This is a genomic window from Mesorhizobium sp. M0870 (genome assembly GCF_040319775.1).
Classification (GTDB): domain Bacteria; phylum Pseudomonadota; class Alphaproteobacteria; order Rhizobiales; family Rhizobiaceae; genus Mesorhizobium.
In genome coordinates, this window is sequence record NZ_JAMYOI010000008.1 from 115344 (window position 1) to 230164 (window position 114821).

A 114821-nucleotide genomic window follows, 5' to 3' on the forward strand; every position below is an offset into this window, starting at 1 on the left:
TGTACTGGGTGAGGTTGTCGGCGACGACCTTGACGATCGGCACATCGGGCAGGCCGGGATCGGCGAAGATATGATCGACGCCGGCGCCGATCGAGAAGATGGCGCGCAGATTGGGCAGCGACGACAACAGGTTCGGCTTCTGCTTCCACACCACGGCATAGGTGATCGACGGGTCGCTGGCGCCGTCGGGCTCCAGCACCACCTCGCGCTCGGCCGACAGGAGCTCGCGCCAGCGCTGCGGATGAAAGCCGGTGACGGCAAGCAGGATACGGCCTTTTTCCATTGCGGTCTTTTAGTCCCTCTCTACGCAAATCACTCGCTGACGATGCCGACCGGTGCCGTCTCGATTTTGAAGGCGGCCGAGATCAGCGCCCGAGTATAGTCGGTTTGCGGATTTTCAAAAATCTGCTGGGAAGGACCGGCTTCGACGATCCGGCCATTGCGCATGACGATGACGTCGTTGGCCAGCGCCCGGATGACTTTCAAATCATGGCTGATGAAGAGATAGGCGAGATCGTGCTTGGCCTGCAGGCTGCGCAGCAGATCGACGACCTGCGCCTGCACGCTCATGTCAAGTGCCGATGTCGGCTCGTCCAGCATGACGAAGCGCGGGTTGAGCACCATGGCGCGTGCGATGGCGACGCGCTGGCGCTGGCCGCCGGAAAACTCGTGCGGATAGCGGTTGCGTGTCGCAGGGTCTAGCCCGACCTCCTTCAGCACGGCGGCCACCTTGTCGTCGCGCTCGTCGGGCGACAGCTTCGGCTCGTGGATCTTGAGGCCTTCTTCGATGATCTCTGCGATCGACATGCGCGGGCTGAGCGAGCCGAACGGATCCTGGAAGACGATCTGCAATTCGCGCCTGAGCGGCCGCATGGCGTTGAAAGTCAGCTGGTTGATGTCGCGACCGTTGAACTGGATCGTTCCGGTCGACGAAATCATTCTTGCCAGCGCCAGGCCGAGCGTCGTCTTGCCGGAGCCGGATTCGCCAACCACGCCAAGCGTCTGGCCGGCGCGCACGGTGACATCGATGCCGTCGACCGCCTTCACATTGTCGACGGTGCGGCGGAAGAAGCCCTGCTTGATCGGGAACCAGACCTTTATGTCCTTGCCGGTCATGACAGGCTTGGCGGCGGCATTGGCGGCCGGCGGCTTGCCCTTCGGCTCGGCCGCCAGCAGATGCCGCGTATAGGCATGCTGCGGATTGGCGAAGATCTCCTTGGTCGGCCCGGTCTCGACGATCTTGCCCTTGGTCATCACGCAGACGCGGTCGGCAATCTTGCGCACGATGCCGAGATCATGGGTGATGAACAGCATCGACATGCCCTTGCGGCTCTTCAAGCCGGCCAGCAGTTCGAGGATCTGCGCCTGCACGGTGACGTCGAGTGCCGTCGTCGGCTCGTCGGCGATCAGAAGTTCGGGCTCGTTGGCCAGCGCCATGGCGATCATCACGCGCTGACGCTGGCCGCCGGACAACTGGTGTGGATAGGCATCGAGGCGCTTGTGCGGATCGCGGATGCCGACCTCGTTGAGCAAGGCCAGTGTGCGTTCCTTGGCCGGGCGGTCGGCCATGCCCTGATGCAGCTTCAGGATCTCGACGATCTGCTGCTCGATCGTGTGCAGCGGATTGAGCGAGGTCATCGGCTCCTGAAAGATCATGGTGATCTTGTTGCCGCGCACCTGCCGCAACTGCTTCTCGCTCATCGCCAGCAGGTCGGCGCCCTGGAACAGGATCTTTCCCGAGGGGTGGCTGGCGCTTGGATAGGGCAGCAGCTTCAGCACCGAAAGCGCCGAGACCGATTTGCCGGAGCCGGATTCGCCGACCAGCGCCACCGTCTCGCCCTTGGCGATGTCGAACGAGATGTGGTCGACGGCCGTCGACTGGCTACCGCCCTGGCTGAAGGCGACGCTGAGGTCCTGTACGCTGAGCAAGGGGGCTTCGCTCATCTGAAGGTCTTGCGCGGATCGAAGGCATCGCGCGTCGCCTCGCCGACGAAGACCAGCAGCGACAGCATCAGCGAGATGACGACGAAGCCGGAGATGCCGAGCCACGGCGCATTGAGGTTCCGCTGCGCCTGCTTGAGCAGTTCGCCGAGCGAGGCGGAGCCGGGCGGCAGGCCAAAGCCGAGGTAGTCGAGTGAGGTCAGCGTCGAGATCGAGCCTGAGAGCAGGAAGGGCATGAAGGTCAATGTCGCCACCATGGCGTTGGGCAGCAGGTGCCGGAACATGATGGTGCGGTTGGGCACGCCGAGTGCCCGGGCCGCGTTGACATATTCGAAATTGCGGGCGCGCAGGAACTCGGCCCGCACCACGCCGACCAGCGCCACCCAGGAGAACAGCAGCATCAGGCCGAGCAGGATGAAGAAGCCCGGCGGCAGGATGGCGGCGACGATGAGCAGGAGATAGAGCACCGGGATGGCGGACCAGATTTCGATGAAACGCTGGAACAAGAGATCCGTCCAGCCGCCGAAATAGCCTTGCACGGCGCCGGCCGCGACGCCGATCAAGGCCGAGCCGGCGGTCAGGATCAGGCCGAACAGCACCGAAATGCGGAAACCGTAGATGACGCGCGCCAGCACGTCGCGCGCCTGGTCGTCGGTGCCGAGCCAATTCCAGTTGCCGACCATGCAGGCCGGGTCGGCGGCACCCTGCGGATACTGGTTGCAGCGCTTCGTGGCGTCATACTGCCACGACGGCTTGGCCGGCGCTGCTTCCGGAATGGCGTTGTTGACGGTCTGATAGGAGTAGCGCACCGGTGGCCAGATCATCCAGCCATTGGCGTTGATCTCGTCCTGGATGACCGGGTCGCGATAATCGGTGACGGCATAGAAACCGCCGAATTTTTCCTCGGGGTAGGCGACCAGCACCGGAAACAGGATCTCGCCCTTGTAGGAGGCGATGATCGGCTTGTCGTTGGCGATGAACTCGGAAAACAGCGACAGCACGAACAGGACGAGGAAGATCCACAGCGACCAGTAGCCGCGCCGGTTGGCTCTGAAGTTCTGCAGGCGCCGCTTGTTGAGCGGCGACAGAAACGGCCGCTTTATCCGCGCGGGTGCCGCGTCCACGGGGACTGTAGCCTCCGACATCAGACGTCTCTCCGCTCGAAATCGATGCGCGGATCGACCCAGGTGTAGAGCAGGTCGGACAAGAGACCGACGAACAGCCCCAGCAGCGAGAAGATGTAGAGGTTGGCGAACACCACGGGATAGTCGCGCTCGACCACCGACCGGAAGCCGAGCAGGCCGAGGCCATCGAGGGAAAAGATGTTCTCGATCAGCAGCGAGCCGGTGAAGAAAGCCGAGATGAAGGCGCCGGGAAAGCCGGCGATGACGATCAGCATGGCGTTGCGGAAGACGTGGCCGTAGAGCACCTGCCGTTCCGACAGACCCTTGGCCCTCGCCGTCACCACATACTGCTTGCGGATTTCTTCGAGGAACGAGTTCTTGGTCAGCAGCGTCGTGGTGGCGAAGGCCGATAGCACCAGTGCGGTCAGCGGCAAGGTCATGTGCCAGAAATAGTCGACGATCTTTCCCCACCAGGACAATTGATCCCAATTGTCCGAGGTGAGGCCGCGCAACGGAAACCAGTCCCAGAAAGACCCGCCGGCAAACAGCACCATCAGCATGATGCCGAACAGGAAGCCCGGAATGGCATAGCCGACAATGACGACGCCGCTGGTCCAGACGTCGAAGGGAGTGCCGTCCTTGACCGCCTTGCGGATGCCGAGCGGGATCGAGATCAGGTAGGACAACAGCGTGATCCACAGCCCGATCGAGATCGACACCGGCATTTTCTCCAGGATCAGGTCGAGCACCGAAATGTCGCGGAAATAGCTGTCGCCGAAATCAAAGCGGGCGTAATTCCAAAGCATCATGCCGAAGCGCTCGAGCGGCGGCTTGTCGAAGCCGAACTGCTTCTCCAGCTTCTTGATGAATTCCGGATCGAGTCCCTGCGCACCGCGATATTTGGAACTGACGTCGCCGGCGGCATCGAAATTGCCGCCAGCGCCCGCGTCGCCACCACCGCCGCCGAGGCGGTCGCTGCCGCCCTGATTGGTCAGCCGGGCGATGACCTGTTCGACCGGACCGCCGGGGGCGAACTGGATGACGGCGAAGGATATCGCCATGATGCCGAACAGCGTCGGGATCATCAAAAGGATGCGGCGCAGGATATAGGCGCCCATCAGGCCTTCTGCCCTCGTTGAGCGAACATCTCAGCCTTTGCCAATTCTTGCCGCCTTGCCCTTATCGAACCACCACAGCGTCTCGACCGGAAAGCCGAAATCGGGCTTCTGTTCGACAAAGCCGAACATGTCCCAATAGGCGACGCGGTGATTCGCCAGATAGTATGTTGGAATCCAGTCGAGCCGCGCGCGCAAGACCCGGTCGAGCGCTCTGAGCGCCGTGACGAGTTCTATACGGTCTTTCGCCTTGCCGGCTGCCGCGATCAGGGCGTCGATGGCCTTGCTTTCGGTGCCCGGATAGTTGCGCTGCCCCGGGATTTTCGCCATCCGGGAATCATAGAGCATCTGCAGGCTGTCGTCGGTCGGCGTCGCCCCGATTGACCAATGCAGCAAGGCGAGATCGAAGTCGTAATTGCTGTGCCGCTGCTCATACTGCGCCGAATCGATTTGCCGGATCGATGCGTCGATCCCGATCGCCTTCATATTCTCGGACCAAGGGGTGTAGATGCGAACGATGCCGTCGTCCTCCGCCAGCATTTCGACCCGCAGCCGCTCACCCTTGTCGTTGACGACGAAACTGCCATCGCGCTTCCAGCCGGCTTGCGCAAGCAATCTCGAAGCCTCGCCCAGCAGCTTGCGGTCATGGCCCGAACCGTCGGACAGGGGCTGTGTTACCGCTTCACCGAAAACCTCTGGCGGCAACTCGGCCCGGAACGGCTCCAGCAGGGCCAATTCCTCAGGCGAGGGCAGGCCTTCGGCCTTGTAGTCCGACCGTTCGAAATTCGATTGAGAGCGCTCGTAGGAGCCGTAAAACAGCGCCCGCTTCATCCATTCGAAATCGAAGCACCTGGCGATCGCCCGCCGCACCCGCTCATCGCGGAATTGCGGACGACGCTGGTTCAGCGCGACAGCCTGCATGTCCGGCGTCTTCTCGCCGGGAAATTCCCGTTTGACGACCTTGCCGTCCTTCAGCGCCGGAAAGTCGTAGCCGGTAGCCCATACCCGTGAGGTGAATTCCTCGCGAAAATGCGTGTCGCCTTTCTTGAAGGCCTCGAATGCCGCTTGCCGGTCAAGATAGAAGTCGATGCGGATGCGGTCGAAATTGTAGAGGCCGCGGTTCACTGGCAGATCGCGGCCCCAATAGTCGGCCACGCGGTCATATTCGACAGTCTGTCCGGCCGCCACGCGTCCAATCTTGTAGGGACCCGAGCCAAGCGGCGGTGTCATGGTCGAAGCATCGAAATCATTGGCCGTATAAAAGGCCTTGGAGACGATAGGCATTCCCACGATCGCAAGGATGTTTTGCGCCGACTGCTTGCCGTTGAGGGTGAGATCGACGGTAGCGGGATCGACCGCAACCGCGTCGGTCATGTACCGCAACGCTTGGGAAAGGTTAGGATGGCCTTTGTCTTGATAAAGCTTCAGCGAAAAGACAACGTCCTGCGCGGTCAGCGGCGAACCGTCGTGGAAACGCGCTTGCGGTCGCAGCGCGAAGCGGAAACCGTTGCGGTCCGGCGACAGGGTAACGGTTTCGGCAAGCAGGCCGTAGGCCGCATCCGGCTCATCGAGCGCGCTTGTCATCAGGGAATCGAAACAAAGTTCGGTACGCGGCGGCGCCTCCCCCTTCAACACCAGTGAGTTCAATGTGTTGAAGGTCAGGAAGCTCTGATTGAGGGTCGAGTTCGGCGGCGCGAAATTCATCTGGCCACCCTTTGGGGCGTCCGGATTGACGTAGTCGAAATGCGCGAAACCGAGCTTGTATTTGAGGTCGCCGAAGGCCGACAGGCCGTGCAGCTTGGTGCCGGTCGCAGTGTCGGCGAAGGCCTTGCCGGGCAGCAAGGCGGCGGCTGCCGCGGCACTGCCCAGGGCGAGAAAGTCGCGGCGGGCAAGGGCCGCCATCAATTGCCACCCTTGTATTTGGCCGCCAGCGCCTTCTCCTTGTCCGGGTCGATCCACCAAGAGTCCAAATCGACGCCGAGATAGGTTGGCTGTTTTTCAGGCATTGCGAACTTGTTCCAGTATGCGGCCCGAACTTTCCCCAGGTGCCATTGCGGCACCATGTAGAAGTTCCAAAGCAACACTCGGTCAAGGGCATGGGTCGCAGCCATCAGGTCGTCTCGGTCCGTTGCAAAGATGACGCGGTCGATCAGTGCGTCGACGACAGGATTCTTGATGCCGGCCAAATTTCGTGATCCGGCCCTGTCCGCAGCTGTGGAACTGAAAAAGTCGCGCTGTTCGTTGCCGGGTGAGTTGGATTGCTGAAAACCTGCGAGCGCCAGCATATCGAAGTCGAAAGCGCGAGTACGGTTGGTGTATTGGCTGTCATCGACAATGCGCAGCGTTGCATCGATGCCCAGCCGCCGCAAATTGTCGATGAAAGGCGAGGCGACCCGCTCGTCAACGGGATCGTTGCCGAGGAACTCGATCTTGAACACTTCGCCGGTCTTCGCATTCACCAGCTTTCCGGCCTGATTGACCCAGCCGGCTTGCTTGAAAAGCTCGTAGGCCTTGCGCAAATTCTCGCGACCCGATTGTGGCGTGTCGTAGACCGGCAGCTTGAATTCCTGCTTGAACAGTTCAGGTGGCAACTTGTCTCGAAACGGCTGGAGTATCTCCAACTCCTTGCCCTGTGGCAGGCCGGTCGAGGCCAGATCGCCGCCTTCGAAATAGCTGTCTGTGCGCGTATAGGCGCCGAAGAAAATGGTTCGGTTCATGCTCTCGAAATCATACGCGTAGGTGAGTGCCTGGCGTACGCGTACATCCTGGAACAGCGGGCGGCGCGTATTTATCAAATAGGACTGCATGGGTTCCGGTGAGGTTGTGGGGAACTCCTTTTTGATGACATCTCCGGATTTGATCGCCGGAAAGGTGTATTCGACCGCCCAACGCTGGGCGCGTGTCTCGGCGCGGAAGTCTTCGAACCCCCCTTTGGTGAAGGCCTGCCAACCGGCGTTGTCGTCAAGGAAATAGCTGAAACGCTGCCTGTCGAAATTCTCGCGGCCGATCTTCACTGGCAGTTTGGCGCCCCAATAGTCCGGCACACGCTGCCAGACGATTTCGGAACCCGGCTTGAAACTCGCGATCTTGTAGGCCGCTGACCCCAGCGGCGGCTCCAGAGTCGTCTTGGTGATGTCGCGCTTCTTGCCGCTGGCGTCGTTGCCCTCCCACCAATGCTTTGGCAGAACGACGAGATCGCCGAGAATCTTCGGCAGTTCCCTGTTGCCTTTCTGATTAAAGTGGAACTCGACCTCGCGATCGGAGACCGCGACCGCGTCGGTGACGTTCTCAAAATAGCGGTTATACAACGGGCTGTTGGCCTTCAGCACCTGGAACGACCAGATCACGTCGTCGACAGTGATCGGCTGGCCGTCGTGCCATTTGGCGCGCGGGTCGAGGCGGTAGGTCGCGGAGGAATAGTCGGCCGGATACTTGTAGGCATCGGCGATCAGTGGGTGGCTGGTGCTGCCTTCGTCGGTCGCCTGCTCCATCAGCGTGTCGTAGAGTAGGCCGCCGCCGAATCCCACGAGGCCGGCCGCCGGCGATCCCTGCACGATATAAGGATTGAAGTTGTCGTAGGTGCCGATCACCACCCGGTTCAGCGTGCCGCCCTTGGGCGCGTCGGGGTTGACGTAGTCGTAGTGCTGGAAATTGGCGCCGTATTTGGACTCGCCGATCAGCGATGACGTGGTGCGCCATTCATCGGCGAGGGCAGCCTGCAATCCCGCCGCCAGAAGGGCTGCCGCCAGCAACGACTTGAGAAGCGTTCGGCCAACCGTCATGCACTATCCTCTTCGCAATGCCCGTTCATCGGCAATCTAGATGATTTGGCGCCCGTGAAAACCGCCATGCGCGGCTTTGTCGCCGCCTATGCGGTTTTCCCAACAAAAAAGCCGGGCTGAACCCGGCTTTTTCAAGGTCGTCGAGATGATATCTGACTATTGGGCAGGCGCCGGTGCGGGTGCGGCCGGAGCCGGGGCGGCAGGAGCGGCCGGTTTCGCGGGCGCGGCACCATCAGCCGGCTTTGCCGGAGCGGCTGCATCGGCAGGCTTGGCGGGCGCGCCTGCATCGGCGGCGGCACCCGGTGCCGGCAGCGGCTTGGGATTGTCGGACAGCGTGCGCAGATAGGCGATGACGTTGGCGCGGTCTTCTTCCTTCGGCAGGCCGGCAAAGCCCATCGCCGTGCCTTTAACGTCCTTCTTGGGCGACGTGATGAAGTGGTTGAGGTTATCGTAGGTCCACTTCTCTGTGCCGCCCTTGGAATATTCCTTCATGCCCGCCGAATAGGCGAAGCCCTCGTGAGAGGCGACCGGACGGTCGACGATGTCCCACAGATCGGGGCCGACCTTGTTAGGACCGCCCTTTTCGCCGGAATGGCAGGCCTGGCACTTCTTGAAGATGGCAGCGCCCTGTTCGGCATTTGCATTGGCCAGAAGATCTGCGATCGGCTTTTCGGCTGCGGCAGGAGCGGCCGGGCCGCCTTCGGCGGGCTCCGCGGCCTCGATGGCGAAGCCGGGCTTTTCCGGCGCAGGCGAGGCAAACAGCGCATCGGACACAATGCCGACCGAGAAGACGACGAAAACGGTTCCGAGCAATCCGGCGAGCAGTTTGTTGACTTCGTTGGAATCCATACGCCCCTTGCTCCCTTTTCCGGCGGACAGAACCGTCCACTCCGTCCGTCGGTATCGTGACCCGTCCTGCCAGGGCGGTCAAATCGGGCGGAAACTAGGTCTTTTGCTGCGGCGTTGCAACACCTATAAGGGCGCTTCCAGTGAGACCTTTTGCCACTTTCCCTGTCCTCTTTCGAGACGCCTTGCACCCGAAATGTCCACGCTGATCCTGATCCCGGCCCGCATGGCCTCGACCCGCCTGCCGGGCAAGCCGCTGGCCGACATCGCAGGCGCCCCGATGATCGTCCATGTCGCCCGCCGCGCCGCCGAAGCCGGCCTTGGCCGGGTGGTGGTGGCGACCGACACGCAAAGCGTGGCGCAAGCGATGCGCGCGCACGGGTTCGAGGCCGTGATGACGCGCACGGATCACGAATCCGGCTCCGACCGCATCCACGAGGCGCTGATCGCGCTCGACCCCGGGCGCAAGGTCGAAACCATCGTCAATGTGCAAGGCGACCTGCCGACCATCGATCCGCAGATTATCGCCGCGTCGCTCAGGCCTTTCGAGGACAGTGCGGTGGACATCGCCACGCTCGGCGTCGAGATCGTCCGCGACGAGGAAAAGACCAATCCCAATGTCGTCAAGATCGTCGGTTCGCCGCTTTCCGGCAGCAGGCTGAGGGCGCTCTATTTCACCCGTGCCACGGCGCCTTGGGGCGAGGGGCCGCTCTATCATCATGTCGGCCTCTACGCCTATCGCCGCGAAGCACTTGAGCGTTTCGTCGCGCTGAAGCCGTCGCCGCTCGAACGGCGCGAGCGGCTGGAACAGTTGCGGGCGCTGGAAGCCGGCATGCGCATCGACGCCGAGATCGTCCAGTCGCTGCCGCTCGGCGTCGACACGCCGGAAGACCTCGAACGCGCCAGACAGATCCTTTCAACCTGAGATATCGGCATGCCTGAAAAGACCAACAGAATATCCTTCCAGGGCGAGCCGGGCGCCAATTCCGACACTGCCTCCCGCAACGTCTATCCATCGATGGAGCCGTTGCCGTGCCCGACCTTCGAGGATGCGTTCAACGCGGTCGAGACCGGCAAGGCCGATCTCGCCATGATCCCGATCGAGAACACCATTGCCGGGCGCGTCGCCGATATCCATCATCTCTTGCCGGAATCGAAGCTGCACATCATCGGCGAATATTTCCTGCCGATCCATTTCCAGCTGATGGTGCTGCCGGGCGTCAGGCGCGACGAGATCAAGACGGTGCACAGCCACATCCACGCGCTTGGCCAGTGCCGCAAATACATCCGCAAGAACGGCTGGAAGGCGATCGTCGCCGGCGATACGGCTGGTGCAGCCAAGATGGTCTCCGAGGTCAAGGACCGCACCATGGCGGCGCTGTCGCCGGCGCTGGCAGCGACCCTCTACGGGCTCGACATCATCGAGCAAAACGTCGAGGACACCGACAGCAACGTCACCCGCTTTGTCGTCCTGACCAAGAACAAGCAATGGGCCGAGCGCCCATCACCCGACGTCAAGATGATGACGACCTTCATCTTTCGCGTCCGCAACGTGCCGGCCGCGCTCTACAAGGCGATGGGCGGTTTTGCCACCAACGGCATCAACATGACCAAGCTGGAGAGCTACCAGTTGGGCGCTTTCACGGCGACGCTGTTTTATGCCGACATCGAGGGCCATCCCGACGACCCGCTGGTCAAGCTTGCGCTGGACGAGCTCCGTTTCTTCTCCCGCGAAGTGCGGATTCTGGGCGTCTATCCGGCCAGTGAGTCGCGTGAGCAGTGGAAGGTTGCGGACTGATCGCTACTGGGCATGATCTTGTCCAAAAACCGGTTTCCACTTTTCGGGACCATGCCCTAAATCACCGCGCCCAGCGGCACGTAGTCGATCTCCATGAAGGCCTCGACCTCCGGCACCCAGCGGTCGCGCACGAAGGCGACATGGTCCGGATGGTCGTTGTACCTGTTGTAGGCGGCCTGGTCGGCGAACTCCATCGAGAAGCCGAAATGATAGTCGTTCTTGGGGCTGATCTGCCGCAATTGCTCGAAATGCGTGACGCCTCTGATCGCGGTTAGGATTTTCTTGGCGTCGACCAGGAACCGCTTTTCCTCCAGCGAATGCGGCGGATGCTTCAGCGTGAAAACGACGGTGTGACGGATCATGTCCTGCTCCTGCAATGTCTTTCGGTGTTCGCTGCCATCATTCTGAATCGACCCAGGCGCGGATGAGGTGATGCGCAATGGCGCCTTTCGGCGGCGTGACCAGATTGTCCTTGTGCGTCCTTTCCAGCATCAGGCGCACCTCGTCGCGAAAAAACCAGCGGCAGTCCTCAAGCTCGTTGAGGTCGGCCTGGATATCGTCATTGAGCGGCTCGCCGAAGCAGCCGATCATCAGCGAATAGGGGAACGGCCAGGGCTGGCTGGCGTGGTAGACGACGCGGCCAAGCCGTATACCGGCCTCTTCCAGCGTCTCGCGGCGCACCGCCGCCTCGATCGTCTCGCCCGGCTCGATGAAGCCGGCAAGGGCCGAGTACATGCCCGGCGCGAAATGCCGGCCGCGTCCGAGCAGGCATTTTTCCCGCGTCGCCGTCAGCATGATCGCCACCGGGTCGGTGCGCGGAAAATGCTCGGTGCCGCAATTCGGGCAATGGCGCTTGTAGCCGCCGGCCCGCATCTGCGATTCCGTACCACATTTGCTGCAGAAGCGATGGCTGGCATGCCAGGCAAGCAGGGCCGCCCCTTGCGCCATCGCGCCAGCCGCCGCCTCGTCGATCAGCCCTTGCATGTAGACCGAGCGGTAGTCGATGGCCTTGACTGCTTCCGGAAGCTGTTCGGGTTCGAAGCCGGCGGGCACGGCCAGCACCGGTCCTCGTTCGGAAAAGCCGAGCAGAATGCCTTGCGCCAGGGAAACCTTGAAGGGCTCGCTCTCGGTGGCGCCGAACCAGGGATCGAGAGCGCCGCTATCGCCGAGCTTCAAATAGAGCCGGCCGCCATGCATCAGAAGCAGCCGTGTCGCCGGATCGGCCAGCGCCTTGTCGACCGAATCGTCGGCGCGGTTCTCGGACTGCCGGTCGATCATGTTGCCGGCAAAGCCGACGAACTGGCTCGGCTCGCGCAAAGGCGCGTCAAACAGGCGGAAGCTCATGGGGACTCTGGGATACGTTGAGGGATGGACACGGGGAACGCTTATAGCGCCGCCTTGATCGTTTCGGCAAACCGTCGCAAGTCGGAACGTTGATAGGGCTCTCGCAGACCATGTCCCCACACAGGGCCTGGCCAGCCGGGATCGCCTTCCGAACGCGCGATGACATGGATGTGCAACTGGCGCACGATGTTGCCGAGCGCGCCGGTGTTGATCTTGGTGCAGCCGGTCGCCTTCTTCAGCGCCTGCGCCACCATATTGGTCTCGAAGGTCAGCATCGTCTGGTCGAGCGGCGTCATGTCATGGATTTCCTCCGCGCCGGGCCGCTGCGGCACCAGCAGCAGCCATGGCCAGCGGCGGTCGTTCATCACCCGCAATTCGCACAGCCCAAGCCACATCAACTGTTCGCTGTCCGCCTCCAGCCGTGCGTCCAGCGTGAATCCGGCCTCCAGGCCCGGCAGCATCGGCGTTTCCCTTGCTTTTCTTGGTTTGCTCAACACATGAAGGCTAGAGCGGCGGCAAGGGGGCTGCAAGCGAATCATTGCGCCCCTCACGCATTGGTGCGCCAATTCCATATTTTGCGATTTCTTCGGCGGACTTGCATTTCGTCGCGCAATTGCCGATATGGAAAGCGGGAGGTTGGTGGTGGACGATCCACTCGCCAACCGGGTCAGGTCCGGAAGGAAGCAGCCCTAACGAGCCCGGAACGGGTCATTGTTCCAGCCTCCCACCTCATCGGCCCCTCTCGCGACATTGACGACGCATTGCAGCGCGGGCGAGACTATGCGCAGGAATCGGCCGCCTTCGGGCGCGGCCATTTGGAGCTTTACGGGCGTATGAGCGAAGCCGGAAATTCGGGACCAAAAAGCCTGGAGATAGGCAAGGCCGCCGCCTATCGCGTGCTGGCGCGCAAGTACCGTCCTTCGAACTTCTCCGAGCTGGTCGGCCAGGAGCCGATGGTGCGCACCCTCACCAATGCCTTTGCCACCGGCCGCATCGCCCAGGCCTGGATGCTGACCGGGGTGCGCGGCGTCGGCAAGACCACGACGGCGCGCATCCTCGCGCGGGCCCTGAATTATAAAACCGCTGATATCGACCAGCCTTCGGTCGACCTCGCGGTGCTCGGCGAGCATTGCCAGGCGATCATGGAGGGCCGCCATGTCGACGTCATCGAGATGGACGCCGCCTCGCATACCGGCATCGACGACATCAGGGATATCATCGAGCGCGTGCGCTATGCGCCGGTCTCGGCCCGTTACAAGGTCTATATCATCGACGAAGTGCACATGCTGTCGACGCAGGCCTTCAACGGCCTGCTGAAGACGCTGGAAGAGCCGCCGCCGCACGTCAAATTCATCTTCGCCACCACCGAAATCCGCAAGGTCCCGATCACTGTCCTGTCGCGCTGCCAGCGCTTCGACCTGAGGCGCATCGACGCCGGCGCGCTGGTCGCGCATCTCGGCTCGATCTCGGCCCAGGAAGGCATTGCGGTCGACGACGACGCGCTGGCGATGATCGCGCGCGCCGCCGAAGGCTCGGCCCGTGATTCGCTCTCCATCCTCGACCAGGCGATTGCCCATGGCGCCGGCACTGTCGGTGCCGCGGCTGTGCGGGCGATGCTGGGACTTGCCGACCGCGCCCGCATCGTCGATCTGTTCGAACATGTGATGAAGGGTGATGTGGCAGCCGCCCTTGGCGAATTCCGTGCGCAGTATGACACCGGCGCCGATCCGGCCGCCGTGCTGACCGACCTTGCCGAATTCAACCATCTCGTCACCCGGCTGCGTTTCGTGCCGACGGCCATCGAGGATGCCTCGCTGTCGGAGGACGAGCGGCAGCGCGGCGCCGATTTCGCAAGGACGCTGTCGGTCAGGGTGCTGTCGCGGACATGGCAGATGCTGCTCAAGGGCATTCCCGAAGTGCAGTCCTCCAACCGGCCGGTCAGTGCCGCCGAAATGGTGCTGATCCGGCTGGCGCATGCCGCCGACCTGCCGACGCTGGACGAGGCGTTGAGATCGCTCGAGGGCGGAGCGTCGGTCCAAAGCGGCGCGCCGCGCCCGAATGGCGCGCCTGCAAGTTCCGGCAACGGCGGTGGCGCCGGCGCGGTGGCGCAGACGCGCATGCCCGCCGGTCCTGGCGGTGCGCAGACCATGCGGCTGGTCGAAGCCTCGCCTGCTGCCGTTGCCTACGTCGCTCCTCCGGAGCCGGCCATGGAATCGGCGCCGCTGAAATCGCTGGCCGACATCATTGCGCTCGCCGATGCGCAGCGTGACATCGCCTTCAAGGTGCTGGTCAAGAGCTGCATCCGGTTTGTGCGCATCGAGCCCGGCCGCATCGACGTCGGCCTGACCGGCGATGCGCCCAAGATGCTGCTCAACGACCTGACGACGAAATTGCGCGCCTGGACCGGCCGCAGCTGGCTGGTCTCGCTGTCGAAGGAAGAGGGCGGCCAGACGCTCGCCGAAATGGAATCGGCCAAGCGCGAGACGGCTTTTCTCGATGCCAAGAGCGACCCGACCGTGGCCGCTATCCTGGCGCGCTTTCCCGGCGCCAAGATCATCGACGTGCGCATTCCAGACGCGCCGGAAGCCGAAACGACAGAGGCTGAAGTGCCGGTCGAGCCGCCGGCTGACGACGACGAAACCTGATCCAGCCACGAATCCGCAAAGGACCCGACCATGAAAGATCTTCTCGGCCTGATGGGCAAGGCGAAGGAAATGCAGGCCAAGTTCCAGGCCATGCAGGACGAGATCGCCACGTTGGAAGCGTCCGGCCAGGCCGGCGGCGGCCTGGTCAACGTGACGCTGACCGGAAAATTCGAGATGAAGTCGCTGAAGATCGATCCGTCTCTGTTCAAGGAAGACGATGTCGAGATCCTGGAAGACCTGGTGCTGGCCGCTCACAACGACGCCAAGACCAAGGTCGAGCAGATCATGCAGGAAAAGACCAAGGCGCTGACCGCAGGTCTGCCGATCCCGCCGGGAATGAAACTGCCCTTCTAGCATTCGGCGTGCGCGCCCATCATCGACATGACCGAAGAGCCCTCCGAAAGACTGATCGAGCAGCGTATCCGCAACAGGATCTACGAGATCCTGGAAATCCTGGCCGATTGTGACGACGGCGTCGATCTCGTCGGCATCAAGGGTTATTTCTATCTGTTCGAGGATTTCGTCCATCGCCCTTCGATCGAAGCCGGCACATCGGCGCTTTCGAAGGACGAGCGCGCGATCGTGCTGGAGATCGCCGAATTCCTGGAGGCGGCAAGCGAGACAAATCCGGACTTCACCAAGGCTGAGTTCATTGACAGCGACTGGCCGGGAAAGATCGCCCCGACGGCCAGGGAGGCGCGGACGCTGTTCCTCCGGCGCGGCCTGTTTTCGGAGAAGGTCGAGGAGCTTGAGCCTGGCCAGCGGCCGTGATTGCGGCCGGGCTGCAGACCGGTTCCAGGAGAAAGGAACAGCGTTTGCCCGGGAAAAGCGCGTAGCGCTTTCCCTTGGGGCAATTGCGGCGAAACAAAGAGAGAGGGGTCATCGCTTTTGTGAAATGATGGCCCGATCTATTTGGAAAGCCACGAAATTGTGCCAATTTGGCAACAGTGCATTGTTAATAACGTTTTGGCCATCATTTTGCCCGAAAGTGTCTCATTCTTGCCGCAGCCTGGGGCGGGCACGAAGTGAGAGGGTTACCTGTTGATTTCTACGCGATGGAAGACGCCGCTGTTGCTCGGCGCCGTCATTTCACCCCTGTTTTTGGCTGCCTGTAGCCAGACCACTTCACACGGCATGTCCGTCGCCAGCTTGACCGACGCCATCACGCCGGGTTTCCTGAGCTCCCGGGCGTACAGCCACACGCCGAAGGACAAGGAATGCCTGGAACGGGCGATGTTCTTTGAATCCAACCGCTCGAGCCGCGACGGCATGATCGCGGTCGGCACGGTGGTGATGAACCGGCTGCGCTCCGGCAAGCACGGCAGCACCATCTGCGCGGTGGTGGGCGAGCGCGGGCAGTTTGCCCCCGGCGTCATGACAAGGCCGATGAATTCACGCGCAATGCCCGATGTCGAGGAAGCCGCCGACGCGGTGCTGAAGGGGGAGCGCAAGTCCAAGCTCAAGAACACCATGTTCTTCCACACCGCCGGCCTACGCTTCCCCTACAAGAACATGCACTACACCATGGTTGCCGGCGGCAATGCCTTCTATGAGAAGCGCGGTCGCAACTGGCAGCCGCTGCCCGACGAGCCGCAGGTCGCCATTGCCTCGGCGGCGCCGCAGAAGCCAGCGGAGCCGGTGACGATGGTCGCGTCCGCCGAGCCGGTGCGTCCGGCCAAGCCGGCCACCGTCCGGTCCGCTCCTGCCCAACAGACCTATATGACCGCGGCCGCCGCGCCGGCCGCGAAATCTGCGCGTGTCTCGGCGGAGCCGACGGTGGTGGCGATGCAGGAGCCGATGGAGGAACCGGATGCCGCCCGTTTTGGCGGAACCTTGAACACAAGGACGAGGGTCATCTCCTCGGTCGAGGAAGCGCCGCAAGAGGCGTCTATGGGTTTCCAGTCGACGCCTGAGAACACCGACGCTGTCGGCGCGATGATCGTCAGCCAGGGCCGGCCGCTCGAAACCAACTGATCTGCTCTCCATGATCCCATGGGCCCCGCCCATTTTGGTCCGCCAAGGCCAATATGGCGGTCATGCGTATGCGGATGTTCCAAAGCGCTCTGAAAAATCCTAGATCAGAGCGATGTCGAAGCGAATCGCCGGTCCCGAGATCGAACGTCTGATCCAGCTCCTGGCCAAGGTGCCGGGGCTGGGTCCCCGTTCGGCCAGGCGTGCCGCCCTTCATCTGATCAAGAAGAAGGAGCAGCTTCTGTCGCCGCTGGCCGCCGCCATGGCCGAGGCGGCCGACAAGGTGCGTATCTGCTCGACCTGCGGCAATGTCGATACATCGGACCCTTGCATGATCTGCACCGATCCGCGCCGAGATGCCGGCACCATCATCGTCGTCGAGGACGTCTCCGACCTGTGGGCGCTGGAGCGCGCGGCGGCGATGAATGTGCGCTACCACGTTCTCGGCGGCACATTGTCGCCACTCGACGGCATCGGCCCCGAGCAGCTCAACATGCGCTCGCTGGTCGATCGCGTCGCCGGTGGCGAGGTCAAGGAGATCATCCTCGCCGTCAATGCTACGGTGGAAGGCCAGACGACCGCGCATTACCTCACCGATCAGCTGTCCGGCTTCGATATCAAGGTGACACGACTGGCGCATGGCGTGCCTGTCGGCGGCGAACTCGACTATCTCGACGAGGGCACGCTGGCCGCGGCGCTGCGCTCGCGGACGGCGTTTTGACAAAGTTGCGGCAGAGGATGCGGATCATGATTGTTGCGCATCCGTCGAGGCTGGTGCCAAGCACCCCCCTCTGTCCTGCCGGACATCTCCCCCGCAAGGGGGGAGATCGGATGTCATCTTTGTTTTCGCAAATCGCCGACATTGCAACAAGAGCGCCGCCGATGAAGCGGCCAATCTCCCCCCTTGCGGGGGAGATGTCCGGCAGGACAGAGGGGGGTGTGAAGGAACGCAAACCTCTCAGATTGGCTCTGTTTTCCTTTTTTGCAGTTCTTCTCGCGGTCCTCCTTTCCACCCCCGCCTCCGCCGCAAAGATCGACGACCAGTTTCGCGCCTGGCTGCAGAACGACCTTTGGCCGCAAGCCAGGGCGAAAGGCATTTCCAAAGCCACCCTCGATGCCGCCTTCGACGGCATCAATCCCAATCTGAAGCTGCCCGACCTGGTCAAGCCGGGCGATAAGGCGACCACGCCGCAGAAGCAGCACCAGGCCGAATTCGGCTCACCCGGCGCCTATTTCGCCGAGAAGACGGTTCGCGCGGTGACGGCGGGCGGCCGGGCGCGCGAAGCCACCAATGCCAGGACACTTGCATCTATCGAAAAGCGCTACGGCGTGCCGGGCGAAGTGCTGCTGGCGATCTGGGGCCGCGAGACCGGATTCGGCGCGGCGAAGATGCCCTACGGCGCCTTCGAAGTGCTGGGCACCAAAGCGTTCATGTCGACCAGGAAGGACTTCTTCCGCACCGAACTGCTTGCTGCACTCGAGATCGTCGAGCGCGGGCTGGCTCCGGTCGGCGCGATGAAATCGTCCTGGGCCGGAGCGCTCGGCCAGCCGCAATTCATGCCGACCTCGTTCCTGAAACATGCCGTCGATTTCGACGGCGACGGCCGCGCCGACATCTGGAACTCGACGCCGGACGTGCTGGCCTCGATCGCCAATTATCTCGTCCACTATGGCTGGGTAAAGGGCCGTGGCTGGGGTTTCGAGGTGATGGTGCCGGAAAGCGTTTCCTGTTCGTTGGAAGGCCCGGACCAGGGCAAGAAAATCTCCGAATGGGCGGCAATGGGCGTTAGGCGCGTCGGCGGCAAGCCGTTTCCAGCGAGTGAGATGAAGGCCGAAGGCTTCCTGCTGATGCCGGCAGGGCGCAGCGGTCCGGCCTTTATCGCCACGCCCAATTTCTACGTGCTGAAGCAGTACAACACCAGCGACCTCTACGCGCTGTTCATCGGCCATGGCGCCGATCGCATCGCCCATGGCGATTCGAATTTTGCCGGCAGCTGGGGCGCGGTCGGCGGGCTCCACCGTTCGGACATAGCCGCTCTGCAACGCGCGCTGGAAGCCAAGGGCTATGACGTCGGCAGCGCCGATGGCCTGCCCGGCTTCAAGACCCGCCGTTCGATCGGCATTTGGCAAGCCAAGAACGGCCGCGCCGCCACCTGCTTCCCTGACACCAGCCTGGTCGCGGCGCTGAGATAGCCGCGACATTCGCCAGATTATCCTCGATCGGCAGCCTCGATTGGCTGGCCGATGCGTCGACATCCCACCGGCCTTTCTGGCCCATTGAGCCATCGTATAAATGCTCGTTGCCCGCCACGAGGCTGCCGGATATGGTGTTGACCAACTGGACAAAAACCGCAACGGTAAGAGATCACTGGGGCCTTCTCCAGGCCCGAAAAGAATTGCACAACCCTGAGCCGGGAACTCAGGTCAACAAACAACAAAACAGGGAACAATCACGATGATGATGGAAAAGTTTGCTCTACGCTCTCGCTTCCTGCTGGCGGGTGCAGCCATGTCCGCGCTGCTTCTGGCCGGCGCGCCCGCCGGTGCGGTCACGCCCGCCGACACGCTGGTCGAAGGTTTCGCGATCGACGACATCATCTCCATGGATCCGGGCGAGGCGTTCGAGCTGTCGACCGCCGAGGTCACCGGCAACACGTATGATCTGCTTGTCCGTCTCGACCTCAGCGACACCTCCAAGGTCAAGGGAGACCTTGCCGAAAGCTGGACCGTCTCCGATGACGGCCTGACCTACACATTCAAGCTCAAGCCCGGCCTGAAATTCGCTTCCGGCAATCCGATCACCGCGGCCGACGTCGCCTGGTCGTTCGAACGCGCCGTCAAGCTCGACAAGAGCCCGGCCTTCATCATCGGCCAATTCGGCATCAGCGGCGACAACGTCGCCGAGAAGGCCAAGGCGGTCGACGAGACCACCTTCCAGTTCACCGTCGACAAGGCCTATGCGCCGAGCTTCGTGCTGAACTGCCTGTCGGCAACGGTTGCATCGGTGGTCGACGCCAAGCTGGTCAAGGAACATGTCGCTGCGGTGACGCCGAGCGCCGACTACAAATGGGACAATGATTTCGGCAATGCCTGGCTGAAGACCGGCTACGCCGGCTCCGGCGTCTTCAAGCTGCGCGAATGGCGGGCCAATGAGGTGGTCGTTCTCGAGCGCAACGATAATTACTACGGCGAGAAGGCCAAGCTTGCCCGCGTCATCTACCGCAACATGAAGGAAAGCTCGGGCCAGCGCCTGGCGCTCGAGGCCGGCGACATCGACGTTGCCCGCAATCTCGAGCCGAACGACCTCGACGCCATCGCCAAGAACGCCGATCTCATCTCGACCAGCGCGCCGAAGGGCACGGTCTATTACATCAGCCTCAACCAGAAGAATGCCAACCTCGCCAAGCCCGAGGTCCGCCAAGCCTTCAAATACCTGGTCGACTACGATGCGCTGAGCTCGACGATCCTCAAGGGCATCGGCGAAATCCACCAGACCTTCCTGCCGAAGGGTGTGCTCGGCGAATTGGATGAGAATCCGTTCAAGTTCGATGTCGCCAAGGCCAAGGAATTGCTGGCCAAGGCCGGTCTGCCCGACGGCTTCAGCGTAACCATGGACGTACGCACCGGTCAGCCGACGACCGGCATGGCGGAATCGATCCAGCAGACGCTCGGACAGGCCGGCATCAAGCTCGAGATCATCCCGGGCGACGGCAAGCAGACGCTGACCAAGTACCGCGCCCGCAACCACGACATCTATATCGGCCAGTGGGGCCAGGATTATTTCGACCCGAATTCCAACGCCCAGACCTTTGCCTCGAATCCGGACAACTCGGATGCGGGTAAGTCCAAGACGCTGGCCTGGCGCAACGCCTGGGACATTCCGGACCTGACCAAGGAGACGGAAGCAGCGCTGCTCGAGAAGGACGCCGGCAAGCGCGCTGACATGTACAAGGATCTCGAGAAGAAGATCCTGGACACCAGCCCCTTCGTCGTCATCCACCAGCAGCTGGAAGTGGCCGGCCTGCGCAAGAACCTCAAGGGCTTTGCCCTCGGCCCGAGCTTCGACAGCAATTTCGTCGGGCCGGTGTCCAAGGAATAGTGCTCGCGGACACGCCGCATGAGCACGGTTGAAAAGGAAGTGGCGGCGGGGCGCGGCAGCGCCCGTGCCGTCGCTATTGCATCATCGCTTGGCCGTTTCCTGGTCATCGCGATCACGACCTATCTTGGTCTGCTCGCGGTCACCTTCTTCATCGGTCGCGTCATCCCGATCGACCCGGTGCTGGCGGTGCTCGGCGACCGGGCGCCGGCCAATGTCGTCGAGCGCACGCGCCGCGAGATGGGCCTCGATTTGCCGCTGGTCGAGCAGTTCTACATCTATGTGAAAAATGCCCTGAACGGCAATTTCGGTGTCTCTGTGCTGACCACCAATCCTGTCATGACCGACATTCGCCGGGCGCTTCCGGCCACGACGGAACTGGCGACGCTGGGGACGCTGATCGGCGCGCTGTTCGGCGTACCGCTTGGCGTGCTGGCCGCGGTCAGGCGCGGCAGTTTCATCGATCAGATCGTGCGTATCATCGGCCTGATCGGCTATTCCGTGCCGATCTTCTGGCTGGGACTGCTGGCGCTGGTGCTGTTTTACGCCAAGCTGCAATGGGTTGCCTTCCCCGCGCGGCTCGACATCGTCTACGAATACACCTTTACGCCGATCACTGGCTTCTATCTCCTCGACTCTGCGATGCAGGGGCAGTGGGACGTTTTTTACGACGCCTTCCGCCACATCATCCTGCCGGCCTCGCTGCTCGGTTATTTCTCGCTCGCCTATATCAGCCGCATGACGCGCTCGTTCATGCTCAACGAATTGTCGCAGGAATATATCGTCGCGGCGCGCGCCAAGGGCCTGTCGGAAACCCGCATCATCTGGGGCCACGCGCTGCGCAATGCGGCGGTGCCGATGGTGACGGTGATCGCGCTCTCCTATGCCGGGCTGCTCGAAGGTTCGGTGCTGACCGAGACCGTCTTCTCATGGCCGGGCATCGGCCTCTACATAACCAACTCGCTGCAGAACGCCGACATGAATGCGGTGCTCGGCGGCACCATAGTCATCGGCTCGGTGTTCATCGCCATCAATCTCCTCTCCGACCTTCTGTATCGGGTCCTCGATCCGAGGACGAAGGTTCAATGAGCAGAGGTATTCCACTTTCGGGCCTAGAGCAGTTCACCGTTTCACGGAAACGGCTACCCGCTCTAACTCCTTGTTTTTACGCAATTCCGGACGGAAAACCGTTTCACACTTTTCCTGGAATTGCTCCAGCTGCGGCCAATCACCCCCACTCCGGCCCTTCGGGTCACCTCTCCCCCTGCCCGGGGGAGAGGAAAAGCCGGTCGCACGCTTCGCGCCTTTCCTCTCCCCCGTCGAGCGGGGGAGAGGTGGTCTGCGAAGCAGGCCGGAGTGGGGGTCGACAGCTCCAAGAGGCATCATCATGACCGCCTCCGACGCCCGTCCTCTCTCTCGTCGCGACTGGCTGCTCAGCGAGCGGCCGGCCTCGCGCACCCAGGCGAGGCTCGGCCGCGCCTATGTGGCGTGGCGGCGCTTTTCCGCCAACCGGCTGGCCTTTCTCGGCCTGCTCATTATCATTGCCTTGCTGATCGTTGCCGCCCTTGCCGGTGTGCTGGCGCCTTATTCTCCGACGTTCGGCGACCTGAAGAACGCGCGCCTGCTGGCGCCGAGCACCGAGCACTGGTTTGGCACCGACGATCTCGGCCGCGATATCCTGTCGCGCATCCTCTACGGCTCGCGCTGGACCCTTTATGTGGTCATCCTGGTCGCCATCATCGCGGCACCGATCGGCCTTCTGGTCGGCACGGTGGCCGGCTATGCCGGCGGCTGGACCGATGCCATCCTGATGCGCATCACCGACATCTTTCTCGCCTTTCCCAAGCTGATCCTGGCGCTGGCGTTTGTTGCAGCACTTGGCCCCGGCATCGAGAATGCGGTGCTGGCCATCGCCATCACCTCATGGCCGCCCTACGCCCGCATCGCGCGGGCAGAGACGCTGACGGTGCGCAATTCCGATTACATCAAGGCGGTGCAGCTGATGGGCGCCTCGCCCTTCCGCATCGTGCTGCGCCATATCATGCCGCTTTGCATTTCGTCCCTGATCGTCAGGGTGACGCTCGACATGGCCGGCATCATCCTGACCGCCGCCGGGCTCGGTTTCCTCGGCCTCGGCGCGCAACCGCCGCTGCCGGAATGGGGCACGATGATCGCGTCGGGGCGCCGCTTCGTGCTCGACCAGTGGTGGGTGGCCGGTGCGCCGGGCTTCGCCATCCTCATCGTCAGCCTCGGCTTCAACCTGCTCGGCGACGGCCTGCGCGACGCGCTCGATCCCCGCAGTGGTGACCAATGAGCAGGGAAACGAAGACGCTGCTCGAGGTCGACGATTTGCGCGTCACCTTCCCGACCCGCACCGGGCTGATCGAGGCGGTTCGCGGCGTCTCCTTCTCGCTCGGCCGCGAACGGCTCGGCATCGTCGGAGAATCCGGCTCCGGCAAATCGCAGACCGGCCGCGCCATCATGGGCCTGACGCCGCCGCAGGCGCGGATATCGGCCAACAAGCTCGCCTTCGACGGCATCGACCTGCTCAGCGTCTCGCCGCGCGAACGCCGGGCGCTGCGCGGCAAGCGCATCGCCATGATCCTGCAGGATCCGAAATACTCGCTCGACCCGGTGATGAGCATCGGCCGCCAGATCGTCGAAACGCTGCGCACGCATGAAAAGGTCGGCAAGGCCGAGGCGCGCGACCGCGCATTGGCCATGCTGGAGGCGGTGCAGATCCGTGATCCCTCTCGCGTCTTCAACCTGCATCCGCATGAAGTGTCCGGCGGCATGGGCCAGCGCGCCATGATCGCCATGATGCTGATCGCCGGTCCGGAAATGATGATCGCCGACGAGCCGACCTCGGCGCTCGACGTCACCGTGCAGCTTGATGTGCTCGGCATTCTCGACCGGCTGGTCAGTGAGCGCGGCATGGGGCTGATCTTCATCTCGCACGATCTGCGCCTGGTCTCATCCTTCTGCGACCGCGTCATCGTCATGTATGCCGGCAAGGTGGTCGAGCAGCTCAAGGCGTCCGAACTCGGCCATGCCCAGCATCCCTACACGCGCGGCTTGCTCAATTGCATGCCCAAGATCGGTGCCGACCGCCACCCGCTGCCGGTGCTCGACCGCAAGCCGGAGTGGGCGGCATGACTTCTGCGATTGCCGTCGACAGGCTGGAAGTGATCTTCGACCGTTTTCGCGCACTGAAGGGCGTCAGCCTCGACGTGCAGCCGGGTGAATCCTTTGGCCTGGTCGGTGAATCCGGCTCCGGCAAATCGACGCTGCTTCGGGCCATCGCCGGCCTTGCGCCGGTCGCATCGGGCAGCATCGCCGTCAACGGCAAGACGCTCGGGCCACGCCGCGACAAGGCCTTCTACCGCGAAGTGCAGATGGTCTTTCAGGATCCGTACGGCTCGCTGCACCCGCGCCAGACCGTCGACCGCCTGCTGCAGGAGCCGCTTGCCATCCACGGCTTCGCCGATGGCGAAAAGCGCATCCAGCGGGCGCTCGACGAGGTCGGGCTGGGAAACGGCTTTCGCTTCCGCTATTCGCACCAACTATCGGGCGGCCAGCGCCAGCGCGTGGCGATTGCCCGTGCCCTGATCCTCGAACCTTCGATCCTGCTGCTCGACGAGCCGACCTCGGCGCTCGATGCCTCGGTGCAGGCGGAAGTGCTCAACCTGTTGGAAGAGGTACGCAAGCGGCGCAAGCTGACCTTCCTGATGGTCAGCCACGACCTCGCCATCATCACCCATATGTGCGAGCGGCTGATGGTGATGCAAAGCGGCGAGGCGGTTGAGAACCTGGCGGCGGCGGATCTCGTCGAACGTCGCGTGACGAAGGACTATACTCGCAACCTGCTGAGAGCGAGCGACGGGTTTGTGAGAACCGCCTGAATTCGTCTTCCTGTGTGCAGAACCAACCGTCTTCAGGGATTCCGATGGAGGAATGGAAGTTTGCGGATCCGCCCAACCTCGCGGTGTTGTCGGACGAGAGCCTATTTAAACGTGGCGACTGGATCGCATACGTTGTGCATGAAGATGACGACGACGACAGCTACAACGACGAAGGTGGCAGTTGGCAATTCTACAGCAGCGACACTCGAGATTGGGATGAACGCGAGGTAATGCTCGTAGGCCTGCAAGAGGTGGTTCAACTGGATGAAACCATCGTGGAGTTGGCCGATTTGCCGAAAGGTTGGCATGCCTGGCGCACCTCAAAATCGTCGCCGTGGCAACGCGCCAAGTCACGCCCCGTACCCTCCAACGACAACGAATGACCCGGCAAAGCCTTAAGTCTGAGCTTGCACCGGTTCGCCGCTCTCCACGGGTAGCTCTTCCTGGGCTTTCGGCTCCTTGATCCTGAACCACGTCACATAAAGCGCTGGCAGGAACAGCAGCGTGATCGCCGTGCCGGCGATGATGCCGCCCATCATGGCATAGGCCATCGGGCCCCAGAACACTTCGCGCGCGATCGGGATCAGGGCGAGACTTGCGGCCGCCGCCGTCAGCGCGATTGGCCGCATGCGGTGTTCCGTCGCCTCGATGACGGCCGCCCAGCGGTCCTTGCCTTCCCGGACGAGATCCTCGATCTGCACGATCAGGATGACCGAGTTGCGGATCAGGATGCCGATCAGCGCCAGCACGCCGAGGATGGCGACGAAGCCGAGCGGCGCGCCGCTCGGCACCAGGGCCGCCACAACGCCGATCAGGCCGAGCGGCGCCACCGCCACCACCAGGAACAGGCGCTGGAAACTCTGCAATTGCACCATCAGGATCGTCGCCATGACGAACAGCATCAACGGCACGACGGCGGCGATCGGTCCTTGGCTTTTGGCACTCTCCTCGACCGAGCCGGCGGTGGCGATCGAATAGCCCGGCGGTAGCTTGGCGGTGAAGGCATCGACCGACGGCTTCAATTCGTTGACGACGGTGGCCGGCAGCACGTCGCCGACCAGTCCGGCGCGCACGGTGATGGTCGGGATGCGGTCGCGTCGCCACACCGTTGGCTGCTCCAGATCGTAGCGGAAGTTGGCGACGGCCGCGAGCGGGATCGCCTCGCCGGTACTGGTCGGCAGCTGCATGTTCTGCAACGTTTCGATCGAGCCGCGTTCGGACCCACGCGAGCGCGCCACGACATTGATCAGGTAGGTGGCGTCACGCACCTGCGTGATGGTAGCGCCGCCGACGGTGCTGTTGAGCGCGCTGGCGATGTCGGAAGAGGTGATGCCAAGCTGGCGTGCCTTGTCCTGCAGCACGTCGACCCTCAGCACGCGTTGCGGCTCGTTCCAGTCGAAGGTCGGCGCGGCAAGCTTGGGGTTGGCGGAAATGATACCGGCGAATTGCTGCGCCAGCCCGCGCACCGTCTGGATGTCGGGACCGCCGACGCGATACTGCACCGGGCGGCCGACCGGGGGCCCGAGTTCGAGCGGCTTGACGAAGGCGTCGGTGCCGACGAACTCCTCGCGCAGCAGTTTTTCAAGCGCCGGCTTGACCCGGTTGCGGGCCGCGATGCTCTTGGTGACGATGACGGTCTGGCCGAAATAGGGGTTGGCCGGCTGCACGTCATAGGCGAGCACGAAACGCACCGCGCCCTGGCCGATATAGGACGAAAAATGGTCGATGTCGGGATTGCCGACCAGCGCCCGCTGCTCGAACCGCTCCATCTGGTCGCGCGTATCGGCGATCGAGGCATTCTGCGGCAGGTTCCAGTCGACGATCAGCTCCGGCCGGTCCGATGGCGGAAAGAACTGCTGCTGCACCAGCCCGAAGCCGGCGATCGAGCCGGCAAACAAAAGCACGGTGACGATGATGGTCAGCCAGTGATGGCGCACCGAGCCGACAAGCACGCGCCGGAAAAGCGAGGTGAAGCGGCCGGGCTGGTCGTGATGCTTGGTTTTCATCGTCGCCGGCAGGATGGTGACGCCGAGCAGTGGCGCAAACAGCACCGCCACGACCCATGACACCAGCAGCGAAACGGCGATGACCACGAACAGGGTGAAGGTATATTCGCCGGCGGCGCTGTTGTTGAGGCCGATCGGGATGAAGCCGGCGACCGTCACCAGCGTACCGGTCAGCATCGGAAAGGCGGTCGATGTGTAGACATAGGTCGCCGCCTTGCGCAGATTGTCGCCGACCTCCAGCCGCGCCACCATCATCTCGACCGCGATCATCGCGTCGTCGACCAGAAGCCCGAGCGCGATGATCAGCGCACCCAGGGAAATACGCTGCAGCGAAATGCCGAGATAGGCCATGACCGTGAAGGTGATGGCCAGCACCAGCGGGATCGACAGCGCCACGACGAAGCCGGCGCGCATGCCGAGGCTGATGAACGACACCGCGAGCACGATGGCGACCGCCTCGAACAGCGCGCGCGTAAAGCCCGAGACGGCCTCCTCGACAATGACCGGCTGGTCGGCCACCAGATGCACGCCGACACCGACCGGCAGGTCGGCCAGCACCTTGTCCATCTCCTTGTGCAGCGCCTCGCCGAATTCGAGCAGGTTGGCGTTGGGTTTCATGCCGATGGCGAGCCCGATCGCGTCCTGGCCGTTGAAGCGGAATAGCGCCGTAGGAGGATCGACATAGCCGCGCGTGATCGTCGCCACGTCGCTGAGGCGGAAGAAGCGGTCATTGACGCGCAGATTGATGGCGCGCAGGCTGTCCTCGGAGGTGAACTGCCCGCCGACACGCACGCTGATGCGCTCCGGCCCGGACTGAATGACGCCGGACGGCGTAATCGCGTTCTGCGCCTGCAGGCTCGCCACGATCGCTTGCTGGTTGAGGCCGAGGGCGGCGATCTGGCGGGTCGAGAATTCGAGATAGATCGCCTCGTCCTGGGCGCCGACCAGGTCGACCTTGCCGGCGTTGGGCACGGTCAGGATTTTTGTTCTGGCGTCCTCGACATAGTCGCGCAACTGGCGCGGCGTCAGCCCGTCCGATGTGAAGGCGTAGATGTTGCCATAGACGTCGCCGAAGCGGTCGTTGAAGAACGGTCCCTGCACCCCCTGCGGAAACTGCGCCCCGATGTCGTTGACCATGTTGCGCACCTGAATCCAGTTCGGCACGACATCGCGTGCCTTGGTGGTGTCCTTCAGGTTGACGAAGATGACGGTCTGGCCGGCCGTGGTGACGGACTTGGTGTAGTCGAGGCTGTCGAGTTCCTCGAGTTTCTTCTCGATACGGTCGGTCACCTGCTGCACGGTTTCCTTGACCGAGGCGCCCGGCCAGTTGGCCTGGATGATCATCGTCTTGATGGTGAAGTTGGGGTCTTCTTCACGGCCGAGATTGAGGTAGGAGAACACGCCAGCCACGACGAAGACCAGCATGAAATACCAGACCATGGAGCGGTGGTTGAGCGCCCAGTCGGAGAGATTGAAGCCTTTCATGAGGCGCCTCCCTCGAGCACTTTCACCTTCTGGCCTTCGCTCAGGCTGTGGACGCCCGCCGTGACGACACGCATGCCCGCGTCAAGCCCTTCGGCCACGGTGAAGATAACGCCATTCTTCGACGCGATCTTGATGTCGCGTGCGTTCACGCTGGATGTCTGCGGGTCGACGATCCACACTTTCGCGGAACCGTTCTTTTCGAACAGCGCCGACATCGGCAGTTCGATCGTCGGTGCCACCTTGGTCACGCGGGTCGCCGTCACCGTCGAGCCGAGCCGGAAGGCCTGTGGCGGATCCGTGAGCGTCAGCTTGACGCGCCGCGTGCGGGTCGAGCCCTCGGATTGCGGTGCGATCTCGCGCAGCTTGGCCCCGGTCTGGATCGTCGGCAGCGACTGCAGGATCACCTGGAAGGGCGTGCCGGCCTCAAGATCACCGGTCAATTGATCGGGAATGTCGACCACCGCCTCGCGCAGGTCCGAACGCGCCACGGTGACGATGGTCTGGCCGGGCGAGACCGTCTGGCCAACTTCGGCGCCCACCGCGGTGACGACACCGTCGAAATCAGAGAACAGCCTGGCATAGCCGAGTTGCTCCTGCGATTTGGCAAGCGAAGCCTTGGCCCGCTCGACACCTGCCTCCGCAGCTTTGCGCGCCTGCTGCGCGGCATCGAAGACAGCTTGCGTGGCGTTGGCCGAGGCGAGCAACTGGCGCTGCCGTTCCTCGCTGGCGGCGGCGTTGGCGAGCTGCGCCTCGGCATTGGACAGTTCCGCCTTGGCCGCCTGCAGGCCCAACTCCAGCGCGGTCGGATCGAGTGCCGCTATCGTCGTGCCCTTGCTGACGATGTCGCCGACCTGGACGTCGCGCGAGACGACCCGCCCAAGCAGGCGGAAGGCCAGGTCGGCGCTGACCTGCGGTTCGACGGATCCGGCAAAACCGAAGATTTGCGTGGTGCGCGGCTCGATCACCATCGACAGCACCGGTCGGATGATCTCTGGCGGCTTTTCCTCCGACTTGGAGCAGGATGCCAGCGCGCCGAGCATGAGCACGCCGAGCAGGATGCGTGGCGTTCGGCTCATTGGCCCGCTCCCGATATTTCGATCGTCTGTCCAGGGCTGAGCAGCTGTCCTCCAGCGGTGACGACGCTCTGGCCCGCGTCCAGCCCCTTGGCGATCACGACCGTGCCCGAATTGAACGCCAGCACTTCGACCGGCGCCATCGTCACCGCCTTGGTCGAGGGATCGACGATCCAGACCGCCGGCTTGCCGCCGCTGGACGTCAGCGCCTGCCAAGGCAGCAGGATCGCCTTCGCCGGTTTGGCGCTTACCGAGCCGATGACGGCTGCCCCCAGCGGCATGCCGGCGGGCGTGTCGGGAATGGCGACTTTGACCCGGATCGAGCCCGAAGCCGGGTCGACCGCAGGCGAGATTTCGCGGACCTTGCCCGTCGCCCTGACCTGCGGATCGGACAACAGCGTGATCGTCACCGCAGGCGATGCCGGTGTCTTGGCGATCAGCGTCTCCTGCACGTTGAATACCGCGTCGCGGTCCCCGTCCTCGGCGACGGTGAAGACGGTTTGCGCGGCTTGCACCACTTGGCCGGTTTCGACTTGGCGGGCGGTAATCACGCCGGCGGCACCGGCCTTGAGTTCGGTGAAGGACAGGTTTTGCTGGGCGTTGGAGAAAGCGCTCTGCGCGGCATCGACGCTGCCTTGTGCCATCTTCAGGGCCTGGTCCGCGGCGTCATAATCGCGCCTGGTGGTGAAACCCTGGGCGAGCAGCGTCTTCTGCCGTTCGAAGGCGGCGGCGGACTGGGTCAATTGCGCCTGTGCCGCGTCGAGATCGGCCTGCGCCGAGCGCAAATCGGATTCCTGCTCCTGCGGATCGATCCGGGCAAGCACCGTGCCTTGATCGACATGCTGGCCGACATCGACAAACCGTTCGGCGACGCGACCGCCGACCCGGAACGACAGATTGTTCAGCGTACGCGCCGCGATCACCCCGGTCAGCGAGGTCCTTGGCGCATAGTCGGCCATCGCCACCGTTTCGGTGCGCACCATGATCTGCAGTTTCTTGTCCACCGCTTCCTGCTTCTGGCAGCCGACCAAAAGCAGCGCAGCCGTGCAGGCGAAAAGCGCCGGGGCGGCTGGAAAAGACAAAAGACCGGGAGCTTGGACCGACGGCTGCGAGACGGGCGAAGTCACGTTCCTGCTCATGGGCTCCCCCGGCCGCGGCGGCTCGCTGGTCGCGATGCCTCGTGGACATCCAGAGGATAGTCGATCCCCGGGAAAAGGAAACCGGTCTCGTACGTGTATCGCCTGACTGGTTAAGCGCCGGGATCTGCCCACCGCAGGCCCAATCGCCTGCCGGTGGTGCCGACTTGAGGAAAACGTGAAATAAGGTCAGAAGATGTCTCAACGGCATCAAACAGGACGGGCGCCGGCCCGGTGAGGGATACGATGAAGAATTCAGCCATTTCCGAACGCAAGAACCAATCGATTTCCCGCGGTGTCGGCATGACCACGCAGATCTATGCCGACCGGGCTGAAAATTCGGAAATCTGGGATGTCGAGGGGCGTCGCTATATCGATTTCTCGTCGGGCATTGCCGTCGTCAACACCGGGCATCGCCATCCCAGGGTGATCGAAGCGGTCAAGGCACAACTCGACCGCTTCACCCACACCTGCCACCAGGTGGTGCCCTATGAGAGCTATGTGCGCCTGGCCGAACGGCTGAACGGCATGCTGCCCGGCAAGTTCGAGAAGAAGACGATCTTCGTCACCACCGGGGCGGAGGCGGTAGAGAACGCCATCAAGATCGCCCGCAATGCCACCGGCCGTCAGGCGGTCATCGCCTTCGCCGGCGGTTTCCATGGCCGCACCTTCATGGGCATGGCACTGACCGGCAAGGTCGTGCCCTACAAGGTCGGCTTCGGCGCCATGCCGGGCGATGTCTATCATGCGCCGTTCCCGGTGCCGCTGCACGGTGTCTCGGTCGCCGACTCGCTGGCGGCGCTCGACCGGCTGTTCAAGGCCGATGTCGATCCGGCCCGCGTCGCCGCCATCATCATCGAGCCGGTTCAGGGCGAGGGCGGCTTCTACGAGGCGCCGCGTGACTTCCTGGTTGCGCTGCGCAAGCTTTGCGACCAGCACGGCATGCTGCTGATTGCCGACGAAGTGCAGACCGGCTTTGCCCGCACCGGCAAGATGTTTGCGATGGATCACCATGAGGTGGCGGCCGACATCACCACCATGGCCAAGAGCCTGGCCGGCGGTTTTCCGCTGGCGGCGGTCACCGGCCGCGCCGAAATCATGGATGCGCCCGGCCCCGGCGGGCTAGGCGGCACCTATGGCGGCAGCCCGATCGGCGTTGCCGCCGCGCACGCCGTGCTCGACGTGATCGAGGACGAAAACCTGTGCGACCGCGCCAACACGCTGGGCGCAAGGCTGAAGCAGCGGTTGCAGTCGATCCGCGACGACGTGCCCGAGATCGTCGACATCAGAGGCCTCGGCTTCATGAACGCGGTCGAGTTCAACGACGTCAAGAAGGGCCTGCCGTCGGCCGAGATCGCCAATGCGATCCGGTTGAAGGCGCTCGACAAGGGCCTGATCCTGCTGACCTGCGGTGTCTACGGCAACGTCATCCGCTTCCTGGCGCCGATCACCATCCAGGACGAAGTCATGAACGAAGCACTCGACATCCTGGAAAGCTCGATCCGCGAAGTCTGCGCCGCCTGAACTTCTACCTCCCCCTTGTGGGGAGGTCGGACCGAAGGTCCGGGTGGGGCGCCTCGCGCAGACCCCACCCCGCTGCTTCACAGCGACCCTCCCCACAAGGGAGGGTAAGCGGGGGCTAGCCCGCAGCCCTGGCAGGCTCATCCTGCTGAAACGCGGCCAGCGCCGCCTTCAAACCGTCAGGTCCCTCAGCAACCGTTTCCGGCGTCGGCGAAAAGCCGGCGCCGAGCATCTTGCGGCCAAGCATGTGGTCGCCGGGGCGGTTGACCGATTCGATGCCGAGCAGCCGGTCGCCGGCATAGTGGTAGATCGAGAATTTGTTTTCGGGCAGGTCGCCCAGCACGACATGGCTGTCGCCGCCGGCGGTCAGGCCGACCATCTGCAATTTCATGTCGCCGATGTCCGACCAGAACCATGGCACCGCCGAATAGGCGTCGGTGTGGCCTGATATCGTGCGCGCGGCAAGCCGCGCCTGATCGGTGGCGTTCTGCACCGATTCCAGCCGCACGTCGCCGCCGGTGAACCAGTGACGGTAGGAGGCAGCATCGCCAATGGCAAGAATCTCCGGCATCGACGTGCGCATCTGATGATCGACGCGGATGCCGTTGGCGATGCCGAGGCCTGCAGACTGCGCCAGTTCGACATTCGGCATGGCACCAATGCCGACGATGACCATGCGCGCCGGCAGCCTTTCGCCTGACGAGGTGATGGCGGCCGTGACATGACCGTTTTCGCCATCGAGCCTGGCGATCGAGGTGCCGGTGAGAATGCGCACGCCTGTCGCTTCCAGCCGTTGCCGGACGTGGCTCGCCACCACCGGCGCCACGGCGCGGCCGAGTAGCCGGTCCACGGCCTCCACCACTGTCACCGTGCGGCCGGTGGCCCGCAGTGTGGCTGCTATCTCCAGCCCGATGAAACCGCCGCCGAGGATGACGATTTCGTCGCTTTGCGCGCTGAGGTCGCGGATCAGCCGCGCATCGGCCAGCGAGCGCAGCGACAGCACGCCGGACAGGTCCGAGCCGGGCAACGGCAGGGTGCGCGGGCGCGAGCCGGTCGCCAGGATCAGGTGATCAAAAGCAAGCGCGCCACCGCCTGATATCTCCAGGCTGCGGCGCTCGGCATCGATGCGATCGATCCTGACGCCAGGCCGGTAATCGATGGCGCTGCCGGTGTAAAAGGCCTCGCCGCGCAAGGGTTGCGGCTTGGCCTCGGCATCCTTGATGAAAGTCTTCGACAGCGGCGGCTTGTGATAGGGAAGTTCGTCCTCATCCCCGACGAGGATCACCGGCCCGTCATAGCCGTCTTCGCGCAGACTGGCGGCCGCTTGCACGCCCGCATGACCCGCGCCGACAATGACCACACCGTTCTTCATCGCATTCCAATCCCGCTTCTATCCTAGGATGTCTCGCCAAGTGGCAATTGTCTGGTGCCGCCGCAAGAGAGCTTTTGCGGGTCGCACCCGGAATGGCAGCTGTCAATCGTACAGTTCAACGGCAAGACCGGTGCAGAAAGACGCATAAGTTGACAGTCGTAGTTTAGAATAATTCTAAACTGTTGTTTCAATTGACTTTTCCTACGGATTGTCATTGACATCCGACGATGTCGCAGCTTTATGGAAGCTCGCGCGTCAGCGCATCCCTTTAATGTCTGGGCCTTGAACCCTTTCGATTGGAGGCATTTTGGTGTCTTTCTTCCGCGAACCGCGCGCTAGCGCGGCATCTCTTGCGCCCAATGGCCCGCAGATGGCCTGGCGCCGGTTGCTGTGCGCGCCGTTTACAGAATTTCCGAGAAACTGGAGAGTGATTATGACAGCACGATATGGCAGCAGGCTTGCGGCGATCGGCGCCACTGCCCTGCTGACGGCGGCGGTATTCGTGTTGCCGGCAAAGGCGGAAACCGATGCAAAGGCCGTCATCAAGACCTATTCCGACATCGCGCTCGCCAAATATGAGGATTCGCTGACCACCGCGCAGGCGCTCGACAAGGCGGTCGACGCGCTGCTCGCCACGCCATCGGCGGAAACCCTCAACGCTGCCCGTGACGCCTGGAAGGCATCGCGCGTTCCCTACCAGCAGACCGAGGTCTACCGCTTCGGCAGCAAGATCGTCGACGACTGGGAAGGCAAGGTGAATTCCTGGCCGCTGGATGAAGGTTTGATCGACTACATCGCCAAGAGCTACGGCACCGAATCGGACGCGAATGCGCTCTACACGGCCAATGTGATCGCCAACAAGGAGATCGAGATCAACGGCAAGAAGGTCGATGCATCGAAGCTTTCGCCGGAATTCCTCTCCGGCACGCTGCAGGGAGCCGGCGGCATCGAGGCCAATGTCGCCACCGGCTACCACGCCATCGAATTCCTGCTCTGGGGCCAGGACCTGCATGGCACCGGGCCGGGTGCCGGCGAGCGCCCCTATACCGACTACGACCTCCAGAACTGCACCGGCGGCAATTGCGATCGCCGCGCCGAGTATCTGAAATCGGCCAGCGACCTTCTGGTTTCGGATCTTCAGGAGATGGTCGGCAACTGGAAGGAAGACGGCGCCGCCCGCAAGGCTCTCGTCGATGGCGAGCCGAACACGGCGATCTCGACCATCTTCACCGGCATGGGCTCGCTGTCCTACGGCGAACTGGCCGGCGAGCGCATGAAGCTCGGCCTGCTGCTGCATGATCCGGAAGAGGAGCACGATTGCTTCTCCGACAACACGTACAATTCGCATCTCTACGACGCCATCGGCATTCGCGCGGCCTATCATGCGAGCTACACGCGTCTCGACGGCACCGTCGTTTCGGGTCCCTCGGTGGCCGATATGGTGAAGGCGGCCGATCCGGCGATCGACAAGGAACTGTCTGACAAGCTCGATGTTTCGGTCGCCAAGATGGAGGCGATCAAGGCGCGTGCACTGGCCGGCGAGGCCTATGACCAGCAGATCGCCGAGGGCAACATTGAGGGCAACGCCACCGTGCAGGCGGCGATCGATGCGCTGATCGATCAGACCAAGTCGATTGAGCGCGCCGTCGGCTCCTTGAAGCTCAGCACCATCGCCTTCGAAGGGTCCGATAGCCTCGACGCGCCGGACAAGGTGTTCAAGTAAGGGTCGAAAGACAGGTGACTGATCCGGGAGCCGGAAAACCGGCTCTGGAACGGCCTCCGCTAGAAAATCAAGCCACACGGCGCGGGAGACGCCGTCAGCCAGCCGAGCAAGCCAATGCTGATTTGTCATTGCAATATCATCACCGAGAAGGAGATCGAGCAGACGATCGTCGGGCTGCTGGACCAGGATCCCTGGCAGCTGATCGTGCCGGCGAAGATCTATCATGCCATGCAAAAGCGCGGTCGCTGTTGCGGCTGCTTCCCAAATGTGGTGGAAACGATCATTCGGGTCACCGAAAATTACCACGCCCGCTCGGAGGCGAGCGGCGTGGATGTCGTTTCACACCTGGATCGCGTCAGAGGCCTGCGCGTCCAATACGGGAGCAGAATTCATGAAAGGCGATCCGCAGATCATCGAGCGGCTTAACGAGGCCCTTTTTCTGGAACTCGGGGCCGTCAATCAGTACTGGGTGCATTTCCGTCTGCTTGAGGACTGGGGATACGCCAAGCTGGCAAAGAAGGAGCGGGCGGAATCGATCGAGGAGATGCACCATGCCGACAAGCTCGTCGCCCGCATCATCTTCCTCGAAGGCCATCCGAACCTGCAGTCCGTGGCGCCGCTGCGCATCGGGCAGAACGTCAAGGAAGTGCTCGAATCCGACCTTGCCGGCGAATATGACGCACGTACCGCTTACAAGCGTTCGCGCGAAATCTGCAACGACGCCGGCGACTACGTGACGATGAAGCTGTTCGAGGAATTGCTCGCCGACGAGGAGGGCCACATCGACTTTCTCGAGACGCAACTCGACCTGCTTGCCTCGATCGGCGAGGAGAAATACGGCCAGCTCAACGCCGCATCGGCGGACGAGGCGGAGTAAGGGCATGCGGGAATGCGGCGCCTGCTAGAATTCGTGCGCCGCTCGCGGCGGGCCGATGGCTCGCCGTCCCTTCCAAAGACGTCAGCCGGATTGGCGCGTCGGCACTATGTCATGCTCGTGTTGGCACTCACCTCTTCGGCGATGGCGGGTGATATTCAGCCAGCCGGCCTCGCCGTCACGCGCACCGACCTCAATGCGAAGGATCAGGCGCGCGTCATCGCCGTCACCAGGCCGACCACGGATTTTTCCAGGCCAGAGCAGTTCGAACTGATGCAAGGTGGCGCCGGCACGTCCCGAAAGGACGTCAGCCGCGATTCCTTCTCGCAATCCTCGGCCAACATCACCTTCGAGGAAGAGGGCGACTTCAAGCTCGGCAATGCCCTTTTCCGCAAGAATTGGGTCTCGTCGCCATCCTCGACGCAGGCTTCGGACGGGCTCGGCCCGCTGTTCAACGAACGCGCCTGCCAGAACTGCCATCTGAAGGATGGCCGCGGCCGCCCGCCGCAAGGCGACGCCGGCACCACGTCGATGTTCCTTCGGCTGGCCCGCGACGCCAGCAGCGCGCAAGAGAGGGAGGCGCTTGCCGACCACGAGGTGCCTAACTTCCCCGACCCGGTCTATGGCAGGCAATTGCAGGAGCTCGCCGTGCCCGGCCTGCCCGGTGAAGGCAGGATGCACATCGACTATCAGGAACGTAAGGTGGAGCTGACGGACGGCACAGTGATCTCCTTGCGCAAACCGAGCTATTCGGTTGACGGCCTTGGCTACGGGCCGCTTGACCCACGCACCACGCTGTCGCCGCGCCTGACGCCGCCGATGATCGGCCTGGGCCTGATCGAACAGATCGCGCCGGCTGATATTCTCGCCCACGCCGATCCGGACGACAGGGACGGCGACGGCATTTCCGGCAGGCCGAACATCGTGCGCGATGGCTTGAGCGGGGAACTGACGCTCGGCCGCTTCGGCTGGAAGGCGCAGACCGCGTCGATCCGCCAGCAGGCAGCGGATGCCTTTGCCGGCGACATCGGCATCTCGACGCCCGAAGAGCCGAAGCATTGGGGCGATTGCACTGCTGCGGAGGCAAAATGCCTCGCCATGCCGAACGGCGTGCAGCAGCGTCTTGGCCCGGTCGAGGCGCCGCCGCCGGTGATGGATCTCGTCACCTTCTATTCGCAGAACCTGGCCGTGCCGGCGCGCCGGGATCTCGACGCCCCACAAGTTCTCAAAGGCAAGAAGGTCTTCTATGAGATGGGCTGCATTGCCTGCCACACATCGAAATTTGTCACGCGCCGCGACACGCCCAACAAAGCGCAGGCCTTCCAGCTGATCTGGCCCTATTCCGACTTCCTGCTGCACGACATGGGGCCAGATCTGGCCGATGGCCAGGCCGTGGGAGATGCGACGGGCAATGAATGGCGCACGCCGCCACTGTGGGGCATCGGCCTGACCGAGACGGTCAACGGCAATTCCTTCTTCCTGCATGACGGGCGCGCGCGCAGCCTGACCGAGGCGATCCTGTGGCATGGCGGCGAGGCACAGAAAGCGCGCGACCGCTTTGCCGCAGCCAATGCGGCCGACCGCAATGCGCTGCTCAAATTCCTGGAGTCACTGTGATGTTCAAGCGTTCTGCATTGTTTCTCGTTCTTCCGCTGGCTCTGCTGGGCGTTGTCCCTGCGTCGGCGGCGGTCAAAGCCTCCGATATCATCCAGCGCGCGATCGATGGCTTCGTCCGCCCGGCCTATGCCGGCCTGCATCAGCATGCGGAAGCCTTGACGAAAGCGATGCACAAGCTCTGCGAAGCGCCCTCGCAAGGAGAACTCGATGCCGCACGCGCCGAATTCTCCGCCACCGTCTATGCCTGGTCGTCAGCCGAAATCATCGGCTTCGGACCGATCAAGGAGAACAACCGGCTGGAACGCATGCTGTTCTGGCCGGATCGCAAGAGCATCGGCCTGAAACAGGTACAGGCGGCGCTGTCCGCCAAGGATCCGACCGCGACCGATCCGGCACAACTGGCCGGCAAGAGCGTTGCCATGCAGGGGCTGGGCGCGCTCGAATTCGTTCTTTACGGCGACGGCGCCGATGCACTTGCCGGCAAGGATGATCCCTACCGCTGCGCTTATGGCACTGCTGTTGCCGGCAACATCGAAACCATGGCCGGCGAGGTCAGCGCCGCCTGGAACAAGCCGGGCGGCTTTGCCGCCCTTTGGGCCAATCCGGGGCCGCAGAACCCGCTCTACCGCGACGGCAATGAAGCGGTGACCGAACTGGTCGGCGTCTTCATCAATGAGCTGGAAATGGTCCGCGACGTGCGCCTGAAAGGGTTTTTCGGTGGCAAGCCGGATGCGGACAAGCCGAAACAGGCAATCTACTGGCGCTCGCAAAACACCACCGCGTCACTGGCCGGCAATCTCTCCGGCATCGATACGCTGTTCCAGGCCTCGAAACTTGGTGACGCTCTGCCGGCCGATGCGCGCTGGATGGCCGAATCGATCCATATCCAGCTGGTCAACGGTGTCGCCACCGCCAAGGCGGTCAGTGGTCCAATCGACAAGACGCTTGCCGATCCGGCGCTGCGCGACAAGCTCGATCATTTCGCGCTGATCACCTCCAGCCTGTCGACCTTGATCGGCACCAGGTTGACCGCCGAATTCGGCCTGACCGCAGGCTTCTCGTCGCTGGATGGGGACTGAGCATGACCTTGAGATTGGCCGAAACGCCCATAGCTTCGTCATCCTGGGGCGAAGCAAGGAGCGAAGCGACGCAGCGCAGACCCCGGGATCCATGCCGCGACTTCAAAGCGCTGCCGCGGTCCAGAATTTTGCTCCGTTGCACCCGACGGTCAAGGTCACGGCATGGATCCTCGGGTCTCCGCGACGGAGCTTCGCTCCTGCTCCGCCCGTGGATGACGAAGTTCCGGAGGCTTCGGCTAACTTCCAATGTCTGCGATGTATCATTCCAAGAATCGGTAGGTGCCAAGCGTCAGCTCCGATCCGTAATAATCACCGTGTCCTGGAGCGAGCCAGTGCAGGGGAGGATAGTCTCTTGAAAACCTCCCTCATCGATCGCCGCGATTTCCTGAGGGCTGCGGGTATCGGCTTTGCCGCGGCGATGGCGCCGTCGGCCTGGGCAAAGACGCTTGCGGCCGACGCCGTCTTCGCCACGGCTTTCGTCAAACGCGACGGCAGCTTTGGCGCTGCCGTCCTGTCCGAGGCCGGCAAGGTCCTGCATGCGATCGACCTGCCCGATCGCGGCCACGATGTCACCTTCGATCCCATATCGAAACGCTCGGTGGTCTTCGCGCGTCAGCCCGGCACCTTCGCCGTGGTTTTCGATCACTCGGGCCGTGACGCGCCGCTGACGATCGCCAGCATCGCCGGCCGGCATTTCTTCGGCCATGGCGTGTTTTCGGCCGACGGTGCGCTGCTCTATGCCACCGAAAACGACTTCGACAACGCCGCCGGCGTCGTCGGCGTCTATGATGCGCGGGCGAAATTCAGCCGCATCAGTGAGTTCCCGACCTATGGCATGGGTCCGCACGAGCTTCTGCTCCTGGGCGACGGCAGGACGATTGCGGTTGCAAATGGCGGCATCGAGACTCATCCGGACTACGGCCGCGCCGAGCTCAACATCGCCACCATGAAGCCGTCCTATGTGCTGATCGACCGCGTCACCGGCTATGTCATCGAGAAACACGAATTGCCGGCCGCACTGCATCAGCTGTCGATCCGCCACATGGACACCGATCCGGCCGGAACCGTCTGGTTCGGCTGCCAGTACCGGGGACCGGGCAGCGATCGTCCATTGCTGGTCGGTCGCGCCGCGCGCGGCAAGGATCTGCAGTTGCTCGACATGCCGCAGGACGTTTTGTCCGGCTTCCGCAACTACATAGGCTCGGTCGCGGCCAATCGGGCTGCCGGAACCGTCGCCGTTTCCTCGCCGGAAGGCAACTCGCTTGTCGTGATCGATGCGGCCAGCGGCCGGGTCGTTGCGAACAGCGCGTTGGTCGAGGTCTGCGGCGTGGCCCCCGATGGAACCGGCTTCATGGCCACCACCGGCGCCGGCGAGATCGTCGAGGGCAGCGGCGCGACACGCTCCGAACCGGACTATGTCTGGGACAACCACATGCTGCGCATCGAACAGGCCGCATAGTCTACCAGCGAAGCCGTTTAACGAATTATGCACTATCCCCTTGCGGTGGCGGGCCGTGGCGGGCACAGGGAATTGTTTTTCGAACCGGTTGCCTCATGAAATTGCTTGCCATCGACTGTGCCGCCAACCTTTGCGCCGCTTGCGTCTATGATGCTGTGGCGAAGCGGGAGCTTGGCCGCTCGGTGCTCGATGTCGGCAAGGGCCATGCCGAGCACCTGATGGCGGTCACAGCCGAAGCGCTGGAGGCAAGCGCAACCGACTATGCCGGTCTTGGCGCCATTGCCGTCTCTGTCGGCCCCGGTTCCTTCACCGGTCTGCGGGTCGGCGTCTCGACCGCGCGTGGCCTGGCGCTGGCGCTGAAGATACCGGCGATCGGGGTGTCGACCCTGGAGGCGCTGGCCGCCGAAGCAGCAGCCGCATTTCCCGGTCGCGCCGTGCTGGCGGCGCTCGATGCCGGCCGTGAGGAGATCCACGCCGCCTTTTACGACGAAACGTCAGCCTTGGCTTACGGTCCGGCCGTGGCCACGCTGGCTGACGTGGTGGCCATGGCGATGGAAACGTCTCCGGTGCTTGCCGGCACCGCGGCAGCGCTCATCAGCGCATCGGCCGGGCGCGAATTTGATGTCGGCCCTCGGACAGCCACCGCCGACATTGTCACCTACGCCCGCCTGGCTGCCGCCAAGGGCGCAGGCGAACGGCCGAAACCACTCTATATGCGCGGCGCCGACGCCAAGCCGCAGGCTGGCTTTATTCTATCAAGGCAAGAAAGATAAATGCGCATACCTTTTCTCCAACCACGCCGCCGGGACTACGCGCTCGAGCCGCTGAGGATCGCCGACAGTCCGGCGGTCTCGCTGCTGCATCGCGAGGACTTTGTCCGCCCCTGGACCGATGGCGAATTCGCCGCCCTGCTCGAACAGGACACCGTGTTCGGCTATGCCGCGCGCGAAACCGGGCAGGGCTCCAAGCCGCCCGTCGGCTTCGTGCTGGCGAGGCTTGCGGCAGGCGAGGGCGAGATCCTGACCGTCGCGGTGGCGCGATCGCATCGTCGCCAGGGGTTGGGCTGGCAATTGATGGACGCGGTGTTGCGCGAACTGCACGCGCAGCGCGCCGAAGCGCTGTTCCTCGAGGTCGATGAGACCAATGTCGCGGCGATCGCGCTTTATCGTCGGCTGGGCTTCCATGAGGTCGGCAAGCGGCCGAATTACTACAGATCGGCCGAACACGGACCGACCGGCGCGCTTGTCATGCGCCGCGATCTTCGCTAGCGACACGGCCGGGATGAGGCGATGATCAAGAAAATCAGGATTTTCCTGGCGCTGGGCCTCGTTGTCGCCGGTTCGCTGGTCCTCGTGCCGTTACAGATCCTGTCGATGAAGACCGGCTGGTGGCCGGAAACCTTCATCCTCAAGATCTGGCACAGGCTGATCGTCAGGGCGCTCGGCATGCGCATCCATGTCAAGGGAACGCTGTCCGACAAGCGCCCGCTGCTGGTTGCGTCCAATCACATCTCCTGGACCGACATCATGGTGCTCGGCTCTTTTGCCGACGTAAAGTTCATCGCCAGGGCGGATATGGAAGGCTGGCCGCTGATCGGCATGCTGTCGAAGCTGCAGCGCACCGTGTTCATCGAGCGCGAGCGCAAGCGATCGTCGGGCGACCAGGCAAGCGAGATTGCCAGCCGCATGGCCAAGGGCGATGCGATGGTGCTGTTTGCCGAGGGCTCGACCGGCGACGGCAATATGGTCCTGCCGTTCAAGAGCACGCTGTTCGGCGCCGCCTCGATGGCGATTTCCGAAGGCGCGGCGGAACAGGTGTTCATCCAGCCGGTGGCGATCGCCTATACGCGTCTGCACGGCGTGCCGCTCGGCCGCCGGCATCGCCCGCTTGCCGCCTGGATCGGCGATGAGGATCTGATGCCGCATCTCAAGGTATTGCTCGCTGAGGGCGCGCTCGACGTCGAGGTGCATTTCGGCGAGGCAATCGCCTTTTCCAAGGGTTCGAACCGCAAGGAGACGTCGAAACTGATGGAAAGCCAGGTGCGTGAGATGATGCAGGCGGCGCTTGCCGACCCGCGGCCGAGCCGGTAGCTCCGGCATGCCCTTGCTGGCGCGCCGAGAATCGTCTGTTTTTTGTCACGGAAAGGCGTTAGAAGCCGCCTTATGGACTTGAACACGATAGAAAGCGACGACATCGGCACTACGGCTGGACAGCCGGCGGTGCTTCCCGCGGCAGCGAGAAAAGTCTTCATCAAGACCTATGGCTGCCAGATGAATGTCTATGATTCACAGCGTATGGCCGATGCGCTGGCTGCCGACGGCTATTCCGCGACCGATGCCATTGGCGAGGCCGACCTGGTGTTGCTGAACACCTGTCATATCAGGGAGAAGGCGGCCGAAAAGGTCTATTCCGAGCTCGGCCGTATCCGCGACATGAAAGCCGAGCGTGCCCTGGCCGGCCGTGAGATGCTGGTCGGCGTCGCCGGCTGCGTGGCGCAGGCCGAAGGCGCCGAGATCATCCGCCGTTCGCCTGCCGTCGACCTGGTCATCGGTCCGCAGACCTATCACCGGCTCCCGGACGTGCTGGCGCGGGTGCGCGGCGGCGAAAAGATCGTCGAGACCGACTACGCCATCGAGGACAAGTTCGAGCATCTGCCGCAGCCCAAGCGCGCCGAGGTCATCAAGCGCGGCGTCACCGCCTTCCTCACCGTGCAGGAAGGCTGCGACAAGTTCTGCACCTTCTGCGTTGTGCCCTACACAAGGGGCTCCGAAGTCTCCCGGCCGGTGGCGCAGATTGTCGCGGAGGCTGAGCGCCTGGCCGAAGCCGGCGTGCGCGAAGTGACGCTGCTTGGCCAGAACGTCAATGCCTGGCATGGCCGGGGCGAGGCCAAAGGGGGCAAGACCGAGGAGTGGGGCCTTGGCCGCCTGCTCTTCAGGCTGGCCGAAATCCCCGGGCTGGCGCGTCTGCGCTACACCACCAGCCACCCGCGCGACATGGATGACGAACTGATAGCGGCCCATCGCGATCTGCCGGCGTTGATGCCCTATCTGCATCTTCCGGTGCAATCCGGCTCCGACCGCATCCTCAAGGCGATGAATCGCCGGCACACGGCGAGGGATTATCTGGCGCTGCTCGACCGTATCCGTGCCGCGCGGCCTGACATCGCGCTCTCCGGCGACTTCATCGTTGGCTTCCCCGGCGAGACAGAAGCGGATTTCGAGGCGACGATGGAGTTGGTGCGTCAGGTGAATTACGCCTCGGCCTTCTCGTTCAAATATTCGCCGCGCCCCGGCACGCCGGGCGCCGAAATGTCCGATCATGTGCCCGAAACGGTCAAGGACGAGCGCTTGCAGCGGCTGCAGGCTCTGCTTGTGAAGCAGCAGCAGGATTTCGGCTTGAGCCTCGTTGGAAGCACCATCGACACGCTGATCGAGAAGCCCGGCCGTCAGGCCGGCCAGAAGGTTGGCCGCTCACCTTGGCTGCAGCCGGTTATTGTTGATGAAAAGGCCGGCGAAATCGGTGACATTATCCAGGTGCGAATCACGAAGACGGGCTACAATAGCCTGTTCGCCGAATTGGCCTGAGGGTCTCGGCAGATGAGGAGAGACGGTTGAGCGCAGCAGAGCTGAAGAACCTGCCCCCGGTACCGGCATCTGGGGCTTCTGACATGGCGCACATCGTTCTGACTTTCGACAACAACAAGCTTGCCAGCGCCCTTTATGGTCAGTTCGACGAAAACCTCGCCAGGCTGGAGCAGAAGCTTGGCGTCGACATCCGCTCACGCGGCAACCAGCTGACCATCAAGGGTTCGGCGTCGGCCGCCGAGCAGGCGCGCCGCGCGCTCGACAATCTCTACGGCATTCTCCAGAAGGGCGTCGATATCGGCCAGTCCGACGTCGATGGCGCCGTGCGCATGGCGATTGCCGCCGACGATCAGCTGACCCTGCCGACGCTGGAGCGTAAGGGCAAGGTTTCCGCCGCCCAGATCGCCACCCGCAAGAAGACGATCTATGCCCGTTCACTCAACCAGGACGCCTATATGCGGGCGCTGGAACGGTCGGAACTGGTGTTCGGCATCGGCCCGGCCGGCACCGGCAAGACCTATCTGGCGGTGGCGCATGCGGCGATGCTGCTCGAGCGCGGCATGGTCGAGCGCATCATTCTCTCGCGGCCTGCGGTCGAGGCCGGCGAACGGCTGGGCTTCCTGCCCGGCGACATGAAGGAGAAGGTCGATCCCTATCTGCGGCCGCTCTATGATGCGCTCTACGACATGATGCCCGCCGACAAGGTTGAGCGCGCCATTGCCGCCGAAGTGATCGAGATCGCGCCGCTCGCCTTCATGCGCGGCCGCACGCTGGCGCATGCCGCCGTCATCCTCGACGAGGCGCAGAACACCACGCCGATGCAGATGAAGATGTTCCTGACGCGTCTGGGCGAAAATTCGCGCATGATCGTCACCGGCGACCCGACCCAGATCGACCTTCCCTCCAACACCAAATCGGGCCTGGTCGAAGCCTTGCGCGTGCTGGACGGTGTGGCGGGCGCGGTCACCGTGCGCTTCAACGACGGCGATGTGGTCCGCCATCCACTGGTGGCGGAAATCGTCAGGGCCTACGACCGGGACGCCAAGCTGGCGCGCGGCCTCGGCGCCGAGAATTGATGTTGACGATGCGGCTTCATGCCTGAGGACATAATATCCGGCGACGGGAATGTTCCCGTCGACATCGACATATCGGTTGAGGCGGGCAACTGGCCCGACGAGGTAAGCCTGACGCGGCTGGTCGATGGCGCGGTCAAGGCGGCTTTTGCCGAAACCGGCGTGGCGGGCCGTTCCGAACTCAGCCTCGTTTTTACCGACGACGCCCATGTCCAGCTCCTCAATGCCGGCTGGCGCGGCAAGGACAAGCCGACCAACGTCTTGTCTTTCCCGGCTTTTCCGTTTGCGCAAGGCGGTCCGTTGCCGCCGATGCTGGGCGACATCGTGCTGGCCGCCGAAACGGTCGCCCATGAAGCGGCACTGGAAGACAAGCCGGTCGAGAACCATATCACCCATCTCGTCATCCACGGCCTGCTGCATTTGCTGGGCTACGATCACGAGACCGAGGCCGAGGCCGAGGCGATGGAAGCCGTCGAACGCGCGGCGCTTGCAAGGCTTGCCATTCCCGACCCCTACGCGTAACTACATCTGATCAATTGACCGGACGACGATGAACGACAAACCAGAGACTGCCGCCCGCCCCGACGCCGGCAGTGCGAACAAGGCTTCCGACACGTCGGAAGAGGGATCAAGTCCGAGTACCGTTACGTCTGGCGCTAGCAGTACCTCTGCTGCTGCCGGTGCTGGCAGCGCTGCCAGCGAGACGTTGCCTGCCGGTCCCTCACTGTTCGACCGCGTTCTGGGCCTGTTCAGGCAACGCAACGGAACCAGCCTGCGTGAGGAAATTGCCGGCGCGCTAGCCGAGACGACGAGCGATGCCGGCGCCTTCTCGCCCGGCGAACGCGCCATGCTCAACAACATCCTGCGGCTGCGCGAAGTGCGCGTCGAGGACGTCATGGTACCGCGCGCCGACATTCAGGGGGTCGAAATCACGACGACGCTCGGCGATCTCCTGGGCACTTTCGAACAATCCGGCCATTCGCGCATGCCGGTCTATTCCGAGACGCTCGATGATCCGCGCGGCATGGTCCATATCCGTGACGTGCTGGCCCACATCACCAAGATCGCGCGCGTCAAGAAGGGCCGCACGACCAGGAAAACCCCCGCTGCCACGGTTCTCGATCTTGCCCAGGTCGACCTCGCACGCACCATTGGCGACCTCAATCTGATCCGCCCGGTGCTGTTCGTGCCGCCGTCGATGCTTGCCTCCGACCTGATGGGCCGCATGCAGACGACGCGCACCCAGATGGCGCTGGTCATCGACGAATATGGCGGCACCGACGGCCTCGCCTCGCTGGAAGACATCGTCGAGATGGTGGTCGGCGACATCGAGGACGAGCATGACGACGACGAGCCGATGATCACCCAGAGCGGCGACGGCGTGTTCATCGTCGACGGCAAGGCCGAGATCGACGACGTCGCCAAGATGATCGGCGGGGATTTCGCCGCCGGTGAACATGGCGAATATGTCGACACGATCGGCGGCATGATTTTCAACACGCTTGGCCGTGTTCCGGCCCGCGGCGAGGTGGTGCAGGCCATACCCGGCTTCGAGTTCCACGTCCTCGACGCCGATCCGCGCCGCGTCAAGCGCGTGCGCATCGTGCAGAGCCAGAAGGGTGAGCGCCGCCGGCGCGCCACCGCGCGCACCGAACAGGCGTAAGCATGATGCCGAAAAGTTGCAGACTTTTTGGATGAACATCATGCGGCAAAACCAGGGCTTAAGCATGATGCCGAAAAGTTGCAGACTTTTCGAATGAACATCATGCGGCAAAACCAGAATCCAGGCGCTTAGGGATGGCGGTCGAGGACCCCTTCAAGCATCCAAGTCTGGGGTCCGGTGTTTTCTATAAGGACCCTCGTGCCGCGCTGGACTGGCTGGAAGCAGCCTTAGGCTTCGCGCGCAGCATGGTGGTCAGCGATGCCGAGGGAAACTCGTCCATGCAGAGATGCGATTCGGCGACAGCTACATCATCGTAGATTCCGAATGGAGCGATTATGTTGCCAGCCCGGCTTCGGTCTTGGGCAAGAACACGCAGTCGATCTATGTCAGGCTGAAGCGCGGCCTGGATGCGCATTGCGAGCAGGCGCGGGCGGTCGACGCTGATATAATCCAGGAGCCGGCGGATCAGTTCTACGGCGAGCGCCAGTATCGTGCACGCGACCCCGAAGGCCATGTCTGGACCTTCACGCAGACCATCCGTTCGGTTCCGCGCGAGGAGGCCGAGCGGCTGGGCGGCGTCCAAATCGAGGGTTGGCACCGGTAGGGCAGGGCCGAAGCTGTGCATCTCAGCCAGCCCATCCGCCGTTTGGAGCGCGGAGCGCAGCCTGTTAAATCTTGTGTCCTGATTCGCGACTCGGAAGTATGCATGGAGCGCCTCACCGGCCGGATAATTCTGCTTTGGGGTTGGCGGCGTGCGCTCGTGGCGTTTCTCGCAGGCGCTTTTGCCGTGCTTGGGCAGGCGCCTTACGATTTCTTCGCCGCCTGTTTCGTCTCGTTTCCGCTGCTGGTCTGGCTGCTCGACGGCGCCACCGGCGAAGCTTCCGGCAGCCTGTTCCAGCGCCTGCGGCCGGCTTTCGCCGTCGGTTGGTGGTTCGGTTTCGGCTATTTCCTCGCCGGCCTCTGGTGGATCGGCTCGGCGCTGCTGGTCGAGGCCGACAGTTTTGCCTGGGCGCTTCCCTTCGCGGTGGTCGGCATTCCTTTCATGCTCGCCTTTTTCTACGGCTTTGCGGCAATCGTTGCCCGGCTGCTGTGGAGCAACGACATTGGCCGCATCGCCGCCCTTGCCTTCGGCTTCGGCCTGGCGGAATGGCTGCGCGATTTCCTGTTCACCGGTTTTCCCTGGAATGCCGTCGGCTACGCGGCCATGCCCGTGCCGCTGCTGATGCAGAGCGTCTCGGTGACGGGCATGATCGGCATGAACGCGCTCGCGGTGTTCGTCTTCGCATTGCCGGCACTGCTGGCGGCACGTCGGCATCTGCGCCTCGGCGCGGCACTGTTTGTCGTGCTCGCCGCCGCCCATGTCGGCTTCGGCTATGTCAGGCTTGCCGCTCCCGAACCGCCAGCTTCACGCAGCCTGGATGTCCGCATCGTCCAGCCGGCCGTTGACCTGTCGGAAAAATGGGATGCCTCGGTGCGCGACCGCATCTTCGCGGTCCTGATGGGGCTCTCGGCCAAGGCGCCGGACCCAGGCCATCAAAAGCCGCAACTGATCTTGTGGCCCGAAACCTCGGTGCCGTTCCTCTTCACCGAGCGTCCGGACGCATTGACGGCGCTGGGGGACATGCTCGGACCCGGCCAGATGCTGATTGCCGGCGTCGTTCGCGAGGAAGGCGGTTCGGCCGCGAATGCCGACAGCCGTTACTACAACTCCGTGGTGGCGATCGACGACAAGGGTGAAATCGCTGACGCCGTCGACAAGGTTCACCTGGTGCCGTTCGGCGAATACCTGCCTTTCGCCGATCTGCTCCAGCGTTTCGGCATCGAGCAACTGGTTGCCGGGCCGATGAGTTTCGCGGCCGGCAATGAGCGCCACGCCATCACGCTGCCCGATGGCATCCGTGCGCTGCCATTTATCTGTTATGAGGTGATCTTTCCCGATCTTGTGGCAGTTGACGCTGCGTCAGCGCAGCTTATTGTGAACGTTACCAACGATGCGTGGTTCGGCGACACGCCGGGTCCGTATCAGCATTTCAGGCAGGCCCAGATCCGTGCGGTGGAAAATGGATTGCCATTGGTGCGTGCTGCCAACAACGGCATCTCGGCCGTCGTCGATCCGCGTGGGCGCATCGTCGATGCGCTTGCGATCGACGCACGCGGCGCCATCGACGCCCACATACCGATTTCCGGACAGGCGCTCATATCTCCCGGCCAACGGCGCATTAACGGAATGCTGATCATGTTGCTGTTTGCCGTTGGGGCAGCGCTGTTGAACGTAAGGCAAAGGCTACGGGTGAATTGACAGCCCACACATTAGAAACTCATACTGTAAGTGCCTGAAAATTTCTCGAAGCCGGTGGATCGTTCTGTTGGGGCAGTTGCCTCCGGCTTTGTTTGGGCAGGAAAAAAATAGAGAAAGCCGAAAAAATTCGGCGAGGAAAAAATGACAGAAGACAACAAGAAGAAACCGAATCCGATCGACATCCATGTTGGCAGTCGCATCCGGCTTCGCCGCAACATGCTGGGAATGAGCCAGGAAAAGCTGGGAGAAAACCTCGGCATCACATTTCAACAGATTCAGAAATATGAAAAAGGCACCAACCGCGTCGGCGCCAGCCGATTGCAGGCGATAGCGTCCATACTCGGCGTGCCTGTCGCCTTCTTTTTCGAGGATGCGCCCGGCCAGGAGCCCGTGGCGGGCCGCGGATTTGCCGAGGACGCGTCGATGGCTTTCGCCGTCGAATTCTGCGGCAGTCCCGAAGGACTCCAGCTCAACCGGGCCTTTGTCAAGATCGCGGACGCCAAGGTGCGCCGCAGGATCATAGACCTGGTCAAGTCCCTCTCCACCGACGATCCCGACTGATCGGCAATCACGCCAGGACTGGCGGCGTCTTGCCGCCGGTGGCACAAGATAACTGCATCGACATCATGCCAGAACCGAAGCACCGCTTGACGAGCGGCGCTTCGCCCCGCTAACACGTGGCGCGCCAAAATCGGCAGCCTGCCGATCGTTTTTCAAGAGGGGACACCCGTGACGCGGCAGAACTACTTCTTTACCTCGGAATCCGTTGCCGAGGGCCATCCCGACAAAGTCTGTGACCGGATTTCCGACGAGATCGTCGATCTGGTGTATCGCGAAGCCAAGAAGACCGGCATGGACCCGTGGAAAGTCCGTGTCGCCTGCGAGACGCTGGCCACCACCAACCGTGTCGTGATCGCCGGCGAAGTGCGTGTTCCCGACACGTTGCTCAAGCGGGACAAGGCCGGCAATATTCTCAAGGATGCCGCCGGGCATTCGGTCGTCAATCCGGCCAAGTTCAAATCGGTCGCCCGCAAGGCGATCCGCGAAATCGGCTACGAGCAGGCCGGCTTTCATTGGAAAACGGCGAAGATCGAGGTTCTGCTGCACGGCCAGTCGCCTGACATCGGCCAGGGCGTCGACAATGCCTCCGACCGTCAGGGCGAAGAGGGTGCCGGCGACCAGGGCATCATGTTCGGTTACGCCTGTCGCGAGACGCCGGATCTGATGCCGGCGCCGATCTACTACAGCCACAAGATCCTCGAACTGCTGGCTGCCGCCCGTCACGAAGGCAGCGGTGAAGCCGGCAAGCTCGGGCCGGATGCCAAGAGCCAAGTCACCGTTCGCTATGTCGACGGCAAGGCCGCCGAGGCGACGCAGATCGTGCTGTCCACACAGCATCTCGATGCGAGCTGGGATTCGAAGAAGGTCCGCAAGGTCGTCGAACCCTATATCCGAGAGGCGCTGGGCGACCTCAAGATCGCCGACGATTGCATGTGGTACATCAATCCGACCGGCAAGTTCGTCATTGGCGGGCCGGACGGCGATGCCGGACTGACCGGCCGCAAGATCATCGTCGACACCTATGGTGGTGCCGCACCCCATGGCGGCGGCGCCTTCTCCGGCAAGGACACCACCAAGGTGGATCGTTCGGCGGCCTATGCGGCGCGCTACCTGGCCAAGAACGTCGTGGCGGCGAAACTCGCCGACCGCTGCACCATCCAGCTTTCCTACGCCATCGGCGTTGCTCAGCCGCTGTCGGTCTATGTCGACTTGCACGGTACCGGCAAGGTCGACGAGGCAAAGCTCGAGGACGCGTTGCGCACGGTGATGGATCTGTCGCCGTCGGGCATCCGCCGTCACCTCGATCTCAACAAACCGATCTACGCCAAGACGTCGTCCTACGGCCATTTCGGCCGCAAGGCCGGCCGTGATGGGTCTTTCTCCTGGGAAAAGACCGATCTCGCCAAGGCACTCAAGGACGCGGTCGCCGCCTGACAGCGGCACCGCAAAGTCCCGCCATGGATCCGAAGGACAGACCAAGCCGCGCGACCGAAGCCTTTTTCGGTCGCCGGCGCGGCAAGACCATGCGCCCGCAGCAGGCGGCCGCGCTGGAAAGCGGCTTCGGCACATATCGGCTCGATCTGGCGGCCGAGCCGCCGGCTGATCTCAGCGCTTTGTTTGAGACGGATGTCCGCGCGGTTCGCCTCGAGATTGGCTTCGGCGGTGGCGAGCATCTCCTGCATCGTGCGACCGAGGCCCCAGCGATCGGCTTTATCGGCGTCGAGCCCTTCGTCAACGGCATGGCCAAGATGATGATGGCGGTGCGCGAGAAACCGCTCGGCAATTTGCGGGTTTATGACGACGACGCCACAAGGCTGCTCGACTGGCTGCCGCAAGCCTCGCTCGACGGCATCGATCTGCTCTATCCCGATCCCTGGCCGAAGAAGAAACACTGGAAGCGGCGCTTCGTCAGCCCGGTCAATCTCGAGCGGTTCGCGCGTGTGCTGAAGCCTGGTTCAAAATTCCGCTTTGCGTCCGACATCGACACCTATGTCAACTGGACCCTGCTGCATTGCCGCGCGCATGGCGCGTTCGCATGGCAGGCTTGCGAGGCGGCGGACTGGCACCGGCCCTATGAAGGCTGGCCGGGCACCCGTTACGAGGTCAAGGCCATTCGTGAGGGCCGGCGGCCGGCCTATCTTACCTTCATTCGGAAATAAGCTTGCAGTCTTAGAAGCGGCGGCCGATGCGATCGAAGGCGGCAGGCTCGACGCCGAGGTTGCGCAGGTCGTCGGCGCGCGGCCTGCGACCGGCTTCCACGGCCCGTGAAGCGGCCACGGCGCTGCCGAATACGGTGAAGAAGTCGCCTATTGCAGAAAATATCTTGCGATTGCTCATGATCATGTCCTTTCGCGCACGTGTGACCCACGGCCACATTTGTGCAGCGCAACATAGGTAGGTGCGTTTCGGCGCCAATCCCATGGGGGTCGCCGCATAGGCGCCATGCACCCCATGCAACGCTGGCGCGGGCCGCCTCGATGGCGGCGTTGCCCGACCAGCATAGCGGGCTTGAAACACAGGCCATGATCGTTTATATCAGCCTCAAATTCTTGGTCGGTATGACGAAGAGTGGGTCCACCCGGTCCCGCTCTTTTTTATTACCTGCCGATAACCTAGTAGAACGACAGGGCTTCAATGACTGCAACGGCAAGCGAGGGCGACGATCGCATCATCCGCGAAAGCGGCATCGATGCGCGCATCGCGCTGATCGTCCAGCCGGTCCTGCGTGGCATCGGCTTCCGCCTCGTGCGGGTGCATCTGTCGGGCCAGAACGGGCTGACGCTGCAGATCATGGCCGAACGCGAGGACGGCACCATGACCGTCGAGGATTGCGAAGAGGTCAGCCGCGCGGTGTCGCCGGCGCTCGACGTCGACGATCCGATCGAAAAGGCCTATCATCTTGAAGTCTCGTCGCCCGGCATCGACCGGCCGCTGGTCCGCAAATCGGATTTCACGACCTGGACGGGTCATCTGGTGAAGATGGAAACATCGATCGTCGTTGCCGACCGCAAGCGCTTCAAGGGCAAGATCGCCGAAGCCGGCGAAGACGATGTGCTGATCGAGCGCGACAAGGCCGCCTATGGCGAGGAGCCGACGGTGCGCGTCCCCTATGATGCGATTGCCGATGTGCGCTTGATCCTGACAGACGATCTTATCCGCGATGCCCTGTCGAAGGACAACAGGGCGCGCAAGGAAGCCAAGAAACGCCGCGGCGAACCGGACGACGACGAGTCGGGTGCGGAAGCGGACGCCACGGAAGAACACGAACAGGAACTATGATTGAGCTGCCGGGCGCAAAGGTCCGGCAAACAGGCTCGGGAGAAAAACGATGGTTGTAAGCGCCAACAGACTTGAATTGCTGCAGATCGCCGACGCGGTCGCGCGTGAAAAGTCGATCGACAAGTCGATCGTCATCGCCGCCATGGCCGATGCGATCCAGAAGGCGGCGCGCTCGCGTTACGGTCAGGAGACCAACATCCGCGCCGACATCAACCCGAACACCGGTGAGATGAAGCTGCAGCGGCTGATGGAAGTCGTCGAGAAGGTCGATGACTACGCCACGCAGATCGCCATTTCCTCGGCGCGCGAGCGCAATCCCGACGCTCAGCTCGGCGACTTCATCGCTGAACAGCTGCCGCCCATGGATTTCGGCCGCATCGCCGCCCAGTCGGCCAAGCAGGTCATCGTGCAGAAGGTCCGCGAGGCCGAACGCGACCGCCAGTATGACGAGTACAAGGACCGCATCGGCGAGATCGTCAACGGTACCGTCAAGCGCGTCGAATACGGCAACGTCATCGTCGATCTCGGCCGCGGCGAAGCGATCATCCGCCGCGATGAGCTGATCCCGCGCGAGAACTACAAATATGGCGACCGCGTCCGCGCCTATGTCTACGATGTGCGCCGCGAGCAGCGCGGCCCGCAGATTTTCCTGTCGCGCACCCATCCGCAGTTCATGGCCAAGCTGTTCACCATGGAAGTGCCGGAAATCTATGACGGCATCATCGAGATCAAGTCGGTCGCCCGCGATCCAGGTTCGCGCGCCAAGATCGCCGTCATCTCGCGCGACAGCTCGATCGATCCGGTCGGCGCCTGCGTCGGCATGCGCGGCAGCCGCGTCCAGGCCGTCGTCGGCGAATTGCAGGGCGAGAAGATCGACATCATTCCGTGGTCGCCTTCGGCGGCGTCCTTCATCGTCAATGCGCTGCAGCCGGCGGAAGTCGCCAAGGTCGTGCTCGACGAGGATGCCGAACGCATCGAAGTCGTGGTTCCCGACGACCAGCTGTCGCTGGCCATCGGCCGCCGCGGCCAGAACGTGCGCCTGGCTTCGCAGCTGACCGGTTGGGATATCGACATCCTGACCGAGGCCGAAGAATCCGAGCGCCGCCAGAAGGAATTTGTCGAGCGTTCGTCGCTGTTCATGGAAGCCCTCGACGTCGACGAGATGGTCGGCCAGGTGCTGGCCTCCGAAGGCTTCACCAGCGTCGAGGAAGTCGCTTATGTCGATTCCGGCGAGATCGCCTCTATTGACGGTTTCGACGAGGACACCGCTTCGGAAATCCAGACCCGCGCCCGCGAATATCTGGAGAAGATCGAGGCCGAGCACGACGACAAGCGCAAGGCGCTTGGTGTTTCGGACGAATTGCGCGAAATCCCCGGCGTCACCACCGCCATGATGGTGACGCTTGGCGAGGACGGCGTGAAGACGATCGAGGATTTCGCCGGCTATGCCGCCGACGACCTGACCGGCTGGAAGGAACGCAAGGACGGTGAGACCAAGGTCTATCCGGGCGTGCTGGCCAATCATGGCGTGACCCGCGCAGACGCCGAACAAATGGTTCTGGCCGCCCGCCTCAAGGCCGGCTGGATCACCGAAGACGAGCTTGCAGCCGAAGAAGTCTCGGCTGACGAAGCCGTTGGTGCGTGAGGTGAAACCGCATCGCACCGAACCCGCCCTTGGACGAGATGAACGATCGCACCTGCATCGTTACGCGCAAACAAGCCGAACCGGATGATCTGATCCGGTTTGTCGTCGGCCCGGATTCGGCCGTCGTTCCCGACATTAAGAGAAATCTGCCCGGCCGCGGTTGCTGGGTGAGCGCCGACCGCCTACATATCGACAAGGCTGCGGCGAAGAACCTCTTTGCCCGCGCCTTCAAGGCACAGGTGGTCGTGCCGCCCGATCTTGGCGGCATGATCGACGGGCTACTTTCCAGGCACGCTCTGGGCATGCTTGGTCTTGCCCGCAAGGCAGGCGCAATTTCGCTGGGTGCCACCAAGGTCGAAAGTGCTGTCCGCGGTGGATTGGCGCTTTTCGTGCTCCACGCGACCGAGGCGTCCGACGACGGCGTGCGCAAGATCAGCCAGGCGCGACGGGCGACAGTCCATCTCGGCGGGCCCGCTATCCTTGCCTACAAACTTTTCTCCGAGGCCGAGTTGAGCTTGGCATTGGGGGGTACAAATGTGATACATGCTGCCGTTCTCGCGGGAGACGCGGGCAGGGCGGTCCAGAAGCGCATGGTTGCGCTCGACCGGTATCGGGGCGGTTCCCCGGACGATCTGGCAATGCTTGCGGCTGTTGCTGACGAAGATGATGCCGCAGAGGATATGGAATGAGCGATACGAAATCGGGTGACGACAATACGCTGAGTGTGACGCCGAAGAAGACCTTGACGCTGAAGCGCCCCGGTATGGAACAGGGCACTGTGCGCCAGAACTTCTCGCACGGCCGCACCAAGCAGGTCGTCGTCGAAACCAAGAAGCGCAAGTTCTCGATGCCCGGCGACAAGCCGGAGCCTGTTGCCGCCCCCGTCTTCACACCGAAGCCGGCGGTCGTGGCCGCACCCGTCGTCGTGCCGGAAGCACCGAAGGCGCCACCACCGCCGCCGGCCCCGGTCGAACGCAGCGGTATGGTGCTGAACGAACTGTCGCGCAGTGAAATGGAAGCGCGCCGCAGGGCGCTCGAGGGCTCGAAGGTTCGCGAGGTCGAGGACCGCCAGCGCGCCGCCGAGGATGCCAAGCGTCGCGCCGAGGACGAAGAGCGCCGCAAGCGCGAACGCGATGAATCCGCACGCCGCCAGGCCGAGGAAGAGGCGCGGTTGCAGACCGAGGCCGAATCCCGCCGTCGGGCTGAGGAAGAGGCCCGTCGACGCGCGCCATTGGCCGCCGAACTGGCAACAGTCGATGACGAGGAAGTGGCCAAGCCGAAACGTGTTGGTGCCGGCGCACCGGTGCGCCGTCCGGTCACGCCCGAAGTGGCGCGTCCGGCCAAGCCGACCAAGGCCGAGGAAGACCGCCGCCGCGGCAAGCTGACGCTGAATTCAGCATTGTCCGACGAAGACGCGCGAGCCCGGTCGCTGTCGTCGATGCGTCGCCGCCAGGAAAAATTCAAGCGCGCGATGCACAATGAGCCGCGCGAGAAAGTCATGCGCGAAGTGATCCTGCCAGAGACCATCACCATCCAGGAACTGGCGCAACGCATGTCCGAGCGCGCGGTCGACCTGGTCAAGTTCTTCATGAAGCAGGGCCAGATCCTGAAGCCGGGCGACGTCATCGACGCCGACACGGCCGAGCTGGTTGCCACCGAATTCGGCCACACGGTCCGCCGCGTCGCCGAGTCCGACATCGAGGAAGGCCTGTTCAACATCGCCGACAGTGCCGAGGACCTGGTTTCGCGTCCGCCGGTCGTGACGATCATGGGTCACGTCGATCACGGCAAGACCTCGCTGCTCGACGCGATCCGCAACGCCAATGTCGTCTCCGGCGAAGCCGGCGGCATCACCCAGCACATCGGCGCCTACCAGGTCGAGAAGAACGGTCACAAGATCACCTTCATCGACACGCCCGGCCACGCCGCCTTCACAGCGATGCGTGCTCGTGGCGCCCAGGCGACCGACATTGCCATCCTGGTGGTTGCGGCCGACGACAGCGTCATGCCGCAGACGATCGAATCGATCAGCCATGCCAAGGCGGCCGGCGTTCCGATCATCGTGGCGATCAACAAGATCGACAAGCATGATGCCGATCCGCAGAAAGTGCGCTCCGAGCTGCTGCGCCACGAGGTTTTCGTCGAATCCATGGGGGGTGAAGTTCTGGACGTCGAAGTGTCGGCGACCAAGGGCACCAATCTCGACAAACTGCTCGAGGCGATCCTGCTGCAGGCCGAAATTCTCGACCTGAAGGCCAATCCGGATCGTACCGCCGAAGGCGTCGTCATCGAAGCCCAGCTCGACAAGGGCCGTGGCCCCGTCGCCACCGTGCTGGTGCAGACCGGCACGCTGATGCCGGGCGACATCCTGGTTGCCGGCAACGAATGGGGCCGGGTCCGTGCGCTGGTCAACGATCGTGGCACGCAGATCAAGGAAGCGCCGCCGGCGATGCCGGTGGAAGTGCTTGGCTTGCAGGGCACCCCGCAGGCCGGCGACCGCTTCGCCGTGGTCAACAACGAGGCCCGTGCCCGCGAGATCACCGAATACCGCCAGCGTCTGGCGCGCGAGAAGGCGGTTGCCAAGCATGCCGGCCAGCGCGGGTCGCTCGAGCAGATGATGTCGCAATTGCAGACAAGCGGGCTGAAGGAATTTCCGCTGGTCATCAAGGGCGACGTGCAGGGCTCGATCGAGGCGATCAACGCCGCGCTCGACAAGCTCGGCACCGACGAGGTGCGTGCGCGCATCGTCCATGCCGGTGCCGGCGCCATCACCGAAAGCGACGTGTCGCTGGCGGAGACTTCGGGTGCCGCGATCATCGGCTTCAACGTCCGCGCCAACGTCCAGGCACGTGCCGCCGCAGCGGCGGCTGGCATCGAGATCCGCTACTACTCGATCATCTACAACCTCGTGGATGACGTGAAGGCGGCTCTGTCGGGCCTGCTGTCGCCGGAGCGTCGCGAGACCTTCATTGGCAACGCGCAGATCCTCGAGATCTTCGACATCACCAAGGTCGGCAAGATCGCCGGCTGCCGTGTCACCGAAGGCAAGGTCGAACGCGGTGCGGGGGTGCGCCTGATCCGCGACAACGTCGTCATCCACGAAGGGACGCTGAAGACGCTGAAGCGCTTCAAGGACGAAGTTTCGGAAGTCCCCGGCGGCCAGGAGTGCGGCATGGCCTTCCAGAACTACGAGGACATGCGCGTCGGCGACGTCATCGAGTGCTTCCGCGTCGAGATGGTGACCCGGACACTCTGAGTTCGAGTGACTTGTCCATACCGGGCGGTGGCCGAGAGGCCGCCGCCCGAGGTCTATTGAGAACGACCCATATGAGACATGCGGCACGGTCCCATCCCGCGCCTCACGCTTTCAGGATAGAGAAAAATGCCCCGTCCAACCACATCCAGCCCATCCCAGCGCATGCTGCGCGTCGCCGAACAGGTGCGCCATGCGCTATCCGAAACCCTGCAGCGCGGCGAGATCATCGATCCGCTGATCGAGAACACCGTGGTGTCGGTTTCGGAAGTGCGCATGTCGCCCGATTTGAAGGTCGCTACCGCTTTCGTCTCGCCGCTCGGCGCCAAGGATACCGATGCGGTGGTCGAGGCGCTGAACAAGCATGCGAAATTCGTCCGTGGCCGTGTCTCCGGCGCGCTGCGGCAGATGAAGTTCATGCCGGAGTTCCGCTTCAAGCTCGACACCTCCTTCGACAATTTTGCCAGGATCAATGACCTGTTGAAATCGCCGGAAGTGGCGCGCGATCTGGGTCCTGAGGACCAGGAAAACGCGCACCAGGGCAAAGACGACAACAAGGACACCGAATAGTGGCGCGCCGCGGCAAGAAGAAGGGCCGGCCGATCTCGGGCTGGCTGATCCTGGACAAGCCGGTCGGCATGGGCTCGACCGAAGCCGTCTCCAAGATCAAATGGCTGTTCCAGGCCGAAAAGGCCGGCCATGCCGGCACGCTCGACCCGCTGGCGTCCGGTATGCTGCCGATCGCGCTTGGCGAGGCCACCAAGACCGTTCCCTACGTGCAGGACGGCGCAAAGATCTACCGCTTCACCGTTGCCTGGGGGCAGGAGCGCTCCACCGATGACCTCGAGGGTCCGGTGACGAAAGAGTCCGACCTGCGCCCGTCGCAAGCCCAAGTGCTCGCCCTGCTGCCGAAATACACTGGCGTCATCATGCAGACGCCGCCGCAATTCTCGGCCATCAAGATCGCGGGCGAGCGTGCCTATGATCTGGCCCGCGACGGCGCGACAGTCGACATACCCGCGCGAGAGATCGAGATCGGCCGTCTGGACGTTGTCGAGCATGGCGCCGACCATACTGTTTTCGAGGTCGAATGCGGCAAGGGCACCTATGTGCGCGCGCTGGCCCGCGACATGGGCCGCGACATGGGCTGTTTCGGCCACATTTCCGAATTGCGCCGGGTCGAGGTCGAGCCGTTCACGGCGGAGGATTTCGTCACCATCGCCGAACTGGAAGCCGCCCGTTTCGGTGTCCAGGACGAAGACAGCACGACGGACGTCACTTACGCAACGGAAGCCGCTGACACGACAGAGGCTGTCGACAAGGTGGAAGTACCAATCGACTTCGACGCCATCGATGCGCTTCTGGTCGATACGTCGGCGGCTCTCGACTGCCTGCCGCAGATCGCCATCAGCGACGACGCGGCGACCAAGATCCGCCTTGGCAACCCGGTCATCATCCGCGGCCGCGACGCACCGGTGGAAGCCGAGGAAGCCTGCGCCACGGCGCGCGGCAAGCTGGTCGCCATCGGTGCCATCGAGCAAGGCATGTTCAAGCCCAAGCGGGTCTTTGCCGGGTGACTCCTGTCGTCTAATATCGAGGCGAGGACTCGCACGAGGGGCATATGGCAAAGGCTGAGACCGTGAAGACGCGGGCACCAGTGAAAACGCGGCGGCCGCCGGTCGGTGCGTCGCCCGGCACGCTGATCGCCGATCCCTCGGCGCGGCGCAGCGAACTCAGGCTGACGCTGATCTCGCCCGAAAAATTCAAGACTATCGAAAATGCCAGCATCGACGACCTGAACACCCATTGCGATAAATGGCCGGTCCTCTGGCTCGATTGTACCGGCCTCGCCAACATCCCGCTGATCGAGGAGATCGGCCGTATATTCAGCCTGCATCCGTTGGCGCTGGAGGACGTCGTCAACACCGGCCAGCGGCCGAAGGTCGACTTTTTCGAGGATCATGCCTTCGTCGTCGTCAGGATGATCGACGACGTCGCCTCGCACCGCTATGAGCAGATCGCCGTCTTCTTCGGCAATAATTTCGTCGTCACCTTCCAGGAGCGTGAAGGCGATCCGTTCGATCCCGTGCGCAAGCGCATCGAAAGCTCAGCGCCCAACCGGTTGCGCGCGCGCGGTGCCGATTACCTCGCCTATGCGCTGATCGACGCCATCGTCGACAGCTACTTTCCGCCGATCGAGGCCGCCGGCGACATGGTCGACAGCATCGAGGACGAGATGCTGCATTCGCCGCACAAGCATCAGATGCGGCAGCTGCATGAATTGCGGCGCGACGCCAACGTGCTGAAAGGCGTGCTGTGGCCGATGCGCGATGCGCTGGCGACGCTGATCCGCAACGATGTGCCCTATGTGAAGGCCGAGACCAAGATCTTCCTCAACGACACGCTCGACCATGCGCTACGGTTGATCGAGCTGGTCGAAACCCAGCGCGACATGCTGACCGGCCTGATCGAGATGCACCTGTCGCTGAGCCAGGCGCGCACCAACGACGTCATCAGCTATCTCACCATCGTCTCGGTCATCTTCATGCCGCTCACCTTCCTGGTCGGCATCTGGGGCATGAATTTCGATCCGGAGTCTTCGCCCTGGAACATGCCGGAACTGAAGGCCTATTATGGCTATCCCTTGTCGCTGCTGTTCATGGCGCTTGTCGCGTTCGGGCTGATCGCCTTCTTCAAATGGAAGAAATGGCTTTGACAAGGCTAAAACCTGCCATTTTGGCCTGAAAAGCCGGCTTGTGAATTGGGCTGGTGTTTTCCGGGGAATTGCACTATATGCGCCGCAGCATAGCGCTATGACGTTTTGCTTGCACCGGCCCCTGCTGGACGACATCCCGGCTGAGGGCGACCCGTTTCCTCAAACAGATAAGGAAAAACACGATGTCGATTACTGCCGAGCGCAAACAGGAATTGATGGGTGAATTCGCAACCGCCAAGGGCGATACCGGGTCTCCGGAAGTCCAGGTGGCCATCCTTTCCGAGCGCATCAAGAACCTGACCGACCATTTCAAGGACCACAAGAAGGATAACCATTCCCGCCGTGGTCTGCTTGCTCTCGTCTCCCAGCGCCGCAGCCTGCTTGATTATCTCAAGCGCAAGGACGACGCGCGCTACCAGACGCTGATCGAGAAGCTCGGTCTGCGCCGTTGACGAATTGACCGGCGGGCTTTCGAAGGAGAGCCCGCCGGTCGCGCATTCTGCCAGTCGCATCGACTGGCCAGACCCGGTTTCGATCGTGCAGAGGGCACTCGAAACCGCCCATGGACGGTCATGGGGCAGGATTGCAGGACGCTCGCGCGCGCACCGCGCCGAAATCACCCGAGCTTCCCGTTGTCTTGCCCGTGGCTGCCCGAGAAAGGAAGCCAGGGAAAGGGCATCCGCGCACCGTGAAACGGCGCGGCCCTTTCCTCATATTAAGGACAAGACATGTTCAATCACCACAAAGTGGAAATCGAATGGGGCGGCCGTCCGCTCATCCTCGAAACCGGCAAGATCGCACGCCAGGCTGACGGCGCGGTGCTCGCCACCTACGGCGAGACCAAGGTTCTCGCCACCGTCGTTTCGATGAAGGAGCCGAAGCCCGGCCTCGATTTCTTCCCGCTGACCGTCAACTACCAGGAAAAGACCTACGCCGCCGGCAAGATCCCGGGTGGCTATTTCAAGCGTGAAGGCCGTCCGAGCGAGAAGGAAACGCTGGTTTCCCGCCTCATCGACCGCCCGATCCGCCCGCTCTTCGCCTCCGGCTACAAGAACGACACCCAGATCGTCGTCACCGTCGTCCAGCACGATCTCGAGAACGATCCCGACATCCTGTCGATCGTTGCCACTTCGGCCGCCTTGACGCTCTCGGGCGTGCCCTTCATGGGCCCGATCGGCGGCGCTCGCGTCGGCTACATCAACGGCGAATACGTGCTCAACCCGCATGTCGACGAGATGCAGGAATCCAAGCTCGACCTGATCGTCGCCGGCACCACCGACGCCGTGCTGATGGTTGAGTCCGAGGCCAAGGAATTGGGCGAAGAGCTGATGCTCGGCGCCGTCATGTTCGGCCACAAGGGCTTCCAGCCGGTCATCGACGCCATCATCAAGCTGGCCGAAGTTGCCGCCAAGGAGCCGCGCGACTTCACCGCGCCGGACTATTCCGCGCTTGAAGCCGAGATGCTGAAGATCGTCGGCGACGAACTCAGCAATGCCTACAAGAACGTCGACAAGCAGAAGCGTTACGCCGCCGTCGACGCCGTCAAGGCGAAGGTCAAGGCAGCGTTTGCCCCGGCCGAAGGCGAAGACGCCAAATACACTTCCGAGCAGATCGGCAGCGTGTTCAAGGAACTCCAGGCCAAGGTCGTGCGCTGGAACATCCTGGACACCGGTTCGCGCATCGACGGTCGCGACCTGAGCACGGTTCGCAAGATCGTCTCCGAAGTCGGCGTTCTGCCGCGCACCCATGGTTCGGCGCTGTTCACCCGCGGCGAGACCCAGGCGCTGGTCGTTGCCACGCTCGGCACCGGCGAGGACGAGCAGTATGTCGATTCGCTGACCGGCATGTACAAGGAGAAGTTCCTCCTTCACTACAACTTCCCTCCCTATTCCGTCGGTGAGACCGGCCGCATGGGTTCGCCGGGTCGTCGCGAAATCGGCCATGGCAAGCTCGCCTGGCGCGCCATTCGCCCGATGCTGCCGAGCGCTGACCAGTTCCCCTACACGCTGCGCGTCGTCTCGGAGATCACCGAGTCCAACGGTTCGTCGTCGATGGCCACTGTCTGCGGCACCTCGCTGGCGCTGATGGATGCCGGCGTGCCGCTGGCCAAGCCCGTCGCCGGTATCGCCATGGGCCTGATCAAGGAAGGCGAGCGTTTCGCCGTTCTCTCCGACATCCTCGGTGACGAAGATCACCTCGGCGATATGGACTTCAAGGTCGCCGGCACCGCCAGCGGCATCACCTCGCTGCAGATGGATATCAAGATCGAAGGCATCACCGAGGAGATCATGAAGATCGCGCTGGACCAGGCCAAGGATGGCCGCCAGCACATCCTCGGCGAGATGGCGCATGCTCTGACCGGCGCGCGTTCGGAACTGGGTGAGTTCGCACCGCGCATCGAAGTGATGCACATCCCGACCGACAAGATCCGTGACGTGATCGGCTCGGGCGGCAAGGTCATCCGCGAGATCGTCGAAAAGACCGGCGCCAAGATCAACATCGAGGACGACGGCACGGTCAAGATCGCTTCGTCCAACGCCAAGGAGATCGAGGCGGCGAAGAAGTGGATCCACACCATCGTCGCCGAGCCGGAAGTCGGCGAGATTTACGAAGGTACGGTCGTCAAGACCGCGGACTTCGGCGCTTTCGTCAACTTCTTCGGTCCGCGTGATGGCCTCGTCCACATCTCGCAGCTTGCCAACGACCGGGTCGCCAAGACCTCGGACGTGGTCAAGGAAGGCGATAAGGTCTGGGTCAAGCTGATGGGCTTCGACGAGCGCGGCAAGGTCCGCCTGTCGATGAAGGTCGTCGACCAGGCCACCGGCAAGGAACTCGCCCGCGACAAGAAGACCGAAGGCGAAGAAAACGCCGCCTGATTGGTCTGAGACCATGAATCGAAACGGGCGCGGCTTATGTCGCGCCCGTTTTCATTTTAGCTCCGTTTTCACTTCAGATCGTCTAGACAGGTCGAGATCGAACAATGTCCGCCGAGCCGTTGAAGACGCTTTTCCATCCCTTTGAGGCCGAGGCTGTTGCTTTGCCGGTAAAGGGCGAGCGCGTGCTGTTTCTCGGCGCTGAGCCAGGATTTCGCCTGCCTGAAGGCTTCGAGGCGACGCTTCACCTCGTGCAAGGCTTCCGGCCGGATTTTCGTGCGTTGCAGGCCTCCGGCGTCACCGCGCAACCGGAAGGCGGCGGCTTCGATATGGCACTTGTGCTGGCCGGCCGGCATCGCGGCCTGAACGAGGTGCGCATCGCCGATGCGCTTGAGCGCGTGGCGCCTGGCGCCTTGGTCGTCATTGCCGGCGGCAAGGATGACGGCATTGCCAGCCTGCGCAAGCGCGTTGACGAACTTGTCCCCCTTGAGGGCCATCTGCCGAAATATCACGGCATCGCCTTCTGGTTACGCCGTCCCGCGGATCTCGCCGTCGCGGAAGAACTGCGCGCCGCCAATCCCGCTCTGCTGGTTGAAAACCGGTTCCGCACCGCGCCCGGCATGTTTTCCTTCGACCGGATCGATACCGGCTCCAAATTGCTGGTCGAGAACCTGCCCAATGATCTGCGGGGCAGCGTTGCCGATTTCTGCGCCGGCTGGGGGTATCTGGCTGCCGAGATCGCCGCCTGCTCCCCCGGCGTTCAGGCGCTCGACCTCTATGAGGCCGATTTCGCCTCGCTCGAAGCCGCAAAGCTCAATCTGGCAGGAGTCGGCCAGTCGATCGCCAGGAATTTCTTCTGGATCGATCTGCTGAAGGAACCGGTCGAGAAGCGTTACGACGCGATCGCCATGAACCCGCCCTTTCACCGCAGCCGGGCGGCCGAGCCGGAGATCGGCGCCGGCATGATCCGCGCGGCGGCCAAGGCCTTGAAACCAGGTGGGCGGCTGTTCATGGTCGCCAACCGCCAGCTTCCCTATGAGCCGATCCTGGCGGCCGCTTTTTCGAGCCATGCCGAACTCGCTCGCGCCGGCATGTTCAAGGTGCTTGTCGCTCGTCGTTGAAGCATGATCCCGAAAAGTGGATACCGGTTTTCGGAAAAGGTCATGCTCAGACGAAAACAGACATCGCGTCGCACTCAATGCAGATTGGCGACGCGCCGGACCTCATCGGTGACATGCGCGTCGCCGATCCTGATCTTGAGGGGGGCGGGCCTGCCGTAAAGATAGCCTTGCACCACCTCGCAGCCGGCTGCCCTGAGCAGCGTCGCCTGGCTTTCGGTCTCGACGCCTTCGGCAATGATGCTGACCCCGAGCGCGCGCGAAAGCCCGACGATCGTCGAGACGACCGCGCCGGAGCTGGAGTCGGTGTCGAGGCGGCTGACGAAGGACCGGTCGATCTTCAGCTTGCCGAATGAGAAATCGATCAAGTAGCTCAAATTGGAATAGCCGGTACCGAAATCGTCGACGGCGACCGAGATGCCCATATCCGCAAGCTCCTTCAGGATGGCGGCGGCGCGGTCGCGGTCCTGCATCATCGCCGTCTCGGTCACTTCCAGCTCCAGCCGCGACGGCTTGATGCCGGTGCTCGTCATAGTGTCGCGCACGATGCCGACGAAGTCCTTGGTCATGAACTGGACGGGCGAGATGTTGACGGCGACGAAGCAATCATCGGGCAGATGCTGTGCGTCGCTGCAGGCTTTGCGCAGCACCCATTCGCCGATCGGGCCGATCATGCCGGTTTCCTCGGCGATCGGAATGAACTCCATCGGCGGGATCATGCCGCGTTCCGGATGCCGCCAGCGGATAAGCGCTTCATACCCGACGATGCGGCCGGTCGGGAGATCGAGCTGCGGCTGGTAATGAAGGTCGAAGTCGCCACGCTCGAAGGCTATATGCAGTTCGGATTCGATCCATTGGCGATGGTCGGCGACCCTGCCCATTTCGGCATGGAAGACCGACCAGTTGCCGACGCCGCTGGCGCGCGCGTTCTGCAGCGCCAGATTGGAGCGGCGCAGGATGAGGACCGGATCGACGCCGTCCTTTGGCATCGCCACGATGCCGACCGACAGGCTGACCGATTGCAGGTGCGTACCGAGATCATAGGGCTCCATCATCTCGTCGATGAGCCTCTCGACGGTGCTTTCCAGCGATCCGGACACCTGATTGTCGGGCAGCAGGATCGCGAATTCACCGGCGCCGATGCGTCCGATCAGCGCGCGCGGCGGCACGCACGTCTTCAAGCGCTTGGTGAAGGCGCGGATCAACTCGTCGCCCTGGCTGTAGCCGATGGCGTCATTGATCTGCTTGAACCGGTCGATGTCGATATCGATGAGGAACATCGGCTCGCCGGTCCGGCTGGTCGCGCATGCCGCCTCGGCAATCTTGCCGACCATCGCCGGGCGTGCCACCAGGCCGGTCAGCTTGTCGAAATGGGTTTCCGTGAAGACGAAATCCGCCGATTCATCGACGCCGGCGAAGAAGGACATCGCGGCGACCGATGCCGCCAGTGCGCAAAGAGCGGCCATCACCGAGACCATCATGTCCGCGGAGATGCCGACAAAACCATCGCCGAGGCCGAGCTTCAAGCCCCAGAGCCCGAGGACGAAACTGCCGAGACCCGAACTCGCTATGGTGAGCAGTCGGAACACCGGTGTTCGCTTCGGGTTGCTGACGGCGAGCATTGAAAGTTCCCCTGAGTACGGGGCTTTCTAGCGGATATCTCCTTAAAATGAGTTTCCGCGAATGAATCCAATTTTACTGGACCGAAAGTATTTCTTGAGCGGATCAATACGCCTAGCGCTGAAACGGATTCAGTTGGCGCGCTTTAAGCTTCGTGTCTTCAATGTCGCCATTCCAAAACCGCCGCGCACCTTTGGGCGACAGGCGTTAGTCTCGTCCGCCGTCGGTCTGCTTCAATTCGTCGAGTGTCGGCATGGAAACGATGTGATAGCCGGAATCGACATAGTGGATCTCGCCGGTAACCCCGGAAGACAGATCCGACAACAGATAAAGTGCCGAGCCGCCGACCTCGTCGATGGTCACCGTGCGGCGCAGCGGCGAGTTTCGCTGCTGGTAGGAGAACATATGGCGCGCATCGGAAATACCGGCGCCGGCGAGCGTGCGCACGGGTCCAGCCGATATGCCGTTCACCCTGATGCCGCGCGGACCGTAATCGTTGGCGAGGTAGCGGACACTCGCCTCCAGCCCTGCCTTGGCGACGCCCATGACATTGTAGTTCGGCATGACGCGGACGGAGCCCGCATAGGTCAGCGTGATCATCGATCCGCCGTCCTGCATCAAGGTGGCTGCATGGCGGGCGACCTCGGTGAAGGAGTAGCAAGAGATCACCATGGTACGGACGAAATTGTCCCGGCTGGTGTCGGCGTAGAGGCCTTTCAACTCGTTCTTGTCGGAAAAGCCGATGGCGTGGACGATGAAATCCAGCCCGCCCCATTCCTTGCCCAGGGTCTCGAATGTGGCGGCGACCGAAGCGCTGTCCTCGACGTCGCACGGCACCACCAGCGAGGCGCCGAGCTTGTCGGCCAGCGGCTTAACCCTGCGTCCGAAGGCATCGCCCTGATAGGTGAAGGCGAGTTCCGCCCCATGTTCGGACAATTTCCGGGCAATTCCCCAAGCGATCGAATGATCGTTGGCGACACCCATGACAAGCCCGCGCTTGCCCTTCATCAATCCGTCCATGGCCGGCAAATCCTTATGCGGAATAGCGCTGGAAAACGAGCGTGGCGTTGGTGCCGCCGAAGCCGAACGAATTGGACAAGACAGTATCGATCCTGGCGTCGTCGATGCGCTTTCGCACGATCGGCATGCCCTCGAATTCGGGGTCGAGGGTCTCGATATGGGCGCTTTCGCCGATGAAGCCGCCCTGCATCATCAGGATCGAATAGATGGATTCCTGCACGCCGGCCGCGCCCAGCGAATGGCCGGTCAGCGACTTCGTCGAGGTGATATACGGCATCTCTGGGCCGAACACCTCGCGGATCGCTCCCATTTCCTTGGAATCTCCCACCGGCGTCGAGGTGCCATGGGTGTTGATGTAGTCGACCGGTGTGGAAACCGTGGCCAGCGCCTGGCGCATGCAGCGGACCGCGCCCTCGCCTGAAGGAGCAACCATGTCGTAGCCATCCGACGTCGCGCCATAGCCGACGATCTCGGCATAGATCTTGGCGCCGCGCGCCTTGGCATGCTCAAGCTCTTCCAGCACCAGCACCCCGGCGCCGCCAGCGATGACGAAGCCGTCGCGATTGGCGTCATAGGCGCGGGAAGCGGTCGATGCCTTGTCGTTGAATTTCGACGACATCGCGCCCATGGCGTCGAACAGGTCCGACATCGTCCAGTCGAGATCCTCGTGGCCGCCGGCAAAGATGATGTCCTGCTTGCCCCACTGGATCAATTCGTAGCCATTGCCGATGCAGTGCGCCGAGGTCGAACAGGCCGACGAGATCGAGTAGTTGACGCCGTGGATCTTGAACCAGGTGGCAAGCGTTGCCGATGCGGTTGATGACATTGCCTTCGGCACCGCGAACGGACCGATGCGCTTGGGACTGCCATTCTTCAGCGTCGTTTCGGCAGCTTCGACGATGGTGCGGGTGGATGGTCCGCCCGATCCCATGACGATGCCGGTGCGCTCATTGGTGATGTCGCTCTCGCCGAGGCCCGCATCCGCGATCGCCTGATCCATGGCGACATGGTTCCAGGCAGCCCCCTGGCTCAGGAAGCGCATCGCACGGCGGTCGATCATGGCCGATGGATCGAGCGTCGGCGCTCCCCAGACCTGGCAACGGAAGCCGTGTTCGGCGAAGGAATCGGAGAAGCTGATGCCGGATTTGGCGTCATGCAGAGAGGTCTGCACCTCGTTGGCATTGTTGCCGATCGACGACACAACGCCGATGCCTGTGACTACGACACGTCTCATTCGCAACTCCTTCCAGGGATGCTGGCCAGAGAGCTGGCCAGGGATGCCGGTCAGCCAACCGCCGACTGCTTGGACAGACCGACTTTCAAATCCGTTGCCGCGTATATGGGTTCGCCATCCGCCTTCAGCCAGCCATCGGCGATGCCGAGCACCAGCCGGCCCCGCATCACGCGCTTGAAGTCGATGCCATATTCGACCTTCTTCACCGAGGGCGTGACCATGCCCTTGAATTTCACTTCACCGGTCGACAGCGCCATCCCCTTGCCGGGTTCGCCCAGCCAGCCAAGATAGAAGCCCGTCAATTGCCACATGGCGTCGAGGCCGAGGCACCCCGGCATGATCGGATTGCCGATGAAATGGCAGGCAAAGAACCACAGGTCCGGCTTGATGTCGAACTCCGCGCGGATGAAACCCTTCTCGAAGGCGCCGCCCGTCTCGCTGATCTCGGTGATGCGGTCGAACATCAGCATCGGCGGATAAGGAAGCTGGGCGTTGCCCGGTCCGAACAGTTCGCCGCGGGCGCAGGCCAGCAATTCGTCGTACTCGTAGCTGGATTTACCCGCCATCAATCTCATCCCATATCGTTCCGGGCTATCGGGTGCCCTTGTCGTTGGTTTCCTAACACAATCTGTTTCAGGCCGGAAACCGGCGTTTGCGCTTAGCCTGCTCGTCTGCCTGGGTCAATGCGCGCTATTGATCGCATTCGGACGACAGAATATATGTCCTGAGAGGTCCGGTTTCGGCAGACGTTCATTTTTTTGCCATTCTGGGCGTGTCTTGGGGCGGAACTGTGGGGTTCGACGAGAAGATGGACCTGGACGGCCGGAAGGAAAATGTCGCTGTGGACAAGCGGGTCCGTGAAGCCGGCCTGAGGCCGACGCGTCAGCGCATTGCGCTGGCCGATCTGCTTTTCGCCAAGGGCGACCGGCATCTGTCGGCCGAGGAACTGCACGAGGAGGCGGTTGCCGCCGGCGTGCCGGTGTCGCTGGCCACCGTCTACAATGCCCTTCACCAGTTTACCCAGGCGGGACTTTTGCGCATCCTCGCCGTCGAGGGCGCGAAAACCTATTTCGACACCAATACCTCCGACCACCACCATTTCTACATCGAAGGCGAAAACCGCATATTCGACATCGACAGCGGTCCGGTGACGGTTGCCAACCTGCCGGAGCCTCCGGAAGGGATGGAGATCGCCAATGTCGACATCGTGGTGAGGCTGCGCCCCAAACGCCGCGAATGACCGGCGAGGCCCCCTGACCGTGCCCGCGCTGTTGCTGCTCGCCGGGCACATGTGGGGCAATGCGATGGCGGTTGCTGATCTGGATCGCCCACATCGCCATCGACCGCGCGCTGGGTTACGGCCTGAAGCTGTCGACCGGCTTCCGGACACCCATCTCGGCCGCATCAGGACTAGATGACCACCGCTTGATGCAGGCGGCCGGACCGCTCATGGCTCCGCTAGATATCGCCTCTCGACACCGGCATCGTGGAAACCGTCTCGAGCATTCGCTCCGTCGCGTCGAACAGTTCATGGGCGAGACCAAAAAGCCGGGGATATGGCGAGAACACCAAAATCGGGTTCAAGGCGCAGACCGTCACGCCGGCTGCTTGTTCGCTGACCACGAACTTGAACGGCGCTTCGGGCACGGCGCCAGGATCGGTCAGCAACAGGCGCGCCATGTATCGCGGGTGGAACCAAAGCAGTTGACGGAGCCGAATGGTGGAGATCCCGCCTTTCCTGAGCAGGGCCTGCGGATCGATCTCATGGATGATCCATAGCTCGGCAGCAGCGATGGCGTCGCGAAGCCGTTGCAGTGTCTCATCGAAACCATAGCTGGAGGAAACGACGATCTGGTGACGCGGAATGGTCGCCATCGAACTCGGATCGAGGGTCACGAGGTCAGTCATTGAGAAGCACTGTCCGTGGAAAGTCGAGTTCTGGCTGGGCGAAGTGATTGAGGATGTTGGAATAGAAGTTGAGTGCGACATGCGCGATCACCTCTGCCAGTTCCTCGTCGTCGAGCCCCGCGGCCCTGGCGGCGCCGAATGCCTGGTCGGTGACGGCTCCGCGGCTACGCGCCACATCCGCAGCCAACGCCAGCGTGGCCGCCACTCTGGCATCGCTTGAATCGCCCCTGCGATTTAGCTCCAATTCCGTATCGGAGATGCCGATCTTGGATCCGCGAAATGCGTGGGCCGAAACGCAGTATTCGCAGCGGTTCACCTCAGCAGTTATCAGGGCGATCTGCTCGCGCAATTTCGAACTGAGACGGCCGCTCTGCAGCGACTCGCGAAATTGCAGATAACCTTTGAGAGCGACCGGAGAGTTGGCCAGGACGCGATAGAGGTTCGGGACGCGTCCGAGCTGGCGTCGCGTTTCCGCCAGAAGCTTGCCGGCTTCCGTATCGGAATCTTCGTTTATTGGCGATAGGCGAGACATCTAATCATTCTCCTTCCGGGTCAGCCGGCAGCCGCCGCGCTTCGTCGGAATCCATATGACTCGACCAGGAGCATTTGGAAATGTCATAGTAGCTGTCTCTATGATATGAGTACGAAATGAAGCATCTTGCCATCGAACAGCTTCGCAGCTTCGTGCTTGTTGCCGACTGCGAGAGCTTCACCACCGCGGCCGATCTTCTCGGGACCACCCAGTCGGCGATCAGCCTGCGGGTCCGCAAGCTCGAACAAACGATGGAGCGGCGTCTCCTGGCGCGGACGCCGCGCGCGGTTTCGCTGACGCCCGAAGGCGCGCGGTTCCTTGCTTCGGCGCGGCAGGTCCTCGAGGCTCATGACCGGGCCGTGGCCACATTCGATGCTGGCACGCAAACCACCACGCTCCGGGCGGCCATCGGCGATCACGCCGCCGGTGCGCTTCTGGAGTCGGCGTTTGGGCGTCTGAGCCAGGTCTTTCCGGAATTGCTGCTGGAAGTGTCGGTGGGTCTCTCAGCTGAGATGCAGGCCCGCTACGACGCAGGCAAGGCCGATTTTGCCGTCGTGCGCATGGATATCAGCCGGCGCCAGGGCATCCCGCTCTACCGAGACCAGCTTGTCTGGTGTGCAAAGTCGCCTGACGTCTGGCGGTCGTCTGCCGCGTTGCCGCTGTTGGCATTGCCCGGATCCTGCACCGTCCGACTGGCAGCGGAACGCGCGCTCGATGGCAGCAATACCGCCTGGCGCCTCGCCTTCACCGGCGGTTCGGTGACTGCGTTGCAATCGGCCGCCAGCGCGGGCCTGGGAGTGGCGGCGATCGGGCAGAGCCAGGTACCGGCCGATTGCGTGATACTGAACCGGTCGTATGGATTGCCGGATTTGCCAGCCAGCCGGATTACGCTCCTGACACGGTTGAGCAACCCGCTGAGAGGCGCAATCGCTGCCGCTTTCGCAGCGGACGCGAGCGATCGGCGGCGTGAATGACAATACTGCAATTGAGTTTGATGAAGCGGAGGCGCAAGCACCTTGTTGCCGTATCCGTGATTGCCGGCCTATTTCTGATCCCGAGTTCTTCCGAGCCTCGCGATGAAGTTGTCAGTCCTTGACCCGTTCGCCGGGATAGGCGCCCCAGACAACCGACTGGGCAAGCCAGCCGGTGTGGCCGTCGAACGTCATTTCGCACCACTGGCCGTCGCAGGATTTGATCGTACCCATGACGCCAGGTTCGATCATCGCGACCACCCTTGCGTCCTTGTCGGGACTGTTGAGAAGGTTGATTTGGGCACCCTTGCCGCGCTGCCACGGGGCAACGATTGCCGTGCGCCGGCCGGAAAGCAGCGACTGGTTGATCCAGCCTTCCGAACCATCGGCATCGCGCACGCGGCGCCATGTGTCGAATTCCTGGATGATCTCCATCGGCAGGCCGGCCTTCATATACATCCAGTCGACCGAGTAGTTGGCCCCGGGACCGACGCGCGAGTTGACGCGGCCGGATTTCAGGCTGACGAAGCGCGGCAGCGGCAGGCCGCTCGGACCAAGCGTGACGACGCCCTGGGCAGGTGCTGCGGCACTCTGCGCGCCCGCAAGCGGAGAATAAAGCAGAGCGCCGAGAAATGCTGCGCTGAGGGTCAGGCGAAGCGACGCGAAACCAGACACTTTCATTCCTTTCGGCGCTTGCCCATCGGCCTCGGCGCCCCTTTTTCTTTGTCTTCGGCGGCACCGCTTGTTACAGGGAGTAATCGGCACCGCGACCGGCTTTCAGTTTCGCCGGTCTTGGTTAAAGAGGTCTCAACGAGATCGGGTTAGAAGCAATTCCAGCAAAAGTGTGAAGCGGTTTTGCGTTCGGAATTGCGGCAAGTACTCGAGAGGGAAACAATGGCAGGCAAAAAGAAGCCTCTCGTCGTCATCACGCGAAAGCTGCCCGACCCCGTCGAGACCCGCATGCGCGAGTTGTTCGACGCAAGGCTGAATGTCGAGGACCGGCCGATGACGCAGCCGGAACTGGTCGCGGCGGTCAAGGAGGCCGACGTGCTGGTGCCGACGGTAACCGACCAGATCGACGCCGCACTGATCGCCCAGGCCGGCGACAACCTCAAACTGATCGCGAATTTTGGCAATGGCGTCGACAAGATCGATGTCGCGGCCGCGGCCAAGAGGGGCATCACCGTCACCAACACGCCGAATGTCCTGACCGAGGACACCGCCGACATGACCATGGCGCTGATGCTGGCGGTGCCGCGGCGGCTGGCGGAAGGTGCCAATGTGCTCACCGGTGACAAGAAATGGGCTGGCTGGTCGCCGACCTGGATGCTGGGCCGGCGCATCTGGGGCAAGCGGCTCGGCATTGTCGGCATGGGCCGCATCGGCACCGCCGTCGCCAGGCGGGCCAAGGCCTTCGGACTGTCGATCCATTATCACAATCGCCACCGCGTGCTGCCGGCCGTGGAAGACGGGTTGGAGGCGACCTATTGGGAAAGCCTCGACCAGATGCTGGCCCGCATGGATATCATCTCGGTCAACTGTCCCTCGACGCCGGCAACCTTCCATCTGCTTTCGGCGCGGCGGCTGGCGCTGCTGCAGCCGACTGCCTATGTCGTCAACACCGCACGTGGCGACATCATCGACGAGGAAGCGCTGGTCAAGCTGATTCAGGACGGCAAGATCGCCGGCGCCGGGCTCGATGTCTACGAGCATGAGCCGGCCTTGAACAGCAAGCTGCTGAAGCTCGCCGCCAAGAACAAGGTCGTGCTTTTGCCGCATATGGGCTCGGCGACGCTCGAGGGCCGCATCGACATGGGCGAGAAGGTCATCATCAATATCCGCGCCTTCGTCGACGGCCACCGCCCGCCGGATCGGGTGCTGCCGCTCAGGACCTGACGCTGTCGCGGCCCACAAACCGTAAGATAAACCTTACGGGATGGCTTTGCGCATGGTGATCGAGGTCGGCCTGGCATAGCCCTCGTGCGCCGTACGTTCAGTTTCGCGAAAGGCGAGGCGAGCAAAGGCCGCATGATTCCCGGTCAGCTCGATCCGCGTCTGAAGCTCGATTGCCGTCTTGCCGCGGCTGCGGGCAAGGTCTTCGACCGCCTGCATCAGCCGCCGGCCAATGCCTTGTCCCTGGCAGTCCGGCGCGACCGCGAGCTTGCCGACATAGAACTCTGTCACCTTTTCAAGGGCAAAGACGCAGCCGACGATCCGATCGCCCTTGAGCGCGACGAAGCCGGTCTCCCACCGCGCCTTGTCCCGCAGAGTGTCGGTGGTCAAAAGGTGGGCCGAGGAGGGCGGGTCGATGACGCCGTCCATCGAGGCGAAAGCGCGCATGATCAATGCGAGCACATCGTCCCAGCGGTCGAAATCGGTCGGGATCCGCGTGATGGAGACAGCTTCGATCCGGTCCAAGAATTCAGCTTCTCTTGTAGCGGATGGTGTCGAAGCGCGCCGCCAGCCCATCATAGAGCAGCAGCCGGCCGACCAGCGGTTCGCCGACGCCGGTGATCAGCTTGATCGCCTCCATGGCCTGCAGCGTGCCGACGACACCGGCCAGCGCGCCAAGCACGCCGGCTTCGGCGCAGGACGGCACCAGGCCCGGCGGCGGCGCCTCGGGAAACAGATCGCGATAGCCTGGATTGGGTTTGCCGTCCTTGCCGTCTTCGAATGGCTTCAGCACCGTTACCGAACCATCGAAGCGTCCGACGGCGGCATGCACCAGCGGCTTGCCTTCGCTCGCGCAGGCATCGGCCACGGCATAGCGCGTTTCGAAATTGTCGGAACCGTCGACGACGATGTCATAGCGGGCGACGAGGGCGGGCGCATTGTCCTTGGTCAGCCGGATTGTGTGCGCTTCAACAATTGTGTTGGGATTGATGCGAGCGATTGCCGCCTTGGCGCTATCGGTTTTCAGCAGGCCGACAGTGTCGGTACCGTGAATGACCTGGCGCTGCAGATTGGACAGCGAAACGGTGTCGTCATCGACCACGCCTAGTGTGCCGACGCCGGCGGCGGCGAGATATTCAAGCACCGGCGCGCCCAGCCCGCCAGCGCCGATGACCAGCACCCGGGCCTGTTTCAGCCTTTGCTGGCCGGCTCCGCCGATCTCCGGCAGCACGATGTGGCGGGCATAGCGTTCGATCTCGTCTGCGGTCAGGGCGGCAGTGGTCATTGCCTGATCATACAGGGACTGAAAAACCTTGTCAGGGATCTTCGGTTGGCCCAACCGTCCCATGGTCGACAGTCAGGAATTGCGCGCGTCCCTGGAGACTGGAAAACAGCGCAGCATCGGTTCCTGTCATGAACGCCTGGCAGTTCAGTTCCTCCAGGATGGAAAACAGCGCCGTGCGGCGCCGGCTGTCGAGATGCGCGGCGATCTCGTCGAGCAGCAGGATCGGTGTCATGCCCGACATTTCGCCGGTCAGCCTTGCATGCGACAGCACGATGCCGACCAGCAGCGCCTTTTGCTCGCCTGTCGAGCAAAGCTCGGCCGGCATCGCCTTGGGGCGGTGCCGAACCATCAGGTCCGAACGATGCGGGCCATCGAGCGTGCGCCCGGCGGCGCGGTCGCGCTCACGGCCGTCGGCAAGCGTCCGGCGGAAGCGTTCCTCGACATCGACTGCCGGCGCGACGGCAATCTCGGCTTCCAGATCGCCCGAAAGGCCGATGTCGGCCTGCGGAAACGGTCCTGTGTCGGGCAGCCTGTCGATCATGGCGGCGAGAAGACGCACCATCTCGGCCCGCGCGGCGGCGATCGCCACACCGGTTTCGGCCATCTGCGTCTCGATAGCGTCGAACCAGCGGCCGTCTCGAGAGCCTTCAGTAAGCAAGCGGTTACGGCCACGCATCGCCTTCTCGTAGTCGATCGCACGTTGCCCGTGGCCGGGATCGATCGCCAGCACCAGCCGGTCGAGAAAGCGCCGGCGATCCGCGGCCGGCCCGGTGAACAACGCGTCCATGGCCGGCGTCAGCCACACCACGCGCAGCCATTCCAGCATGTCCTCGGCCGAACGCGCCGGAGCTCCATTGATGCGCACCCGCCTGCCGCCTTCGCCGGCGGTGTCGCCGCCGGAAATGCCTGTTCCGATCTCGACTTGGCCGTCAGGTCCGTCGAGCCGGGCATGCAATGCAAAGCCGCCGTCGCCGCGCTCGCGTGCGACATCCGCGTAAGGGGCGCGGCGCAAGCCACGCCCTGGTGTCAAAAAGGAGATCGCTTCGAGGAGATTGGTCTTGCCGGCGCCGTTGTCGCCGGAAAAAACCACGGCACCTGGCGCCAGATCGATCGTCAGCGCCGCATAGTTGCGGAAATTAGTAAGTGTTAGCTTACTTATATGGTTCTGTCCCGGCAACCGCTATCCGCCTATAGAGCGCTCCATCGTTTCACGGAAACGCAGAACCGCTCTATCTCTTTGTTTTGACGCAATTCCGGACGGAAAACCGCTTCACACTTTTCCTGGAATTGCTCTAGGAGTTGCCGTAAATATCGCGCTTGCCGCCGTTCACAACAGGACCGAAGTGCTGACACCGCGCCGCTACACCCGCATCGGCATCAACACATAAAGCGCGGTCTCGTCGGCCATGTCGTGGATCAGTGTCGGCGAACCGGCATCCGCCAGCATGAACTTGGCCTCCGTGCCGGTCAGCTGCGCGGCAACGTCGAGCAGGTACTTGGCGTTGAAGCCGATCTCGATCGGATCGGATGAATAGTCGGCGGACAGTTCTTCGGTGGCGCTGCCTGAATCCGGATTGTTGACCGCAAGCGTCACCTGACCCTCGCTGATCGACAGCTTCACCGCGCGGCCGCGTTCGGAAGAGATGGTCGAGACACGATCGACGGCGGCGGCAAAGCTCTGGCGGTCGATGATCAGCTTCTTGTCGTTGCCGGTCGGAATGACCCGCTGATAGTCGGGGAAGGTGCCGTCGATCAGCTTCGAGGTCAAAACCACGCTGCCGATGGTGAAGCGGATTTTGGTGTCCGACAGTTCGGTGGTGACCGCGACATCCGGATCGTCGACGAGCTTCTGCAGCTCGCTCACCGTCTTGCGCGGAATGATGATGCCCGGCATGCCTTCGGAACCCGCTGGCGCATCGATCTCGGCGCGCGCCAGGCGGTGGCCGTCGGTCGCCACCGAGCGCAGCTTCAGCTTGCCGCCGACCTCATGCGTGTGCAGGTAGATGCCGTTCAGGTAATAGCGCGTCTCCTCGGTGGAGATGGCGAATTGGGTCTTCTCGATCAGGCCTTTCAGGGCAACCGAGTCGAGACGGAAGATATGCGAGAAGGATCCGGCCGAGAGCTCCGGGAAGTCGGATTGCGGCAGACACTGAAGGCGGAAGCTCGAGCGGCCAGACGTCACCGTCATGGCGTTGCCGTCCTCGTCCGTCTTCAGCATCACCTCGGCGCCATCGGCAAGCTTGCGCACGATGTCGTAGAGCAGATGTGCCGGGACTGTCGTCGCCCCGCCGCGCTCCACCTTGGCGGGCGTCGCTTCGGTCACCTCGAGGTCGAGATCGGTCGCCTTCATTTCAAGGCTGGCGCCTTCGGCGCTGAGCAGCACGTTGGACAGGATCGGTATGGTGTTTCGCCGCTCGACCACACGATGGACGTGGTTGAGCGACTTCAGGAGATTTGACCGTTCCAGGATAACACGCATGACGAAACAGGCTCGCTTGAATGAATGACGGGTCACCAGTGGGCGGCGTCCCGCGAAAGGTCTGAACAGGCTCAGAATCTGCGTAAACTGACAGGAAAAAACCAGCAAACGCAAGCCCGCGCCACCGGTTCAGGCCGACTAGGCGGGCTTTCTGGGGATAACGCGCCCGAAGTCCGCTAGCCAGTGTCGTAAAACCGAAATCCAGATCGCTCCCAGGCGGCGCCACGAGCCCGATCCAGGCCCAGCGCCGCACTGGCAAGCCATTGAATTCCGGTATTGTTCCGGCTCTGCCATCCCCGGAGGATCAGGCCTGGTCGTTGATCAACCGCCTCAGAAGCTCAAGTTCCTGCGCCAGCGTGTTGTCGTTGCCGGAAAGGTCCTCGATCTTGCGCACGGCATGCAGCACCGTGGTGTGATCGCGGCCGCCGAAACGCCGTCCGATCTCAGGCAGCGAGCGCGGCGTCATCACCTTCGACAGGTACATGGCGACCTGCCGCGGCTTGACGATGGTGCGCGTGCGCCGGTTGGACAGCAATTCGGTCTTCGACACATTGTAGTGACGCGCCACGATGCGCTGGATGTCCTCAATACGGACACGCTTCGGCTCGCCGGTGCGATAGATGTGGCCGAGGATTTCGTCGATCCGGTCGATGGTGATCTGCGGCTCGAAGGATTGACGGAACAAAAGCTGATTGAAGGCGCCTTCCAGCTCGCGTCCGCTGCCGGTCACGGTGCGGGCGACGTGATTGAGGATCTCCTCCGAAATGTCGAGCGACGCGTCGTCGCTCCTGGCCGTGGCAAGGCGCAATTTGAGCATGCCGAGGCGCATGGCGAAATCGGGCGCCGACATTTCAAGCGCGACACCGCCATTGAGGCGCGAACGGACCCGCGGTTCGAGCGATTCCAGTTCCGATGGCGGCCGGTCGGCGGCGACGACGACCTGCTTGGCGCTGTCGAGCAGCATGTTGATGAGGTGGCAGAATTCGTGCTGGATCGACTTGCCCTGCAGAAACTGCATGTCGTCGATGATGAGCAGGTCGATGTCGCGCAGCTGTTCCTTGAGCGTCAGCGCGTTGTTGTCGCGGATCGCGGTGGCAAAGCGCCACATGAAATACTCGGCCGTGAGATAGACGACGCGCGACTTGGGGTTCTGCTTCAGCGATTCCGCGGCGATGGCCTGCAGCAAATGTGTCTTGCCGAGCCCGACGGTTGCGTGAAGGAAAAGCGGATTGAAGCGCACCGCGCTCGATTGCGATTCCGCCACTGCCTTGGCGGCGGCGAAGGCCACCCGGTTCGACGGTCCCTCGATGAAGGAGCCGAACGTGTAGCGCGGATCGAGCGGTGATCCCAAAACGTTGTGGCGGAATTCGCTCTCGATCGGTGTGCCCGGACGCGGAGCCGGTGCGCGCTCCACCCGGCTGGGGCTGACTGTGCCGGCGGCAAGCGCCGTCTGCGTCTGCCGTGTCACCTTGCTGCGTGCTGGCGTTACCTCTGGCTCGGCCTGGCTGCGTCCCTGACGGGTTGCCGTGCGCACGACGATGTCGATCTTGAGGAGATCGGGATCCTCCTGCTTCCACAACTCGGAGATGAGGTCGAGATAGTGGCCGTTGATCCATGAGCGCAGGAAGGCAGTAGGCACCGAGATGCGGACGATGCCCTTGGAAGCCTCGGCGACCTTCATGCGGCCAAACCAGCTCGAATAGACTTCGGTTCCCAGGCGCGCCTTCAACTGGGCTTTGACCCGGTCGAATTTCTGTTCCGCGTCGCTGGACACCGCCATGTCGTTTGCTCCGATCAAAGTTCCAGGAAATGGGAGGTCGCCCGTAAGCTCCCTTTCGATGCCGCTCTGCATGATCTTTTCCTTGTTCTTCCGTACCTGTTTCCACCGGGGATGCGCCTCCTGCATCCGGTTCCGGCGACCTAAGTCTTTGCTACGATGTCCGCTGCCGCCGCCGGCAGATGAACGTCGCCCATTATCTGCGGGAACCGGTGCCGGCCCATGGAAGCCAGTCCGCGTTGGGTATGTCAGGGCAATACAACACCGTCCGGCGAAAGGAGCGCCGGCGCGCCGTCTACCTGCCATGTCTAGTTACGCCAGTCCCCTACCGTATCGAAAAAGACAAACCAAACCCGTCCGCGGACTTGATCCGCGTTGCAAATCCCGCCAATTTAAGCTGGCCGATTCAGGCTTGGGTTAAGAGCCAGAGCCCGTCCCTTTCGATAGATCGACACTACCGAAATCGCTGTGGATAGGGCAAGGCCACGTCTAACGGATTTTTAAGGAATCTGGTTACTGGAGGCGGGTTCGAGTGGCGTGCCGTGACGGCACATTTTAACAAAGCCATTGTGATTCAAACCCTTTTCCGGCGAATATGAAAAACCGGACGCTGAGAGAAATATTCTGAAATAATTCGCTTGACAGCGACTTGTCCCCGATCGGGTCGGCCCGGTGTGGACAAGCTGTGGATCACCATCAGTAAGTGTCTGAAAATTATAAGCTATTTCTGACAGTTAAGAATCATTAAGCTGGCCCTTTTCAAGCATGCCGATCAACAGCAGGCATGCATATGCCGGCAAACTATTCCCAATTGTGAAATCCGCCTAAGACGCCGTTTCCGGACATTCTTTTTAAGTGCTTGCCGGCAAACGAAAAAACCCGGCACAAACGGCCGGGTTCGAAGAACGTCAGTCTAGGCAAGTAATGTCAGGCCGACAGTACCTTGACCCGCTGAGCCAGTCGCGACACCTTGCGGGACGCCGTGTTCTTGTGAATCACGCCCTTGGTCGCGGCGCGCATCAATTCCGGCTCCGCGATCTTGAAGGCAGCCTGTGCGGCAGCCTTGTCGCCGGAGGCAAGCGCCTCTTCGACCTGGCGGATATAGGTGCGGACGCGCGAGCGGCGGTTCTTGTTGATCGCTGCGCGGCGGACGATCTTGCGCGTTGCCTTTTTGGCCGAGGATGTATTGGCCATGATGCCTCTCTTCTGATCTGGTCGGCGCATGCGGAATGCCGCAGGGCGCAAAAAACAAACGGGCAGCCACGGGGCCGCCTCGGTTGGTGCGGCTTATAGTTCAGCTTTTCCGGCGCGTCAACGCTGCCCGGTCTTCTTTTTGGCGGCCAACAGCCATCTTCTTCGCGGCCAAGGGATTGGCGTCAGCGGTTGGTGAAATTCGGCTTCCGCTTCTCGGCAAAGGCCGCCATGCCTTCCTTCTGATCGTCCAGTGCAAACAGCGAGTGAAACAGCCGGCGCTCGAACCGCAATCCCTCGGCAAGCGTCGTCTCGAAGGCGCGGTTGACAGCCTCCTTCGCCATCATCACCGATGGTAGTGAGAAAGCGGCGATCTTGGCTGCGGCCTTCAGCGCCTCCTCGACAAGCTCGCCGGCAGGCACGACCCGCGACACCAGACCAGAACGCTCGGCCTCGGCGGCATCCATCATCCGCCCGGTCAGGCACATGTCCATCGCTTTCGACTTGCCGACGAAGCGGGTCAGCCTTTGTGACCCGCCCATGCCTGGAATGACGCCGAGGCTGATCTCGGGCTGGCCGAATTTGGCCGTGTCGGCGGCGATAATGAAATCGCACATCATCGCCAGCTCGCAGCCGCCGCCGAGTGCATAGCCCGCCACCGCCGCGATAATAGGCTTTCGCGCCCGCGTCAGTTCCTCCCAGCCGACGAAGAAGTCTTGAGCGTAGGCGTCCGCGTAGGAGATGGACTGCATCTCCTTGATATCGGCGCCGGCGGCGAAAGCCTTTTCGGAACCCGTGATGACCATGGCGCCGATATCTGGATCGGCGCTGAACCCGTTCACGGCTGCCACCACTTCGGTCAGAATCTGCGAATTCAGCGCGTTGAGCGCCTGCGGCCTGTTCAGCGTGATCAGCCCAACCTTGCCGTGCGTCTCGGTGATGATCGTCTCATAGGCCATGGCTGCTTCTCCTTGCTCACGCTCGTCTAGAGCGGTTCATCGTTTCACGGAAACGCAGAACCGCTCCCATCTCCTTGTCTCGACGCAATTCTCGACGGAAAACCGTTTCACACTTTTCCTGGAATTGCTCAAACTCACCGCTGACATGTCCGGCAATAAAAGGTCGATCGGCCGCTCTGCACGATCCGTTCGATGTGGCCGCCGCAGCCGGGCTTGGAGCAGGCCTCGCCTTCGCGGTCGTAGACGGCGAAGGCGTGCTGGAAATAGCCCAGCGACCCATCGGTCTGCATATAGTCCCGCAGTGAGGAGCCGCCGGCTGCGATCGCATCCGATATCACCGAACGAATGGCTTGCGCGAGGTGTTCGCTTTGGGCTTGGGCTTTCTTTCCGGGCCTGGCGATCGTGCCCGCCTCGCGCAGCGGCGACAGGCCGGCACGCCACAACGCCTCCGACACATAGATGTTGCCGAGCCCGGCGATCAGCCTCTGGTCGAGAAGCGCTGCCTTCAGTGGTGATCGCCGCCCCTTCATCAATGAGGCGAGCAGCGCACCGTCCAATGTGTTGCCCGTAGGCTCGACGCCAAGTCCAGCCAGCATCGGGTGAACGTCCGGCAGTCCCTCCGCAAACAACATGAAGCCGAAGCGGCGCGGATCATTGAAGATCACGCGGGACCGGGCACCGGTTGGAGACTCGACATGGAAGACGACGTGGTCGTGATTGGAGCTTTTCGAGCGGTCGTGCCGGAAGATGCCGGGCATGTCGCTGCCATCGGCCGTCTCGACGCGGAATGAGCCCGACATGCCGAGATGGCAGATCAGCACGGGCCCGCCTTCCAGGTCCATCGTCAGATACTTGGCCCGGCGGCCGAGTGCCGTGATCGTCTTGCCGGTCAGCCGCTGCGCGAATTTCTCGGGAAATGGAAAGCGCAGATCCGGTCGGCGCGCCTCGACGCGGGCGATGGTGGCGCCTTCCAGAACCGGCTGAAGTCCGCGCCGGACGGTTTCGACTTCCGGCAATTCAGGCATGACCGCCGATCGCCGTATAGAAAGAAGTGCCGTAGCGTCCGGGCGCCAGCCCGAGATGCTCGGCCAGGGTCTCGCCAATGTCGGCGAATGTCGTTCTCAGTCCGATGTCGCCGCCCTTGAGACCCGGTCCAGTGCCGATCACCGGAATGCGCTCGCGCGTGTGATCGGTCCCGCCCCAGGTCGGGTCGTTGCCGTGGTCGGCCGTCAGGATGAGAAGATCGCCCTGCCGCAGCCTCGCAAATGCTTCCGGCAGCCGCAGGTCGAAGGCCTCGAGCGCGGCAGCATAGCCTGCGACATCGCGGCGGTGACCGAATTCGGTGTCGAAGTCGACGAAATTGGCGAAGACGAGGTCACCGTCGCCGGCATCATCGATCGCACCCAGCGCCTCGTCGAACATCGCCATGTTGCCTGCCGCCTTGCGCACTTGCGAAATTCCGCGATGGGCGAAGATGTCGCCGATCTTGCCGACGGCGATGACACGGCTGCCACGCGCCGTCAGCCGGTCGAGCAGGGTCGGTTCCGGCGGAGGCACGGCGTAGTCATGACGGTTGTATGTCCGCTCGAAAGTGGCGGTGGTTTCGCCGACGAACGGCCGCGCGATCACCCGTCCAATCCTCAGCGGGTCAACCAGCCTGCGCACCACCTGGCAGAATTCATAAAGCCGGTCGAGGCCGAAATGGACTTCATGCGCGGCGATTTGCAGGACCGAGTCGACCGACGTGTAGCAGATCGGCTTGCCGGTCCGGATGTGCTCCTCACCGAAGCGCTCGATGATCTCGGTGCCCGGCGCATGGCAATTGCCGAGAATGCCCGGCACCTTGCCTTCACGGATGATCGCCTCGGTCAGTTCGGCCGGAAAGGCCGGAACCGTATCCGGGAAATAGCCCCAGTCGAGGCGCACCGGCAGGCCGGCGATTTCCCAATGGCCGGATGGCGTATCCTTGCCGCTCGAAACCTCCTGTGCGGCGCCGTGAAAGGCAGTTGGGAGCATATCCGCCCCGCTGTTGGCAAATCCCAGTCCCGTCGCGGTTTCGGCAGCCTTGCCAAGCCCGAGTGAGGCCATATGAGGGACAAACAGCGGTCCACTACGAGACCCTTCGCGATCCGCACGGCCCTCCGCACAGGCCTCTGCGATGTGCGCGAATGTGTTGGCGCCGGCGTCACCGTAGCGGTCGGCGTCGGCCGCGCCGCCGATGCCGAAGGAATCCAGGACGAAGAGGAAAGCGCGCGCCATCAAGTTGTTGCCAGTTTGACCGACCAGACATAGGGTTCCGCGACTTCATTGGCAATTCGGAAACCAAACGGCAACGGGCAGGCGTGACAATCAGTGCATATCGCCCAAAAGTGCGCAGCGGTTTTGGGGGCAACGACTTGCCCAAAGCAAGCAGTGCGTCGCCCAAAAGTGCGCAGCGGTTTGGGAATGACGATCTGAGCATCGATCCGGGAAAACAGACGGCGGTTCTGTCATGAGGGTTGCGTTAAAGACATATGCCGCTCTGTTGCTGGGGCCGGGCGCGCTCGTCGGGCTCTGGTCCAACCCGGCGCATGCCGACTGGCGCGATGATATCGGCACGTTTCGCATAGGCATCGTTGCCGAGCCAGGTGCCGGCAACGCCGTTCCGGGGCTGGCTGTGTTGACCGACGCCTACACCAAAGCATTGGGCATGAAGGTCGAGTTTGTCGTTGCCCGCAATTATGCCGCGCTGATCGAGGCGCAGGCCGATTCCCGCATCGAATATGCGATCTATTCGGCCACCGCCTATGCAACGGCCTCGCAGCGCTGCTTATGTATCGAACCGCTTGTCGCTCCGGTCGATTCAGACGGCGCGATCGGCATCCGCTCCGTTCTGCTGACGCGGGACGGCAAGCTGCCCGACCTTGCGGCGATGGACCGCCATCGTATCGCCATGGCGCCTTCGGACAGCGTCGGCGGTTCTCTCCTGCCATTGGCGGCGTTGGCCGCGGAAGGCCGCAAGATCGCGGAAGATGCACCGTTTCTGGCCCGTGCCGATTCGGCCGCGGCGGCCGAGACGATGCTGGTCGACGGCAAGGCTGATGGCCTGTTTGGCTGGGTGACGGCCGCTGCCGACGGCCCGCGAGAACCGTCGGGCACGCAGGCCAGGTTGGAGGCGGCAGGGCTCTCGGTGACGGCGCTTCGTGTCGTGTGGACGTCGGGTCTGCTGAGATACGGCCCGCACGCGGTCCGCAGCGATCTCGACCCGGAAGCCAAGCGTCGACTTGCCGTGTTCCTCACCAACCTCAAGTCGACGACGCCCGATATCTACGCCCTCCTGGAATCGGGACATTCCGGCGGCTTCGCTCGCGTGGCGCCAAAAGACTACGAGATGGCCGCTGCTATCGTGCGCTTCGTTTCGGACCGTGAGCCGCAGCAGTAGCGGCCCTGCGCAGGGCCTAGCTGGTTCTGTTCAACAGTCGCTGCAAGGGATCGTCACGCTTCTGCGGGGGCGCAGATAATAGGTTTCGCCCATGGTTATGTTGCTGAAAGCCGAGGTCAGTCCAAGCTTCTGTTGACTGCTCGCGCTCCACGCGATGGCTGGCGTATAGCCGAGGTTGCTTTCGACGCGAATGAGAAACGTGTTGGCGACTCTGAGCGACGTCGGGATCGTTGTCTCGGTGGTGGCGCCGGCGCCACGGCTGGCGACGCCGGCGACCAATTTGCGTGACCAAACCACCAGTGCCCTCGTCGCATCGGGCGTAACCTGTATCGCCGTGATGGTGATGCTAGGGGGCGAGCGGTTGTAGGGCTGAAGGGTGACGCTGCCGATCTGCATGATGGCGTCGACATCCGCCTTGAGGACGCTTGTCTGCTGGGTGACGAGATCGGCCACCATGCTGCCGATACGGCTGACCTTCTTGCTGGTCTCGATGGCTTGCGACGCTTCCATTGTGAGGAAATACATGATCAGCAGAATTGGCATGATCAACGCGAATTCAACCGCCGCGATGCCACGGCGATCGGACCAGAATCGACTTGCTTTCCGCCAAACTCCCGTAATCATAAGATGTGCCCCCGCACGCATCATGCCCTTGCCCTTTTCTTATACTGCTCGTGCATTCCGCTCAGTTGTCGAACGGCTCGTTCTGCCAGGTCACCGATGCGAAATGCAGGGTCTTGTTGCCGCCCATCGACTGCGCCAGCAGATCGGTCATAACAGGCCACTTGTAGAAGACCCGAAGCATGTTCCTCGACTCCGCCGCACCCGCTGTCACTGAGAACGATTGGGTTGCGGTGCCTTTCGTCAGTACGACATCGCCGTTCTGGATCTTGAAGCCAGCCGTGGCCGCATCGGCGAACGACGTATATTGGCGAAGATCCACCAGCAGTTGATTGGGACAATCCTGGGAAACGATGATCTGCAGTTTCGTGCAGATCATGTCCCTCAAATTGGTTCCGGCAACGTCAGCCGCCCTCAACTGGCCGGTGCGCAGCTTGCGCGCCACATCGTCGGTGACGTTGGCCATCACCTCCTGGCCGGCAAACGAGATGCAGCTTTCCAGAATGGCAAAGACAAGCAGCGCGAAGGGGACTGAAAGGATCGCGAATTCGATTGCCGTGGCGCCGTGCCGGTCACGAAGGAAGCGGGCGAAAAACCTTCGGCGTCCCGCTCTGTGGTCGCCTGCGCAGCCGAATTCCGTGCTCATGTCCAATCCTGCCGATCTCTATGCGGTCTCGGAAGGAGCATTAGCGCAAACCGATTGAGGTCCGGTTTGGATGATCGTTAAAGTCGGCGCAGGCCTCTTAACCAGCCAATAACCGGAACGGCAGTCGGCAACGCCACCTATCGGCTGACGCTCATCTCCGCTTCCGAAGACTTCTCCGCTTCGCTCTTGTACGAGCTTTCGCAATAGGGTGTGCACGACATCGTCTGGATTTCGGCGCGCCGATAGATGCGCACGGACGAGGCGGCTTGCCGCACCACGGTAACCTGCTCGTCGACGATGGGGCTGCCGTCCGTATCGAGCACAACCAGATTGGTGACCCCAAAGCCTTTGCCGGTGAGCACGATCGTTGAAGCGTCCTGCACCGAAGCGTCGGCGATTGCCGGGTTGCCGACCACGATGGTGTCGGCGGGACGCGACAGTTTGACGATCTTGGCCTGGTTCATCGTGACCTCGATGCCGGCGCCGGCCATGGCGGGCGCGACGAAGCTCGAGACGGCAAGAAGCGCGGCAATCAGGATTGACGATCTCGGCTGGGCCATTGAGGCGCTCCACGCAGGCGGACTGATCAACGGAACATGAACGAGATTGGTGAACCAACGGTTAAGCATGCGGTGTCGCCAATGATGCGATGGCAGACAAGGACGCCCGCCGGGCGCTGTCCGGAAGTCCACAAACCCGGGGCGAGAAGGCTCAGTGGTATATTAGCCCCAGGTTAACCACGCAATATGTTCGAACCGGGAAAGGAATCGGTAAGGCTGTTTCTTAAGCCGATCGAAAGAGCTTCTCCCTAGATTGGCAGCATCCGATCAACCATCACAGAAGTTGACGGAAGTGCTGTAACACGTGGAGTAGGAGCTCTCGAATGTCTAATCTCATCGCACGTTTTGTGAAGGACGAATCCGGCGCGACCGCTATCGAATATGGTCTGATCGCCGCTCTCATCGCGCTCGCCATCATCACTGGCGCCGGCACGCTCGGCAATGCGCTCAATGCTAAGTTCACCAACATCGGAACCACCTTGAACGGCACGCCGAGCGGCAGCTGATCGGCCTTATCGCCGAGCATTTGGATTGCGTTCTGGAAAAGGGCCGCCACGTGGTGGCCCTTTTTCTATGCCGCCGCCAGTATAGGTCGTCTTTTCGTTCCTGGCCTCATCAATCGTTAATCGAACATACTTAGATTGAGCCCCGTGAAATCGGACAATAGGCATAGCGCCGATGCTTGAAGCCCTGATCTTCGTCGTCTTTCCGTTCTGCATGCTGTTTGCCGCGATCTCCGACATGCTGTCGATGACGATCGCCAATCGCGTGCCGGTGCTGCTCGTCGTCGTTTTCGCGCTGGTCGCGCCGCTGACGGGTATGGACTGGGCGGTCTATGGCGGACATTTCGCCGCCGGCGCCCTGGTCCTGGCTGTGACGTTCGGCCTGTTTGCAATGGGCGGCATGGGCGGCGGCGACGCCAAGCTTCTGGCCGCCAGCGCGATGTGGATGGGCCTCAATATCAATCTCGTCGAATATTTTGTCGCCTCGACAATCATCGGCGGCCTGCTGACGCTCGCCATCATCCTCTACCGGAAGTCGCTGCTTGCGGCCGTTACCGGCCAAAATCCGTTTCTGCGCCATTTCGCCGACGAGGCAAAAGGTGTCCCCTATGGCGTCGCGCTCGGCCTTGGCGGGTTGCTGACCTATCCGGATTCGCCTTTGATGGTATGGGCGCTTGCCAGGCTGGCGGCTTGAGCACGATCTTATTTTTATTGTCTGTCAGCATTGCCGAAACCCCGTTCTCAACAGGGCCGGCCCGGCCATTTTGGCCGTCCAGACCACATTCCGGCTAATTTATGTAAACCTTAAATTAATCACGATCGTAAGCATTACATTAACCTTGTTTTGACGATTGCCGCTGCAAAGTCCGGCTTGGCTACGTGGTTTGCCAGGGCAAGGGTTCGGACAAATGCCAGCATCGCGATTGATAATTCTGAGCGTGGCGGTGGCTGCGGCGGGTGGCGCTGGCTATGTCGCGAAGAACATGGTGGCACCGCCGCCCCAGGTCGTCGTCGATTCCGGTCCCCAGGCCCCGGCAGTGGCACTCCAGGATGTGCTTGTGCTTTCAGGCGACGTTCCGATGGGCAGCCCGATCCAAAACAACATCGCCTGGCAATCCTGGCCCGCCGACGGCGTCAACGCGAATTTCATCACCCGCACCGCCGAGCCCGAGGCACTGGACAAGCTGAAGAGTTCCGTTGCCCGTGTGGCGATGTATGCCGGAGAACCGCTGCGGCGGTCCAAGCTGATCGGCGAGGGGCAGAGCTTCATGTCGTCGATCCTGCCTTCCGGCATGCGGGCGGTCGCCACGGCCATCTCGGCCGATACGTCGGCCGGCGGCTTCATTCTTCCCAACGATTTCGTCGACGTCATCATGACCCGCAGGGCCGATGCCGCCAGCGGCGCCGCCGGCTTCAACACCGAGACCATCCTCAAGAACATCCGCGTCCTGGCCATCGACCAGACCATTCAGGAGGACGAGGAAGGCAAGAAGACCAGGGTAGGTCAGACTGCAACGCTGGAACTGACGCCCAAGCAGGCGGAGATCATCACCGTCGCCCAACAGATGGCGGATCGCCTGACCCTGGCGCTGCGGGCAGTCGCGGACACGCAGGAAAAGAATCTGGGTGAGGCCGACTATCTCGTTTCCGGCAATGGCCGCAGGGGAACGGTGAGGCTGATCAAGTCGGGCGAAGTTTCCGAAGTGGGAGCAAGGAAATGAGGCTAAGCGGTAAACTGCCGGCAATTGTAGCCGCGGCGTTCGGCCTGCTGCTCGTCGGATCGAATTTGCAAGGCAGCGTCGTCGAGGCAAAGAACGCGCAGGTCACGGCATCGACGGCCACCCAGCGCGTCAAGCTCGGCCTCAACAAGTCTGTGGTCATCGACCTGCCGAGCGATGCCTACGACATTCTCGTTGCCAACCCGGCAGTTGCCGATGCGGTGACCCGCACCGCGCGGCGCATCTATCTGTTCGGCAAGGCGGTCGGCGAGACGAACATTTTTGTCTTCGGCCCGAATGGCGAGCAGATCGTCAGCCTGGACCTGGCTGTCGAACGCGATGTTGCCGGCCTTGAGGATTATATCAGGCGCTTCCTGCCGACGTCCACCATCAAGGTGGAACTGCTCAACGACAACGTCGTCCTGACCGGAACGGTCGACACGCCGCTGGACGCAAAACGCGCGGTCGACCTGGCGACGATCTTCGTTTCGGGTGGTGAAGCGACGACGGGACAATATTCGCAGACGGCGGCCGGCGGTTCGGCCCAGAGCGGTGTCGACATCAACAACCCGGACCAGGAGCGCCGCACCAGCAAGATCGTCAACCTGCTGCAGATCATTGGCGACGACCAGGTCACGCTGAAGGTCACGGTCGCCGAAGTCAGCCGTTCGGTGATGAAGCAACTTGGCGTCAACATGGTCGGCAGCGGTGGCAGCAACGGCATCAGCTACGGCTCGATCAGCGACAACTTCACCGGCCTTGGCAAGCAGCTGTCGAATTCGGGCTTCCAGATCGGCGCGTCGGGGCTGCAGGCCTATATCAACGCCATGGAGCAGTCCGGGGTCATGAAGACCTTGGCCGAGCCGACCCTGACCGCCGTATCAGGCGAGAAGGCGACCTTCAAGGTCGGCGGTGAATACAATATGGTGAGCAGCGTCTCCCAGAACGTATCCTCCGACAACCAGACTGGCCTGAAAACCTACACCCTCGACAAGATCGAGTACGGCATCGGCCTGGAATTCCAGCCGGTGGTGTTGTCTCCCGGCCGCATAAGCCTGAAGGTCAGGACGTCGGTTTCCGAGCCGACAACCGAGGGATCCGTATCGCTCTCCTCGGGCGTGACCAGTCCCGGAATGAATGCCCTGTCGCTGCGCAAGCGTCTTGCCGATACGACGGTGGAACTGCCCTCAGGCGGCTCCATGATGATCGCCGGCCTGGTTCGCGACGATGTCAGGCAAGCCGTCAATGGGTTGCCCGGACTGACAAAGATACCGGTGCTCGGCGCGCTCTTCCGCAGCAGGGACTTCGTGCGCAACGAGACCGAGCTCGTGATCATCATCACGCCCTATCTGGTGAAGCCGGTAGCACGCAACGACCTTGCCAAGCCGGACGACAATTTCAACGCCGCCAGCGATGGCGCCGGCATGTTCCTTGGCCGCGTCAATCGCGTCTACGGCACCATGCAGACAGACAAGCCCAACGGCCGCTACCACGGCGTTGTCGGCTTCATCTACAAGTGAGCGGGGAAGCGGACATGTCTCAGTCAGCATTGAAGGCAAGCACCATCGCGGCAGCGATGCGCTTTGGCCGCTCGCGGGTCTGCCGGGGAGCCGTTCCTGTCCTGGCGGTTGCGGTGGCGGCTCTGCTGGCCGGCTGCGCCCAGCGCGACAGCATCACGGTCGGCGCCATTCCGGACGATTACCGCACCAACCATCCGATCGTGATCGCCGAGAAGAATCAAAAGATCGACCTCCCGGTTGGTGCCGGTGACCGCGGCATGACCGGCTCTCAGCGCGATACACTTCTTGGCTTCCTCGATGGCTATGACAGAAGTGCCGCCCCGACGCTGACGATCCAGGTCCCGAGCGGATCGGCCAACGAGGTCGCCGCGACCGCGGCGGCCCGTGATTTCGCCCGGCTCGCGATCGCCAGCGGCGTCAAGCGCAACCGGCTTGTCGTCACCTCTTACCAGGCCGCCTCGAGCGAGATATCCTCGCCGGTCCGCGTCGCTTATGTTGCGGTGAGGGCGCAGACCGACAAATGCGGACGCTGGCCAGCCGACCTCGTCGATACGTCGGAGAATAAGCACTATGCCGACTTCGGCTGCTCCTATCAGAACAATCTTGCCGCCCAGATGGCCAACCCGGCCGATCTGCTCGGCCCGCGCAAGCCGTCCACAATCGATGCTGAAAATCGCGGCGCGGTGATCGATGTCTACCGTGCAAGAGGCATTTCGGATGAGTTCCTGGGCAATTCGGAAGTAGACTACTAAGCCGCCAGTCTCGGATAGAACAGGCCACGGGAAAGAGCATGACGATGAGCAACCTTGCCTACGACGCCCCGGTGGATGGCAGCGATACCTCGCAGCAGGACATCGCCGCGATGCAGGCGTTGCGGCCGATCCCGCGCATCTCGATCCAGGCATTCTGCGAGACCGAGGGTGTCGCCAACCCGGTCGAGCGCGCCGGCGAGGACCGCCGCATGACGAAGGCGCATCTCAAGGTCCATATGGGCGGCGTCCCCACCGCCATCGAATTCTACCAATCGGCGCCGACGCCCAACCTGATCCTGCTGGAATCGCGCAGCGAGCCCAAGCAATTGCTGGAACAACTCGCCCAGCTTTCGGAATATTGCGATCCGACGTCGAAGGTGGTGGTGATCGGCCACTACAATGATGTCGGCCTTTACCGCGAGCTCATCCGCAACGGCATTTCCGAATATGTGATCGCGCCGGTCTCGATGGCCGACATCGTCAGCGTGGTGTCGTCGATTTTTATCGATCCGGAAGCCGAGCCGCTCGGCCGCTCGATCGCCTTCGTCGGCGCCAAGGGCGGTGTCGGCTCCTCGACGATCGCCCACAATGTGGCTTGGGCGATGTCCTCCCTGTTCAAATCCGAAGTGGTCGTCGCCGATCTCGATCTGGCTTTCGGCACCGCCAACATGAATTTCGACCAGGATCCGGCGCAAGGCATCGCCGAGGCGGTGTTTTCACCGGAACGCATCGATGAAGTCTATCTCGACCGGCTGCTGACCCAGTGCGCCGAGCATCTGTCGCTGCTGGCAGCACCTTCGACGCTCGAACGGGTCTATGATTTCGATCCCGAGGCCTTCGTTCAGCTCATCGACACCGCCCAGCGCAGCGTGCCGCTTCTGGTGCTAGACGTCCCCCATGCCTGGACGGGCTGGACCAAGAACACCCTGGTCAAGGCCGACGAGATCGTCATCACCGCGACACCGGAACTTGCCAATCTGCGCAACACCAAGAACCTCGTCGATATGCTCAAGCGGCTTCGTCCCAATGATCCGCCGCCCAAGCTGATCATCAACCAGGCCGGCGTGCCGAAGCGCCCGGAGATTTCGCCGTCCGACTTCGCCGAGCCGCTCGGCTTGTCGCCAATGTCGGTCATTGCTTTTGATCCGTTGCTGTTCGGCAATGCCGCCAACAACGGACGCATGCTTGGCGAAATGGATGCCAAGAACCCGGTCGTCGCGATGATCAACGAAATGGCGCATGTGCTGACCGGGCGCAGCGAAATCAAGATCAAGAAGAAGGCCGGGCTCGGCAGCCTGCTCGGCAAGCTCTCGCGCAACAAGAAGTGACGCTTCAGCAGTGGAATCGGTAGTCGATCATGTTTGGTAAAAGAGGCAGCGACGACGGCAACCGGTTCACGCCGGAATTTCGCCAGCCAGCACCGGCGCCCGTTGCGCCGCCGGCTGCAGGTTCCATGGACACGGCGGTTCTGACCCGGCCCGCGGCGGCGCCAAGCGCGCCTGTCGCACCGCCGGCGCGCCGTGCGGTCGAGGCACCGCCATTGGCGCCTGAGCCGAAGCGGGCACAGCGCGAAAAGAGCGAAACTTATTACGATACCAAGAGCCAGGTCTTCTCCGCGCTCATCGACACCATCGATCTGTCGCAGCTTTCCAAGCTTGATCCTGAAAGCGCGCGCGAGGAAATCCGCGATATCGTCAACGACATCATCGCGATCAAGAACTTCGCAATGACGATCGCCGAGCAGGAAGAGCTGCTCGAGGACATCTGCAACGACGTGCTCGGTTATGGGCCGCTCGAGCCGCTGCTCGCCCGCGACGACATCGCAGACATCATGGTCAACGGCTCCAGGAACGTCTACATCGAAGTCAACGGCAAGGTCGAACAGACCGGCATCCGCTTTCGTGACAACCAGCAGCTCCTCAACATCTGCCAGCGCATCGTCAGCCAGGTTGGCCGCCGCGTCGACGAATCCAGCCCGATCTGCGACGCGCGCCTTCCCGACGGCTCCCGCGTCAACGTCATCGCGCCGCCACTCTCCATCGATGGCGCCACGCTCACCATCCGCAAATTCAAGAAGGACAAGCTGACGCTCGATCAATTGGTCAAGTTCGGCGCCATCTCGCCGCAGGGCGCCGAAGTCCTCAAGATCATCAGCCGTGTTCGCTGCAACATCGTGATCTCGGGCGGCACCGGTTCGGGCAAGACGACGCTGCTCAATTGCTTGACCAACTATATCGACCGCGAGGAGCGCGTCATCACCTGCGAAGACTCGGCCGAGCTGCAATTGCAGCAGCCGCATGTGGTACGCCTCGAAACCCGCCCGCCCAATCTGGAGGGCGAGGGTGAGGTGACGATGCGTGACCTGGTCAAGAACTGTCTGCGCATGCGGCCCGAGCGCATCATCGTCGGCGAAGTGCGTGGACCCGAAGTGTTCGATCTGCTGCAGGCGATGAACACCGGCCATGACGGCTCGATGGGCACGATCCACTCGAACAGCCCGCGCGAATGCCTGAACCGTATCGAATCCATGATTGCCATGGGCGGTTATTCGCTGCCGCAAAAGACAGTGCGCGAAATCGTCGTCGGCTCCATCGACGTGATCATCCAGGCGGCGCGCTTGCGCGACGGATCGCGCCGCATCACCCACATCACCGAGGTGATCGGGATGGAAGGCGACGTCATCATCACGCAGGACATCGTCCTCTACAACATCAAGGGCGAGGACGCCAACGGCCGGCTGCTGGGTGAGCACGTATCGACCGGCATCGGCCGTCCGCATTTCTGGGAGCGTGCACGCTATTACGGCGAGGAGCAGCGTCTCGCCATTGCGCTCGAGGCGATGGAGAAACGCGCTGACTGACGTATGCTGGGGTGTAAGGGTTCGGGCCAATGTTTGGAATTGACGGCACAGTACTGGCGTTTGTCGTGCTCGCCGGCTTCAGCGCCGGCGCCGTCGCCTATGCATTTCTGTTCACCCGGATCAGCAACGAGAAACAGGCCGGCAAGCGGCTCGAAACGATCAGGACCGCCGAGACGGATCGCTCCGTCGTCAAGGCCTCGCGCGACCGCGTGGCGGAAGCCACCAAGCGGCGCAAATCGGTTCAGGATTCTCTCAACGAACTCGACGCCAAGCAGAAAACCAAGGACAGCCGCGTCAAGAAACCGCCGCTGAAAGCCCAGCTTCGTCAGGCCGGCCTCAAGACCACCATCGAGCGTTTCTATATATATTCCGCAATATGCGGCATCGTTTTGACGATGGTCGCCTTTGTGGCCGGAGCCCCGCTGATCGCCTTGCCGGGCGTGCTGTTGGCCGGGGGGCTGGGCCTGCCGCGCTGGTTCGTCACGTTTCGTCGCGCCCGCCGGGTCAAGGCATTCCTCAACGAATTTCCAAACGCGCTCGACATCATCGTGCGCGCGGTCAAATCCGGCCTGCCGCTGAACGACGCCGTGCGCTTGATCGCCAACGAATCGCCCGAACCCGTGAAGACCGAGTTTCGCCGCATCGTCGATTCACAGCAGATGGGCCTCTCTATCCCCGACGCGACCTTGCGCATGCCCGAAACCATGCCTTGCACCGAGGCAAGCTTCTTCGGCATCGTTATCCAGATTCAATCGCAGGCCGGCGGCAATCTCTCCGAGGCGCTGGGCAATCTTTCGCGCGTGCTTCGCGATCGCAAGAAGATGAAAGCCAAGGTCGCGGCGCTGTCGATGGAAGCGAAGGCGTCCGCCGCGATCATCGGTGCGCTGCCCTTCATCGTCGCCTTTCTCGTCTACCTGTCGAGCCCGGCCTACCTGATGCCGCTCTTCAACACCAGCGTCGGAAACCTGATCCTTGGTTGCTCTGCGGTCTGGATGTCGATCGGCATCCTGGTGATGCGCAAGATGATGAACTTCGAAGTCTAGGATGCTGGCATGACCGAGCAAGTCATCAAGACCCTGACGGATCCGAGCTTCCTGATCGCGATGCTGGTCGCGATAGCGGTGTTTGCGACCGTCCTCACCTTGCTGCCGGCGTTTGGCGGAAACCAGCTCAAGTCACGCATGAAATCCGTTGCGCTGGAACGCGACGAACTGCGTGCGCAACAGCGCGCCCGGCTTGCGGTCGAGGCCGACCGCCGTCGCAAGGGCTTGCGCGAGGAACAGTCGATCGGCATGCGCAACATTGTCGACCGGCTGGATCTGAGACGCGCGCTCGCCGATGAGAGCACATTGCAGAAACTCAAGGTGGCCGGTTTTCGTGGACAGAATCCGCTGACGCGGTTCCTTTTCTTCCGTCTCGTGCTTCCTTTTGTCGGTTTCGCGCTGGCCGCAATCTACATCTTCGTGCTCGGAGGGCTGCCCGACAAGCCACTGGTCATCAGGCTGTTCGTCTGCGTCCTCGTTGCTTACGGCGGCTTCTACGCACCGGTCATCTACGTCAACAACCGCGCCACCAAGCGCAAGCAGTCGATCCAGATGGCATGGCCGGATGGGCTCGATCTGATGCTGATCTGCGTCGAATCGGGCATGTCGGTGGAAGCGGCACTGCGCAAGGTCGCCGACGAGATCGGTGCGCAATCGGTGGCGCTGGCGGAAGAATTCATCCTCACCAACGCCGAGCTTTCCTATCTGCCGGAGCGCAAGCAGGCCTACGAGAACCTGGCAAGCCGCACCGGCCTGGATTCGGTCAAGTCGGTGTCGCAGGCGCTCGTCCAGGCCGAGCGTTACGGCACGCCGGTGGCGCATGCACTGCGCGTGCTTGCCGCCGAAAGCCGCGACATGCGCATGAATGCGGCCGAGAAGAAGGCGGCCGCCCTGCCGCCAAAACTTACCGTGCCGATGATCCTGTTTTTCCTGCCGGTGCTCTTCGCCATCATTTTGGGTCCCGCCGGCATTCAGGTCAGCCAACGCGGTATCTTCGGCGATCATGCGGCGCCGGCAACAAACGCCCAGTAGCGGCGAGGTAAATTCCTGCATTCCCTCAAACGAAGAAGCCGCGCATGCAGCGCGGCTTCTTCGTTGGGCATCGGGATTGTGGTCTCAGTTGGTCGCGGATTTCGGCTTGTCCTGGTCCTTGAGCTGGCTCCAGGCATTCTGCTGGGCCAACATCTGCCTGAGATAGGCGACGTTTGCCTGCGCCTGTTCGGGCGAGAGCTCCTGCGAGGCGATGTTCTCGGCCTCGTCGAACCGGCCTTGCAGGCCGACGACCAGTGCCAGGTTCTGGCGGACGCGGCTGTCCGCATTCGGCTGCTGCGCGGCCGAGCGCATATAGGTTTCGGCGGTGCGCAGGTCACCTTCCAGCACATACGACATGCCAAGATTGGAGAGCACGGAAGGCTCGTTCGGCTTGAGGTCGAGCGCCTTGCGGTAAAGCTGGCGTGCATCGTCCTTCTGGCCAGTCTGGTCGAGAATGGCCGCTTCGGCCGACACCAGCTTCCAGTCGGGATATTCCGGTGTTTGAGCGCGGCGCACGGCGTCGAGCGCCGCCTCGAACTGGCCATTGGCGGCCAGCGCCTTGCCATAGGAGGCAAGCACGTCACGATCCTTGGGGAAAGCGATGGCGAGCTTGCGCATCACGGCGAGCGACTGATCGGCGTCGCCATCCATCTGCAATGCCGCCGCATAATTCGTCGCGATCCGCTTGTCGTTGGGGTTCTTCGCGTAGGATTGGCCGAGTGCGCCGGTGGCATTGTGCAGTTCCCCGGCCGACATGCTTTCCAGCGGTTTGCCGCCGGTGCGTGCGATAGAGCCGGTGGAGAGCTTGTCGGTTCCGCAACCGGCGACGCCCGCCGCCAGCGCCAGCACAAGGGCCGTGATGATGAGCCGTTTTCCCCTGGCATCGATCCTGCGGTTGGTCGGCATGGCCACCTAAGCCTCCATTCATGCGCGGCCATTGCGTGGCCGTCTTCCCTCCCGCAGAAATATTCTGTTAACCCTAACGGACGGTTAAGAATGGCGACTCACACGGAGAACATCGCATGCCTGTCGAACTCGTCGGGAAGACATTGCCGGGCGCGCTGCCGGTCCATCTGATCGCCAGGGACGGTCTGGACGCGGCCGGCCTTGCGCCGGCCGCTGTCGCCTGGGCCAGGGCCAACGGCTTTTCCGGCGAGGCAGGCAGGACGCTGGTCGTGCCCGGCGAAAACGGGGCGCTCGGCGGCGCCTTGTTCGGCGTCGGCGATGGCGAGGGCGCGCTCGCCCTCGGCGCACTGTCGAAGGCCTTGCCGGAAGGCGACTGGCATTTCGCCTCGGCGCCGGTCGAGCCCGAACTCGCGGCCACCGCACTGGTGCTCGGCGGCTATGTCTTCACCCGTTACGGCAAGAAGTCAGGCAGGGCGCTGCGCTTCGGCCTGCCGGCAGGCGTCGATGCCGGGCGCGTTCGCCGCATTGCCGATGGCGTCTTCCTGACACGCGATCTGGTCAACACGCCGACCAGCGATATGGGCCCGGAAGATTTGGAGGAGGCGGTGCGGACCCTGGCTGCCAGGCACAAGGCCGAAGTCTCGGTGGTCAAGGGTGACGATCTCCTCGACCGGAATTTCCCGATGATCCATGCTGTCGGCCGTGCGTCGGCCGGCGCGCCGCGCCTGATCGATATGCAGTGGGGGCAGCAAGGGGCGCCGAAGGTAACGCTGGTCGGCAAGGGCGTCTGCTTCGACACGGGCGGTCTCGACATCAAGCCATCGTCCGGCATGCTGCTGATGAAAAAGGACATGGGCGGTGCCGCCAATGTCCTTGGCCTTGCCTCGATGATCATGGCTGCCGGGCTGAATGTGCGGCTGCGCGTGCTCATTCCCGCGGTCGAAAATTCGATTGCCGGCAACGCCTTCCGGCCCGGGGACGTGCTTGCGAGCCGCAAGGGCATCACTGTCGAGATCGGCAACACGGATGCCGAGGGGCGGCTGGTGCTGGCCGACGCGCTGGCGCTGGCCGACGAGGAGGAGCCGCAGCTTCTGATCGACATGGCGACGCTGACCGGGGCTGCCCGTGTCGCGCTCGGCCCCGATCTGCCGCCGTTCTACACCGGCGACGAAATGCTGGCATCCGATCTTGCGGCGGCTTCCGTCGCGGTCGAGGATCCGCTGTGGCGCATGCCGCTGTGGCAGCCATACGATGCAAAATTGTCGTCGAAGATCGCCGACATCAACAATGTCACCCCGGATGGTTTCGCCGGCTCGATCACCGCGGCGCTGTTCCTCAAGCGCTTCGTCGAAAAAACCGCGGGCTGGGCGCATTTCGACATCTTCGCCTGGAACCCGGCTGACCGTCCGCATGGCCCCGCCGGCGGTGAGGCACAAGGCATCCGCGCGCTGGAGCGGATCATCGCGAAACGCTACGGCTGACGGTTGCAGGCGAGAGACGGCAATCGCTTTGACTGAAACGGAACCGAAACAATTTGCCGTCATGCTGGCGCGATGTCGATTGCGATGCGCCCGAGCCAGGCCTTGCGACTGTGGCAGCAGGTGATGCTGTCGCAGGTGCGCGACGACGCGCCCGATCTGACCATGCGCCAGACGGCAATCCTGTTCACCATCTATCTCGATCCGCCGCCGCACACCGTGCGCGGGCTCGCCGCGCGCCTCAATGTCACCAAGCCCGTGATCACCCGCGCGCTCGACACGATGGGCGCTTTGAAACTCGTCTCGCGCCATCGCGACGAACTCGACAAGCGCAATGTTCTGATCAGGCGCACGGTCGAGGGCGCGCTCTTTGTCGAGCGCTTCGGCGATGGTATCATCGCCAAGGCGCTCGAACTGCCGATGTGAGCGAATTACCTTTTCAACAGAGTGCTCGATTTGACCGCCAGGGATGCCCGCCTTCACGCTTTTCGCTCCGATCTCGCCGATGCAAGGCTGAAGGGCGAGGTCGCCGCCGACCGCTTCGTCGCCGGCCGGCCGGCGCGGGTCATCGCGTCAGTGGCCGATATGCGCAAGGCGCCGCGGCCTGATGCCGGCGTCAACACGCAAGCGCTGTTCGGCGACGATGTCCTGGTCTTCGATGTCGCTGAAGGCTGGGCCTGGGTCCAGGCCGAACGCGACGGCTATGTCGGCTATGTCGCCGACACGATGCTCGGGGGCCGGGATCACGCGGCCACTCACATCGTCTGCGTGCCGCGCACCTTCCTTTACCCCGGGCCGGATCTGCGCTTTCCGATCGCCGGACAATTGTCGATGGGATCGACGGTGACAGTGACGGAGGCCGCCGAGACGCGCGGTACGCATTATGCGGTCCTGCCTTCCGGCGAGGCGCTGATCGCAGGTCACCTGCGGCCGCTCAGTGAAGCTGGCTCCGACTATGTCGCGGTTGCCGAGGCGTTTCTCGGCACGCCCTATCTCTGGGGTGGCACTTCCGGGTTCGGCATCGACTGTTCGGGCCTAGTGCAACTGGCGATGCGCATGGCCGGCAGCGACGTGCTGCGCGATTCGGACATGCAGGCGGCGACACTTGGCGAGCCGCTCGAACCGGGACCTGATTTCTCAGGCTTGCGACGCGGCGATCTGGTGTTCTGGAAGGGCCATGTCGCCGTCATGACGGATGCCGACACGATGATCCACGCCAATGGCCACACCATGCTGGTGTCGCACGAGGGATTGAAAGACGCCGTCGCGCGCATCGGCTATCTCTATGGCAGCCCGACAGGGTTTCGGCGGCCTTAGGGAAGAACGATCCCCTTTTGTTCCGATTCTTCTTGGCGATTAGCCGCCGTCGCGCTACCTCTGGCGGGTGACAGAGCAGCCGCGCCTTGCCGAACAGAATGCCGCCGTGGCCCTGCCCGAACCATTCATCAGATGGTTTGGTGAGAAAGGCTGGTCGCCGCGCGCCCATCAGATCGAACTTCTGGCGAAAGCCCAGGCCGGGCAATCAGTCCTGCTGATTGCGCCGACCGGTGCCGGCAAGACGCTGGCCGGATTCCTGCCTTCGCTGACCGAACTGGCCAACAGGCCCAAGAGAAAGCCGGGCCAGGCGCGTCGCGGTATCCACACGCTCTACATCTCACCGCTGAAGGCGCTTGCCGTCGATATTGAGCGCAATCTCGGCAAGCCGGTGGAAGAGATCGGCCTGCCTGTCACCATCGAAACGCGCACCGGCGACACCCCCGCCCACAAGCGCCAGCGCCAGAAGCTGGTGCCGCCCGACATCCTGCTGACCACGCCCGAGCAACTGGCGCTACTGATTGCGGCCGGCGATGCTAAACGTTTCTTCGAGGATCTGCGCTACGTCGTGCTCGACGAACTGCATTCGCTGGTGACGTCGAAACGCGGACATCTGCTGGCGCTCGGTCTGGCGCGGTTGCGCAGCTTTGTCCCTGGTCTGCAAACCATCGGGCTGTCGGCGACGGTGGCCGAGCCGGACGAGTTGCGGCGCTGGCTGGTCAGCCAGAATCCGCCCAAGGGTTCGACAGACCATGACATGGCGGAACTGATCGTCGTCACCGGGGGCGCGAAACCGGAGATTTCTATCCTCGATTCCGAAGAGCGGGTGCCATGGGCGGGACATTCGGCGCGCTACGCCACGCCTGAGATCTACCGAGAGATCAAGCGCCACAAGACGACCCTGTTGTTCGTCAACACGCGCAGCCAGGCGGAGCTGCTGTTCCAGGAATTGTGGCGGGTCAACGAGGATACGTTGCCGATCGCGCTGCATCACGGTTCGCTCGACGTCGCCCAGCGCCGGCGCGTCGAAAAGGCGATGGGGGAAAACGCACTGCGCGCCATCGTCGCCACCTCGACGCTCGACCTCGGCATCGACTGGGGCGATGTCGATCTGGTCGTGCATGTCGGCGCACCAAAGGGGGCGAGCCGGCTGGCGCAACGCATCGGCCGCGCCAACCACCGCATGGACGAGCCGTCCAAGGCGATCCTCATCCCGGCCAACCGCTTTGAGGTGCTGGAATGCCGGGCCGCCCTCGACGCCAACTATCTCGGCGCGCAGGACACGCCTCCCTTGATCGATGGCGGTCTCGACGTGCTGGCGCAACATGTACTCGGCTGCGCCTGCGGCGCGCCGTTCCGTGCCGATGATCTGTTCGAGGAAGTGCGAACGGCAGCACCCTATGTCAGCCTCGACCGGCCGACTTTCGACCGCGTCATCGATTTTGTCGCCACCGGCGGCTATGCGCTCAAGAATTACGAGCGCTACGCCCGCATACGCCTGAACAAGGATGGATTCTGGCGGGTGTCCAATCCGCGCGTCGCCCAGCAATACAGGCTGAATGTCGGCACCATCATCGAGGTTCCGGCGCTGAATGTGCGCTATATCAAGGCCGGCGGCAAAGGTGCGGCTTCGCGCGGCGGCCGGGTTCTCGGCAAGATCGAGGAGGCCTTCCTCGAAACGTTGACGCATGGCGACACCTTCATGTTCGCCGGCAAGGTTCTGCGCTTCGAAGGCATCCGCGAGAATGAATGCTTCGTGTCGAACGCGCCCGGCAGCGATGCCAAGGTGCCTTACTATGGCGGCGGCAAGTTCCCGCTTTCGACCTATCTCGCCGAACAGGTCCGCATCATGCTGGACGACCCGCAGCGATGGAAGAAGCTGCCCGAGCAGGTCGCCGACTGGCTGCGATACCAGGCCGACAAATCGGTGCTTCCCAAACGCGACGACCTGCTGATCGAGACCTTTCCACGAGGCAACCGCCACTATCTGGTGGCTTACCCGTTCGAGGGCAGGCTGGCGCACCAGACGCTCGGCATGCTGCTCACCCGCCGCCTTGACAGAGCAGGAGCCAGGCCGCTCGGCTTCGTCGCCACCGATTATGCTTTGGCGATATGGTCACTGGGCGACATGGGCGCGATGTTCAAAGCCAGGAAGCCTTCGCTTGGGGCGCTTTTCGACCAGGACATGCTTGGAGACGACCTCGAAGCCTGGCTGGCCGACAGCTGGCTTCTCAAACGCACTTTCCGCAATTGCGCGCTGATTTCGGGGTTGATCGAGAAACGCCATCCGGGCCAAGAAAAGAGTGGTCGCCAGGTCACGGTCTCGACCGACCTGATCTACGATGTGCTGCGCAGCCATGAACCGGACCACATTCTGCTGCAGGCAACACGCGCCGACGCAGCGACCGGTCTGCTCGATGTCAGCAGACTTGCCGACATGCTCTCGCGCATCCAGGGTCGAATCGTGCATAAGGCACTCGAACAGATATCGCCGCTCGCCGTGCCGATCATGCTCGAGATCGGCAAGATGCCGGTCCATGGCGAAGCCGATGAAACGCTTTTGATGGATGCGGCGACATTGGTCGAGGAGGCCATGGGGCCGGGAATGAGTGTGGAATGAAATTTTCGCTGGCGCGCATATCGCTGATCGCCGAGGCCGATCTCGTCGGCATCGCCGGCGAGCGCGCTGTCTGCGACCCGCGCGGCGTGCTCTATTTTCCGGATCTGCGGCTTCTGGCCGTGTCCGATCTGCATCTGGAAAAGGGTTCGTCGCTGGCACGGCGCGGCACGTTGATCCCGCCCTACGACACCGGTGCGACCTTGCTGCGGCTTCAGGCGGTGATATCAGACTACCAGCCTTCGATCGTCATCAGCCTGGGCGACAGCTTTCACGATGGCGGCGGCGCCCAGCGCATGCATGCAAGCTTCCGCGAGCGGCTGGAAGCGCTGATATCAGGCCGGCAATGGTTCTGGGTTGCCGGCAATCATGATCCGGAAGCTCCAGCCGATCTGCCCGGCGAAACGGTGCGTGAACTTGCTATAGGCTCCCTGCTGTTCCGGCATGAGCCGTCGAAGCAGCGTGTCGAAGGCGAAATAGCGGGCCATCTGCATCCCTGCGCCCGCATCGTGCAGCAGGGCCGCTCGGTGCGGCGCCGCTGCTTTGCCGGCGATGGCGGCCGCATGATCATGCCGGCCTTTGGCGCCTATACCGGCTCGCTCAACGTGCTCGACCGCGCCTATGCCGGGCTGTTCCGGCTGGACACGCTGATGGCTTATATGCTGGGCGCCCAACGCATCTTTGCCATTTCCGGCTCGATGCTGCGGCCGGGCTGAGGTCGCCGCTTAGTCTTGATGGAATTCAAGTTTTCTTCAATGCTGCCTGTATGCGGTCGAGCGCCTCTTCCGCACCATTATGCCCTTGCGCTGCGGAGCGTTTCAGCCATTGGACAGCAAGCTCGATATTCTTCTCGACACCAACGCCTTTCAAGTACATCACGCCCAAGTTGAACTGCGCTTTGCCGTTATTTTGCTGCGCGGCCTTCTCGTACCAATAAAAGGCCAGCTTGTCGTTTTTATCCACGGCCTCGCCGGTCAGGTAGGCAGTGGCCAAGTTTACCTGCGCGTCAACGTTGCCTTGTTCCGCTGCTTTGGTCGACCAAAGAACCCCATCGGCACCGCTTTGGGGTACTCCTTTGCCAAGAAAATACATGTATCCAAGATATTGCTGAGCCTCGACCAAACCTTGAACAGCGGCACCGCGCCAAAGTTCCACCGCTTTCGCATCGTCTTGCTGAACGCCTTTTCCCCAAGAATACAAAAGACCAAGATTCAACTCGGCCACTGCCATGTCCTGATCCGCCGCCTTATCCCACCATTCGGCAGCCTTGGAATAATCCAGAGGCACACCAAGCCCCCTGGAATACAGAAATCCGACATTAAACTGCGCAGTGATATCGCCCCCTAAGGCGAGGGCCGTCCATTCTTTGTACGCTTCTGTATAATTCTTCGCCTCAAAGGCGGCGTCGGCTTCGAGCGCGCCTGCTATTAAATCGTGGGAGGCAAAAACCAAAATGCCTGCAACGCAAACCCCTCGTGCGAGATGCGACGCTAAATTGAAGGGAGTGAGGATCATCGCCTGCTATGCCAATCCGGAAGATGCCGTTCCTAGAACTACGACACATTCTTCCGAGCCACAACTTACGACAACACTAACTGACATCCAGCAATTGCGAGGGCATGTTGGCGTTCCCTACCCGCCGTAGTAGAGCGTGACGGTGTGCTTCGCTTCGGCGAAAAACAGCCAGCGTTCGACCAACATGCCGGCGAACTGCACGATCACGGCGAGCACCGACAGCGCCGCTGCGAAGGGCCAGGGTAGGGCGAAAGCAGCCGCGAGCAGCAGGGCGGGCAAGGCAAAGGCCAGACCCTGTGCGATCTGGCGCAGCCGCGCGCTGTGTTTGCGTGCAATGCGAAAACCCATTTCCTTGAGTAGATAATTCTCCTCGGTGTGGGGCCATTCCAGCGACCGCACCGTGCCGCCGGCCAGCCCGGTCGCGGTGTTGGCGGTGGTCGGAATTTCCAGCCGGTCATTGTAGCGCCAGGTCGCCAGCTTCCAGCTCCAGCCGAGCAAGGTCAGGAGCATGGAAGCCACCAGAAGAATTTTCGAGCCGACAGCAAAACCTTGCAGCAGCGCATTCAGAAGCATGCTGCCGGTCATCGCCGAAAAGATCAGATAAGCCGGCAGCGTATAGCGGCTGTGCCATTGGGCGATCGGCTTCAGCGACGCGTAGATCATGCCTGTGGTGCAGACGGTGACGACGGCACCACAGGCCGTCAGCAATCCGGCCACCGTCACCCAACCGCCGCTGCTGCCGAAAAACACCCAGCCGATGCCGAACAGTCCCGCCGGGATAAAAGTAATGACCGAGGCAACGCCTTCGCGCGACAGCCAGGAACTGCGCCACTGCGAGAAGGCCCGCCAGGCGCGTTCGGGGCGGCCGAGATGACCCGTCGAGGACAACAGTCCGGCTACGATCAAGCCGAGCGCCAGCCCCATGCCGATGAAGCCCAGCCAGAAATCGGGCGGGATGATCTGGAAGCCTCCGAACATGCCCAGCAGAGCCAGCAGTCCATAGCCGGCGCCGGTGGCGGTGGTGAAGAAGACGACGGAGAAGGCTGGATGCATGGGTCAGTTCGAAAGCATGCGGTCGACCCAGCCGAGGAAACCGCCTTCGGCCCGCACCGGTTCGAGTGCGGGTGCTGCCACCGATGCGGCGCGCGTGGTGTGGGCGCGCGGCGGCAGGTATTTGTTGGTCGGGCGATAGCCGAGCTCAGGCATCAGGTCGACGCCGCCACGCTCCGCCACCAGTTGCGAAACCGCCGATAGGGGATCGCCGAGATCGCCGAAATGCCGGGCGCTGGTCGGGCAGGCGGCGACGCAGGCCGGTACGCGGTCCTCTTCGGCCAGATTGTCATTGTAGATGCGGTCGACGCACAGCGTGCACTTCTTCATCACCCCGACGTCCGTATCGAATTCTCGCGCGCCATAGGGACAGGCCCAGCTGCACAATTTGCAGCCGATGCACTTGTCCTCGTCGATCAGCACGATGCCGTCCGAGGCCCGCTTGTAGGAGGCGCCGGTCGGGCAGACGGTGACGCAGGCCGGTGTCTCGCAATGCAGGCAGGAACGCGGAAAATTGACGGTGCGCCCGCCCATCTCGGTCGTGTGCTCGTAAGCGTGCACGCGGTTGAACCAGACGCCGTCGACATGGCCGCCATAGGGGTCGATGTCGGTCAGCGGTGCCATGTGGCCGCCGGTGTTCCATTCCTTGCAGGCGGTGACGCAGGCCTGGCAGCCGACGCAGGTGTCGAGATCGATGACGAGGCCGAGCTTCTTGCCGCTTTGGCTTGGCAGACAGGTCATTCGGTCGCCTCTCTTGCCCTGCGGAATTCGGCACCGAAGCGAAGGATGTCGGGTGAGGGTTCGAAATGCGGCGGCTGCCGGAAACGCTCGAATTGCGGCTCGGTGAAGCCGGCTTCTTCGGCTGCGCATTTGACGATGCGCACGCGCAGGTCGAACCAAGCCGCCTGGCCGGTGACCGGATCGGAATTCGAATAGCGCTTGCCCTGAGCGTCAGCCGAGGTCTGGTCGCCGATGATATGGTTGAGCAGGAAGCCACGGTTGCTCTCGGCCGCGTCGTCCTTCAGCCCCCAGCTGCCGCGCCGCTTGCCGATGGCGTTCCAGGTCCAGACCGTGCTTTCGTTGACCCCGTCGATCAGCTTGATCTGCCCCTTCACCCTGCCGTTGATGCTTTCGATCCACACCCAGTCGTCATCGACAAGGCCAAGGCCAGCTGCCGTCCGGTGATGCACGAACAGCCGGTTCTGGCTGGTGATCTGCCGCAGCCACGCATTCTGCGAGCCCCAGGAATGGTACATGTGCATCGGCCTCTGCGTCAGCGCATGCAGCGGATATTCTTCCAGGTCGACGGCCGCTTCCTCGAAGGGCATGTGCCAGAAGGGCAGCGGGTCCATGTAGGTCTCGATGCGCTGGCGGTCACCCTTTGGTGGCAAGACAGGGCCATGCCCACGCGCGGCAAGGCGGAAGCGCTGCAGCGGTTCGGAGTAGAGCTGGAAGACGATCGGCTCGGCCTTGGGGATAAAGCCCATGCTCTCGGCGAAGTCGAGATAGGAGCGGTTGGCCATCTTGTAGTAGCGCTGGTCGTCGGCGAAATCGTGATGCCAGAAGCCGCCATTGTCGATGTAGCGCTGCAGCTGGTCCGGGTTGGCCTCGCCCCTGCCGGTCGAGGTCCCGTCCTTGCCGCGCCAGCCGGCGAGCGGGCCGATGCCGGGCGTGCGCTCATGATTGACGATGTAGTCGGCGTAGTCGCGGTATTTGGCCGTGCCGTCCTCATCGACGAAACCGGGCATGCCGAGCCGGGCGCCGAGTTCGATCAGCACCGACTGGAACGGCCTGACGTCGCGGTCCGGCTCGACGACGGGATAGCGGATGGCGTCGCCCGGTCCGTCGGCATGGCTGATGGGCCGGTCGAGCAGGCTGATGCAATCATGCCGCTCGAGATAGGTGGTATCCGGCAGCACCAGGTCGGCGAACGGCACGGTCTCGGAATAATAGGCATCGGAATAGATGATGAAGGGAATCTTGTAGTTGCCCGCTTCGTCGCTGTCGGTCAGCATGGCAATGGTCTCAACGGTGTTCATCGAGGAATTCCACGCCATGTTCGACATGTACATCATCAGCGTGTCGATCTTGTAGGGATCGCCGGCCCAGGCATTGCGGATGACGGTGTGCATCAGGCCGTGTGCCGCCAGCGGTGCGTCCCAGGAATAGGCCTTGTCGATGCGAAGCGGCGTGCCGGCCTCATCGACCAGCAAATCGTCCGGCCCACAGACGAAACCGAGCGGCATGCCGTCAAGCGGCGTCATCGGCTTGACGGTCTTGCCGGCTGGCTTGGGACCGGGCGGAGCGGAGCGGGGGTAGGGCGGCTTGAAACGGAAGCCGCCGGGAACATCCACCGTGCCCAGCAACACCTGGAGGAGATGGATGGCGCGGCAGGTGTGAAAGCCGTTCGAATGGGCCGAGATGCCGCGCATGGCGTGCATCGAAACAGGCCGCCCCTTGATCGTCTCGTGCCGGCGCCCGGCCCAATCGATCCACGCGATCGGCAGTTCGATCGTCTGTTCGAAGGCGACATGCGCAAGTTCGGCGGCGATCCTGCGGATCGTATCGGCGGCAATGCCGCAGCGCTCGGCGACCGCATCCGGCGCATAGCTCTCATCGAGGTAGCGGTCGGCGATGAGCTGGAACACCGAGACGCAGTGGCGCCCGCCGATCGTGAAGCTGCCCGTCAGTGCCGGTTTCGCACTGGCATCGGTGGCGCCGACAGGCGTCTTCGCAACCCTGTCCCACGCCAGGGGATTGCCGTCGGCGTCGCGCACGAACAGCCCGTCATCGGCGGCACCCGGCTCCTGCACGACGAGAACATGGGCATTGGTGTAGCGCAGCAGGTAATCGAGATCGACGCGGCCCGCCTTGAGCAATTCGTGGATGAGGGCGAACACGAACAGCCCATCGGTGCCGGGCCGGATGCCGATCCAGTCGTCTGCGATGGCATTGTAGCCGGTGCGGCACGGATTGATCGAGACGACCTTGGCGCCGCGCGCCTTGAGTTTGCCGAGGCCGATCTTGATCGGGTTGGAATCGTGATCCTCGGCGACGCCAAACAGCATGAAATACCGGGTGTTGTCCCAGTCGGGCTCGCCGAACTCCCAGAACGAACCGCCGATCGTGTAGAGACCGCCGGCCGCCATGTTGACCGAGCAGAAGCCGCCATGGGCGGCAAAGTTCGGCGTGCCGAACTGGCTCGCCCACCAGCCGGTCAGCGACTGCGACTGGTCGCGGCCGGTGAAGAAGGCCAGTTTCTTGGGGTCGGTCCGGCGGATGGCCGAGAGCCGTTCGGTGGCGATCGAAAACGCCTCTTCCCACTCGATCTCGCGGAATTCGCCGGAGCCGCGAGGGCCGGTGCGCAGCAATGGCTTCTTCAGCCTTGCCGGGCTGTAGTGCTGCATGATGCCGGAGCTGCCCTTGCCGCAGATCACGCCGCGATTGACCGGGTGGTCCTTGTTGCCGTTGATGTAGCGGACCTTGCCATCCTTGATGTGCACATCGATGCCGCAGCGGCAGGCGCACATGTAGCAGGTCGTCTTGGCGATGCTGTCGGAAACATCAGGCGAGGTGTCGACGCCGTCGCCTTCGTCAGGCGCTCGCGTGTCGGCAAGCGGGCGTTGCGATGGTGCCGAATTCGCGCCGCGCGGCGGTCCCTGCATCATGATCCGGTGGCGCCTGTACGGCCCATGGATTTGGCCCGCGTCTTCGGTCCGGGGCCGCGCATGTAATGCTCTTCCGGGTGGTAGCGATCGCCGGCCAGCCGCCGTCTTATGCCGCGGGTCCAATGCGCAAGCAGGGATCTGAACCGCCCGATCATTCTGTTCTCTGCGATCTCTCGGCGAATTTTTTCTAACTTCGTTCGAAAACTTAGAATAAAGCTATCGATCTGTCTAATCAGTTGTTCTTGTAAATTCGATCGATATTGGTTCTTAATGCAGACATGACCCTGGACCAGTTGCGGATTTTCGTCGCCGTCGCAGAGCGCGGCCATATGACCAAGGCGGCGGAACTGCTGGGCATTTCGCAGTCGGCCGCATCGGCCGCCATCCGGGCGCTTGAAGAACAGCACGGCGTCCATCTGTTCAACCGCGTCGGCCGCAACATCGAGCTTGCCCAGACCGGCCACCGGTTCCTGCCGGAGGCCAAGGCCGTGCTCGAGCGGGCCGCCGCCGCGCGCAATGTGCTGGAGCATGTCTCACAGACCGTCACCGGCAGCCTCTCGATCGCCGCCAGCCAGACCATCGCCAGCTACTGGCTGCCGCGCCGGCTGGCTTCCTTCCACGAAGCCTATCCGGCCGTCAGGCTGAGCGTCTCCATCGGCAACACCAGGCAGGTCGAGGCCAATGTCCTCGATGGCGCTGCGGATCTCGGCCTGGTCGAAGGCCGCACCGAGTCCGACATACTGCGCCGCACCAAGGTCGACGTCGACAGGCTGATGCTGGTGGTTGCCAGCGCGCATCCGGAGATCCCCGAAGTCGCGCCCGGCCGCCCTGACATCAAGGGTCTGCGCTGGATCATCCGCGAGGGTGGTTCGGGTACGCGCGAGGTGCTGGAGGATCTGGCGCGCCACGAAGGGATTTCGCTCGCCGACCTCCAGATATTCCTGGTGCTGCCGAGTAATGAGGCTATCCGCCAGGCGGTCGAGGCAGGAGCCGGCGCCACCATCATTTCGGAGCTTGTCGTGGCCCGCGCCGTGGCCGAAGGCGGTCTGAGATCGGTGCCGCTCGAACTGCCGAAACGCGACTTCGCCATGATCACTCATCGCGATCGCCAGGCAAGCCTGGCCCAGATGGCGCTCAAGGCACATCTGGGTACGGAGATGAACGGGTCCGCGCCAAGATAGGGTCCGTTGAGATTCAGGTCAGGCCGAGTCGAAAATGGCTGACGCCGAGAACCGGAGCGGAGCGTACTTAAAGTACGTGAGCACCGGAAGCGCAGGTACCAGCCATTTGCAGGCCGGCATCACCTGAATATCAATGGACCCTGATCAGCCGAACTTCCGTTGGGCATCTAGCGCCAGCCCAAGTCCGACCGAGCCGAACATGTCGCCTTCGATGACGGACGCCTGCGGCACCAGCGACAGGATTTCTCGTCTGGCCAGCGGGATCGCGGTCGATCCGCCAGTCAGGAACACCGCGGTGATGTCGGATGGCTTCACCTGGGCGTCACGGATGGTCTGCGCCACCGTTGCTGTGACACGCTCGATATCCCTGGCGATCGTGGCATCCAGCCCGTTGCGCGTGATTTCGGCGGCGAACTCCGCACCCGGCAGCTTCACCACGACATCTGCGGACGATCTGTCGGTCAGCTGTATCTTGGCCTTCTCGACGAGTGCCGCCAGCGCGTGTCCATAGCGGTGTTCGACGATGTGGATGAAACGGCCGACCAGGTCGGCGCGCTCGGCCTCGTAGCGGATCTGGCGCAGATGCGTCATCGCCCTGGCGGTGTAGACCAGATTGATGCGCTGCCATGTCGCCAGATCGATGAAGTAGCTTGCCGGCAGATTGCGCTTGCCGTCCTTGGTTGGCGTCAAATAGCCGAGCTGCGGCATCACATGGGCGATGCTCAGCTGCCGATCGAAATCCGTGCCGCCGATGTGGACGCCCCGGCTGGCCAGGATGTCGTCCTTGCGGTCGAGCGACCGGGAGCGCTGCGGTGAAACGCGCACGATCGAGAAGTCCGACGTGCCGCCGCCCATATCGATTATCAGCGCCAGTTCCTCGCGCGTCACCTTCTGCTCGTAGTCGAGCGCCGCCGCGATCGGCTCGAACTGGAAAGCGATGTGCTTGAAGCCCTGGGCACGCGCGGCGTTCTCGAGTTCGCTTTGCGCCTTCGCGTCGGCCTCGGCATCGTCATCGACGAATTGCACCGGCCGGCCAAGCACGACGGTCTCGACCGTATCGCCGGCATCTGCTTCCAGCCTCTTCTTGAGATGGCCGAGGAACATGCCGACGATCTCCAGGAAGCCGATCGACCGCGATTTGATGCGGGTCTTTTCATGGGCCAGCGAACTGCCGAGCACGCTCTTCAGAGAACGCATCAGCCGGCCTTCGACGCTGTCGGTGTAGTTGGCGATGGCGTGGCGGCCAAAGCAGGTGCGGTTGTCCTCGAAGTTGAAGAATACGGCACTGGGTAGCGTCACCTGGCCGTCCTCAAGCACGACGAGCCGCGGCTGCCCGTTGCGGACCACGCCAACGGTGGAGTTCGAAGTCCCGAAGTCGATGCCGCCGAAGGCTGGTCGCATGACAAGTTCCTGTATTTGTCGTCGGCGAGCCGACAGGCGCCGAGAAATCGCGCGCTGCCCGGGGACAGGCTGCTCTGCCGAACCGAATTGTTTGTGTCTGCCATTTGGCTGGGGAGCGCGGTCTACCGCATGCCTCGGCAAAGGGAAACCACTTTTCGGGGAAAGTTCTGAAGTGCGTCGCGTTTGAGCGGATTCACGCGACGCACTTCAGGTCTTGATTCGATGCATGTCGTTCTCCCAAAACCGGGGCCACTTTTGGGCGACATGCATTAGTCCCGCCGGAAGATCAGCCTTCCAAGCCAGCCAGTCAGCATGGCCAGCGATATCGCGAAGACGCCATAGAGGAACGAATAATTGTGCGCGACACGGAAGATCGACTGTTCGAAACCGGATTTGCGGATTTCGAGCTGGGCCGAGCTTTCCTTGATGAACAGGCCGCTCTTGAACAGGAACGCGCGGGCTTTATGGGTTCCAACTGGCACATTCGGTGCCAGCCTGACGGTGGCGCGGAAAAGGTTCTGCGACAAAAATTGCACGCCGCCGACATTCTCGCTGTAGAGGCCGGTCGCCGACTTGCGCTCCCGCAGTGCCGCCGTGAACTCCTCGATCGTCGCCGGGCTGTCGCCGGCATCGGCGGGCTGCATATAGAGGTTGGAGGCGCCGAGCGACAGCTGCTTGTAGCTGTTGGGTTCGGTGATGTCCTGCAGCGGCCGCGTCGTCGCCACCGAATAGGAGACGGGCACGTTTTCGAAGGTCTCGGAGTCCAGATTGACCCAGACGCCGAGCACCCTGTCCTTGCGGCGCACCACCACCGGCTTGGGCGGACCTTCGAGCACGACGATGACGTCGTAACGGCCTTGGCGCGCGACGAGTGGATCCGGGTTTTCCAGCGAACCGAAGATGGTCAGGTCGGCCCCGGAAAAGCCGGCGGTGATCGAGACGTTGTCGGTGGAGAGCCCGATCTGGATGCCTTCGGTCAGCGGGACCTGTGCCTTCGCCGGCACGGCGGCCGCAAGCAGCGACAGGACAATGGCGGTTGCGAATGTGTTGCGAGCCCTCATCAGTTGAGGCCCGCGGCAGACAGCGAATAGAGGTTGGGCGGGGTGACGAACAGATCGATCGCCAATCGTATCGCCACCGCCAGCACGAGCAGCGCCAGCAACGCCCTGAGCTGCTCGCCGCGCAGCCTCTGGCCGGCCTTGGCGCCGTACTGCGCACCGGCGACGCCGCCCGCCATCAGCAGGAAGGCCAGCACGACATCGACCGTCTGGTTGGTGGTGGCGTGGACCAGCGTCGTATAGGCGGAGGTGAAGATGATCTGGAACAGCGAGGTGCCGATGACGACGTTGGTCGGCACTTTCAGCAGATAGATCAGTGCCGGCACCATGATGAAGCCGCCGCCGACGCCCATGATCGACGACAGGAAGCCGATACCGGCGCCAAGGCCAAGTACGGGGATGACGCTGACGAACAGTTTTGACGCCCTGAACCGCATCTTCAGCGGCAAGCGGTGGATCCAGTTGTGCTGGCCGGATTTCTTCAGCACCGGCGCCGCACCGCTGCGCGTGGCGCGTAGCGCATTGACGCTTTCGACCAACATCAGCCCGCCGACGGTGCCGAGCAGCACGACGTAGAGCAGCGAGATGAACAGGTCGAGCTGGCCGAGGCGGCGCAGGAAGGCGAAGACGTAGATGCCGCCGGTGGAGCCGACAATGCCGCCGGCCAGCAACACCCCGCCGAGCTTGAAATCGAGCGTACCGCGCTTCATGTGCGAAAGGACGCCGGAGACGGAGGAGGCGATGACCTGGTTGGCGCCGGTGGCGACCGCGATCGCCGGGGGTATGTTGTAGAAGATCAAGAGCGGCGTGATGAGGAAGCCGCCGCCGACGCCGAACATGCCCGACAGGAAACCCACCGCCGCGCCCATGGCCAGCAGGACGAAGATATTGACGGAAATTTCCGCGATCGGGAGATAGATGCCCACCCGTCAGTCTCGATCAGTTCTGCCGTCGGCGAATGCAACCGTTGCGGGCATCTTGGACCGACAAGCCAATTCGTTCTTGCGCCGGAGGTGCTGCGAAGTCAAACCGCGCTACGCCGCCGAAACAAAAAACATCTCAATCAGTTAACAGGCGAATGTGTGGCAGAGGCGTCGTGGAAACGACGCCTCCGCCGTTATTTGCGCGCCAGCAGCGCCTTGACCAGTTTTTCATCGACTTCGCCGGTCGCCGGCATCTTGTTGTCGGTCTGGAAAGCCATGATCGCGGTCTTCGTCTTCTGGCCCATCTTGCCGTCGGCGCCGCCGGCGTCGTAGCCGTTCTTGTTGAGAATGCGCTGGATGTTCTGGACGGCCTTCTTCATGTCGATGCTGGCTGTCGTCTGCGGTGTGCCGTCCTGCCAGGATTCAGGAATGTCGGCCGAATTGGCCGCCGCATCCAACGGCTTGGCCTTCCACAGCTCAGTCGCGGCGCGGGCGCGTTCGAGCTGCTCGGGCCGCAGCGCATTGGCGATCTCGTCACGCTTGGCCGCCGCATCCTTGTCGCCGGTCTTGGCGACAAGCGCGAACCATTTGTAGGATTCCTCGAGGTTCTGTTTCATGCCGACGCCCTTAGCGGCGAGGATGCCGAGGTTGAACTGGCTGTCCTTGACGCCGACATCGGCCGCCGCCTGGAACCAGTGCGCGGCCGATTCATTGTCGGTCACGCCGTCTGCCGCCATGGCGAACAGGACGGCTAGATTGTGCATGCCGCTGGCGTTGCCCTGTGCTGCGGCAAGCTGGTACCAGGTCTTCGCCTTCTTGATGTCGCGCGCGACGCCGACGCCCTTTTCGTAGAAATTTCCGATGCGGTATTCGGCCGGCGCGAAGCCGAGTTCCGCCGATTTCTCGTACCACTTGGCCGCTGCCGCCATGTCTTCCTTGACGCCGCGCGACTCGGCATAGCGCGAGCCGATTTCGAACAGCGCCTTGGCGTCGCCGCCGGCGGCGGCATCACGCAAGGCGGGCGGGCCGGCGTCAGCGGGAATGTCGAACTTTGCCGTCGTCGCCGGCGAAGCGTCCACCGGCGGAACCGCGCCCGTGGTGTCCTTGGCGATGGTCGGCTCTGCCGCCATAGGCTGGATGCCGGTGTCGGTATCGGCAGCTTCCGGGGCGACCGGAACGGTCGAGGGCGGCGCAGCCGGGGCTGTTGTCTCGAACACCGCTGGGTTCGCATCGGCCGATGTGGCCAAGGCGACGGGCGCCGGAACCGGCTCGGCGGTCGGCGCGGCACCCATCGACGGCTCGGCGCCTGACGGCGTGGCAATCATGCTTTGCGCGGCCATGTCGTCCTTGGTTGCCGGTGCGGACGGCTCGGCCTGTCTGACGGCATGGTCCGGCGCGCTTTCCACTGCCGCGGGCTGCGCGTCCGTCTTTGGCTGGCTCGCGGCATCGAGCGAGGCGGTCTGCACCGGCTGCGAGGCGACGATCGGCGCGACATCGTTGCTCGCCACCTGGGCCGGATCAGCGAAGAAGGCCTTGCCCAGTTGCAGAGCGCCCAGCGCCAGCAGGATCGCGGTTGTCCCCATCAGGATTGGCTTGCGCCGTGCCTTGAGCAGGTCGCCGATCCGCAGCGCCTTCACCGGTCCGGTCACCGTCGACTGGCGCTTCAGCGCATCGGCCTCGGCGGCCGCGGCCGGCGCCGCGCGCCGGGCCGCGGCGATGAAATCCGATTTGGCGGCATCGGTGTCGCTGGGCTTGGCCGGCTGGCCGCGCTCGTCACGCACGCGCTTCATGATGGCATTGAGGTCAGGTGCGCCGGAGCCGGGCTCCAGCGGCCGGTTGGCCATTTTCGGATCGAGCGGCTCGTCGAGATCGACGCTCGGGATCGGGGCACTCGGCGCCGAGCCGGCCAGTGGCGGCATGTCCGCCTCCTTCTTGCCCTTGAAGGCGCGAGCCAGGCCACCGAACAACGACTTGCGGCCGCCTGCCTGTTCGCCTTTCTCGGCGATCGTGTCCGAACCGAGCGCGGCCATGGCAGCCGCCGCCGCAGCCTCGGCCGGCGTGCGCGTGCCGATACCAATACCCAGGTCGCCACGCGTACCCAGGTCGCCACGCGTACCCAGGTCGCCACGCGCACTCGGCTCGTTGCGCAGGATGGCGGCGGCACGGCCATCGAGATCGGCCATGTCCCCGGT

Annotated in this window: 105 protein-coding genes, 1 other RNA gene and 1 pseudogene (2 of these 107 cut by a window edge); 64 read left to right on the forward strand and 43 right to left on the reverse strand. The window is 62.8% G+C overall.

Features of this window, described 5'->3' with window-relative positions:
- The 7 genes from NKH97_RS12285 to NKH97_RS12315 form a co-directional block, all read right to left on the reverse strand.
- Window positions 1–283, reverse strand: partial view of a 2-hydroxyacid dehydrogenase gene (locus NKH97_RS12285; protein WP_023811448.1) — the beginning only. 659 nt of this gene lie to the left of the window's left edge; only the first 283 of its 942 coding nucleotides appear in the window; its start codon is at window positions 281–283; the stop codon falls past the left edge of the window.
- Between the two features lie 29 nt (window positions 284–312).
- Complete coding sequence (locus tag NKH97_RS12290; protein WP_023811447.1) at window positions 313–1944, reverse strand: ABC transporter ATP-binding protein; 1632 nt, start codon at window positions 1942–1944, stop codon at window positions 313–315.
- Entirely contained in the window at window positions 1941–3086 is a 1146-nt protein-coding gene (locus NKH97_RS12295) for an ABC transporter permease (protein ID WP_023811446.1), read from the reverse strand. Before NKH97_RS12295 ends, NKH97_RS12290 begins: the two co-directional genes overlap by 4 nt.
- A complete protein-coding gene (locus tag NKH97_RS12300) occupies window positions 3086–4183 on the reverse strand; it encodes a microcin C ABC transporter permease YejB (RefSeq protein ID WP_013527941.1) in 1098 nt (365 codons plus the stop codon). Before NKH97_RS12300 ends, NKH97_RS12295 begins: the two co-directional genes overlap by 1 nt.
- A 30-nt stretch (window positions 4184–4213) precedes the next feature.
- A complete protein-coding gene (locus NKH97_RS12305; protein WP_023811445.1) occupies window positions 4214–6082 on the reverse strand; it encodes an extracellular solute-binding protein in 1869 nt (622 codons plus the stop codon).
- On the reverse strand, window positions 6082–7962 hold the full coding sequence (locus NKH97_RS12310) for an extracellular solute-binding protein (protein WP_023811444.1): 1881 nt from the start codon (window positions 7960–7962) through the stop codon (window positions 6082–6084). The genes NKH97_RS12305 and NKH97_RS12310 overlap by 1 nt, the downstream gene beginning before the upstream one ends.
- Before the next feature lie 156 nt (window positions 7963–8118).
- Window positions 8119–8811, reverse strand: coding sequence for a c-type cytochrome (locus NKH97_RS12315; RefSeq protein ID WP_352439668.1), 693 nt, complete (start codon window positions 8809–8811; stop codon window positions 8119–8121).
- 193 nt (window positions 8812–9004) lie between these two features.
- On the opposite strand from NKH97_RS12315, the gene NKH97_RS12320 reads away from it, so the two are divergent.
- Together NKH97_RS12320 and NKH97_RS12325 are read left to right on the forward strand one after the other, a co-directional pair.
- A complete protein-coding gene (locus NKH97_RS12320) occupies window positions 9005–9733 on the forward strand; it encodes a 3-deoxy-manno-octulosonate cytidylyltransferase (protein ID WP_128305649.1) in 729 nt (242 codons plus the stop codon).
- A gap of 9 nt (window positions 9734–9742) precedes the next feature.
- A complete protein-coding gene (locus NKH97_RS12325) occupies window positions 9743–10606 on the forward strand; it encodes a prephenate dehydratase (protein WP_127293982.1) in 864 nt (287 codons plus the stop codon).
- 56 nt (window positions 10607–10662) lie between these two features.
- Here NKH97_RS12325 and NKH97_RS12330 read toward each other — a convergent pair whose 3' ends face one another.
- Genes NKH97_RS12330 through NKH97_RS12340 form a run of 3 tightly spaced genes read right to left on the reverse strand, consistent with a single transcriptional unit; the run spans window position 10663 to window position 12411 of the window.
- Window positions 10663–10968: a Dabb family protein gene (locus tag NKH97_RS12330; protein WP_127293984.1), complete on the reverse strand. Its 306-nt coding sequence runs from the start codon at window positions 10966–10968 to the stop codon at window positions 10663–10665.
- Window positions 10969–11005: 37 nt separating this feature from the next.
- Window positions 11006–11950 (reverse strand): NAD(+) diphosphatase, encoded by a 945-nt coding sequence (gene nudC / locus NKH97_RS12335; protein WP_352439667.1) that lies wholly within the window; start codon window positions 11948–11950, stop codon window positions 11006–11008.
- Window positions 11951–11991: 41 nt separating this feature from the next.
- Window positions 11992–12411 carry an HIT domain-containing protein gene (locus NKH97_RS12340; protein ID WP_127293986.1) on the reverse strand — a complete coding sequence of 140 codons (420 nt, stop codon included), beginning with the start codon at window positions 12409–12411 and terminating at the stop codon, window positions 11992–11994.
- A 170-nt stretch (window positions 12412–12581) separates the two neighbouring features.
- Here NKH97_RS12340 and ffs point away from each other — a divergent pair.
- From ffs to NKH97_RS12405, 13 genes are all read left to right on the forward strand, one after another.
- Window positions 12582–12678: signal recognition particle sRNA small type (gene ffs, locus NKH97_RS12345), an RNA gene on the forward strand.
- Between the two features lie 105 nt (window positions 12679–12783).
- Window positions 12784–14595, forward strand: coding sequence for a DNA polymerase III subunit gamma/tau (locus NKH97_RS12350; protein ID WP_352797014.1), 1812 nt, complete (start codon window positions 12784–12786; stop codon window positions 14593–14595).
- A gap of 30 nt (window positions 14596–14625) precedes the next feature.
- Window positions 14626–14949, forward strand: coding sequence for a YbaB/EbfC family nucleoid-associated protein (locus tag NKH97_RS12355; RefSeq protein WP_013527931.1), 324 nt, complete (start codon window positions 14626–14628; stop codon window positions 14947–14949).
- A 27-nt stretch (window positions 14950–14976) separates the two neighbouring features.
- Window positions 14977–15366 carry a hypothetical protein gene (locus NKH97_RS12360; RefSeq protein ID WP_127293990.1) on the forward strand — a complete coding sequence of 130 codons (390 nt, stop codon included), beginning with the start codon at window positions 14977–14979 and terminating at the stop codon, window positions 15364–15366.
- Window positions 15367–15636: 270 nt separating this feature from the next.
- A complete protein-coding gene (locus tag NKH97_RS12365) occupies window positions 15637–16569 on the forward strand; it encodes a cell wall hydrolase (RefSeq protein ID WP_128305644.1) in 933 nt (310 codons plus the stop codon).
- Between the two features lie 112 nt (window positions 16570–16681).
- Window positions 16682–17287, forward strand: a complete 606-nt coding sequence (gene recR / locus NKH97_RS12370) for a recombination mediator RecR (RefSeq protein ID WP_013527928.1) — start codon at window positions 16682–16684, stop codon at window positions 17285–17287.
- 194 nt (window positions 17288–17481) lie between these two features.
- Complete coding sequence (locus tag NKH97_RS12375) at window positions 17482–18759, forward strand: lytic murein transglycosylase (protein ID WP_352797019.1); 1278 nt, start codon at window positions 17482–17484, stop codon at window positions 18757–18759.
- Window positions 18760–19021: 262 nt separating this feature from the next.
- Window positions 19022–20665, forward strand: coding sequence for an ABC transporter substrate-binding protein (locus NKH97_RS12380; RefSeq protein ID WP_128304322.1), 1644 nt, complete (start codon window positions 19022–19024; stop codon window positions 20663–20665).
- Window positions 20666–20683: 18 nt separating this feature from the next.
- Complete coding sequence (locus NKH97_RS12385; RefSeq protein ID WP_128304323.1) at window positions 20684–21751, forward strand: ABC transporter permease; 1068 nt, start codon at window positions 20684–20686, stop codon at window positions 21749–21751.
- Window positions 21752–22049: 298 nt separating this feature from the next.
- On the forward strand, window positions 22050–22976 hold the full coding sequence (gene nikC / locus NKH97_RS12390) for a nickel transporter permease (RefSeq protein ID WP_023811431.1): 927 nt from the start codon (window positions 22050–22052) through the stop codon (window positions 22974–22976).
- The gene (locus NKH97_RS12395) at window positions 22973–23818 is read left to right on the forward strand and encodes an ABC transporter ATP-binding protein (protein WP_031213315.1); all 846 of its coding nucleotides are present in this window, start codon (window positions 22973–22975) and stop codon (window positions 23816–23818) included. The genes nikC and NKH97_RS12395 overlap by 4 nt, the downstream gene beginning before the upstream one ends.
- Window positions 23815–24564 carry an ABC transporter ATP-binding protein gene (locus NKH97_RS12400; protein WP_352554666.1) on the forward strand — a complete coding sequence of 250 codons (750 nt, stop codon included), beginning with the start codon at window positions 23815–23817 and terminating at the stop codon, window positions 24562–24564. The genes NKH97_RS12395 and NKH97_RS12400 overlap by 4 nt, the downstream gene beginning before the upstream one ends.
- Before the next feature lie 44 nt (window positions 24565–24608).
- A complete protein-coding gene (locus tag NKH97_RS12405; protein ID WP_352797026.1) occupies window positions 24609–24947 on the forward strand; it encodes a hypothetical protein in 339 nt (112 codons plus the stop codon).
- Between the two features lie 12 nt (window positions 24948–24959).
- Here the strand turns inward: NKH97_RS12405 and NKH97_RS12410 are convergent, their stop codons facing one another.
- Genes NKH97_RS12410 through NKH97_RS12420 form a run of 3 tightly spaced genes read right to left on the reverse strand, consistent with a single transcriptional unit; the run spans window position 24960 to window position 30267 of the window.
- Window positions 24960–28055, reverse strand: coding sequence for an efflux RND transporter permease subunit (locus NKH97_RS12410; protein ID WP_128304326.1), 3096 nt, complete (start codon window positions 28053–28055; stop codon window positions 24960–24962).
- Window positions 28052–29131 carry an efflux RND transporter periplasmic adaptor subunit gene (locus NKH97_RS12415; protein WP_023811426.1) on the reverse strand — a complete coding sequence of 360 codons (1080 nt, stop codon included), beginning with the start codon at window positions 29129–29131 and terminating at the stop codon, window positions 28052–28054. Before NKH97_RS12415 ends, NKH97_RS12410 begins: the two co-directional genes overlap by 4 nt.
- Window positions 29128–30267 (reverse strand): efflux RND transporter periplasmic adaptor subunit, encoded by a 1140-nt coding sequence (locus NKH97_RS12420; RefSeq protein WP_023811425.1) that lies wholly within the window; start codon window positions 30265–30267, stop codon window positions 29128–29130. The genes NKH97_RS12415 and NKH97_RS12420 overlap by 4 nt, the downstream gene beginning before the upstream one ends.
- A 243-nt stretch (window positions 30268–30510) precedes the next feature.
- Between NKH97_RS12420 and NKH97_RS12425 the strand changes: the two genes are divergently transcribed.
- Window positions 30511–31788: a 4-aminobutyrate--2-oxoglutarate transaminase gene (locus NKH97_RS12425; RefSeq protein WP_352610760.1), complete on the forward strand. Its 1278-nt coding sequence runs from the start codon at window positions 30511–30513 to the stop codon at window positions 31786–31788.
- A gap of 115 nt (window positions 31789–31903) precedes the next feature.
- On the opposite strand, the gene NKH97_RS12430 is transcribed toward NKH97_RS12425, so the two are convergent.
- A complete protein-coding gene (locus NKH97_RS12430; RefSeq protein WP_352610759.1) occupies window positions 31904–33157 on the reverse strand; it encodes an NAD(P)/FAD-dependent oxidoreductase in 1254 nt (417 codons plus the stop codon).
- A 433-nt stretch (window positions 33158–33590) separates the two neighbouring features.
- On the opposite strand from NKH97_RS12430, the gene NKH97_RS12435 reads away from it, so the two are divergent.
- The 18 genes from NKH97_RS12435 (at window position 33591) to trmB (ending at window position 51248) form a co-directional block, all read left to right on the forward strand.
- On the forward strand, window positions 33591–34880 hold the full coding sequence (locus NKH97_RS12435; RefSeq protein WP_352631029.1) for an imelysin family protein: 1290 nt from the start codon (window positions 33591–33593) through the stop codon (window positions 34878–34880).
- Window positions 34881–34994: 114 nt separating this feature from the next.
- Window positions 34995–35306, forward strand: coding sequence for a (2Fe-2S)-binding protein (locus NKH97_RS12440; protein WP_023811421.1), 312 nt, complete (start codon window positions 34995–34997; stop codon window positions 35304–35306).
- The gene (bfr, locus tag NKH97_RS12445) at window positions 35272–35757 is read left to right on the forward strand and encodes a bacterioferritin (RefSeq protein ID WP_013527914.1); all 486 of its coding nucleotides are present in this window, start codon (window positions 35272–35274) and stop codon (window positions 35755–35757) included. Before NKH97_RS12440 ends, bfr begins: the two co-directional genes overlap by 35 nt.
- 12 nt (window positions 35758–35769) lie before the next feature.
- Window positions 35770–37371, forward strand: coding sequence for a di-heme oxidoreductase family protein (locus NKH97_RS12450; RefSeq protein WP_352554672.1), 1602 nt, complete (start codon window positions 35770–35772; stop codon window positions 37369–37371).
- Window positions 37371–38450, forward strand: a complete 1080-nt coding sequence (locus tag NKH97_RS12455; protein WP_352610755.1) for an imelysin family protein — start codon at window positions 37371–37373, stop codon at window positions 38448–38450. The genes NKH97_RS12450 and NKH97_RS12455 overlap by 1 nt, the downstream gene beginning before the upstream one ends.
- 352 nt (window positions 38451–38802) lie before the next feature.
- A complete protein-coding gene (locus NKH97_RS12460; RefSeq protein ID WP_352792500.1) occupies window positions 38803–39909 on the forward strand; it encodes a DUF1513 domain-containing protein in 1107 nt (368 codons plus the stop codon).
- A 95-nt stretch (window positions 39910–40004) separates the two neighbouring features.
- Entirely contained in the window at window positions 40005–40682 is a 678-nt protein-coding gene (gene tsaB / locus NKH97_RS12465; RefSeq protein WP_352797033.1) for a tRNA (adenosine(37)-N6)-threonylcarbamoyltransferase complex dimerization subunit type 1 TsaB, read from the forward strand.
- Window positions 40683–41177 (forward strand): ribosomal protein S18-alanine N-acetyltransferase, encoded by a 495-nt coding sequence (gene rimI / locus NKH97_RS12470; RefSeq protein ID WP_023811416.1) that lies wholly within the window; start codon window positions 40683–40685, stop codon window positions 41175–41177.
- Window positions 41178–41198: 21 nt separating this feature from the next.
- On the forward strand, window positions 41199–41999 hold the full coding sequence (gene olsA / locus NKH97_RS12475; protein ID WP_023811415.1) for a lyso-ornithine lipid O-acyltransferase: 801 nt from the start codon (window positions 41199–41201) through the stop codon (window positions 41997–41999).
- A 72-nt stretch (window positions 42000–42071) separates the two neighbouring features.
- Window positions 42072–43493 carry a tRNA (N6-isopentenyl adenosine(37)-C2)-methylthiotransferase MiaB gene (miaB, locus tag NKH97_RS12480; RefSeq protein WP_023811414.1) on the forward strand — a complete coding sequence of 474 codons (1422 nt, stop codon included), beginning with the start codon at window positions 42072–42074 and terminating at the stop codon, window positions 43491–43493.
- 83 nt (window positions 43494–43576) lie between these two features.
- Window positions 43577–44569: a PhoH family protein gene (locus NKH97_RS12485; RefSeq protein ID WP_023758127.1), complete on the forward strand. Its 993-nt coding sequence runs from the start codon at window positions 43577–43579 to the stop codon at window positions 44567–44569.
- Window positions 44570–44587: 18 nt separating this feature from the next.
- The gene (ybeY, locus tag NKH97_RS12490) at window positions 44588–45088 is read left to right on the forward strand and encodes an rRNA maturation RNase YbeY (RefSeq protein WP_023811413.1); all 501 of its coding nucleotides are present in this window, start codon (window positions 44588–44590) and stop codon (window positions 45086–45088) included.
- A gap of 28 nt (window positions 45089–45116) precedes the next feature.
- Window positions 45117–46229 (forward strand): hemolysin family protein, encoded by a 1113-nt coding sequence (locus NKH97_RS12495; protein ID WP_023811412.1) that lies wholly within the window; start codon window positions 45117–45119, stop codon window positions 46227–46229.
- A gap of 286 nt (window positions 46230–46515) precedes the next feature.
- Complete coding sequence (locus NKH97_RS12500; RefSeq protein ID WP_245273216.1) at window positions 46516–46833, forward strand: VOC family protein; 318 nt, start codon at window positions 46516–46518, stop codon at window positions 46831–46833.
- Window positions 46834–46935: 102 nt separating this feature from the next.
- Window positions 46936–48528: an apolipoprotein N-acyltransferase gene (lnt, locus tag NKH97_RS12505; protein WP_128304329.1), complete on the forward strand. Its 1593-nt coding sequence runs from the start codon at window positions 46936–46938 to the stop codon at window positions 48526–48528.
- A 141-nt stretch (window positions 48529–48669) separates the two neighbouring features.
- Complete coding sequence (locus NKH97_RS12510; protein ID WP_023811410.1) at window positions 48670–49089, forward strand: helix-turn-helix domain-containing protein; 420 nt, start codon at window positions 48670–48672, stop codon at window positions 49087–49089.
- A 168-nt stretch (window positions 49090–49257) separates the two neighbouring features.
- Entirely contained in the window at window positions 49258–50523 is a 1266-nt protein-coding gene (gene metK / locus NKH97_RS12515) for a methionine adenosyltransferase (protein ID WP_023811409.1), read from the forward strand.
- A 23-nt stretch (window positions 50524–50546) separates the two neighbouring features.
- Window positions 50547–51248: a tRNA (guanine(46)-N(7))-methyltransferase TrmB gene (gene trmB, locus NKH97_RS12520; RefSeq protein ID WP_023811408.1), complete on the forward strand. Its 702-nt coding sequence runs from the start codon at window positions 50547–50549 to the stop codon at window positions 51246–51248.
- A 10-nt stretch (window positions 51249–51258) separates the two neighbouring features.
- On the opposite strand, the gene NKH97_RS12525 is transcribed toward trmB, so the two are convergent.
- The gene (locus NKH97_RS12525) at window positions 51259–51426 is read right to left on the reverse strand and encodes a hypothetical protein (protein WP_013527898.1); all 168 of its coding nucleotides are present in this window, start codon (window positions 51424–51426) and stop codon (window positions 51259–51261) included.
- Window positions 51427–51723: 297 nt separating this feature from the next.
- Between NKH97_RS12525 and rimP the strand changes: the two genes are divergently transcribed.
- From rimP to NKH97_RS12575, 10 genes are all read left to right on the forward strand, one after another.
- A complete protein-coding gene (gene rimP, locus NKH97_RS12530; protein ID WP_013527897.1) occupies window positions 51724–52368 on the forward strand; it encodes a ribosome maturation factor RimP in 645 nt (214 codons plus the stop codon).
- 49 nt (window positions 52369–52417) lie between these two features.
- Complete coding sequence (gene nusA / locus NKH97_RS12535; RefSeq protein ID WP_013527896.1) at window positions 52418–54013, forward strand: transcription termination factor NusA; 1596 nt, start codon at window positions 52418–52420, stop codon at window positions 54011–54013.
- Window positions 54014–54051: 38 nt separating this feature from the next.
- Window positions 54052–54702 (forward strand): RNA-binding protein, encoded by a 651-nt coding sequence (locus tag NKH97_RS12540; RefSeq protein WP_023811407.1) that lies wholly within the window; start codon window positions 54052–54054, stop codon window positions 54700–54702.
- Window positions 54699–57269 carry a translation initiation factor IF-2 gene (gene infB, locus NKH97_RS12545; RefSeq protein ID WP_352610752.1) on the forward strand — a complete coding sequence of 857 codons (2571 nt, stop codon included), beginning with the start codon at window positions 54699–54701 and terminating at the stop codon, window positions 57267–57269. Before NKH97_RS12540 ends, infB begins: the two co-directional genes overlap by 4 nt.
- A 126-nt stretch (window positions 57270–57395) precedes the next feature.
- Window positions 57396–57836, forward strand: a complete 441-nt coding sequence (gene rbfA / locus NKH97_RS12550; RefSeq protein WP_352797046.1) for a 30S ribosome-binding factor RbfA — start codon at window positions 57396–57398, stop codon at window positions 57834–57836.
- Window positions 57836–58843 carry a tRNA pseudouridine(55) synthase TruB gene (gene truB / locus NKH97_RS12555; RefSeq protein WP_352797048.1) on the forward strand — a complete coding sequence of 336 codons (1008 nt, stop codon included), beginning with the start codon at window positions 57836–57838 and terminating at the stop codon, window positions 58841–58843. The genes rbfA and truB overlap by 1 nt, the downstream gene beginning before the upstream one ends.
- A 44-nt stretch (window positions 58844–58887) precedes the next feature.
- Complete coding sequence (corA, locus tag NKH97_RS12560) at window positions 58888–59982, forward strand: magnesium/cobalt transporter CorA (protein WP_352773407.1); 1095 nt, start codon at window positions 58888–58890, stop codon at window positions 59980–59982.
- Between the two features lie 140 nt (window positions 59983–60122).
- Window positions 60123–60434 (forward strand): 30S ribosomal protein S15, encoded by a 312-nt coding sequence (gene rpsO / locus NKH97_RS12565; RefSeq protein ID WP_269470859.1) that lies wholly within the window; start codon window positions 60123–60125, stop codon window positions 60432–60434.
- 276 nt (window positions 60435–60710) lie between these two features.
- Entirely contained in the window at window positions 60711–62858 is a 2148-nt protein-coding gene (gene pnp / locus NKH97_RS12570; RefSeq protein WP_023811402.1) for a polyribonucleotide nucleotidyltransferase, read from the forward strand.
- A 104-nt stretch (window positions 62859–62962) separates the two neighbouring features.
- Window positions 62963–63976: a class I SAM-dependent methyltransferase gene (locus tag NKH97_RS12575; RefSeq protein ID WP_352797051.1), complete on the forward strand. Its 1014-nt coding sequence runs from the start codon at window positions 62963–62965 to the stop codon at window positions 63974–63976.
- A 74-nt stretch (window positions 63977–64050) separates the two neighbouring features.
- Here NKH97_RS12575 and NKH97_RS12580 read toward each other — a convergent pair whose 3' ends face one another.
- The 4 genes from NKH97_RS12580 to fabA form a co-directional block, all read right to left on the reverse strand.
- Entirely contained in the window at window positions 64051–65595 is a 1545-nt protein-coding gene (locus NKH97_RS12580; protein WP_352610750.1) for a putative bifunctional diguanylate cyclase/phosphodiesterase, read from the reverse strand.
- 205 nt (window positions 65596–65800) lie between these two features.
- The gene (gene fabI / locus NKH97_RS12585) at window positions 65801–66613 is read right to left on the reverse strand and encodes an enoyl-ACP reductase FabI (protein ID WP_023811399.1); all 813 of its coding nucleotides are present in this window, start codon (window positions 66611–66613) and stop codon (window positions 65801–65803) included.
- A gap of 13 nt (window positions 66614–66626) precedes the next feature.
- Window positions 66627–67847 carry a beta-ketoacyl-ACP synthase I gene (fabB, locus tag NKH97_RS12590; protein ID WP_023811398.1) on the reverse strand — a complete coding sequence of 407 codons (1221 nt, stop codon included), beginning with the start codon at window positions 67845–67847 and terminating at the stop codon, window positions 66627–66629.
- A 50-nt stretch (window positions 67848–67897) separates the two neighbouring features.
- Window positions 67898–68413: a 3-hydroxyacyl-[acyl-carrier-protein] dehydratase FabA gene (gene fabA, locus NKH97_RS12595; protein ID WP_013527885.1), complete on the reverse strand. Its 516-nt coding sequence runs from the start codon at window positions 68411–68413 to the stop codon at window positions 67898–67900.
- A 242-nt stretch (window positions 68414–68655) separates the two neighbouring features.
- On the opposite strand from fabA, the gene irrA reads away from it, so the two are divergent.
- Window positions 68656–69087 carry an iron response transcriptional regulator IrrA gene (gene irrA, locus NKH97_RS12600; protein WP_024503471.1) on the forward strand — a complete coding sequence of 144 codons (432 nt, stop codon included), beginning with the start codon at window positions 68656–68658 and terminating at the stop codon, window positions 69085–69087.
- A 74-nt stretch (window positions 69088–69161) separates the two neighbouring features.
- A pseudogene (locus NKH97_RS12605) lies at window positions 69162–69265 on the forward strand (DUF4260 family protein); the annotation flags it as partial.
- Between the two features lie 40 nt (window positions 69266–69305).
- Here the strand turns inward: NKH97_RS12605 and NKH97_RS12610 are convergent.
- On the reverse strand, window positions 69306–69743 hold the full coding sequence (locus NKH97_RS12610; RefSeq protein ID WP_352797057.1) for a DUF302 domain-containing protein: 438 nt from the start codon (window positions 69741–69743) through the stop codon (window positions 69306–69308).
- 4 nt (window positions 69744–69747) lie between these two features.
- Window positions 69748–70287: a carboxymuconolactone decarboxylase family protein gene (locus NKH97_RS12615; RefSeq protein ID WP_023811394.1), complete on the reverse strand. Its 540-nt coding sequence runs from the start codon at window positions 70285–70287 to the stop codon at window positions 69748–69750.
- Window positions 70288–70403: 116 nt separating this feature from the next.
- Between NKH97_RS12615 and NKH97_RS12620 the strand changes: the two genes are divergently transcribed.
- Window positions 70404–71261, forward strand: a complete 858-nt coding sequence (locus tag NKH97_RS12620) for a LysR family transcriptional regulator (RefSeq protein WP_352797060.1) — start codon at window positions 70404–70406, stop codon at window positions 71259–71261.
- A gap of 111 nt (window positions 71262–71372) precedes the next feature.
- Here NKH97_RS12620 and NKH97_RS12625 read toward each other — a convergent pair whose 3' ends face one another.
- Window positions 71373–71933, reverse strand: coding sequence for an SH3 domain-containing protein (locus NKH97_RS12625; RefSeq protein WP_352797063.1), 561 nt, complete (start codon window positions 71931–71933; stop codon window positions 71373–71375).
- A gap of 219 nt (window positions 71934–72152) precedes the next feature.
- Here NKH97_RS12625 and NKH97_RS12630 point away from each other — a divergent pair, with 219 nt between their 5' ends.
- Complete coding sequence (locus NKH97_RS12630) at window positions 72153–73154, forward strand: 2-hydroxyacid dehydrogenase (protein WP_023811391.1); 1002 nt, start codon at window positions 72153–72155, stop codon at window positions 73152–73154.
- Between the two features lie 33 nt (window positions 73155–73187).
- Here NKH97_RS12630 and NKH97_RS12635 read toward each other — a convergent pair whose 3' ends face one another.
- The 9 genes from NKH97_RS12635 to NKH97_RS12675 all read right to left on the reverse strand — a co-directional run bounded on the left by NKH97_RS12635 (window position 73188) and on the right by NKH97_RS12675 (window position 83101).
- Window positions 73188–73676, reverse strand: coding sequence for a GNAT family N-acetyltransferase (locus NKH97_RS12635; RefSeq protein ID WP_352797066.1), 489 nt, complete (start codon window positions 73674–73676; stop codon window positions 73188–73190).
- Between the two features lie 4 nt (window positions 73677–73680).
- A complete protein-coding gene (locus tag NKH97_RS12640) occupies window positions 73681–74436 on the reverse strand; it encodes a molybdopterin-synthase adenylyltransferase MoeB (RefSeq protein WP_352580075.1) in 756 nt (251 codons plus the stop codon).
- A gap of 31 nt (window positions 74437–74467) precedes the next feature.
- Window positions 74468–75613 carry a DNA replication/repair protein RecF gene (recF, locus tag NKH97_RS12645; protein ID WP_352797068.1) on the reverse strand — a complete coding sequence of 382 codons (1146 nt, stop codon included), beginning with the start codon at window positions 75611–75613 and terminating at the stop codon, window positions 74468–74470.
- Between the two features lie 183 nt (window positions 75614–75796).
- Window positions 75797–76915: a DNA polymerase III subunit beta gene (gene dnaN / locus NKH97_RS12650; RefSeq protein ID WP_023811387.1), complete on the reverse strand. Its 1119-nt coding sequence runs from the start codon at window positions 76913–76915 to the stop codon at window positions 75797–75799.
- Window positions 76916–77219: 304 nt separating this feature from the next.
- Complete coding sequence (gene dnaA / locus NKH97_RS12655; RefSeq protein WP_023811386.1) at window positions 77220–78695, reverse strand: chromosomal replication initiator protein DnaA; 1476 nt, start codon at window positions 78693–78695, stop codon at window positions 77220–77222.
- 924 nt (window positions 78696–79619) lie between these two features.
- Complete coding sequence (gene rpsT, locus NKH97_RS12660; RefSeq protein WP_013533694.1) at window positions 79620–79886, reverse strand: 30S ribosomal protein S20; 267 nt, start codon at window positions 79884–79886, stop codon at window positions 79620–79622.
- A 182-nt stretch (window positions 79887–80068) separates the two neighbouring features.
- Entirely contained in the window at window positions 80069–80842 is a 774-nt protein-coding gene (locus tag NKH97_RS12665) for an enoyl-CoA hydratase (protein WP_352439648.1), read from the reverse strand.
- A gap of 134 nt (window positions 80843–80976) precedes the next feature.
- Window positions 80977–81867: a bifunctional DNA-formamidopyrimidine glycosylase/DNA-(apurinic or apyrimidinic site) lyase gene (gene mutM, locus NKH97_RS12670; RefSeq protein WP_023811384.1), complete on the reverse strand. Its 891-nt coding sequence runs from the start codon at window positions 81865–81867 to the stop codon at window positions 80977–80979.
- Window positions 81860–83101, reverse strand: coding sequence for a phosphopentomutase (locus tag NKH97_RS12675; protein WP_023811383.1), 1242 nt, complete (start codon window positions 83099–83101; stop codon window positions 81860–81862). Before NKH97_RS12675 ends, mutM begins: the two co-directional genes overlap by 8 nt.
- Before the next feature lie 232 nt (window positions 83102–83333).
- On the opposite strand from NKH97_RS12675, the gene NKH97_RS12680 reads away from it, so the two are divergent.
- Window positions 83334–84263, forward strand: coding sequence for a phosphate/phosphite/phosphonate ABC transporter substrate-binding protein (locus NKH97_RS12680; RefSeq protein ID WP_023811382.1), 930 nt, complete (start codon window positions 83334–83336; stop codon window positions 84261–84263).
- Window positions 84264–84293: 30 nt separating this feature from the next.
- Here the strand turns inward: NKH97_RS12680 and NKH97_RS12685 are convergent, their stop codons facing one another.
- The 3 genes from NKH97_RS12685 to NKH97_RS12695 all read right to left on the reverse strand — a co-directional run bounded on the left by NKH97_RS12685 (window position 84294) and on the right by NKH97_RS12695 (window position 86090).
- Window positions 84294–84911, reverse strand: coding sequence for a TadE/TadG family type IV pilus assembly protein (locus tag NKH97_RS12685; RefSeq protein WP_023811381.1), 618 nt, complete (start codon window positions 84909–84911; stop codon window positions 84294–84296).
- Between the two features lie 37 nt (window positions 84912–84948).
- On the reverse strand, window positions 84949–85530 hold the full coding sequence (locus tag NKH97_RS12690) for a TadE/TadG family type IV pilus assembly protein (protein ID WP_023811380.1): 582 nt from the start codon (window positions 85528–85530) through the stop codon (window positions 84949–84951).
- A 137-nt stretch (window positions 85531–85667) separates the two neighbouring features.
- Entirely contained in the window at window positions 85668–86090 is a 423-nt protein-coding gene (locus NKH97_RS12695) for a pilus assembly protein N-terminal domain-containing protein (RefSeq protein ID WP_013533687.1), read from the reverse strand.
- A 323-nt stretch (window positions 86091–86413) separates the two neighbouring features.
- On the opposite strand from NKH97_RS12695, the gene NKH97_RS12700 reads away from it, so the two are divergent.
- From NKH97_RS12700 to NKH97_RS12740, 9 genes are all read left to right on the forward strand, one after another.
- Entirely contained in the window at window positions 86414–86596 is a 183-nt protein-coding gene (locus NKH97_RS12700; protein ID WP_023811379.1) for a Flp family type IVb pilin, read from the forward strand.
- A gap of 172 nt (window positions 86597–86768) precedes the next feature.
- Window positions 86769–87287: an A24 family peptidase gene (locus NKH97_RS12705; RefSeq protein ID WP_023811378.1), complete on the forward strand. Its 519-nt coding sequence runs from the start codon at window positions 86769–86771 to the stop codon at window positions 87285–87287.
- A gap of 214 nt (window positions 87288–87501) precedes the next feature.
- A complete protein-coding gene (cpaB, locus tag NKH97_RS12710; protein ID WP_023811377.1) occupies window positions 87502–88314 on the forward strand; it encodes a Flp pilus assembly protein CpaB in 813 nt (270 codons plus the stop codon).
- On the forward strand, window positions 88311–89831 hold the full coding sequence (locus NKH97_RS12715; protein WP_023811376.1) for a type II and III secretion system protein family protein: 1521 nt from the start codon (window positions 88311–88313) through the stop codon (window positions 89829–89831). Before cpaB ends, NKH97_RS12715 begins: the two co-directional genes overlap by 4 nt.
- Window positions 89832–89845: 14 nt before the next feature.
- Window positions 89846–90583 carry a CpaD family pilus assembly protein gene (locus NKH97_RS12720; RefSeq protein ID WP_352439646.1) on the forward strand — a complete coding sequence of 246 codons (738 nt, stop codon included), beginning with the start codon at window positions 89846–89848 and terminating at the stop codon, window positions 90581–90583.
- Window positions 90584–90621: 38 nt separating this feature from the next.
- The gene (locus tag NKH97_RS12725) at window positions 90622–91911 is read left to right on the forward strand and encodes a CpaE/TadZ family protein (RefSeq protein WP_032909185.1); all 1290 of its coding nucleotides are present in this window, start codon (window positions 90622–90624) and stop codon (window positions 91909–91911) included.
- A gap of 29 nt (window positions 91912–91940) precedes the next feature.
- Window positions 91941–93443 carry a TadA family conjugal transfer-associated ATPase gene (locus NKH97_RS12730; RefSeq protein ID WP_352439645.1) on the forward strand — a complete coding sequence of 501 codons (1503 nt, stop codon included), beginning with the start codon at window positions 91941–91943 and terminating at the stop codon, window positions 93441–93443.
- Between the two features lie 29 nt (window positions 93444–93472).
- On the forward strand, window positions 93473–94486 hold the full coding sequence (locus NKH97_RS12735; RefSeq protein ID WP_352439644.1) for a type II secretion system F family protein: 1014 nt from the start codon (window positions 93473–93475) through the stop codon (window positions 94484–94486).
- A gap of 9 nt (window positions 94487–94495) precedes the next feature.
- Window positions 94496–95518, forward strand: coding sequence for a type II secretion system F family protein (locus NKH97_RS12740; RefSeq protein ID WP_023811371.1), 1023 nt, complete (start codon window positions 94496–94498; stop codon window positions 95516–95518).
- Between the two features lie 84 nt (window positions 95519–95602).
- Here NKH97_RS12740 and NKH97_RS12745 read toward each other — a convergent pair whose 3' ends face one another.
- The gene (locus tag NKH97_RS12745) at window positions 95603–96424 is read right to left on the reverse strand and encodes a tetratricopeptide repeat protein (protein ID WP_352797116.1); all 822 of its coding nucleotides are present in this window, start codon (window positions 96422–96424) and stop codon (window positions 95603–95605) included.
- A 116-nt stretch (window positions 96425–96540) separates the two neighbouring features.
- Here NKH97_RS12745 and NKH97_RS12750 point away from each other — a divergent pair, with 116 nt between their 5' ends.
- From NKH97_RS12750 to pdeM, 5 genes are all read left to right on the forward strand, one after another.
- Window positions 96541–97905 carry a leucyl aminopeptidase family protein gene (locus NKH97_RS12750; protein WP_352773384.1) on the forward strand — a complete coding sequence of 455 codons (1365 nt, stop codon included), beginning with the start codon at window positions 96541–96543 and terminating at the stop codon, window positions 97903–97905.
- Between the two features lie 72 nt (window positions 97906–97977).
- The gene (locus tag NKH97_RS12755; protein ID WP_013533675.1) at window positions 97978–98328 is read left to right on the forward strand and encodes a MarR family winged helix-turn-helix transcriptional regulator; all 351 of its coding nucleotides are present in this window, start codon (window positions 97978–97980) and stop codon (window positions 98326–98328) included.
- Window positions 98329–98358: 30 nt separating this feature from the next.
- Window positions 98359–99219, forward strand: coding sequence for a C40 family peptidase (locus NKH97_RS12760; protein WP_352631063.1), 861 nt, complete (start codon window positions 98359–98361; stop codon window positions 99217–99219).
- Window positions 99220–99286: 67 nt separating this feature from the next.
- Window positions 99287–101836: a ligase-associated DNA damage response DEXH box helicase gene (locus tag NKH97_RS12765; RefSeq protein ID WP_352773381.1), complete on the forward strand. Its 2550-nt coding sequence runs from the start codon at window positions 99287–99289 to the stop codon at window positions 101834–101836.
- Window positions 101833–102549: a ligase-associated DNA damage response endonuclease PdeM gene (gene pdeM, locus NKH97_RS12770; protein WP_352439639.1), complete on the forward strand. Its 717-nt coding sequence runs from the start codon at window positions 101833–101835 to the stop codon at window positions 102547–102549. The genes NKH97_RS12765 and pdeM overlap by 4 nt, the downstream gene beginning before the upstream one ends.
- Window positions 102550–102574: 25 nt before the next feature.
- On the opposite strand, the gene NKH97_RS12775 is transcribed toward pdeM, so the two are convergent.
- The 4 genes from NKH97_RS12775 to NKH97_RS12790 all read right to left on the reverse strand — a co-directional run bounded on the left by NKH97_RS12775 (window position 102575) and on the right by NKH97_RS12790 (window position 108066).
- Window positions 102575–103348: a tetratricopeptide repeat protein gene (locus NKH97_RS12775; protein WP_352797085.1), complete on the reverse strand. Its 774-nt coding sequence runs from the start codon at window positions 103346–103348 to the stop codon at window positions 102575–102577.
- A gap of 117 nt (window positions 103349–103465) precedes the next feature.
- Window positions 103466–104401 carry a dimethyl sulfoxide reductase anchor subunit family protein gene (locus tag NKH97_RS12780; protein WP_352773374.1) on the reverse strand — a complete coding sequence of 312 codons (936 nt, stop codon included), beginning with the start codon at window positions 104399–104401 and terminating at the stop codon, window positions 103466–103468.
- 3 nt (window positions 104402–104404) lie between these two features.
- Window positions 104405–105139, reverse strand: coding sequence for a 4Fe-4S dicluster domain-containing protein (locus NKH97_RS12785; protein ID WP_023811364.1), 735 nt, complete (start codon window positions 105137–105139; stop codon window positions 104405–104407).
- On the reverse strand, window positions 105136–108066 hold the full coding sequence (locus NKH97_RS12790) for a molybdopterin oxidoreductase family protein (protein ID WP_352773371.1): 2931 nt from the start codon (window positions 108064–108066) through the stop codon (window positions 105136–105138). The genes NKH97_RS12785 and NKH97_RS12790 overlap by 4 nt, the downstream gene beginning before the upstream one ends.
- 278 nt (window positions 108067–108344) lie before the next feature.
- Between NKH97_RS12790 and NKH97_RS12795 the strand changes: the two genes are divergently transcribed.
- The gene (locus NKH97_RS12795) at window positions 108345–109247 is read left to right on the forward strand and encodes a LysR substrate-binding domain-containing protein (protein ID WP_352439635.1); all 903 of its coding nucleotides are present in this window, start codon (window positions 108345–108347) and stop codon (window positions 109245–109247) included.
- Window positions 109248–109391: 144 nt separating this feature from the next.
- Here the strand turns inward: NKH97_RS12795 and NKH97_RS12800 are convergent, their stop codons facing one another.
- The 4 genes from NKH97_RS12800 to NKH97_RS12815 all read right to left on the reverse strand — a co-directional run.
- On the reverse strand, window positions 109392–110648 hold the full coding sequence (locus NKH97_RS12800) for an Hsp70 family protein (protein ID WP_352673599.1): 1257 nt from the start codon (window positions 110646–110648) through the stop codon (window positions 109392–109394).
- Window positions 110649–110917: 269 nt separating this feature from the next.
- Entirely contained in the window at window positions 110918–111709 is a 792-nt protein-coding gene (locus NKH97_RS12805) for a TIGR02186 family protein (protein WP_027161734.1), read from the reverse strand.
- Window positions 111709–112632, reverse strand: coding sequence for a sulfite exporter TauE/SafE family protein (locus NKH97_RS12810; RefSeq protein ID WP_023811359.1), 924 nt, complete (start codon window positions 112630–112632; stop codon window positions 111709–111711). Before NKH97_RS12810 ends, NKH97_RS12805 begins: the two co-directional genes overlap by 1 nt.
- Window positions 112633–112823: 191 nt before the next feature.
- Window positions 112824–114821 carry the final stretch of a peptidoglycan-binding protein gene (locus NKH97_RS12815; RefSeq protein ID WP_352797092.1) on the reverse strand. Its footprint extends 2064 nt past the window's final position, so 1998 of the gene's 4062 nt are visible here — the last part of the coding sequence; the start codon falls outside the window, past its right edge — the gene reads right to left on this strand; the stop codon is at window positions 112824–112826.

Excerpts from the sequence above, each read along its gene's own strand:
- NKH97_RS12750 (WP_352773384.1), top strand. The coding sequence starts at position 96,541 with ATGCCTGTCGAACTCGTCGGGAAGACATTGCCGGGCGCGCTGCCGGTC.
- NKH97_RS12690 (WP_023811380.1), bottom strand. The coding sequence starts at position 85,530 with ATGAGCACGGAATTCGGCTGCGCAGGCGACCACAGAGCGGGACGCCGA.
- NKH97_RS12510 (WP_023811410.1), top strand. The coding sequence starts at position 48,670 with ATGACAGAAGACAACAAGAAGAAACCGAATCCGATCGACATCCATGTT.
- NKH97_RS12525 (WP_013527898.1), bottom strand. The coding sequence starts at position 51,426 with ATGAGCAATCGCAAGATATTTTCTGCAATAGGCGACTTCTTCACCGTA.
- fabB (WP_023811398.1), bottom strand. The coding sequence starts at position 67,847 with ATGAGACGTGTCGTAGTCACAGGCATCGGCGTTGTGTCGTCGATCGGC.
- NKH97_RS12310 (WP_023811444.1), bottom strand. The coding sequence starts at position 7,962 with ATGACGGTTGGCCGAACGCTTCTCAAGTCGTTGCTGGCGGCAGCCCTT.
- NKH97_RS12575 (WP_352797051.1), top strand. The coding sequence starts at position 62,963 with ATGTCCGCCGAGCCGTTGAAGACGCTTTTCCATCCCTTTGAGGCCGAG.
- NKH97_RS12615 (WP_023811394.1), bottom strand. The coding sequence starts at position 70,287 with ATGTCTCGCCTATCGCCAATAAACGAAGATTCCGATACGGAAGCCGGC.
- NKH97_RS12340 (WP_127293986.1), bottom strand. The coding sequence starts at position 12,411 with ATGCTGCCGGGCCTGGAGGCCGGATTCACGCTGGACGCACGGCTGGAG.
- NKH97_RS12350 (WP_352797014.1), top strand. The coding sequence starts at position 12,784 with ATGAGCGAAGCCGGAAATTCGGGACCAAAAAGCCTGGAGATAGGCAAG.
- NKH97_RS12640 (WP_352580075.1), bottom strand. The coding sequence starts at position 74,436 with ATGACCACTGCCGCCCTGACCGCAGACGAGATCGAACGCTATGCCCGC.
- NKH97_RS12740 (WP_023811371.1), top strand. The coding sequence starts at position 94,496 with ATGACCGAGCAAGTCATCAAGACCCTGACGGATCCGAGCTTCCTGATC.
- rimI (WP_023811416.1), top strand. The coding sequence starts at position 40,683 with ATGCGCATACCTTTTCTCCAACCACGCCGCCGGGACTACGCGCTCGAG.
- NKH97_RS12495 (WP_023811412.1), top strand. The coding sequence starts at position 45,117 with ATGAACGACAAACCAGAGACTGCCGCCCGCCCCGACGCCGGCAGTGCG.
- NKH97_RS12300 (WP_013527941.1), bottom strand. The coding sequence starts at position 4,183 with ATGGGCGCCTATATCCTGCGCCGCATCCTTTTGATGATCCCGACGCTG.
- NKH97_RS12325 (WP_127293982.1), top strand. The coding sequence starts at position 9,743 with ATGCCTGAAAAGACCAACAGAATATCCTTCCAGGGCGAGCCGGGCGCC.
- cpaB (WP_023811377.1), top strand. The coding sequence starts at position 87,502 with ATGCCAGCATCGCGATTGATAATTCTGAGCGTGGCGGTGGCTGCGGCG.
- NKH97_RS12540 (WP_023811407.1), top strand. The coding sequence starts at position 54,052 with ATGAACGATCGCACCTGCATCGTTACGCGCAAACAAGCCGAACCGGAT.
- mutM (WP_023811384.1), bottom strand. The coding sequence starts at position 81,867 with ATGCCTGAATTGCCGGAAGTCGAAACCGTCCGGCGCGGACTTCAGCCG.
- nikC (WP_023811431.1), top strand. The coding sequence starts at position 22,050 with ATGACCGCCTCCGACGCCCGTCCTCTCTCTCGTCGCGACTGGCTGCTC.
- NKH97_RS12305 (WP_023811445.1), bottom strand. The coding sequence starts at position 6,082 with ATGGCGGCCCTTGCCCGCCGCGACTTTCTCGCCCTGGGCAGTGCCGCG.
- NKH97_RS12715 (WP_023811376.1), top strand. The coding sequence starts at position 88,311 with ATGAGGCTAAGCGGTAAACTGCCGGCAATTGTAGCCGCGGCGTTCGGC.
- NKH97_RS12435 (WP_352631029.1), top strand. The coding sequence starts at position 33,591 with ATGACAGCACGATATGGCAGCAGGCTTGCGGCGATCGGCGCCACTGCC.
- trmB (WP_023811408.1), top strand. The coding sequence starts at position 50,547 with ATGGATCCGAAGGACAGACCAAGCCGCGCGACCGAAGCCTTTTTCGGT.
- olsA (WP_023811415.1), top strand. The coding sequence starts at position 41,199 with ATGATCAAGAAAATCAGGATTTTCCTGGCGCTGGGCCTCGTTGTCGCC.
- NKH97_RS12730 (WP_352439645.1), top strand. The coding sequence starts at position 91,941 with ATGTTTGGTAAAAGAGGCAGCGACGACGGCAACCGGTTCACGCCGGAA.
- NKH97_RS12315 (WP_352439668.1), bottom strand. The coding sequence starts at position 8,811 with ATGGATTCCAACGAAGTCAACAAACTGCTCGCCGGATTGCTCGGAACC.
- NKH97_RS12695 (WP_013533687.1), bottom strand. The coding sequence starts at position 86,090 with ATGGCCCAGCCGAGATCGTCAATCCTGATTGCCGCGCTTCTTGCCGTC.
- NKH97_RS12675 (WP_023811383.1), bottom strand. The coding sequence starts at position 83,101 with ATGGCGCGCGCTTTCCTCTTCGTCCTGGATTCCTTCGGCATCGGCGGC.
- NKH97_RS12720 (WP_352439646.1), top strand. The coding sequence starts at position 89,846 with ATGTCTCAGTCAGCATTGAAGGCAAGCACCATCGCGGCAGCGATGCGC.
- NKH97_RS12385 (WP_128304323.1), top strand. The coding sequence starts at position 20,684 with ATGAGCACGGTTGAAAAGGAAGTGGCGGCGGGGCGCGGCAGCGCCCGT.
- NKH97_RS12455 (WP_352610755.1), top strand. The coding sequence starts at position 37,371 with ATGTTCAAGCGTTCTGCATTGTTTCTCGTTCTTCCGCTGGCTCTGCTG.
- NKH97_RS12395 (WP_031213315.1), top strand. The coding sequence starts at position 22,973 with ATGAGCAGGGAAACGAAGACGCTGCTCGAGGTCGACGATTTGCGCGTC.
- NKH97_RS12355 (WP_013527931.1), top strand. The coding sequence starts at position 14,626 with ATGAAAGATCTTCTCGGCCTGATGGGCAAGGCGAAGGAAATGCAGGCC.
- NKH97_RS12705 (WP_023811378.1), top strand. The coding sequence starts at position 86,769 with ATGCTTGAAGCCCTGATCTTCGTCGTCTTTCCGTTCTGCATGCTGTTT.
- rpsT (WP_013533694.1), bottom strand. The coding sequence starts at position 79,886 with ATGGCCAATACATCCTCGGCCAAAAAGGCAACGCGCAAGATCGTCCGC.
- rbfA (WP_352797046.1), top strand. The coding sequence starts at position 57,396 with ATGCCCCGTCCAACCACATCCAGCCCATCCCAGCGCATGCTGCGCGTC.
- rimP (WP_013527897.1), top strand. The coding sequence starts at position 51,724 with ATGACTGCAACGGCAAGCGAGGGCGACGATCGCATCATCCGCGAAAGC.
- miaB (WP_023811414.1), top strand. The coding sequence starts at position 42,072 with ATGGACTTGAACACGATAGAAAGCGACGACATCGGCACTACGGCTGGA.
- NKH97_RS12665 (WP_352439648.1), bottom strand. The coding sequence starts at position 80,842 with ATGGCCTATGAGACGATCATCACCGAGACGCACGGCAAGGTTGGGCTG.
- NKH97_RS12410 (WP_128304326.1), bottom strand. The coding sequence starts at position 28,055 with ATGAAAGGCTTCAATCTCTCCGACTGGGCGCTCAACCACCGCTCCATG.
- NKH97_RS12580 (WP_352610750.1), bottom strand. The coding sequence starts at position 65,595 with ATGCTCGCCGTCAGCAACCCGAAGCGAACACCGGTGTTCCGACTGCTC.
- ybeY (WP_023811413.1), top strand. The coding sequence starts at position 44,588 with ATGCCTGAGGACATAATATCCGGCGACGGGAATGTTCCCGTCGACATC.
- NKH97_RS12450 (WP_352554672.1), top strand. The coding sequence starts at position 35,770 with ATGCGGCGCCTGCTAGAATTCGTGCGCCGCTCGCGGCGGGCCGATGGC.
- fabI (WP_023811399.1), bottom strand. The coding sequence starts at position 66,613 with ATGGACGGATTGATGAAGGGCAAGCGCGGGCTTGTCATGGGTGTCGCC.
- NKH97_RS12805 (WP_027161734.1), bottom strand. The coding sequence starts at position 111,709 with ATGAGGGCTCGCAACACATTCGCAACCGCCATTGTCCTGTCGCTGCTT.
- NKH97_RS12780 (WP_352773374.1), bottom strand. The coding sequence starts at position 104,401 with ATGCATCCAGCCTTCTCCGTCGTCTTCTTCACCACCGCCACCGGCGCC.
- NKH97_RS12800 (WP_352673599.1), bottom strand. The coding sequence starts at position 110,648 with ATGCGACCAGCCTTCGGCGGCATCGACTTCGGGACTTCGAACTCCACC.
- NKH97_RS12380 (WP_128304322.1), top strand. The coding sequence starts at position 19,022 with ATGATGATGGAAAAGTTTGCTCTACGCTCTCGCTTCCTGCTGGCGGGT.
- NKH97_RS12405 (WP_352797026.1), top strand. The coding sequence starts at position 24,609 with ATGGAGGAATGGAAGTTTGCGGATCCGCCCAACCTCGCGGTGTTGTCG.
- NKH97_RS12290 (WP_023811447.1), bottom strand. The coding sequence starts at position 1,944 with ATGAGCGAAGCCCCCTTGCTCAGCGTACAGGACCTCAGCGTCGCCTTC.
- NKH97_RS12725 (WP_032909185.1), top strand. The coding sequence starts at position 90,622 with ATGACGATGAGCAACCTTGCCTACGACGCCCCGGTGGATGGCAGCGAT.
- NKH97_RS12425 (WP_352610760.1), top strand. The coding sequence starts at position 30,511 with ATGAAGAATTCAGCCATTTCCGAACGCAAGAACCAATCGATTTCCCGC.
- infB (WP_352610752.1), top strand. The coding sequence starts at position 54,699 with ATGAGCGATACGAAATCGGGTGACGACAATACGCTGAGTGTGACGCCG.
- NKH97_RS12415 (WP_023811426.1), bottom strand. The coding sequence starts at position 29,131 with ATGAGCCGAACGCCACGCATCCTGCTCGGCGTGCTCATGCTCGGCGCG.
- tsaB (WP_352797033.1), top strand. The coding sequence starts at position 40,005 with ATGAAATTGCTTGCCATCGACTGTGCCGCCAACCTTTGCGCCGCTTGC.
- NKH97_RS12745 (WP_352797116.1), bottom strand. The coding sequence starts at position 96,424 with ATGCCGACCAACCGCAGGATCGATGCCAGGGGAAAACGGCTCATCATC.
- NKH97_RS12420 (WP_023811425.1), bottom strand. The coding sequence starts at position 30,267 with ATGAGCAGGAACGTGACTTCGCCCGTCTCGCAGCCGTCGGTCCAAGCT.
- irrA (WP_024503471.1), top strand. The coding sequence starts at position 68,656 with ATGGACCTGGACGGCCGGAAGGAAAATGTCGCTGTGGACAAGCGGGTC.
- NKH97_RS12440 (WP_023811421.1), top strand. The coding sequence starts at position 34,995 with ATGCTGATTTGTCATTGCAATATCATCACCGAGAAGGAGATCGAGCAG.
- dnaN (WP_023811387.1), bottom strand. The coding sequence starts at position 76,915 with ATGCGTGTTATCCTGGAACGGTCAAATCTCCTGAAGTCGCTCAACCAC.
- NKH97_RS12400 (WP_352554666.1), top strand. The coding sequence starts at position 23,815 with ATGACTTCTGCGATTGCCGTCGACAGGCTGGAAGTGATCTTCGACCGT.
- NKH97_RS12375 (WP_352797019.1), top strand. The coding sequence starts at position 17,482 with ATGTCCGGCAGGACAGAGGGGGGTGTGAAGGAACGCAAACCTCTCAGA.
- NKH97_RS12620 (WP_352797060.1), top strand. The coding sequence starts at position 70,404 with ATGAAGCATCTTGCCATCGAACAGCTTCGCAGCTTCGTGCTTGTTGCC.
- NKH97_RS12755 (WP_013533675.1), top strand. The coding sequence starts at position 97,978 with ATGTCGATTGCGATGCGCCCGAGCCAGGCCTTGCGACTGTGGCAGCAG.
- lnt (WP_128304329.1), top strand. The coding sequence starts at position 46,936 with ATGGAGCGCCTCACCGGCCGGATAATTCTGCTTTGGGGTTGGCGGCGT.
- NKH97_RS12630 (WP_023811391.1), top strand. The coding sequence starts at position 72,153 with ATGGCAGGCAAAAAGAAGCCTCTCGTCGTCATCACGCGAAAGCTGCCC.
- NKH97_RS12485 (WP_023758127.1), top strand. The coding sequence starts at position 43,577 with ATGGCGCACATCGTTCTGACTTTCGACAACAACAAGCTTGCCAGCGCC.
- corA (WP_352773407.1), top strand. The coding sequence starts at position 58,888 with ATGGCAAAGGCTGAGACCGTGAAGACGCGGGCACCAGTGAAAACGCGG.
- NKH97_RS12785 (WP_023811364.1), bottom strand. The coding sequence starts at position 105,139 with ATGACCTGTCTGCCAAGCCAAAGCGGCAAGAAGCTCGGCCTCGTCATC.
- NKH97_RS12795 (WP_352439635.1), top strand. The coding sequence starts at position 108,345 with ATGACCCTGGACCAGTTGCGGATTTTCGTCGCCGTCGCAGAGCGCGGC.
- NKH97_RS12680 (WP_023811382.1), top strand. The coding sequence starts at position 83,334 with ATGAGGGTTGCGTTAAAGACATATGCCGCTCTGTTGCTGGGGCCGGGC.
- pdeM (WP_352439639.1), top strand. The coding sequence starts at position 101,833 with ATGAAATTTTCGCTGGCGCGCATATCGCTGATCGCCGAGGCCGATCTC.
- recR (WP_013527928.1), top strand. The coding sequence starts at position 16,682 with ATGTCGAAGCGAATCGCCGGTCCCGAGATCGAACGTCTGATCCAGCTC.
- NKH97_RS12430 (WP_352610759.1), bottom strand. The coding sequence starts at position 33,157 with ATGAAGAACGGTGTGGTCATTGTCGGCGCGGGTCATGCGGGCGTGCAA.
- NKH97_RS12790 (WP_352773371.1), bottom strand. The coding sequence starts at position 108,066 with ATGATGCAGGGACCGCCGCGCGGCGCGAATTCGGCACCATCGCAACGC.
- NKH97_RS12735 (WP_352439644.1), top strand. The coding sequence starts at position 93,473 with ATGTTTGGAATTGACGGCACAGTACTGGCGTTTGTCGTGCTCGCCGGC.
- fabA (WP_013527885.1), bottom strand. The coding sequence starts at position 68,413 with ATGGCGGGTAAATCCAGCTACGAGTACGACGAATTGCTGGCCTGCGCC.
- nudC (WP_352439667.1), bottom strand. The coding sequence starts at position 11,950 with ATGAGCTTCCGCCTGTTTGACGCGCCTTTGCGCGAGCCGAGCCAGTTC.
- NKH97_RS12775 (WP_352797085.1), bottom strand. The coding sequence starts at position 103,348 with ATGATCCTCACTCCCTTCAATTTAGCGTCGCATCTCGCACGAGGGGTT.
- NKH97_RS12320 (WP_128305649.1), top strand. The coding sequence starts at position 9,005 with ATGTCCACGCTGATCCTGATCCCGGCCCGCATGGCCTCGACCCGCCTG.
- bfr (WP_013527914.1), top strand. The coding sequence starts at position 35,272 with ATGAAAGGCGATCCGCAGATCATCGAGCGGCTTAACGAGGCCCTTTTT.
- NKH97_RS12500 (WP_245273216.1), top strand. The coding sequence starts at position 46,516 with ATGCGATTCGGCGACAGCTACATCATCGTAGATTCCGAATGGAGCGAT.
- NKH97_RS12700 (WP_023811379.1), top strand. The coding sequence starts at position 86,414 with ATGTCTAATCTCATCGCACGTTTTGTGAAGGACGAATCCGGCGCGACC.
- NKH97_RS12295 (WP_023811446.1), bottom strand. The coding sequence starts at position 3,086 with ATGTCGGAGGCTACAGTCCCCGTGGACGCGGCACCCGCGCGGATAAAG.
- nusA (WP_013527896.1), top strand. The coding sequence starts at position 52,418 with ATGGTTGTAAGCGCCAACAGACTTGAATTGCTGCAGATCGCCGACGCG.
- NKH97_RS12685 (WP_023811381.1), bottom strand. The coding sequence starts at position 84,911 with ATGATGCGTGCGGGGGCACATCTTATGATTACGGGAGTTTGGCGGAAA.
- pnp (WP_023811402.1), top strand. The coding sequence starts at position 60,711 with ATGTTCAATCACCACAAAGTGGAAATCGAATGGGGCGGCCGTCCGCTC.
- NKH97_RS12330 (WP_127293984.1), bottom strand. The coding sequence starts at position 10,968 with ATGATCCGTCACACCGTCGTTTTCACGCTGAAGCATCCGCCGCATTCG.
- dnaA (WP_023811386.1), bottom strand. The coding sequence starts at position 78,695 with ATGGCGGTGTCCAGCGACGCGGAACAGAAATTCGACCGGGTCAAAGCC.
- NKH97_RS12360 (WP_127293990.1), top strand. The coding sequence starts at position 14,977 with ATGACCGAAGAGCCCTCCGAAAGACTGATCGAGCAGCGTATCCGCAAC.